This is a genomic window from Falsiroseomonas stagni DSM 19981, assembly GCF_900114315.1.
GTDB lineage: Bacteria > Pseudomonadota > Alphaproteobacteria > Acetobacterales > Acetobacteraceae > Falsiroseomonas > Falsiroseomonas stagni.
Genome location: NZ_FOSQ01000008.1, coordinates 112,191 through 224,635 on the forward strand (window position 1 = coordinate 112,191; position 112,445 = coordinate 224,635).

Annotated in this window: 107 protein-coding genes and 1 tRNA gene (2 of these 108 cut by a window edge); 40 read left to right on the forward strand and 68 right to left on the reverse strand. The window is 71.0% G+C overall.

The genetic code is table 11. From position 1 onward, the window contains the following. From BM041_RS19410 to BM041_RS19435, 6 genes are all read right to left on the reverse strand, one after another. A protein-coding gene (locus BM041_RS19410) for a cellulose biosynthesis protein BcsC (protein ID WP_092961555.1) crosses the window boundary here: on the reverse strand, positions 1-1,149 show its start. It extends 2,796 nt beyond the left edge of the window; only the first 1,149 of its 3,945 coding nucleotides appear in the window; it begins with the start codon at positions 1,147-1,149; its stop codon lies off the left edge, out of view. After that, on the reverse strand, positions 1,146-5,888 hold the full coding sequence (gene bcsA, locus BM041_RS19415; RefSeq protein ID WP_175534035.1) for a UDP-forming cellulose synthase catalytic subunit: 4,743 nt from the start codon (positions 5,886-5,888) through the stop codon (positions 1,146-1,148). The genes BM041_RS19410 and bcsA overlap by 4 nt, the downstream gene beginning before the upstream one ends. A gap of 77 nt (positions 5,889-5,965) precedes the next feature. Continuing rightward, entirely contained in the window at positions 5,966-6,766 is an 801-nt protein-coding gene (locus tag BM041_RS19420) for a cellulose synthase operon protein YhjQ/BcsQ (RefSeq protein ID WP_092961557.1), read from the reverse strand. 19 nt (positions 6,767-6,785) lie between these two features. Further along, a complete protein-coding gene (locus BM041_RS19425; RefSeq protein ID WP_092961558.1) occupies positions 6,786-7,778 on the reverse strand; it encodes a hypothetical protein in 993 nt (330 codons plus the stop codon). A 235-nt stretch (positions 7,779-8,013) separates the two neighbouring features. Next, complete coding sequence (locus BM041_RS19430; RefSeq protein ID WP_092961559.1) at positions 8,014-9,066, reverse strand: glycosyl hydrolase family 8; 1,053 nt, start codon at positions 9,064-9,066, stop codon at positions 8,014-8,016. Positions 9,067-9,193: 127 nt separating this feature from the next. Next, positions 9,194-10,975, reverse strand: coding sequence for an aminopeptidase P family protein (locus BM041_RS19435; protein ID WP_092961560.1), 1,782 nt, complete (start codon positions 10,973-10,975; stop codon positions 9,194-9,196). A gap of 178 nt (positions 10,976-11,153) precedes the next feature. On the opposite strand from BM041_RS19435, the gene BM041_RS19440 reads away from it, so the two are divergent. Continuing rightward, on the forward strand, positions 11,154-11,552 hold the full coding sequence (locus BM041_RS19440) for a DUF1127 domain-containing protein (protein ID WP_245762165.1): 399 nt from the start codon (positions 11,154-11,156) through the stop codon (positions 11,550-11,552). Positions 11,553-11,634: 82 nt separating this feature from the next. Here BM041_RS19440 and BM041_RS19445 read toward each other — a convergent pair whose 3' ends face one another. The 3 genes from BM041_RS19445 to BM041_RS19455 are packed head-to-tail and all read right to left on the reverse strand — an operon-like array spanning position 11,635 to position 15,268. Beyond that, positions 11,635-12,555: a 50S ribosomal protein L11 methyltransferase gene (locus BM041_RS19445; protein ID WP_092961561.1), complete on the reverse strand. Its 921-nt coding sequence runs from the start codon at positions 12,553-12,555 to the stop codon at positions 11,635-11,637. Beyond that, positions 12,555-14,780, reverse strand: a complete 2,226-nt coding sequence (locus BM041_RS19450; protein WP_092961562.1) for an ATP-dependent helicase — start codon at positions 14,778-14,780, stop codon at positions 12,555-12,557. The genes BM041_RS19445 and BM041_RS19450 overlap by 1 nt, the downstream gene beginning before the upstream one ends. Then, positions 14,771-15,268 carry a pentapeptide repeat-containing protein gene (locus BM041_RS19455; RefSeq protein WP_245762166.1) on the reverse strand — a complete coding sequence of 166 codons (498 nt, stop codon included), beginning with the start codon at positions 15,266-15,268 and terminating at the stop codon, positions 14,771-14,773. The genes BM041_RS19450 and BM041_RS19455 overlap by 10 nt, the downstream gene beginning before the upstream one ends. 45 nt (positions 15,269-15,313) lie before the next feature. On the opposite strand from BM041_RS19455, the gene BM041_RS19460 reads away from it, so the two are divergent. Together BM041_RS19460 and BM041_RS19465 are read left to right on the forward strand one after the other, a co-directional pair. After that, a complete protein-coding gene (locus BM041_RS19460; protein WP_245762167.1) occupies positions 15,314-16,261 on the forward strand; it encodes a bile acid:sodium symporter family protein in 948 nt (315 codons plus the stop codon). A gap of 65 nt (positions 16,262-16,326) precedes the next feature. Continuing rightward, positions 16,327-16,734: a hypothetical protein gene (locus tag BM041_RS19465; protein WP_092961563.1), complete on the forward strand. Its 408-nt coding sequence runs from the start codon at positions 16,327-16,329 to the stop codon at positions 16,732-16,734. Between the two features lie 70 nt (positions 16,735-16,804). Here BM041_RS19465 and BM041_RS19470 read toward each other — a convergent pair whose 3' ends face one another. Beyond that, positions 16,805-17,794 (reverse strand): Bug family tripartite tricarboxylate transporter substrate binding protein, encoded by a 990-nt coding sequence (locus tag BM041_RS19470; RefSeq protein ID WP_245762168.1) that lies wholly within the window; start codon positions 17,792-17,794, stop codon positions 16,805-16,807. Positions 17,795-17,881: 87 nt separating this feature from the next. After that, complete coding sequence (gene metF, locus BM041_RS19475) at positions 17,882-18,814, reverse strand: methylenetetrahydrofolate reductase [NAD(P)H] (RefSeq protein ID WP_092961564.1); 933 nt, start codon at positions 18,812-18,814, stop codon at positions 17,882-17,884. Positions 18,815-19,026: 212 nt separating this feature from the next. Here metF and BM041_RS19480 point away from each other — a divergent pair, with 212 nt between their 5' ends. Beyond that, complete coding sequence (locus tag BM041_RS19480) at positions 19,027-19,872, forward strand: MlaA family lipoprotein (protein WP_245762169.1); 846 nt, start codon at positions 19,027-19,029, stop codon at positions 19,870-19,872. Between the two features lie 32 nt (positions 19,873-19,904). Then, positions 19,905-20,540 (forward strand): MlaC/ttg2D family ABC transporter substrate-binding protein, encoded by a 636-nt coding sequence (locus BM041_RS19485; protein ID WP_245762170.1) that lies wholly within the window; start codon positions 19,905-19,907, stop codon positions 20,538-20,540. Between the two features lie 12 nt (positions 20,541-20,552). Here the strand turns inward: BM041_RS19485 and BM041_RS19490 are convergent, their stop codons facing one another. The 4 genes from BM041_RS19490 to BM041_RS19505 all read right to left on the reverse strand — a co-directional run bounded on the left by BM041_RS19490 (position 20,553) and on the right by BM041_RS19505 (position 25,129). Then, positions 20,553-21,080: a GNAT family N-acetyltransferase gene (locus tag BM041_RS19490; RefSeq protein WP_092961566.1), complete on the reverse strand. Its 528-nt coding sequence runs from the start codon at positions 21,078-21,080 to the stop codon at positions 20,553-20,555. A 4-nt stretch (positions 21,081-21,084) separates the two neighbouring features. Continuing rightward, positions 21,085-22,764: an energy-dependent translational throttle protein EttA gene (gene ettA, locus BM041_RS19495; protein ID WP_092961567.1), complete on the reverse strand. Its 1,680-nt coding sequence runs from the start codon at positions 22,762-22,764 to the stop codon at positions 21,085-21,087. 223 nt (positions 22,765-22,987) lie between these two features. Further along, positions 22,988-23,794 (reverse strand): enoyl-CoA hydratase, encoded by an 807-nt coding sequence (locus tag BM041_RS19500; protein WP_217648774.1) that lies wholly within the window; start codon positions 23,792-23,794, stop codon positions 22,988-22,990. Between the two features lie 126 nt (positions 23,795-23,920). Further along, positions 23,921-25,129, reverse strand: a complete 1,209-nt coding sequence (locus BM041_RS19505) for a CaiB/BaiF CoA transferase family protein (protein WP_092961568.1) — start codon at positions 25,127-25,129, stop codon at positions 23,921-23,923. Positions 25,130-25,206: 77 nt separating this feature from the next. Between BM041_RS19505 and BM041_RS19510 the strand changes: the two genes are divergently transcribed. The 5 genes from BM041_RS19510 (at position 25,207) to BM041_RS19530 (ending at position 30,944) form a co-directional block, all read left to right on the forward strand. Then, a complete protein-coding gene (locus BM041_RS19510) occupies positions 25,207-26,037 on the forward strand; it encodes an FCD domain-containing protein (protein WP_092961569.1) in 831 nt (276 codons plus the stop codon). Continuing rightward, positions 25,967-26,941, forward strand: a complete 975-nt coding sequence (locus BM041_RS19515) for a Bug family tripartite tricarboxylate transporter substrate binding protein (protein ID WP_175534037.1) — start codon at positions 25,967-25,969, stop codon at positions 26,939-26,941. The genes BM041_RS19510 and BM041_RS19515 overlap by 71 nt, the downstream gene beginning before the upstream one ends. After that, on the forward strand, positions 26,938-27,396 hold the full coding sequence (locus tag BM041_RS19520; protein WP_092961571.1) for a tripartite tricarboxylate transporter TctB family protein: 459 nt from the start codon (positions 26,938-26,940) through the stop codon (positions 27,394-27,396). Before BM041_RS19515 ends, BM041_RS19520 begins: the two co-directional genes overlap by 4 nt. 4 nt (positions 27,397-27,400) lie before the next feature. Continuing rightward, the gene (locus tag BM041_RS19525) at positions 27,401-28,888 is read left to right on the forward strand and encodes a tripartite tricarboxylate transporter permease (protein WP_092961572.1); all 1,488 of its coding nucleotides are present in this window, start codon (positions 27,401-27,403) and stop codon (positions 28,886-28,888) included. Positions 28,889-29,099: 211 nt separating this feature from the next. Beyond that, positions 29,100-30,944, forward strand: coding sequence for an HWE histidine kinase domain-containing protein (locus BM041_RS19530; protein ID WP_092961573.1), 1,845 nt, complete (start codon positions 29,100-29,102; stop codon positions 30,942-30,944). 7 nt (positions 30,945-30,951) lie between these two features. Here the strand turns inward: BM041_RS19530 and BM041_RS19535 are convergent, their stop codons facing one another. The 3 genes from BM041_RS19535 to BM041_RS19545 are packed head-to-tail and all read right to left on the reverse strand — an operon-like array spanning position 30,952 to position 32,802. Beyond that, positions 30,952-31,530, reverse strand: coding sequence for a histidine phosphatase family protein (locus tag BM041_RS19535; protein WP_092961574.1), 579 nt, complete (start codon positions 31,528-31,530; stop codon positions 30,952-30,954). Positions 31,531-31,532: 2 nt separating this feature from the next. Continuing rightward, positions 31,533-32,174: a glutathione S-transferase family protein gene (locus BM041_RS19540; protein WP_092961575.1), complete on the reverse strand. Its 642-nt coding sequence runs from the start codon at positions 32,172-32,174 to the stop codon at positions 31,533-31,535. A 4-nt stretch (positions 32,175-32,178) separates the two neighbouring features. After that, entirely contained in the window at positions 32,179-32,802 is a 624-nt protein-coding gene (locus tag BM041_RS19545) for a glutathione S-transferase family protein (protein ID WP_092961576.1), read from the reverse strand. Positions 32,803-32,934: 132 nt separating this feature from the next. On the opposite strand from BM041_RS19545, the gene BM041_RS19550 reads away from it, so the two are divergent. Genes BM041_RS19550 through BM041_RS19570 form a run of 5 tightly spaced genes read left to right on the forward strand, consistent with a single transcriptional unit; the run spans position 32,935 to position 36,794 of the window. Then, entirely contained in the window at positions 32,935-33,912 is a 978-nt protein-coding gene (locus BM041_RS19550) for a Bug family tripartite tricarboxylate transporter substrate binding protein (RefSeq protein WP_175534038.1), read from the forward strand. Positions 33,913-33,922: 10 nt separating this feature from the next. Further along, on the forward strand, positions 33,923-34,816 hold the full coding sequence (locus BM041_RS19555) for a fumarylacetoacetate hydrolase family protein (protein ID WP_092961578.1): 894 nt from the start codon (positions 33,923-33,925) through the stop codon (positions 34,814-34,816). Continuing rightward, positions 34,813-35,514, forward strand: a complete 702-nt coding sequence (gene nfi / locus BM041_RS19560) for a deoxyribonuclease V (protein WP_092961579.1) — start codon at positions 34,813-34,815, stop codon at positions 35,512-35,514. The genes BM041_RS19555 and nfi overlap by 4 nt, the downstream gene beginning before the upstream one ends. Positions 35,515-35,523: 9 nt before the next feature. Then, positions 35,524-35,886 carry a DUF423 domain-containing protein gene (locus BM041_RS19565; protein ID WP_092961580.1) on the forward strand — a complete coding sequence of 121 codons (363 nt, stop codon included), beginning with the start codon at positions 35,524-35,526 and terminating at the stop codon, positions 35,884-35,886. After that, complete coding sequence (locus tag BM041_RS19570) at positions 35,883-36,794, forward strand: SAM-dependent methyltransferase (protein WP_092961581.1); 912 nt, start codon at positions 35,883-35,885, stop codon at positions 36,792-36,794. Before BM041_RS19565 ends, BM041_RS19570 begins: the two co-directional genes overlap by 4 nt. Before the next feature lie 157 nt (positions 36,795-36,951). Here BM041_RS19570 and BM041_RS19575 read toward each other — a convergent pair. From BM041_RS19575 to BM041_RS19660, 18 genes are all read right to left on the reverse strand, one after another. After that, a tRNA-Leu gene (locus BM041_RS19575) sits at positions 36,952-37,033 on the reverse strand. 47 nt (positions 37,034-37,080) lie between these two features. Further along, the gene (locus BM041_RS19580; RefSeq protein WP_092961582.1) at positions 37,081-37,719 is read right to left on the reverse strand and encodes a GNAT family N-acetyltransferase; all 639 of its coding nucleotides are present in this window, start codon (positions 37,717-37,719) and stop codon (positions 37,081-37,083) included. Positions 37,720-37,737: 18 nt separating this feature from the next. After that, positions 37,738-39,084 (reverse strand): aldehyde dehydrogenase family protein, encoded by a 1,347-nt coding sequence (locus BM041_RS19585; RefSeq protein WP_175534039.1) that lies wholly within the window; start codon positions 39,082-39,084, stop codon positions 37,738-37,740. Then, positions 39,081-40,310, reverse strand: coding sequence for a hydroxysqualene dehydroxylase (locus BM041_RS19590; RefSeq protein ID WP_092961584.1), 1,230 nt, complete (start codon positions 40,308-40,310; stop codon positions 39,081-39,083). The genes BM041_RS19585 and BM041_RS19590 overlap by 4 nt, the downstream gene beginning before the upstream one ends. Continuing rightward, positions 40,310-41,908, reverse strand: coding sequence for a squalene/phytoene synthase family protein (locus BM041_RS19595; RefSeq protein ID WP_092961585.1), 1,599 nt, complete (start codon positions 41,906-41,908; stop codon positions 40,310-40,312). The genes BM041_RS19590 and BM041_RS19595 overlap by 1 nt, the downstream gene beginning before the upstream one ends. Positions 41,909-41,910: 2 nt before the next feature. Further along, on the reverse strand, positions 41,911-43,014 hold the full coding sequence (locus BM041_RS19600) for a glycosyltransferase (protein WP_092961586.1): 1,104 nt from the start codon (positions 43,012-43,014) through the stop codon (positions 41,911-41,913). Positions 43,015-43,017: 3 nt separating this feature from the next. Next, positions 43,018-43,845, reverse strand: a complete 828-nt coding sequence (locus BM041_RS19605; RefSeq protein ID WP_092961587.1) for a lysophospholipid acyltransferase family protein — start codon at positions 43,843-43,845, stop codon at positions 43,018-43,020. A gap of 8 nt (positions 43,846-43,853) precedes the next feature. Then, positions 43,854-45,440 carry a phytoene desaturase family protein gene (locus BM041_RS19610; RefSeq protein ID WP_092961588.1) on the reverse strand — a complete coding sequence of 529 codons (1,587 nt, stop codon included), beginning with the start codon at positions 45,438-45,440 and terminating at the stop codon, positions 43,854-43,856. A gap of 249 nt (positions 45,441-45,689) precedes the next feature. Next, positions 45,690-47,294: a phytoene desaturase family protein gene (gene crtI / locus BM041_RS19615; RefSeq protein ID WP_092961589.1), complete on the reverse strand. Its 1,605-nt coding sequence runs from the start codon at positions 47,292-47,294 to the stop codon at positions 45,690-45,692. A 57-nt stretch (positions 47,295-47,351) separates the two neighbouring features. Continuing rightward, positions 47,352-48,983: an acyl-CoA dehydrogenase family protein gene (locus BM041_RS19620; protein ID WP_092961590.1), complete on the reverse strand. Its 1,632-nt coding sequence runs from the start codon at positions 48,981-48,983 to the stop codon at positions 47,352-47,354. Then, positions 48,980-50,131, reverse strand: a complete 1,152-nt coding sequence (locus BM041_RS19625; RefSeq protein ID WP_092961591.1) for an FAD-dependent oxidoreductase — start codon at positions 50,129-50,131, stop codon at positions 48,980-48,982. The genes BM041_RS19620 and BM041_RS19625 overlap by 4 nt, the downstream gene beginning before the upstream one ends. 100 nt (positions 50,132-50,231) lie before the next feature. Next, positions 50,232-51,395 carry a DUF3140 domain-containing protein gene (locus tag BM041_RS30965; protein ID WP_245762172.1) on the reverse strand — a complete coding sequence of 388 codons (1,164 nt, stop codon included), beginning with the start codon at positions 51,393-51,395 and terminating at the stop codon, positions 50,232-50,234. Between the two features lie 229 nt (positions 51,396-51,624). After that, a complete protein-coding gene (locus BM041_RS19635) occupies positions 51,625-52,464 on the reverse strand; it encodes an aldose epimerase family protein (RefSeq protein WP_092961592.1) in 840 nt (279 codons plus the stop codon). Continuing rightward, positions 52,464-53,300, reverse strand: coding sequence for an NAD-dependent epimerase/dehydratase family protein (locus BM041_RS19640; RefSeq protein WP_092961593.1), 837 nt, complete (start codon positions 53,298-53,300; stop codon positions 52,464-52,466). Before BM041_RS19640 ends, BM041_RS19635 begins: the two co-directional genes overlap by 1 nt. A gap of 13 nt (positions 53,301-53,313) precedes the next feature. Continuing rightward, entirely contained in the window at positions 53,314-54,186 is an 873-nt protein-coding gene (locus tag BM041_RS19645) for an SMP-30/gluconolactonase/LRE family protein (protein WP_092961594.1), read from the reverse strand. A 3-nt stretch (positions 54,187-54,189) separates the two neighbouring features. Beyond that, positions 54,190-55,488 (reverse strand): TRAP transporter large permease, encoded by a 1,299-nt coding sequence (locus BM041_RS19650; RefSeq protein ID WP_092961595.1) that lies wholly within the window; start codon positions 55,486-55,488, stop codon positions 54,190-54,192. A gap of 6 nt (positions 55,489-55,494) precedes the next feature. Next, positions 55,495-56,010, reverse strand: coding sequence for a TRAP transporter small permease (locus tag BM041_RS19655; protein ID WP_092961596.1), 516 nt, complete (start codon positions 56,008-56,010; stop codon positions 55,495-55,497). Positions 56,011-56,077: 67 nt separating this feature from the next. Next, positions 56,078-57,064: a TRAP transporter substrate-binding protein gene (locus BM041_RS19660; RefSeq protein WP_092961597.1), complete on the reverse strand. Its 987-nt coding sequence runs from the start codon at positions 57,062-57,064 to the stop codon at positions 56,078-56,080. A gap of 159 nt (positions 57,065-57,223) precedes the next feature. Here BM041_RS19660 and BM041_RS30695 point away from each other — a divergent pair, with 159 nt between their 5' ends. The 3 genes from BM041_RS30695 to BM041_RS19675 all read left to right on the forward strand — a co-directional run bounded on the left by BM041_RS30695 (position 57,224) and on the right by BM041_RS19675 (position 59,126). Further along, positions 57,224-57,379, forward strand: coding sequence for a hypothetical protein (locus BM041_RS30695; protein WP_175534040.1), 156 nt, complete (start codon positions 57,224-57,226; stop codon positions 57,377-57,379). Positions 57,380-57,450: 71 nt separating this feature from the next. Further along, the gene (locus tag BM041_RS19670; protein WP_092961599.1) at positions 57,451-58,800 is read left to right on the forward strand and encodes an amidase; all 1,350 of its coding nucleotides are present in this window, start codon (positions 57,451-57,453) and stop codon (positions 58,798-58,800) included. Further along, positions 58,797-59,126 carry a cupin domain-containing protein gene (locus BM041_RS19675; RefSeq protein ID WP_092961600.1) on the forward strand — a complete coding sequence of 110 codons (330 nt, stop codon included), beginning with the start codon at positions 58,797-58,799 and terminating at the stop codon, positions 59,124-59,126. Before BM041_RS19670 ends, BM041_RS19675 begins: the two co-directional genes overlap by 4 nt. Before the next feature lie 69 nt (positions 59,127-59,195). On the opposite strand, the gene eutC is transcribed toward BM041_RS19675, so the two are convergent. Together eutC and BM041_RS19685 are read right to left on the reverse strand one after the other, a co-directional pair. Beyond that, entirely contained in the window at positions 59,196-59,936 is a 741-nt protein-coding gene (gene eutC / locus BM041_RS19680) for an ethanolamine ammonia-lyase subunit EutC (protein WP_092961601.1), read from the reverse strand. Then, positions 59,933-61,297, reverse strand: a complete 1,365-nt coding sequence (locus tag BM041_RS19685; protein WP_092961602.1) for an ethanolamine ammonia-lyase subunit EutB — start codon at positions 61,295-61,297, stop codon at positions 59,933-59,935. Before BM041_RS19685 ends, eutC begins: the two co-directional genes overlap by 4 nt. Before the next feature lie 105 nt (positions 61,298-61,402). Between BM041_RS19685 and BM041_RS19690 the strand changes: the two genes are divergently transcribed. From BM041_RS19690 to BM041_RS19705, 4 genes are all read left to right on the forward strand, one after another. Next, the gene (locus tag BM041_RS19690; protein ID WP_245762173.1) at positions 61,403-61,954 is read left to right on the forward strand and encodes a phosphonopyruvate decarboxylase; all 552 of its coding nucleotides are present in this window, start codon (positions 61,403-61,405) and stop codon (positions 61,952-61,954) included. 5 nt (positions 61,955-61,959) lie between these two features. Continuing rightward, positions 61,960-62,562, forward strand: a complete 603-nt coding sequence (locus BM041_RS19695; RefSeq protein ID WP_092961603.1) for a thiamine pyrophosphate-dependent enzyme — start codon at positions 61,960-61,962, stop codon at positions 62,560-62,562. An 83-nt stretch (positions 62,563-62,645) separates the two neighbouring features. Beyond that, positions 62,646-63,626, forward strand: coding sequence for a hydroxyacid dehydrogenase (locus BM041_RS19700; RefSeq protein WP_092961604.1), 981 nt, complete (start codon positions 62,646-62,648; stop codon positions 63,624-63,626). Between the two features lie 4 nt (positions 63,627-63,630). Then, the gene (locus tag BM041_RS19705; RefSeq protein WP_092961605.1) at positions 63,631-65,304 is read left to right on the forward strand and encodes a gamma-glutamyltransferase family protein; all 1,674 of its coding nucleotides are present in this window, start codon (positions 63,631-63,633) and stop codon (positions 65,302-65,304) included. 79 nt (positions 65,305-65,383) lie between these two features. Here BM041_RS19705 and BM041_RS19710 read toward each other — a convergent pair whose 3' ends face one another. Then, positions 65,384-66,370, reverse strand: coding sequence for a Bug family tripartite tricarboxylate transporter substrate binding protein (locus tag BM041_RS19710; RefSeq protein ID WP_175534041.1), 987 nt, complete (start codon positions 66,368-66,370; stop codon positions 65,384-65,386). A 40-nt stretch (positions 66,371-66,410) separates the two neighbouring features. Then, positions 66,411-67,187: an enoyl-CoA hydratase/isomerase family protein gene (locus tag BM041_RS19715; RefSeq protein ID WP_092961607.1), complete on the reverse strand. Its 777-nt coding sequence runs from the start codon at positions 67,185-67,187 to the stop codon at positions 66,411-66,413. Between the two features lie 84 nt (positions 67,188-67,271). Between BM041_RS19715 and BM041_RS19720 the strand changes: the two genes are divergently transcribed. The 3 genes from BM041_RS19720 to BM041_RS19730 all read left to right on the forward strand — a co-directional run bounded on the left by BM041_RS19720 (position 67,272) and on the right by BM041_RS19730 (position 69,471). Next, a complete protein-coding gene (locus BM041_RS19720; protein ID WP_092961608.1) occupies positions 67,272-68,453 on the forward strand; it encodes an enolase C-terminal domain-like protein in 1,182 nt (393 codons plus the stop codon). Positions 68,454-68,539: 86 nt separating this feature from the next. Next, positions 68,540-68,821: a ribbon-helix-helix domain-containing protein gene (locus BM041_RS19725; protein WP_092961609.1), complete on the forward strand. Its 282-nt coding sequence runs from the start codon at positions 68,540-68,542 to the stop codon at positions 68,819-68,821. A gap of 251 nt (positions 68,822-69,072) precedes the next feature. Then, on the forward strand, positions 69,073-69,471 hold the full coding sequence (locus BM041_RS19730) for a hypothetical protein (protein ID WP_217648776.1): 399 nt from the start codon (positions 69,073-69,075) through the stop codon (positions 69,469-69,471). A gap of 66 nt (positions 69,472-69,537) precedes the next feature. Here BM041_RS19730 and BM041_RS19735 read toward each other — a convergent pair whose 3' ends face one another. Then, positions 69,538-70,524 carry an alpha/beta fold hydrolase gene (locus BM041_RS19735; protein ID WP_092961611.1) on the reverse strand — a complete coding sequence of 329 codons (987 nt, stop codon included), beginning with the start codon at positions 70,522-70,524 and terminating at the stop codon, positions 69,538-69,540. Next, entirely contained in the window at positions 70,521-71,465 is a 945-nt protein-coding gene (locus BM041_RS19740) for an ABC transporter ATP-binding protein (protein WP_092961612.1), read from the reverse strand. Before BM041_RS19740 ends, BM041_RS19735 begins: the two co-directional genes overlap by 4 nt. 97 nt (positions 71,466-71,562) lie before the next feature. Between BM041_RS19740 and BM041_RS19745 the strand changes: the two genes are divergently transcribed. The 3 genes from BM041_RS19745 to BM041_RS19755 are packed head-to-tail and all read left to right on the forward strand — an operon-like array spanning position 71,563 to position 75,810. Further along, positions 71,563-71,787, forward strand: a complete 225-nt coding sequence (locus tag BM041_RS19745) for a zinc-finger domain-containing protein (protein ID WP_092961697.1) — start codon at positions 71,563-71,565, stop codon at positions 71,785-71,787. Then, positions 71,747-74,617 carry a DNA polymerase I gene (gene polA, locus BM041_RS19750; RefSeq protein ID WP_092961613.1) on the forward strand — a complete coding sequence of 957 codons (2,871 nt, stop codon included), beginning with the start codon at positions 71,747-71,749 and terminating at the stop codon, positions 74,615-74,617. The genes BM041_RS19745 and polA overlap by 41 nt, the downstream gene beginning before the upstream one ends. Further along, positions 74,617-75,810 carry an MFS transporter gene (locus BM041_RS19755; protein WP_092961614.1) on the forward strand — a complete coding sequence of 398 codons (1,194 nt, stop codon included), beginning with the start codon at positions 74,617-74,619 and terminating at the stop codon, positions 75,808-75,810. Before polA ends, BM041_RS19755 begins: the two co-directional genes overlap by 1 nt. Positions 75,811-76,055: 245 nt before the next feature. Here BM041_RS19755 and BM041_RS19760 read toward each other — a convergent pair whose 3' ends face one another. The 3 genes from BM041_RS19760 to BM041_RS19770 all read right to left on the reverse strand — a co-directional run bounded on the left by BM041_RS19760 (position 76,056) and on the right by BM041_RS19770 (position 79,032). Further along, positions 76,056-76,460 carry a DUF2237 family protein gene (locus BM041_RS19760; protein WP_092961615.1) on the reverse strand — a complete coding sequence of 135 codons (405 nt, stop codon included), beginning with the start codon at positions 76,458-76,460 and terminating at the stop codon, positions 76,056-76,058. 74 nt (positions 76,461-76,534) lie between these two features. Then, a complete protein-coding gene (locus BM041_RS19765; protein ID WP_092961616.1) occupies positions 76,535-78,145 on the reverse strand; it encodes a phosphoenolpyruvate carboxykinase in 1,611 nt (536 codons plus the stop codon). A gap of 140 nt (positions 78,146-78,285) precedes the next feature. After that, positions 78,286-79,032: a HugZ family pyridoxamine 5'-phosphate oxidase gene (locus tag BM041_RS19770; protein ID WP_092961617.1), complete on the reverse strand. Its 747-nt coding sequence runs from the start codon at positions 79,030-79,032 to the stop codon at positions 78,286-78,288. A gap of 137 nt (positions 79,033-79,169) precedes the next feature. On the opposite strand from BM041_RS19770, the gene BM041_RS19775 reads away from it, so the two are divergent. Beyond that, positions 79,170-79,814: a response regulator gene (locus BM041_RS19775; protein ID WP_235951961.1), complete on the forward strand. Its 645-nt coding sequence runs from the start codon at positions 79,170-79,172 to the stop codon at positions 79,812-79,814. An 85-nt stretch (positions 79,815-79,899) separates the two neighbouring features. Here the strand turns inward: BM041_RS19775 and BM041_RS19780 are convergent, their stop codons facing one another. The 11 genes from BM041_RS19780 to BM041_RS30700 form a co-directional block, all read right to left on the reverse strand. Continuing rightward, positions 79,900-80,925, reverse strand: coding sequence for an amino acid ABC transporter substrate-binding protein (locus BM041_RS19780; RefSeq protein ID WP_092961619.1), 1,026 nt, complete (start codon positions 80,923-80,925; stop codon positions 79,900-79,902). Between the two features lie 64 nt (positions 80,926-80,989). Then, positions 80,990-82,045, reverse strand: coding sequence for a maleylacetate reductase (locus BM041_RS19785; RefSeq protein ID WP_092961620.1), 1,056 nt, complete (start codon positions 82,043-82,045; stop codon positions 80,990-80,992). 1 nt (position 82,046) lies between these two features. After that, positions 82,047-82,757 carry an ATP-binding cassette domain-containing protein gene (locus tag BM041_RS19790; RefSeq protein ID WP_217648777.1) on the reverse strand — a complete coding sequence of 237 codons (711 nt, stop codon included), beginning with the start codon at positions 82,755-82,757 and terminating at the stop codon, positions 82,047-82,049. Beyond that, positions 82,757-84,019, reverse strand: coding sequence for an ABC transporter permease DevC (devC, locus tag BM041_RS19795; RefSeq protein ID WP_245762174.1), 1,263 nt, complete (start codon positions 84,017-84,019; stop codon positions 82,757-82,759). Before devC ends, BM041_RS19790 begins: the two co-directional genes overlap by 1 nt. Next, positions 84,016-85,056 (reverse strand): efflux RND transporter periplasmic adaptor subunit, encoded by a 1,041-nt coding sequence (locus BM041_RS19800; protein WP_092961621.1) that lies wholly within the window; start codon positions 85,054-85,056, stop codon positions 84,016-84,018. Before BM041_RS19800 ends, devC begins: the two co-directional genes overlap by 4 nt. Then, positions 85,053-85,625 (reverse strand): TetR/AcrR family transcriptional regulator, encoded by a 573-nt coding sequence (locus BM041_RS19805; protein WP_092961622.1) that lies wholly within the window; start codon positions 85,623-85,625, stop codon positions 85,053-85,055. The genes BM041_RS19800 and BM041_RS19805 overlap by 4 nt, the downstream gene beginning before the upstream one ends. A gap of 62 nt (positions 85,626-85,687) precedes the next feature. Continuing rightward, positions 85,688-86,710 carry an ABC transporter substrate-binding protein gene (locus tag BM041_RS19810; RefSeq protein WP_175534043.1) on the reverse strand — a complete coding sequence of 341 codons (1,023 nt, stop codon included), beginning with the start codon at positions 86,708-86,710 and terminating at the stop codon, positions 85,688-85,690. A gap of 14 nt (positions 86,711-86,724) precedes the next feature. Then, positions 86,725-87,762 carry an aromatic ring-hydroxylating oxygenase subunit alpha gene (locus BM041_RS19815; RefSeq protein ID WP_092961624.1) on the reverse strand — a complete coding sequence of 346 codons (1,038 nt, stop codon included), beginning with the start codon at positions 87,760-87,762 and terminating at the stop codon, positions 86,725-86,727. A gap of 96 nt (positions 87,763-87,858) precedes the next feature. Next, positions 87,859-88,845: a tetraacyldisaccharide 4'-kinase gene (gene lpxK / locus BM041_RS19820; RefSeq protein ID WP_092961625.1), complete on the reverse strand. Its 987-nt coding sequence runs from the start codon at positions 88,843-88,845 to the stop codon at positions 87,859-87,861. A gap of 132 nt (positions 88,846-88,977) precedes the next feature. Next, the gene (locus BM041_RS31890) at positions 88,978-90,273 is read right to left on the reverse strand and encodes a 3-deoxy-D-manno-octulosonic acid transferase (protein ID WP_092961626.1); all 1,296 of its coding nucleotides are present in this window, start codon (positions 90,271-90,273) and stop codon (positions 88,978-88,980) included. Between the two features lie 22 nt (positions 90,274-90,295). After that, positions 90,296-90,994, reverse strand: a complete 699-nt coding sequence (locus BM041_RS30700; protein ID WP_175534044.1) for a lysophospholipid acyltransferase family protein — start codon at positions 90,992-90,994, stop codon at positions 90,296-90,298. 153 nt (positions 90,995-91,147) lie between these two features. Here BM041_RS30700 and BM041_RS30705 point away from each other — a divergent pair, with 153 nt between their 5' ends. Continuing rightward, positions 91,148-91,729, forward strand: a complete 582-nt coding sequence (locus BM041_RS30705; protein WP_175534045.1) for a hypothetical protein — start codon at positions 91,148-91,150, stop codon at positions 91,727-91,729. 11 nt (positions 91,730-91,740) lie between these two features. Here BM041_RS30705 and BM041_RS19835 read toward each other — a convergent pair whose 3' ends face one another. Further along, on the reverse strand, positions 91,741-92,811 hold the full coding sequence (locus tag BM041_RS19835) for a glycosyltransferase family 4 protein (RefSeq protein ID WP_245762175.1): 1,071 nt from the start codon (positions 92,809-92,811) through the stop codon (positions 91,741-91,743). A 29-nt stretch (positions 92,812-92,840) separates the two neighbouring features. After that, a complete protein-coding gene (locus BM041_RS19840; protein ID WP_092961628.1) occupies positions 92,841-93,644 on the reverse strand; it encodes a UDP-2,3-diacylglucosamine diphosphatase in 804 nt (267 codons plus the stop codon). 237 nt (positions 93,645-93,881) lie between these two features. On the opposite strand from BM041_RS19840, the gene BM041_RS19845 reads away from it, so the two are divergent. Together BM041_RS19845 and BM041_RS19850 are read left to right on the forward strand one after the other, a co-directional pair. Next, positions 93,882-94,769, forward strand: a complete 888-nt coding sequence (locus tag BM041_RS19845) for a diacylglycerol/lipid kinase family protein (protein ID WP_092961629.1) — start codon at positions 93,882-93,884, stop codon at positions 94,767-94,769. A 56-nt stretch (positions 94,770-94,825) separates the two neighbouring features. Further along, the gene (locus BM041_RS19850) at positions 94,826-95,278 is read left to right on the forward strand and encodes a hypothetical protein (RefSeq protein WP_092961630.1); all 453 of its coding nucleotides are present in this window, start codon (positions 94,826-94,828) and stop codon (positions 95,276-95,278) included. A gap of 4 nt (positions 95,279-95,282) precedes the next feature. On the opposite strand, the gene BM041_RS19855 is transcribed toward BM041_RS19850, so the two are convergent. Together BM041_RS19855 and BM041_RS19860 are read right to left on the reverse strand one after the other, a co-directional pair. Further along, positions 95,283-95,474, reverse strand: a complete 192-nt coding sequence (locus BM041_RS19855) for a hypothetical protein (RefSeq protein WP_092961631.1) — start codon at positions 95,472-95,474, stop codon at positions 95,283-95,285. A gap of 255 nt (positions 95,475-95,729) precedes the next feature. Continuing rightward, positions 95,730-96,764 carry an ABC transporter substrate-binding protein gene (locus BM041_RS19860; protein WP_175534046.1) on the reverse strand — a complete coding sequence of 345 codons (1,035 nt, stop codon included), beginning with the start codon at positions 96,762-96,764 and terminating at the stop codon, positions 95,730-95,732. Between the two features lie 307 nt (positions 96,765-97,071). On the opposite strand from BM041_RS19860, the gene BM041_RS19865 reads away from it, so the two are divergent. Then, entirely contained in the window at positions 97,072-98,109 is a 1,038-nt protein-coding gene (locus BM041_RS19865; protein ID WP_092961633.1) for an aromatic ring-hydroxylating oxygenase subunit alpha, read from the forward strand. 73 nt (positions 98,110-98,182) lie between these two features. Here BM041_RS19865 and BM041_RS19870 read toward each other — a convergent pair whose 3' ends face one another. From BM041_RS19870 to BM041_RS19890, 5 genes are read right to left on the reverse strand one after another with little or no spacing between them, the layout of a single operon-like run. Next, positions 98,183-99,115: an ABC transporter ATP-binding protein gene (locus tag BM041_RS19870; protein ID WP_092961634.1), complete on the reverse strand. Its 933-nt coding sequence runs from the start codon at positions 99,113-99,115 to the stop codon at positions 98,183-98,185. Then, positions 99,112-100,071 carry an ABC transporter ATP-binding protein gene (locus BM041_RS19875; protein ID WP_092961635.1) on the reverse strand — a complete coding sequence of 320 codons (960 nt, stop codon included), beginning with the start codon at positions 100,069-100,071 and terminating at the stop codon, positions 99,112-99,114. Before BM041_RS19875 ends, BM041_RS19870 begins: the two co-directional genes overlap by 4 nt. Continuing rightward, the gene (locus BM041_RS19880; RefSeq protein WP_092961636.1) at positions 100,068-100,916 is read right to left on the reverse strand and encodes an ABC transporter permease; all 849 of its coding nucleotides are present in this window, start codon (positions 100,914-100,916) and stop codon (positions 100,068-100,070) included. The genes BM041_RS19875 and BM041_RS19880 overlap by 4 nt, the downstream gene beginning before the upstream one ends. Further along, positions 100,906-101,853 (reverse strand): ABC transporter permease, encoded by a 948-nt coding sequence (locus BM041_RS19885; protein ID WP_175534047.1) that lies wholly within the window; start codon positions 101,851-101,853, stop codon positions 100,906-100,908. Before BM041_RS19885 ends, BM041_RS19880 begins: the two co-directional genes overlap by 11 nt. A 3-nt stretch (positions 101,854-101,856) precedes the next feature. Continuing rightward, entirely contained in the window at positions 101,857-103,299 is a 1,443-nt protein-coding gene (locus tag BM041_RS19890) for an ABC transporter substrate-binding protein (RefSeq protein ID WP_245762176.1), read from the reverse strand. 192 nt (positions 103,300-103,491) lie between these two features. Here BM041_RS19890 and BM041_RS19895 point away from each other — a divergent pair, with 192 nt between their 5' ends. From BM041_RS19895 to BM041_RS19920, 6 genes are all read left to right on the forward strand, one after another. After that, positions 103,492-104,502 (forward strand): succinylglutamate desuccinylase/aspartoacylase family protein, encoded by a 1,011-nt coding sequence (locus BM041_RS19895; RefSeq protein ID WP_175534048.1) that lies wholly within the window; start codon positions 103,492-103,494, stop codon positions 104,500-104,502. Positions 104,503-104,533: 31 nt separating this feature from the next. Then, positions 104,534-105,298 (forward strand): class II aldolase/adducin family protein, encoded by a 765-nt coding sequence (locus BM041_RS19900; RefSeq protein WP_092961639.1) that lies wholly within the window; start codon positions 104,534-104,536, stop codon positions 105,296-105,298. A gap of 11 nt (positions 105,299-105,309) precedes the next feature. Beyond that, positions 105,310-106,293: a Bug family tripartite tricarboxylate transporter substrate binding protein gene (locus BM041_RS19905; RefSeq protein WP_139226107.1), complete on the forward strand. Its 984-nt coding sequence runs from the start codon at positions 105,310-105,312 to the stop codon at positions 106,291-106,293. 145 nt (positions 106,294-106,438) lie between these two features. Continuing rightward, complete coding sequence (locus BM041_RS19910) at positions 106,439-107,746, forward strand: MmgE/PrpD family protein (protein ID WP_092961641.1); 1,308 nt, start codon at positions 106,439-106,441, stop codon at positions 107,744-107,746. Next, complete coding sequence (locus BM041_RS19915) at positions 107,743-108,894, forward strand: FAD-dependent oxidoreductase (protein WP_092961642.1); 1,152 nt, start codon at positions 107,743-107,745, stop codon at positions 108,892-108,894. Before BM041_RS19910 ends, BM041_RS19915 begins: the two co-directional genes overlap by 4 nt. After that, a complete protein-coding gene (locus BM041_RS19920) occupies positions 108,891-109,637 on the forward strand; it encodes a maleate cis-trans isomerase family protein (protein WP_092961643.1) in 747 nt (248 codons plus the stop codon). Before BM041_RS19915 ends, BM041_RS19920 begins: the two co-directional genes overlap by 4 nt. A gap of 107 nt (positions 109,638-109,744) precedes the next feature. Here the strand turns inward: BM041_RS19920 and BM041_RS19925 are convergent, their stop codons facing one another. The 3 genes from BM041_RS19925 to BM041_RS19935 form a co-directional block, all read right to left on the reverse strand. Then, entirely contained in the window at positions 109,745-110,182 is a 438-nt protein-coding gene (locus tag BM041_RS19925; protein WP_092961644.1) for a DUF6481 family protein, read from the reverse strand. A gap of 156 nt (positions 110,183-110,338) precedes the next feature. Further along, positions 110,339-111,667, reverse strand: coding sequence for an ammonium transporter (locus BM041_RS19930; RefSeq protein WP_092961645.1), 1,329 nt, complete (start codon positions 111,665-111,667; stop codon positions 110,339-110,341). 44 nt (positions 111,668-111,711) lie between these two features. After that, a complete protein-coding gene (locus BM041_RS19935) occupies positions 111,712-112,050 on the reverse strand; it encodes a P-II family nitrogen regulator (RefSeq protein WP_092961646.1) in 339 nt (112 codons plus the stop codon). Positions 112,051-112,258: 208 nt separating this feature from the next. Here BM041_RS19935 and BM041_RS19940 point away from each other — a divergent pair, with 208 nt between their 5' ends. Next, a protein-coding gene (locus BM041_RS19940; RefSeq protein WP_092961647.1) for an FAD-dependent monooxygenase crosses the window boundary here: on the forward strand, positions 112,259-112,445 show its start. Its footprint extends 1,115 nt past the window's final position; only the first 187 of its 1,302 coding nucleotides appear in the window; its start codon is at positions 112,259-112,261; its stop codon lies beyond the right edge, outside the window.

The window sequence follows — 112,445 nt, forward strand, 5'->3', positions numbered from 1 at the left end:
GGCCTGGATATCCGGCCCCGGCGCGCCGCCGCCCCCACCCTGCCCGCCCGGGCCGCCGCGCTGGGAGGCGCCCTGGAGCGCCCGTTCCCAGGACGAACGGCGGGAGGGATCGGCCTCCATCGCCGCCATCAGCAGCCGCCGCGCATCGGCCTGGCGGCCCTGGCGCAGGCGGATCAGGCCGAGGCCGCCGAGCCCGTCGGCATCGTTCGGGTCGAGCGCGAGGACGGCGTTGAAATTCTCCTCCGCGTCGCGGAGGCGGTTGCCGTTGAAGTTCCGCCAGCCGGCCACGCGGTTCAGGCCGATATCGTCGGCGGCCACCGGCGGCGGGTTGCGCGCCAGTTCCAGCCGGCGCTGGATCTCGGCATCGTCCGGGAATTGCTGGAGGTAGCCTTCCAGCGGCCGAACCGCCTCCGGCCCCTCGCCCAGCCAGGTCAGGGCCTGGCGCCAGGCGGCGGAGGCGCTCTGCTGGTTGTCGCCCTGGCCGGAGAGGCGGCGGAGCTGCTCGATCCCCTGGGCGCGCGTCTCCTCCCGATAGGTCAGGATCTGCGCATTGGCGAGCTGGATGGCGACGTTGCTGGGGGCGCGCCGGGCCAGCGCGCCGATGCCGTCGCGCGCCTCACGCCAGCCGGCCTCGGTGCCCGCCAGCGTCTGGTAGTATTCGAGGGCGAAGGTATCGGGGATGGGGGCGCCGGCGAAGATCTGGCGGTAGCGTTCCACCGCTTCGGCGTTGCGGCCGGCCTGCGCCAACTGCCGCGCCTGCGCGAGCGCCGCGGCATCGACGGTGGAGGTGCGGACGGCGGCATCGGCCTGCATGGTGCGCGGATCCGCCGGCGCGGCGGCGCGCAGGCGGGCGAGCGCATCCTGCGCCTGGGCGGTGTTGCCGAGCTGGGCCTGCGCCTCCGCGATGCCGGACAGGGCATCGGCGTTGCGCGCATCCACCTGCAGCACGCGTTCCAGGGTGCGGATCACCTGGTCCGGGCGGTTCTGCAGCTTCCAGTAATTCGCCTGGTCCAGCAGCGCGGCCACGCCGCGTTCCTGGGCCAGCGCGGGGCTGAAGGCCGGCGGCGCCACCAGCGACGCGGCGACGAGCGCGGTGCCGAGCAGGCCGGCGCGCAGGCTGCGGGGAGACGGGGGTCGCAGGGACATCATGTCGTGCGGGTCCGGAGGCGGATGGCGGCGCGGCGACGCAGCGCCCAGTAGGCGGGGATGGCGACGATGGCACAGGAGGCGACCAGCAGCAGCAGCAGCAGGTCGGGCCTGGTGGACATGAAATACTGCGGCCAGACATGCGGCGGCAGGGTGCCGACGGTGTAGTGGCCGCCCAGGGAGAAGCTGCTGATCCGGCCGCCGCTGAGGATGGCGAGGTCGCCCTGGATGCGGGGCGATTGCTCCGGGTCGCGCAGCGCGGCCAGCATCATCTCCAGCCCCTGCGGCGTGGTGCCGGTCAGCGCCACCACGGAACGGCCGGAACGCAGCGGGCTTTCGAAGCCCATCATGATGCCGAGGCCATCGCCGGTCGAGGTCAGCAGCGCGGAAGCCTGTTCGCGCGCGATCCGCGGCTCATCGCCCAGGAACAGGTTGCGGAAGCTCTCCATCGTGTCGGGCAGCGCGACGGACAGGCGGTTGCCGTCCAGCTTCACCGGCCCGTCGTCCCGCAGCAGCGTGTTCAGCGCGGGCTGGCGGCCGAGCGTGCCGATCACCAGCAGGTCCCGCGCCGCGACGGCTTCCATGCCGCCGGGGCGGACGACCTCCATCCCCGTGGTGGCGTGGCCGACATGGGAGGCGAGGCGCCCGACCAGGGTCAGGAAGGAGGACAGTTCCACCGTGTTCGGCCGTTCCGGCAGCACCGCGGCGGTTTCGCTGAAATTGGCCATGCGCGTGAAGGGGAAGCCGGAGCCCGCGAAGAAGGCGAGGTTCGGCAGGGTGGTGAAGCGGTAGGCGTCGGTCAGGTCGATCGTGCTGTCGGGATCGATGGAGGCGCGCACATCCGCCGGCACCGCCACACAGTCGCCGCGATGCATCGGCCGCATGTCGAAGCGCAGCTGCAATTCGTTCATGCCGAAGATCAGGTAGGCGGGCAGGCCGAAGCGGGAGCTCTGCCGGTCTGCCTGGCCGATCTGGCGGCTCAGCAGATTGATGGGCCAGGGCGCTTCCGGCGGGCTGAGCGGCAGGCTGCGCAGGTAGATATCGTTCAGCGCGACATCGAGGCGCGATACCGCGACATCCATGATCGGGCCGGGCGGGCTGCGGTAGTGCAGGTCCACCGGCAGCGGACGGCCGCGCCAGGTGTAGAGGTCGGGCGCCGTGCGGAAGGGCAGCGCGATCGGGCCCGGCGCGTAGCCATAGGCCTGCAATTCGCTGGGATCGACCAGTTCGCCGAAGCGCACAGGCCGGTCGCTGCGGATCCAGCGCGGCGCGTCATAGGGCTGGCGCGGCGGCAGCGTGATGGGCTGCACCACCGCGACCTCACCCGCCAGGGCTTCCTTGCTGCCGGCCAGTACCGTGGCGGCCTGCGCGGCTTCAGCCCCGGTGCGGCCACCCACGATCAGCAGCAGGCTGAAGGGGTCGGCGGGATGCGGCACCAGGGCGAGCGTCGGCCCGTCGAAGCGCGGCAGGTTCATCCCCGCGATCTGTTCATTCCCCGCGGCGATCACCACCGTGTTGCCACGCGGCGGCAGCTGGAAGGAGACGGGGAAGCTCGCGCCGCGATAATCCGCCTGCACCGCGAACCAGGAGGCGACGGAGGCCGCCGCCTTCAGCGAATCATTGCCCGCGCCTTCGGAGACGACGACCGGCAGGATCAGCGGCTCCCGCAGCAGGCGGGGATCGAAGAAGGGCTCGGGCAGGCGCGCCAGGTCACGCTGCAGGGGCAGGCGTTCCAGCGTCACCTGGAGGGTCGAGAGGTCGGAGACATTGGCCCAGAGCAGGCCGGAGAGCGGGTCGTTGCACTCCACCGTGTAGCGGCCGGTGAAGCGGAAGTTCAGGCGGTTGAGATCGGCGAAGAAGACCGGGTTGATCGGGAATTCCAGTGGGCCGAAGGCCGGGCGGTTGCGGTCGGGGTTGATGACACCGACGAACTGCTCGTTCAGCGACATCGCGATCTGGCTGTATTCCGGGATCAGCGCCGGGCTGGTCGCGCCCTGGAGGACGAGGCGCGCGGCCGTCACCACCTCATCGCCCCGCACGCCGAACAGCACGCCCTGGAGGTCCGAGGTGCCGCGCATCTGCATCGGCGCGCGCAGGCCGAGCTGGCGGAGCGTCCGCGTCTCGGTGCGGGAGGAGCCGTCGCCAGTGGGGGAGCCGAAGCTGCCCACCATCGGCACGCCGCCGAGGAAGCCGGGCTGCGCCGCGGGCAGCGGCCCGCCGGAGAGCGGCGCGGCGGCCTGGCCGGCGCCCTGGCCCTGCGGGGTGGAGAGCAGGCCGCCACCGAGCGCGGGCGGCGGCGCGGCAAAGCCACCCGAGGTCGGCGCCGGCCCCGCAGCCGGGGCCGCGAAGGGCGAGCCCGCGCCGGGCATCAGAGGCTGCGCGCCGCCCTGGGCCGACGGCGCGCCGAAGGTGCCGACCCCGGGGGATTGCGGCGGCAGGTTGAGCGGCAGGCCCTGCGGCCCGGGCTGCAAGGCGGCGGGCGGCGGCGGGGCGCCGCGCAGGTTGACCTGCGCGGCGGCGATGCCGGGCGCGCCCAGCGCCAGCATCAGCGCGATGGCGGCGGCGCGGCGGATGCTGGATTCGCCGCGTGGGCGGCGCGTGGGGGCGGGCGGTGTCGCATCCTCTCCGGCCACCACCGTGTCGGCGCCTTCCGAACCCGGCGGCGGCACGATGCGCACCGTGGGCTTGGCCCGCTTGCCGCGGCGCACGAAGAAGGAGAACTGGCTGTCGCCACGGAACAGGCCGCCGATCGAGCGGGCAACCTCCGCCAGGCTGCGGAGAGGCTTGTCTTCTCGCACGTCGTCCCAATCCACCCAGGCATCCGCGCGGCCAAGGACGGCGCGGACGATATTGCCTTCGTCATGCAGCGTCTGCGCCGCGAAGCGCACCTGCAGGCGACCTTCGTTCCAGCGGAGGATCTCCGCCGGGATGGCCACCCATTCCGATCCAACATCGAGTTCGAGCGTCACCGCCGCGTCATCCGCGACGCCCTCCGGCCGATCGACCGTCACCGCCGCGCCGCCGAGGGAGAGGTCCATCGTCTCCCCTTCCAGCACGCGGCCATCGGCCAGCACCACATTCGCCGCGACCACGGCGCCGACGCGCGCGCGTTCGCGCACCTGGCGCCTTTCGCGGCCGACGGCGAGGCCGGCGAGCACGACGACGAAGGACAGCAATGCCCAGATGAAGTTCAGCGCGAAGGCCTGGAAATCCAGGCTCTCCACCGGGTTGGTCGTCAGGCCGTAGATGCCGGACAGCAGCCCCGCGATCAGCGCCAGCGTCAGCACCATGTTGGGGCCGACCGCGCGCAGGTCGAAGAAGCCTTCCTGCAGCGTGCCGCCCTTGTCGGTCACGTTGAACTTGCCCTTCTTCGGGTCGAGCAGCGTCGCGAGCATGACGGGGATCAGGTAGAGCGCCAGCACCGTCTCATAGATCTCGGACCAGAAGCTGTGGCGCACATGGCCGGACAGGCGGCTGGTCGCACCGACCGAATGCAGGATGTGCGGGCCGGCATAGGCCAGGATGGCCAGCGGGCTGGCCGCGATGATGCTTTCGCCGAACAGCAGGAAGGCGAGCGGCGCCGTCAGGAAGACGAAGCGCGGCAGCGGGAACAGGAAGTGGAACTGCGACATGAAGTAGCAGCAGCGCTGGGCGAAGCGGAGCCCCTCCGCCGTCATCGGATTCTCGATCCGCAGGATCTGGATCATGCCCCGGCCCCAGCGCATGCGCTGGCCGATATGCAGCATGAGGCGTTCGGTCGCGAGGCCGGCGGCCAGCGGGATGCGGAGATAGGCCGTGCGCCAGCCGCGCCGCTGCATCTTGAGGGAGCAGTGGCAGTCTTCCGTCACCGTCACGGTCGGCACCCCGCCCACTTCCTCCAGCGCCTCGCGCCGGATGACGGCGCAGGAGCCGCAGAAGAAGGCGGCGTTCCAGAGGTCATTCCCCTGCTGCACCAGGCCGTAGAAGAGCAGCCCTTCATTGGGGACGCGCTGGCCGGAGGCCAGGTTCCGCTCGAACGGGTCGGGCGAGTAGAAATGGTGCGGGGTCTGCACCATGGCGAGGTCGCGGTCCCGCAGCAGCCAGCCGACGGTGAGTTGGAGGAAGGCGCGGGTGGCGACGTGGTCGCAATCGAAGATCGCGATGTATTCGCCGGTGGTGTTCTTCAGCGCGGCGTTGATGTTGCCGGCCTTGGCGCCCTTGTTGTCGGCGCGGATGACGTAGTTGCAGCCCACCTGTTCGCAGAAGCGCCGGAATTCGTCGCGCCGCCCGTCATCCAGCAGGAAGACGTTCATCTTGTGGCGCGGCCAGTCCATGGCCAGCGCGCCGTAGATGGCGGGCTTCACCACCTCCAGCGGTTCGTTGTAGCTCGGGATGAAGACGTCGATGGTCGGCCATTCCTCCGGGTCGTCCGGCATCGGGACCGGCTTGCGGTCCAGCGGCCAGATCACCTGGAGATAGGCGAGCAGCATGGTGGAGATGGCATAGACTTCCGCCAGCAGCAGCCCGGTGCCGAGGAAGGTCTGGGAGAAGCTGGTGAATTCCAGCGTGTCCACCAGCCGCCAATGGATGTAGCGGAGCGAGACGAGGACGGAGACGAGGACGATGAAGATCGTCATCCCCCGCCCGGGGATGCGGTCCGCCACTAGGTACAGCAGGAAGCCGGCGACGGCGAGCCAGGCCTGCTGCTCCGCATCCAGCGGCGCGACGATGAACGTCGTTCCGATCAGGGCCGCGAGGACCATGATGGGCAGCGAGATCCACGGGCGGCCCCAGATGCCGCCCCTGAAGGCACGGCCGTGGCGTAGCGCCTGGCCAAAGCTCATCGCGCGCCCCAGCCGAGGCCGAAGCTCTCGGGCGCGTTGGGCAGCGCGGCCTCGATCGCGCGGGCGATGCCGCGGATGTCTTCGGCAGCGCGCGAGTCGGGCGCGATCTCCTGCACCAGCTTCTGCATGGCCAGGGCCTCGGCCAGCGTCTCATCCCGGCTGACGGCGCCGAGCAGGCGCGGGCCGAGGTGGCGGGCCACCGCATCCGCCGCGGCGCGGGAGAGGCGGGAATTCAGGTCGACCTCGTTCAGCACCACGCGCAGTCGCCCGGCGAAGAGCGCCGCCATGGTGCCCGATCCGAGGAAGCGGCCGCTGTCGATATCCGGGATCAGCGCGGCGCTGATCGCTTCCGCCTGCAGCACCGCCACCACCATCGACGCCATGGGCACCAGCACCGCCAGCGCATGGGACGGGCCCGGGGAGGTATCGGCGATCACGGTCAGGCCGGGATCGGCCAGGATGGCGCGCATCGGCGCGGCCAGCAGGTCCGGGTCACGCTCCAGCGCCGCGGCCAGGCCGAGCGCGCCGCGCAGTTCCATCGCGCCATGCGGCAGGACCATCACGCCCGACGGCGTTTCCCGCACGCAGGAACGCCAGTCCGGCCGTCGCGGCAGGTCCGCGGTGAAGCCGCCCATGTCGGTCAGCGGCACGCCGAAATGCAGGCGCAGCGTGTTCTGCGGGTCGAAATCCATCACCAGCACGCGCCTGCCGTCGCGCTGAAGCGCGTCGGCGAGGTTGGCGGCCAGGGTGGTCTTGCCGACGCCGCCCTTGGGAGACGCAAAGCAGATCAGGGGCATGGGCGAAGAAAGCCTCCGGTCAAGTCGTTCGCCGGTCTGCGCGCACGGGGCGGCGCATAGCGGAATAGGCATCAGCGGCGCCGGCGGATCCGGCCGCCAGCAGGCGAAGCAGGTCAGGCAGCGCCATCTCGACCTCCGCCGCCGGCACCAGGGCCGGCTGGGCGCGAAGGGCGGGGATGGCGTAGGGCGGCGGCACGGCGGTGGCGGCATCGCGCCGAGGCGGCATCCCACCCGGCATCCCGCCGGGCATCCCACCGGGCAGGTCCAGCGCCTCGATCAGCGGGAACAGGCTGCGCGGCGAGTCGGCCGGCGCGCCGCCGCCGGTGGACAGGGCCGCGAGCGTGGTCAGCCCGGTGCGAGGCGGCGGCGGCAGCGGCGCCACCATGTCGGCCGCGCGCAGCAGCGTCATGGCCTCCACCCCCGGCCGGCCGGCGGGGACCGGGGCGGGGGGCGCGAAGGTGGGAGCCGCCATGGGGGACGGGATCGGGGACGGCACGGGCGCTTGCACGAGGGCCGGCGCCGCGACGACGGGCGGCGGCGCTTCGGGCGCGGCGGGCGTCCAGCCCGGCGCGGCAGCGGGGGCGATGGGCGAAGCCGTGCCCGGAAGCGGTGCCGCGGGCAGCGGCGGCAGGGCCTGCAAGGGCGGCAGGGGCGGCAATTCGGCGGCCGGCGCCGAAGCGGGGACCGGTGCCGGCGGCGGAGTCCAGGCATGCTCCGCGGGCAGAGGCGGCAGGGGCGGCAGGGCGGGAGCCGCCCAGGAGGGCGGCTGCGGCTCGGCGCGGGCGGGCTGTTCCTGCACCATCTCCTGCGGCGAGTCGGGCCAGCCGGGCGCGGCCGGGGGCGGCCAGGACGGGACGGGCGGCGCGGACCAGGCGGGAGCCGCGGGTTCCGGCCAGGACGGGAGCGGCGGCGCTTCGGCCCAGGCGGCGGGCGCGGGTTCGGCGGGCGGGGGCTGCCAGGCCTCGGCAGGCGGAAGTGCTTGTTCCTGCGGCGTTTCCGCCGCCTGCGTCATCGCGCTGAGCAGCGAATACCCATCCGGCTCAGGCGCGGGTGGCGGCGTCCTGACCGGTTCGTTACCGAAACTACGATATCGGATGGCCGGGGCGCGCAACGCGGCGGCCACCCGTGCCACATCCGTATCCTGCGCCATATGCAATGAACCCCCGATTGCAATGCAACATGCCGTGCCAAGGCCGTTAAGGGAATAGCCAATCCCCGTCTCCAAAGCATCGCCAACTTTTACTCTTTCACGAATCTCTCCAAGCGAGACGCGCGAGGAGGGTCAACACGGCTGAATAATAGTCCCGGGCTTCGTCCACCGTCGGCAGGATCGGAAAAGGCGTCGCCATCGAACCCTGGCGCGCGGTGGCCACCAGCACGATCGCCCGGATGCCCGGGGAGGCCGCGTAGGGGGAGACGCTGTCGGAGGTCAGGTCCGCCCAGGCCGGCAGGCGCGGATGCTGCGGGTCGAGCCAGAAGCGCACCGCGCTGGCCACCGCCGGTTCCCGCCCCAGCCCCGCCCAGGCGAGGTAGAGGGGCACCCGCACCGCATCATAGGAGAAGCGCGCCGGCCAGCCCGGCGCCGGGACAGGCCGCCCGCCCGCGCGCGGCAGCGCCACCCAGTCCGGCGGCAGGCCCCAGCGGCCGAAGCGCGCGCGACGGAGCATGGAGAGCCCATCCGCCGCCAGCCGTAGCCAGAGCGGGTCCGGCACCACCTGCGCCAGCGCCCGCATGGCGGGGAAGGCGTAGTAGGAAGGGTTGAGCACGACATGGTCCCGCTGCTCGAAGCCGGCGGCGCCGGGCAGCAGCACCGTCTCCTCCCCCACCTGGCGCACCAGCAGGCGCAGGATGTCGCGGGCGATCGCCACGCCCTGCGCGCCATAATCGCCATCCGGCCAGCGCTGCGCGGCGCGCAGCAGCGCCCAGGCGATCATCAGGTCGCCATCGGTGGCGTTGTTCGGATCATCCACGAGGCCGCCCGAGCCTTCCGGCCGCCAGCGCCAGGAGGACAGCGCATCGCCGCGCCGCGCCAGCGTCCGCCGCGTCCAGCCCCACATCCGGTCGAAGGCGTCCCGGTCATGCGCCCGCTCGGCGCAGAGCAGGCCCCAGCCCTGCCCTTCGCTATGGGAGATGCCGCCATTGCCGCCATCCACCACCCGTCCGTCCGGCTCCAGGAAGCGCGTGCAGAAGGCCTGCCATTCGGCGGCCTCCAGCGCGCGCAATCCGGCGGCGGCTCCCCCCAGGGCGGGGGCGGCGAGGGTGAGGAGCAGGGTCCGGCGACGGAAAGGGGGGCTTGGCATGGGCTCCAGGGTCGCAGCGGCAGGTGAAGCGGAAGTTGACCGCCTCACTCAACAACTGTTTTCACCGCAACGCCACAAAATACCCGCATAAGTTGTACTTCAAACGATGGCGGCTCGTTCCGCCCCGTCACGCCAGCGGGGCGCAGGCCGCCGCGAGCCAGGCCCGGTCGCCATCGTCCAGCAGCGGGCCGATCTCCGCCAGGACCCGGGCGTGATAGGCATCGACCTGCGCGCGCTCCGCCGGCGCCAGCAGCGGCAGGGCCACCAGGCGCCGGTCATAGGGGGCGAGGGTCAGCGTCTCGAACCGCAGGAAGGGCTTGACCTGGCCGGTCAGGGACGGCGCGGGCTGGACGAGGAGCAGGTTCTCGATCCGGATGCCGTAGGCGCCGGGCAGGTAGAAGCCCGGTTCGTTGGACAGCACCATGCCGGGCGCCAGCGGCACCGGCTTCGCGGCGCGGCTGATGCCGGCCGGGCCCTCATGCACCGCCAGGAAACTGCCGACGCCATGGCCGGTGCCATGGTCGTAGTCGAGGCCCGCGAGCCAGAGAGGCCGGCGCGCCAGCGCATCCAGGTGCGGGCCGGCGATGCCTTCGGGGAAGCGCAGCGCGGAGAGCGCCAGATGGCCCTGCAGCACCCTTGTATAGCGTTCGCACAGCTCCGCCGGCGGATCGCCCGGGCCGGTCCAGAGGGTGCGGGTGACGTCCGTGGTGCCGTCCCGGTACTGCGCGCCGCTGTCGATCAGATAGGCCTCGTCGGGCCGGATCGCGCGGTCGGTCGCGGGGGTGGCGCGGTAATGGATGATGGCACCGTGCTCCCCGGCGCCGCTGATGGCGGGGAAGCTTTCCGCCACGAAATGCGCGCCCTCCGCCCGCAGGGCCAGCAGGCGGGCGGCGGCGGACATCTCCGTCAGCCCGCCGCCCGGCGCGGCCTGCGCGAACCAGGCCAGGAAGCGGGCCAGCGCCACGGCATCCCGGCGATGGGCGGCCCGCGCGCCATCCTGTTCCACCGCGTTCTTCCGGGCGCGCGGCAGGCGGCAGGGGTCCTCCCCCGCTTCCGGCGTGGCGCCGGCTTCGCGCAGCGCCTGGCCGAACCAGGCGGGGGTCACGTCCGGGTCCAGACGGACCCTGCGGCCGGCCAGCCCGGCCAGATGGTCCCGCAGGCTGCCGGGCGGGTGCAGCGCCACGGCGTTGCCGAGATGGTCGCGCAGCGACGCATCGGCGCGGGCGGGATCGAGGAAGAGGTCCACCGCCCCCGTCGCATCCAGGATCGCGACGGCGAGCGCCAGCGGCGTATGGGCCAGGTCGCTGCCCCGGATGTTCAGCAGCCAGGCGACCGAATGGGCATCGGCCAGCACCGCGGCGCCCTGCCCCGCCGCGCCGAGGCTGGCGGCGGCTTGCGCCCGCTTCGCCGCGGCCTCCTCCCCCGCGAAGGCGATGGGGTGGGGGATGGCAGGGGCGGCGGGCGGGGCGGGCCGGTCGGTCCAGATGGCATCCAGCGGATTGGCCGCCAGCGGGACGAGGGTGACACCGGCCTGGGCGAGGCGATCCAGCGCCGATTCCGGGTGCAGCCAGGGATCGTAGCCGATGCGCGCCGCCGGTGCCTCCGCCTTCAGGACGCTGGCGGGGGGCTGGTCGATCAGATGGCGGAATTCCCAGAGGCCGGCATCGACCTCCTGCCGCGCCTGGGTGGTGTAGCGGCCATCGATGAACAGGAAGGCGCGGTCCTTCAGGACCAGGGCGAGGCCGGCGGAGCCGGTGAATCCCGTCAGCCAGGCCAGGCGCTCCGCCGAGGCGGGGACGTATTCGCCGAGGAAGGCATCGGCGCGCGGGACCAGCAGGCCATCGACGCCGATTGCGTCGAACCGGGCGCGGAGGGCGGCGAGGCGGGTGTGGGGGGCGGGTTGCGTCACGGGATGTGTTACCGAAGCTCTAACGTTGAAACATGTGTCCACAGATTCTCATGCGCTTGGCGCATGGCTCGGCTGTTGCCTCACCGCATCACCTGTGGCGCGCAAACACCTATGTTGCACCTGCGAAGCGCGGCCGGGGACAGAACCTTCCCGGCCACGCACCACAACAGAGGTCATCATGAACGCCCGCATCCCCGAGGAACAGGTTGGCCTGTTCCCCCACGCCGCCACCACCCGCATGACGCGCGAGACCGAGCTCGAAGCCATCCGCTTCGCCGCCATGCGCGCGCGGGACGAGGCCATCGCCGCCGGCGTGCGGAAGCTTTTCTCCGCCATCGGCCACGGCCTGATTTCCGCCGCCGAGGCCGTCCGCGCCTGGCCGGAACGTCGCCGGACCTATGAGAACCTGCGCGCCCTGACGGACCGCGAGCTGGCCGATATCGGCCTGACCCGCAGCGATATCACCCGCGTCTTCGAGCCCGGCTTCAGCGCAAGCCAGCCGCGCCCGGCGAACGGCCTGGCGCCGCGCCCTGCCAACGGCAACGTCGCCCTGGCCGGCAAGGCGATCGCCGCCTGAGTTACCCACCGGGGACCCCGGCGGGTCCCCGGGCGGAAGCACGGGGCCGGTTTCCGCAAGGAAGCCGGCCTCGCTGCATGATTCAGCGCCGGCGCAGCACCAGCGTCGTCCAGGCGCCCTGCGGCAGCATCCGTTCCAGCACCATGCCGCGCCGCCGATGCGCCGCCAGCACCATCCGCGCCTGGGTGCCGAGCAGCCCCGCCAGGATGGCCGTGCCCCCCGGCGCCAGGCCGACCGACATGGCGCAGGCCATGGAACAGAGCGGCCGCGCCAGGATGTTGGCGAAGACCACATCGTAACGCCGCCCGGCCTTCACATGCCGGTCCCGCCAGCCATCGGCCAGGCGTGCGCGAACCAGACGACCAACGCCATTCATCCGGGCATTGTCATGCGCCACCCGGACCGACCAGGGTTCGATATCGGTCGCCAGCACGGGCCGCTTCAGCCGCTTCGCCGCCGCCATGGCCAGGATGCCCGACCCGGTGCCGAGGTCGAGCAGCCGCCGCTTCGGCCGCCGGTCCCGCGCCACCTTCTCGAAGGCGATCAGGCAGCCGCGGGTCGAATTGTGCTCGCCCGAGCCGAAGGCGATGCCGGCATCCAAGGTCAGCACGGTGCGGCCATAGAGGCGCCGCGGCGCCACATGGGTCGGCCGCACCAGCACATCGCCGCCGATCGGCATTTCCTCGAACGAGGACAGCGTGCGGGCGAGCCAGCCCTCGGCCTCCACGGGCGCCACCTGCAGCGCGGGCTGCTCGATCCCGGCCATCAGGGCGGCCAGCGCCAGGGCGCCGGCGAATTCGCCATCCGGCGAGCCCTGCGGGCGCACGCCCTCCACCCGCCAGGTATCGGTGGGGTCGTCCTTGAACAGGGCGACGGAGCGGCAATGCGTCAGGAAGGCCGATTCGAAGGCCGGCACCGCATCCTCCGGCAGGCCGTCCATCCAGATGGATTCCAGCGGATCGGCGCGCCGGTCCCGCTGCATCGAATAGGTATCACGCACCATCAGACGTCGCCTGCCTTCTGCACGAACCGGTCCAGCACACGCTTTTCCCCGGCATGGTCGAATTCGATGTCGAGGCGATCATCCTGCACCGCGACGACGGTGCCGTAGCCGAATTTCTGGTGGAACACCCGCTCCCCCTTCGCGATTCCCGATGCGGGGGCAGGGCGTTCCTTCACCTCCCAGGGACCGGCCTCGATCACGCGCGGGCGGCGGGCCATAAGGCCCTGCTGGCCCATGAATACCGATGGCGTGTCCGCCATCCGGTGCTGGCGCATCTGGGAAGCGCCCTCGCGCTGGATGGCGTCGGCCGGCAATTCATCGAGGAAGCGCGACGGCAGCGACGACGTCCAGTTGCCGTAGATGCGGCGATTGGCGGCGTGGCTGATGACGGCGGTCTTCCGGGCGCGGGTGATGCCGACATAGGCCAGGCGCCGTTCCTCCTCCAGCGACTTCTCGCCCCCCTCATCCATGCTGCGCTGGGAGGGAAACAGCCCTTCCTCCCAGCCCGGCAGGAAGACGGTGTCGAATTCCAACCCCTTGGCGGCGTGCAGCGTCATCAGCTGGATGCGCTCCTGCTCCGCGTTCTCATCCGTCTCCATGACCAGCGCGACATGGTCGAGGAAGCCGGCGAGCGACGGGTAGTCCCCCATCGCGCGGATCAGTTCCTTGAGGTTGTCGAGCCGTCCCGGCGCTTCCGGGCTGCGGTCGAGCTTCCACATTTCGGTGTAGCCGCTTTCGTCCAGCACCGTCGCGGCGGCCACGACATGGCCTTCCTTCTCATTCACCGCGCGCCAGCGGGCGAAGCCGCGCATGAGTTCGCGCAAAGCCGTGCGGGGCTTGGGCTTCAGCGCATCCGTCTCCGCGATGCGTTCCGCCGCCACGGAGAGCGGGATGGCCTGCGCGCGGGCCAATTCATGGATGGCGCGCAGCCCGCTATCGCCAAGCCCGCGCTTGGGCGTGTTCACGATGCGCTCGAAGGCCAGGTCGTCCGCGGGCTGCTGGACGATGCGGAGATAGGCCATGGCGTCGCGGATCTCCGCGCGCTCGTAGAATTTCAGCCCGCCGACGACGCGGTAGGGCAGGCCGAGGGTGATGAGGCGTTCCTCGAAGCTGCGCGTCTGGAAGCCGGCGCGCACCAGGATGGCGATTTCCGAGAGCGGGTGGCCGGACCGGCGCGCGGCCTCGATCCGGTCGCCGACCATGCGCGCCTCATCCTCGCTGTCCCAGAGCGACACCACGCGCACCTTGTCGCCGGAGGCATCGTTGCGGCCGGATCGCAGCGTCTTGCCGAGGCGCCCTGTGTTGCGCGCGATCAGCCCCGCGGCGGCCGCCAGGATGGGCTTGGTGGAGCGGTAGTTGGATTCCAGCCGCACGATGCGGGCGCCGGGAAAATCCTTCTCAAACCGAAGAATATTCTCGATCTCCGCGCCGCGCCAGGAATAGATCGACTGGTCATCGTCGCCGACGCAGCAGATGTTCCGGCGGTTGGGGTCCTCATGCTGGGCGAGGAGGCGGAGCCAGAGATACTGGACCAGGTTGGTGTCCTGGTATTCGTCCACCAGGATGTAGCGGAAGCTGCGATGGTAATCCGCCAGCACGTCGGGGCGCGTGCGCAGGATTTCCGTGACATGCAGCAGCAGGTCGCCGAAATCGGCGGCGTTCAGTTCCAGCAGGCGCCGCTGGTAGGCCGCATAGATCTCGCTGGCGCGATTGTTGGCGAAATCGCTGTCCTCGGCGGCCGTGATGCGCGAAGGCGTCAGGCCGCGATCCTTCCAGCGCTGGATCACCGCCATCATCCCCGGCGCGGGCCAGCGCTTGCTGTCGATATTGGCCGCCGCCATCACCTGCTTCAGCAGGCGCATCTGGTCATCGGCATCGAGGATGGTGAAGTTGGTGCGCAGCCCGATGAGTTCGGCATGCCGCCGCAGCATCCGGGCGCAGAGCGCGTGGAAGGTGCCAAGCCAAAGGCCCTCCACCGGGCGGCCGATGATGGCGGCGACCCTCTCCCGCATCTCCTTCGCGGCCTTGTTGGTGAAGGTGACGGACAGCACCTCCCACGGCCTGGCCTTGCCGGTCATCAGCAGATGGGCGAAGCGCGTGGTCAGCACGCGGGTCTTGCCCGTGCCCGCGCCGGCCAGCACCAGCAGGGGCCCGTCCAGGGCTTCCACCGCCTCCCGCTGCTCCGGGTTCAGGCGGGTGATGTAGTCGGGCGCGGTTACTGACATGTGCCGACGCTCCCCGCCGCGCAGAGGCGCTGGCCATCCGTCCATCGCGCGCCATCCAGGATGGCGCCGGAGAAATCGGCGCCGGTCAAATCGGCACCCGTGAGGTCCGCACCCGTGAGATCCGCGCGGAACAGGCGGGCGCGGCGGAGGTCGGCGCGCACCAGCACCGCGCCGCGCATGATGGCGCGGGTGAAATCGGCCTCTCGCAGCACCGCTTCCGTCAAATCGGCGCCGGTCAGGTCCGCCGACAGGAAGCGCCCATCGGTGGCGTCCACCCCGACCATCTTCGCCTGCGCCAGCTTCGCCCGCTGCAGCGAGGAATCGCGGAGATGCCCGCGGCTGAGATCGACGCCGGTCAGGTCCCGCCCATCCAGCAGGCAGCGCCGCCACACGACCTCCGGCGCGGCCGGGGAGGTGCAGGCCGCGAAGGCCGGGACCGCGAACAGCAACGCGGCGGTGACGAGGACGGGGAGATGACGGGATCGCACGCCTTGGATATAGAACACGGAGCGAACAACTCCAACCGCCAGGCCTTGCGCAACCTTCTCGCCCCCTTCGAATGGTCGGCCCGGCATGGCGGTGCGCTGCTGGGCTTCGGCGTCTTCGCCGGCGTGATCTTCCCGCCGCTGGCCAGCGCGACGCGCGACCTCGTCTCCCCCGGCGTCTTCTGCCTGATGACGCTGGTGCTGCTGCGCGTCGATTTCGTGCAGGTGCTGGGCTACCTTCGCCGGCCGCTGATGGTGGCCGGGCTGCTGGTGTGGCTGCTGCTGGCCTGCCCGCTGATCGTCTTCGCCATCACCCGGCTGATCGGGCTGGACGGGCCGCTGGGTGCCGCGGTCGTGATCATGGCGACGGGCTGTGCTGCCACCTCCTCCCCCGCCTTCGCGCGCCTGGTGGGGCTGGATGGGGAGATCGCGCTGGTGGTGTCGGTGCTGTCCACCCTGCTGGTGCCCTTCATCGCGCCGCCCCTGGCACTCGGGCTGCTGGGGATCGACCTGGCCATCTCGCTCTCCGCCCTGATGACCCGGCTGGCGCTGGTGGTGGGGCTGCCGCTGGTGCTGTCCATGATCATCCGGCGGCTGGCGGGGCCGGCGCGGCTGGAACGCACGGGACGCGCGGTGGATGGCGCGGTGGTGCTGCTTGTCGTGCTCTACGGCTTCGGCGTGATGGACGGCATGCAGGCGAAGATCCTGGCGGAACCGCTCTGGGTCGCGGGCGGCATCGCGCTGGCCTTCGCGGGGAATTTCGGGCTGAACATCCTGACGGCACTCGCCATGCGGCCGGTGGCGGGGACGCGCATCGCGCTGTCGGCCGGGCTGCTGTCGGGCAACCGGAACATGGCGCTCTACATCGCCGTGCTGCCGGCGGCGACGGATCCGCGCATCCTGCTGTTCTTCGCGCTCTGCCAGTTTCCCCTGTTCCTGAGCCCCTTCCTGCTGCGCCCGGTCTATGAGGCGCTGCGGGCGCGCGGGGTGCGCTGAGGGCGGTTCCCAGGCGCGGCCGGGCGGGTCTAGGCTTCCCCCAATACCGAGGAAGCAAGCAGCGCATGACCTGGCCGAACCCCGCCCGCCCCGGCGAACCCGCCGACGCCAACCGGCCCTGGCACTGGGTCGCCCGCACCGACGATGCCGGCCGCGCGCCGCTGCCCATCGGCTGGAACGGGGCGATGCGGGCCTGGATGGTCTGGGACGGCAGCAGCGTTTCCGCCGCCGAGGCCGCGCAACGCTTCACCTATCTCGGCCCCTGCCTGACACCCGAGGAGACGGCGGCCGCCATGGCGGCGAAGGCGCAGGCGTCCGAACCCCGGGGGCTGGCGGCGCTGGCCGCTTCCGCGGAGCCGACCCCGCCGCCGGCGATGATCTACAAGAAGGACGCGGTGCGGGTGCACCTGCTGATCTTCGCGGGGACGCTGATCGCGACGCTGTTCCTGGCGGAGAAGGTGGTTCGCTGGTGAGTCGCGGGGAAGGCGCTGCCTTCCCCCGACCCCATCCGCCAGGGCCGAGACGGCCCTGGACCGTCTTCAGCTACCCTGCATTCTGGGGCTGGACGCCAGCCGCCCGCGCCGCAGCGCCCCACTTCTCCAGCTCGGCCTGCACGAAGGTCCGGGTATCGTCGGGGTTGGAGACCACGACCTCCGCACCCAGCGTGCGATGCCGCGCCACCACATCGGGACGCTGCACGGCGGCGGTGATCTCCCGGTGCAGGCGATCCAGCACCGGCGGGGGCAGGTTGGCCGGGCCCATCACCATGCCCCAGGTCGAAGCCTCGAACCCCGCCACGCTCTCCCCCAAGGTCGGCACATCGGACAGCTGCGGCGCGCGGGTCGCGCCGGTGGTGGCCAGCGCCTTCAGCGTGCCCGCCTGGATATGCGGCAGCGCGGCCGGGACCGTGTCGAACATGATGTCGACGCGCCCGGCGATCAGGTCCGGATGCGCCTGGGTCGATCCGCGATAGGGCACATAGGTCATCTCGATGCCCGTGCGCTGGCCGAACAGCACCGGGGCCAGGCGCACCACGCCGCCCGTGCCGGCGAAGGTCACATGCCCGGCCGGGTTGCGCTTGGCATGCGCCACCAGCTCCGCCGGCGTGGAGGCCACGAAATTCCGGGCGGCGCAGAGCACCAGCGGCGTCCGCGTGGTCAGGGTGATGAAGGTGAAGTCCCGCATCGTGTCATAGGGCAGCCGGTAGAAGGCCGCGTTCACGGGATGGCCCACGGAAACCAGCGCCAGGGTGTGCCCATCGGCGGGCGACCGCGCCACGGCCTCCGTCCCGATCACGCCATCGGCGCCGGCCCGGTTCTCCACCGGCACCGCCACGCCCATGGCAGCGGACATGGGGTCCGCGATCAGCCGGGCCGTGATGTCGGAGACGCCGCCCGGCGTATAGGGCACGACGATGCGGACGGGGCGGGACGGAAAGGCCTGGGCGCGCGCGGCGCGGCTGCCGAGGGCCAGGATGGGGACAGCCAGGGCGGGCGCGGCCAGCAAAGCCGCGCGGCGGGTGATCAGGGTCATGGGCGCTTCCTCCTCCGGTCTCACGCCGGTCCAGCCATGCTGGACCCGGCGGGAAACCAGGGGAAGGCCGTTCGGCCCCGGCGGGGTTCAGGCCGCCTTGGGGCGCGCCCCCAGCAGATGCGCGATGGCATAGGTCAGGTCGGCGCGGTTCAAGGTGTAGAAGTGGAACTCGTCCACCCCGTTCGCCTGCAGCAGCCGAACCTGTTCCGCCGCGATGGCCGCGGAGACCATCCGGCGCGTCTCCGCATCCTCGTCCAGGCCCTCGAACAGCTTGCCCATCCAGGCGGGGACGGAGGCGCCGCACATGGCGCTGAACTTCTTCACCTGGGAGAAATTAGACACGGGCAGGATGCCCGGGACGATGGGCACGGTGATGCCCGCCGCCGCGCAACGGTCGATGAAGCGGAGGTAGATGTCCGTGTCGAAGAAGTACTGCGTGATCGCCCTGGTCGCGCCGGCGTCGATCTTGCGCTTCAGGAAATCGAGGTCCGCATCGGCCGAGGTCGCGGCGGGATGAGTTTCCGGATAGGCACCGACGCTGATGTCGAAATCGCCGATTCGGCGAAGGCCCCGCACCAGATCCTCGGCCTGCGCATAGCCGCCGGGATGCGGCGTGTACTGGCTGGCGCCGGCCGGCGGGTCGCCGCGCAGCGCCACGATGTGGCGGACGCCGGCCTCCAGGTAGCCGCGCGCGACCTCATCGACCTCCGCCTGGGTGGCGCCGACGCAGGTCAGGTGCGCGGCGGGGGTCAGGCTGGTTTCCTTCGCCAGGCGCGCCACCGTCTCATGCGTCCGGGTCCGGGTGGTGCCGCCGGCGCCGTAGGTGACGGAGACGAAGCGCGGGCCCAGCGGCTCCAGCCGCCGGATCGCGGCCCAGAGGGATTGCTCGAGGGCCTCGTTCTTGGGTGGGAAGAACTCGAAGGACAGCTTCGGTGGCGGCATCTCGCTCGGCACGGGAAGCCCGGCCACGCGGGGGCCGGTGAGCCAGCGCTGCAAGGTGCCGGGATAGGCCTGGTCCATCGGTCCGTTCTCTCGCCTGCCGCAGAAGGGCCGCCCCGCCACCCGGCGGGAACCCGCGGTTGATATGACTGTTCGTAACTTCGGCGGCACCGTTGTTCCGTTGGCCGCCCGCGCCGCATATAAGGAAGACCCTGCGGGCCGGGAAGGGCTGGCGCGCACGGTCAGGTTGTGCCCCACCCCTTCCGCCCTTCGGAGGTCCATCGTTGAGCCGCATGACGCCCCCCCGCCAGAGCCTGATGGCGAAGCGCCTTGCCGTGCCGGTGCTGGCACTCGGTCTGGCCCTCGGCCTTTCCGCCTGCGCCACGCGCCCGGACCCCGCGGATGCTGAAGCCGTCGCCGAATTCAACGCCAACAACGACCCGCTGGAGCCGCTGAACCGCGGCGCCTACTTCGTGCATGACGGCATCGATACCCTGGTGCTGCGCCCGGCGGCGGAGATCTACCGCGTCTTCCTGCCGCCGGAACTGCGCACCGCCATCCGCAACGTGCTGGCGAATCTCCGCACCCCCGTCATCCTGGTGAACGACCTGCTGCAGGGCGACACGCAGCGTGCCGCCACCACGATGGGGCGGTTCCTGGTGAACACCACGGTCGGCATCGGCGGCGTCTTCGACCGCGCGACGGAGTTCGGCCTGCTCGGCCACACCGAGGATTTCGGCCAGACCCTGGCCGTCTGGGGCGCGCCGGAAGGCCCCTACCTCTTCATCCCCGTGCTCGGCCCGTCCAACCCGCGGGACCTGGTGGGAACCGGAGTCGATACCGCCTTCCACCCCCTGACCTGGGCCGGCAACAGCGGGGAGACGCTGGAAGCCATCACCATCACCCGCACCGCCCTCACCGCCCTCGACACGCGGGAGAGCCTGATCGAGACGGTGGAGCAGGTGAGGACGGGATCACTCGATCCTTACGCCACGATCCGCAGCGCCTATCGCCAGCGGCGCGTTGTGGAGATCCGCAACCAGGGTGGCGCCCCCGCGGCGGCGCGCGGGACCGGCTTCGGGGCCGGCACCGGCGTGCCGCAACAGGGCCGCCCGGGCGCGCCGACGCCGCAGCGCTGATCGCTGCCCGCGCGCCCCTACAGATGGACCGCATGATGCAAACGCTTGACCGACGCAGCCTGCTGATCGCCGCCGCCGGCCTGGCCCTGATGGGCCGGGCAGCCCATGCGCAGCAGATCGATCCCGCCCGCGCCACCGCCTTCATCCAGCAGACCGGTGAGGAACTGGTGGCCGCCATCAACGCCGTCGGCGCCCCGGTGGCGCAGCGGCGGGAAAGGGTGGCCGCCGTGCTGCGGCGCGCGGTGGATGTGGAAGGCGTCGGCCGCTTCATCCTCGGCCGTTTCTGGCGCACCGCCTCCGCCGAGCAGCAGGCCGAATACCTGAAGCTGTTCGAGGAGATCCTGATCCGCAACCTCTCCGCCCGCTTCGGCGAATACCAGGGGGTGCGCTTCTCCCTCGGCCGCAGCCAGGCGCGAACGGAGGAGGACGTGCTGGTCAACACCGTCGTCGAACGCCCCGGCACCGCGGCCTTCGGCCTCGACTGGCGCGTGGCGGAGGTGGGCGGCGTGCCGCGCGTGGTCGACGTGATCGCGGAAGGCACCAGCCTGCGCCTGACCACGCGCAGCGAATACAGCAGCGTCATCAGCCGCAATGGCGGCAATGTCGGCAGCCTGCTGACGGCGATGCGCCAGCAGATCCAGCAGCTGGCGGCCCGCGAAGGGGGCTGAAGCCCCCTTCCCTCACCCGGCCGGCGGAAACGCCTCGAAGACCAGCATCTCCCGCCCCCGGTAGTGGAAGCGGTCGCACTCCGCCATGCCGAGGTCGGTCAGCACCGCCCGGCTGGCGTGGTTGCCTTCCCAGGCGACGGCGACGATCCGCTTCAGCCCCCGCCGGAACCCGAAGGCGAGCGCGGCGCGGGCGGCCTCCCGCGCGTAGCCCTTGCCGCGGCAGGACGGCCACAGCGCGAAGCGCACCGCGACTCCGCGGCCATCCGGGCGTTCCATCAGCCCTGCGATGCCCAGGAAATCGCCGGTGCCGCGTTCGAAGACGGCCCAGGTGCCGTAGCCCCGGACCAGCCAGAACTCCATGTCGTCCTCAAGCTCCTCCCGCGCCCGGTCGGGCGTGCGGGTGCCATGGAGCATGAGGCCGAAGGCGGCCTCGTCGGCCTTCAGGCGGATCAAATCGGGCAGGTTCTCCGGCGCCACGGGACGGAGCGAAAGCCGCTCCGTCGTGATTCCGTTGCCTTCCGCCAGCCTGGCGGGGACCAAGGTCCTACCGGACCAGCGGCCGGTACTTGATGCGGTGCGGCTGGTCCGCCGCGGCGCCCAGTCGACGTCGCTTATCCGCTTCGTAGGCCTCGAAGTTACCCTCGAACCACTCGACGTGGCTGTCGCCCTCGAAGGCCAGGATGTGGGTGGCCAGGCGGTCGAGGAACCAGCGGTCGTGGCTGATCACCACGGCGCAGCCCGCGAATTCCTCCAGCGCATCTTCCAGCGCGCGCAGCGTGTCGATGTCGAGGTCGTTGGTCGGTTCGTCCAGCAGCAGGACGTTGTGTTCCCGCTTCAACATCTTGGCCAGGTGCACCCGGTTCCGCTCACCGCCCGAGAGCACGCCGACTCGCTTCTGCTGGTCCGCACCCTTGAAGTTGAAGGCGGCGACATAGGCGCGGGAGGGGACGGTCCGCTTGCCGATGGTGATCTGGTCCATGCCGTCCGAGATCTCCTGCCAGACGGTCTTGTCGTCCGCCAGGCTGTCGCGGGACTGGTCGACATAGCCGAGCTTCACCGTCTCACCCACCACCAGGCTGCCGCCATCCGGCGTCTCCAGCCCCGTGATCATCTTGAACAGGGTGGATTTGCCGGCGCCGTTCGGGCCGATGATGCCGACGATGCCGCCCGGCGGCAGCTTGAAGCTGAGGTTGTCGATCAGCAGGCGGTTGCCGTAGCCCTTGCGCAGGTCTTCCGCGGTGATGACGGTATTGCCGAGGCGCGGCGCGGGGGGGATGACGATCTCGGCCTCGCCGCCGGCCCGCTCATTCTGCTTGGCCAGCATCTCCTCATAGGCCGCGATGCGGGCCTTGGACTTGGCCTGGCGCGCCGCGGGGCTGCGGCCCATCCATTCCTGTTCCTTGGCGAGCTGCCGCTGGCGGGCGCTTTCCTCCCGCTCCTCCTGCTGCAGGCGCTTGCGCTTCTGGTCGAGATAGGCGGAGTAGTTGCCCTGGTAGGGGAAGCCCCGGCCGCGATCGACTTCCAGGATCCAGTTGGTGACGTTGTCGAGGAAGTAGCGGTCGTGCGTCACGATCAGCACGGCGCCCTTGTAGTCCTTCAGCGTCTGTTCGAGCCAGGAGACGCTTTCCGCGTCCAGGTGGTTCGTCGGCTCGTCCAGCAGCAGCAGGTCGGGCTTTTCCAGCAGCAGCTTGCACAGCGCCACGCGCCGCTTCTCACCGCCCGACAGGTGCCCCACGGGGCTGTCGAAGGGCGGGCAGCGCAGCGCATCGAGCGCGATCTCGATCCGCCGGTCGAGCTCCCAGCCCTCCGCGGCCTCGATCTTCTCCTGCAGCTCGGCCTGTTCGGCGAGGAGGGTGTTCATCTCCTCCTCCTCCATCGGCTCGGCGAACTTGTCGGAGATCTCGTTGAAGCGGCGCAGCTGCGCGGAGAGCTCCGCGAAGGCTTCCATCACGTTCTCGCCCACCGTCTTGGTGGGGTCGAGATGCGGTTCCTGGGAGAGGTAGCCGACGCGGGCACCCTCCGCCGCCCAGGCCTCGCCGCCGAATTCCTTGTCCTGCCCCGCCATGATGCGCATCAGCGTGGATTTGCCGGCGCCGTTCGGGCCGAGCACGCCGATCTTCACGTCGGGGAGGAAGGAAAGGGTGATTCCCTTGAAGACCTCTCGCCCGCCCGGATAGGACTTGGTGAGGTCTTTCATCACGTAGACGTACTGCCAGGCGGGCATTGGTTCGGCTTCCGGAGGACGGGCGGGAGGCGGGGGTTTTACCGCGCCGTACTGGCGGCTGCAAACAGGCCCGCAGGGGGACGCCGTCCCCCTGCACCCCCTGCCAAGGGCCAGCGGGCCCTTGGAACCCTTGTATTGACGATGGTCCAGGGGGCTCTGCCCCCCAAATCTTCCAGAGGGGGCGAATGGGGTGTGGGGAAGGCAGCGCCTTCCCCACCGGGACTCACCGCCCCTTGAACTGCGGCGGCCGCTTCTCGAGGAACGCCTTCCGGCCCTCGTTGTAGTCATCGCTCGCGAAGCACGCCTTCACCATGGCGTCGCAGGCGGCCTCGTTCGCCGCGCCGCGGTCCTTCAGCGCCTCGCCCACGATGAACTTCACGCTGCCGACCGTCAGCGGCGCGTTGCCCGCGATGGTCTTCGCGTAGTCCAGGACGAAGTCTTCCAGCTTGTCGTTCGGCACCACGCGGTTCACGAGGCCCATGATCCGCGCATCCTCCGCGCCCCACTTCTTCGCGGTGAAGAAGATCTCCTTGGCGAAGGACGGCCCGACCAGGTCCACCAGGCGGCGGATGCCGGACAGCGGGTAGCCGAGGCCGAGCTTGGCCGCGGGCACGCCGAAGCTCGCCGTCTCACCACAGATGCGCATGTCGCAGCAGACGGCGAGTGCGGTGCCGCCGCCGATGCAATGGCCCTGGATCATCGCGATGGTGGGCTTCGGGCATTCGGCCAGCGCGTCATAGACCTTGGCGGTCTGCGCCTGGTAGGCGGCGACGGCCGCTTCGCCGCTGCGCTCGCTCTCGAACTTGGAGATGTCGGCGCCGCTGACGAAGGCCTTGCCGCCCGCGCCGGTCACGACGATGACGCGGACCGCATCATCGGCCTTGAAGTCGGCCAGGATACGCTCGGCGGCCTGCCACATCTCCATGGAGACGGCGTTGTGGCGTTCCGGGTTGTTGAAGGTCATCCAGCCGATGCCATCGGCCTTGCGGGCCAGCATCTTCTCGCTGCCCGTCACCATCATGCCGTCCATTTTCTGTTCCTCAAACGCCGGCGCGGCCTGCTGCCGCTTGGCTTCGCGCCTACGCGCTGTGGCGCTGGTTGCGATGTCGGTCTGTGCGCGGGCCGCCTTTCGGCGGCCAACGCCATTCCTGGTGTGTCAGATCACCTGGCGGGCGCGCAGGTCGTCGATGGTGGCCTTGTCCAGGCCAAGCTCGGCCAGCACCTCATCCGTGTGCTCGCCCAGCTCCGGCGGGTGCGTCACGATGCTGCTCGGCGTGCGGGACAGGTGGATGGGCTGGCCGACATAGGCGACCTCCCCCTTGTTGCCGCCATTGAGCTTCCCGTTGAGCCTCTGGGCGATGCCGAGGTGCTGGACCTGCGGGTCGGCGAACATCTCATCCACCTTGTAGATGGGGCCGCAGGGCACGCCGGCATCGTTCAGCGCCGCCACCCAATGCGCGGTGGTATTGGTCAGCGTCGTCTTCTGGATTTCCGCGTTCAGCTCATCGCGATGCTCGCTGCGGCCGGCGGCGGTCTTGTAGCGGCCATCGGCCAGCAAATCGTCGCGGCCGAGCGCCTTGGCGCAGCGTTCCCAGATCTTGTTGCCGCTGGCGGCGATGTTCATGTAGCCGTCGCTGGTGGTGAAGACGCCGGTCGGGATGCTGGTCGGGTGGTTGTTGCCGGCCTGCTTCGGCACCTGGCCTTCCATCAGCCAGCGGCTGGCCTGGAAGTCCAGCATGAAGATCTGCGCCTGCAGCAGCGACGATTGCACCCACTGCCCCTTGCCGGACACTTCCCGCTCCAGCAGCGCGATCATGATGCCCTGCGCGGCGAAGAGCCCGGCGCAGAGGTCCGCGATCGGGATGCCGACGCGCACCGGCCCCTGGCCCGGCAGGCCGGTGATGGACATCAGGCCGCCCATGCCCTGCGCGATCTGGTCGAAGCCCGGCCGCGTGGCATAGGGGCCGTCCTGCCCGAAGCCGCTGATGGAGGCATAGACAAGCTTCGGGTTCACCGCCGACAGCGCCTCGTAATCGATGCCGAGCCGCTTCTTCACATCCGGCCGAAAGTTCTCGACGACGACGTCGGCCTTCTCCACCAGCTTCTTCAGCAGCGCGACGCCGTCGGGCGACTTCAGGTTCAGCGTCATCGCCCGCTTGTTGCGGTGCAGGTTCTGGAAGTCCGACCCCGCGCGCGGGCCGCCCATCGGGTCGCCCTCATCGAGGGCGGGTGGCAGCTCGATCTTGATGACATTGGCGCCCCAATCGGCCAGCTGGCGCACGCAGGTGGGGCCGGAGCGCACGCGGGTGAGGTCGAGCACCGTGAAGCGCGACAGGGCAGAGGAAGCCTGGGGGGCCTGGGTCATCGGTGGTTTCTCCTGGACCGCGACTGTCTAGCACCGCCCCCCGCCGGCGCAAATCCGCCTCCGCCAACTGTTGACAGATGGCAGTCCGCATCGGCACCCTCCGCGCCATGGAGGACATGTCCCAAGCCGAGCGTGGTACCGCGCCCAGCGCGCTGGAGATCGTGCGCACGCGCTCGCTCGCCTCCCTCGTCGCCCAGGAAATCGAACGCATGATCCTCTCCGGCGCCCTGCCGGCGGGGGAACGCCTGAACGAACAGCAGCTGGCCGCGCAGCTTCGCGTCTCCCGCGGTCCGGTGCGGGAAGCGGTGCGGGGGCTGGAGCGTTCGGGCCTGGTCGTCGCGGTGCGCAACCAGGGCAGCTATGTCCGCACCGTCAGCGCGCAGGAAGCGCTGGAGATCTACGACCTGCGCGCCGCCATCACGGGCCTGGCCTGCGCGCGGCTCGCGGAATCCGCTTCACCCGCCCAGATGGCCGCGCTGCGGGCGCTGGTGAAGCGGATGGACACGGCGCGCCGCGCCGACGACCCACCCAGCTACTACGCCGCCAACCTCGAATTCCATGCCGCCCTGCTGGGTTTCGGCGGCGGCCCGCGATCCCAGCGCCTGTATGAGGACCTCGGCAACGAGCTCCACCTGTTCCGCCGCCGCGCTTTGGTGCAGCCGGAGAACATGCGGGAGAGCAATGCCGAACACGCCGCCATCCTGAAGGCGATCGCCGCCGGGGATGCACCCGCCGCGCGCGCCGCCGGCGAAGCCCATATCGCCGGCGGCAAGCGCCGCTTCCGCGCGACCGATACCACGACAACGCCCGGCAAAGGGCGCAAGGGAGAAAACGACGATGACCAGGACGATCCATCGCCGCCACCTGCTGATGGCCGGCGCGGCGGCCGCACTCGCCGCGCCGACTAGCCTCCGCGCGCAGGAACGCTTCCCCTCCCGCACGATCGAGGTCGTGACCCATGCCGGCGTCGGCGGCGGCACGGACATCACGGCGCGGATGATGATGGTGCAGGCGCCTGGCGAATTCGGGCAGGAATTCACCGTGGTGAACCGCACGGCCGGCAGCGGCGCGCAGGCGCTGCAATACCTGGCCAGCAAGCCCGCCGATGGCCACACCATCATCCTGGTGACGCAGACGCATCTGCTGACGCAGATCCGCAACCCCAGCCTGCCGCAATTCGGGGACCTCATCCCCCTGGCCCGCGCCACGGCCGATCCGCAGCTGGTGCTGGTGCGGCGCGACAGCCCCTTCCGCACGCCGGCGGACCTGATCGCGGCCGGCAAGGCGCGGTCGCTGCGCTTCGGCGGCACGCATGTCGGCGGCGTCGACCATGTGACGATCCACACCTTCGGCCGCGCCGCCGGCCTCCAGCGGCCCACCCTGGTGCCGTTCCGCGGCGGCGGGGAGATCGTGATCAACCTGGTCGGCGGCAACATCGACACCGCCGTGGTGAATCCCGGTGAGGCCGAGGCCCAGCTCCGCGCCGGCGAACTCCGCCCGCTGATGTCGCTGGCGGACAGCCGCATCGCCGCCTTCGGCGAATTGCCGACGGCGAAGGAACTCGGCATCGACGCCACGGGCTACACGCTGCGCGGCTTCTGCGTGCTGAAGGGCACGCCGGAGGATCGGGTCACGCGCCTCGAACAGGGCCTGATCCGCGCCATGTCCGGGCCGATCTACACGACCTATCTGCAGAACACCGGCCAGGCGCCGGACAGCGTGACGGGGCGGGAAGCCTGGGGCGCGCAGCTGGCGGCCTTCAACAATGACGGGCGGGAGGCCCTGACCGCGCTCGGCCTGCTGCGCGGATGATCAGGCGCTTCGGGTCGAGCCAGGTCTCGGCGCTTCTCGTCGGGCTGGTCGCTGTGGCGGCCTTTGCCGCGACCTATGGCTTCGATCCGGTGCCGGATGGCCTGCCGGGGCTGGGCGCGGTGGAATTCCCGCGCCTGGTCTGCCTGCTGCTGGCGGGCATGGCGGTGCTGCTGTTCCTGCAGGAATCACCCCCACATGATCCGGAAACGGCGCCGCCCATCGGCCGCGACGCCTGGATGATCTTCGCCGCCTGCCTGGCCGCCGTGCCGCTGATGGCGACCATCGGCATGCTCGGCACCATCGCCGTCTTTCTGGTGGTCGCGGGGCGGCTGTGGGGGGAGACGCGCTGGCCGCTGCTGGTCGGCGTCTCGCTGGGGATGACGGCGGTGATCTGGCTGGTTTTCGTGAAGATCTTCAGGCTGACCCTGCCGGGCGGCTGGCTGTTCGGGGGCTAGGGTCTTGGAAGCGTTCCTCGGCGGCCTCGCCATCCTGCTCGACCCCTATGTCATGCTGATGGTGCTGCTCGGCACTGTGCTCGGGATCTTCGTCGGCGCGCTACCCGGCATCAGCGGGTCCACCACCATCGCGCTGCTGCTGCCGATGACGATCAGCATGGGCCCCGTGCCGGCCATCTGCTTCCTCGGCGCCATCTACTGCGCGGCGAATTTCGGCGGATCGATCACCGCCATCATGGTGAATGCCCCGGGCGATCCCTCCGCCAGCGCAACCGCACTGGAGGGCTTCAAGATGGCGGAGAAGGGGCAGGCGGGGCTCGCCCTCGGCATGTCCGCGATCAGCAGCGCCATCGGCGGCATCGTCAGCATCGTCGTGCTGATCTTCGCCGCGCCACTGCTGGCGCGCGCCGCCTATTCCTTCGGCCCGCCGGAATACTTCGCCCTCGCGCTGTTCGGGCTTTCGATGTGCGCGGCCATCGGCGGCGACAGTGCGCTGAAGAACCTGATGGCCGCGGCGCTCGGCCTGCTGATCGCCACCGTCGGCATGGACCTGACCACGGGCGTGGAGCGCTATGCCTTCGGCGTCATGGAATTGTCGGACGGCATCGGCTTCGTCCCCGTCCTCATCGGGCTTTTCGCGGTGGGGGAGATGCTGGACCAGGCGACGCGCCGGTTCGGGAAACCCGCGATCATCGCGCTCGATGCCGCGCGGGTGCCGGGGATGGCGGAGATGCGGAAATGCTGGCGGTCCATCTGGATCGGCAGTGGCATCGGCACCTTCATCGGCGCGCTGCCGGCACTCGGCGCCACGACGGCAGCACTGATCGGCTACAACGAGACGAAGCGCTGGTCGAAGCACCAGCATGAATTCGGCCATGGCAGCATCGAGGGCGTGGCCGGGCCGGAAGCCGCGAACAACGCGGCCGTCGGCGGTTCCATGGTGCCGACGCTGGCGCTCGGCATCCCCGGCAGCGCCACCACCGCCATCATCCTGGCAGGGCTGATCGTGCAGGGCGTGCGGCCGGGGCCGCACCTGTTCACGGAACAGCCGACGCTGCTCTATGCCGTCTTCGCCTCGATGCTCGCGGCCAACATCTTCTACCTGGTGATGGGGCTGACCATGGCGAAGTTCTTCGCCCGCATCAGCCTGATCCCGCCCGCCTTCCTGTGGCCTTCCGTCTTCGCGCTATCGCTGATCGGCGCCTATGGGCCGAACCAGTCCATGGGCGATGTCTGGGTGATGCTGGCGGCCGGCGTCGTCGGCCTGCTGTTCCGCCGCGCCGGCTTCTCCCCTGCCCCGCTCATCATGGGCCTGGTGCTGGGCGGCATGGTGGAGGAGACGCTGAAGCAATCCCTGCTGATCTTCGGGGACGACCTGACCGGCTTCCTGCACCGCCCCATCGCGATGACGCTGATCGTGGTGACGCTGGCGGGCCTGTCCTGGCCGCTGGTGGCGCGGCTGCTGCGGGGGGTGCGCGGCGCGCGCGCCTGACCGCACGGATGCGTGAGGGGGCGCCACTCCCGCAACCCGGGCGGGGGTGGCGGTTTGACATTCCCCTGATGGAACGCTTCGCTCGCATGACCGGCCGTGCCGGACCGGGAAGGGCCGGATGCCGGCCGCCCCGGCCCGCACCGGCCGGAGCCCCTGGATCCTGCCCATGCCCGCCGCGCCCGCCCCATGCCCCCTGCGCCGCCTATGACCGATGCCGGATAGGCGCCTGCGCTTCCTGGCGGAGGGAGGTGCCCTGGGTGCCCTCATGCGGGATCATGACTGGGCCTCGACGCCAATCGGCGCGCCGGAGGACTGGCCCCAGGCGCTGAAGACCGTGGTCGGCATCATGCTCGGCTCCCGCCAGCCCATGTTCGTGGCCTGGGGTCCCGAACGGACCATGCTCTACAACGACGGCTACGCGGTGCTCTGCGGCGCCCGCCATCCCGCCGCGCTCGGCCGCCCCTTCCGGGCGGTATGGTTCGACATCATGGATGAGGTCGGCCCCATCCTGGAACGCGCCTTCGCGGGGGAGGCGACGCATATGGATGAGCTCGCCCTCCTCATGACCCGCCACGGCTACCCGGAGGAGGCGCATTTCTCCTTCTCCTACACCCCCGTGCGGGATGAGGAGGGGCGCGTCGCCGGCATGTTCTGCGCCTGCGCGGAAATCACCGCCCGCGTCCAGGCCGAACGCCGGCAGGCCTTCAGCCTGGCGCTCGACCAGGCGCTGCGGGAGATCGCCGAACCACCGGCGCTGGCGGAGGCCGCGGTCCGCCTGCTCGGCCAGCATCTGCACGCCGGCCGCTGCGGCTATGCGGAGGCGGTGGAAGGCGGCATGGCCGCCGTCGCGGAATGGGGCGATGGCAGCCTGCCCCTGCTGCCGCCCGGCGCGCCCCTGCCGGCGGATCCCGCCCCCGGCCTCGCCGTGCCGCTGCCCGGGCAGGGCGGGACGGCGGGGCTGCTGCACCTCCACCAGGCCACGCCCCGCCGCTGGCTGCCGGCAGAGGAGATCCTGCTGCGGGAGATGGCGGCGCGCATCGCCGCGGCCCTTGCCCGCGCGCGGGCCGAGGCCGCGCTGCGCGCGAGCGAGGCGCGGTGGCGCGGCCTGTTCGCGGCCATGCATGAGGGCTTCGCGCTGTGCGAGATGGTGCGGGACGAGGAAGGCCGCGACATCGACCTGCGCTACATCGAGGTGAACGATGCCTGGGAACGCCTGACCGGCATCAGCCGCGAAGCCGCGGAGGGGCAGCTGGTCACGCGCCTCATCCCCGGGATCGAGCCCTTCTGGATCGAGACCTATGGCCGCGTGGTGCGGACCGGGGAGCCCGCGCATGTCGAATACCGCGTCGGGACGCTGGGCGCGTGGTTCGAGGTCTTCGCCTATCGCACGGAGCCCGGCCGCTTCGCCGCGCTGTTCCTGAACGTGACGGAACGCAAGGCGTCGGAGGAACGCCAGGCCCTGCTGGCGCGGGAGGTCGACCACCGCGCCAAGAATGCGCTGGCGGTGGTGATGGCGGCACTCCGGCTGACGCGGGCGGAGACGCTGCCGGCCTATCGCACCGCGGTGGAAGGGCGCGTCGCGGCGCTGGCGCGGGCGCAGACGCTGCTGGCGACCGAAAGCTGGTCGGGGGCGGAATTGCAGCGCCTGCTGGAAGGCGAATTGCGCCCCTTCGTGGCGGAGGGCCAGACCCTGCGCCTGGAAGGCCCGGCGGTCCATCTGCAGGGCCGCGCGGTGCAGCCGGTGGCGATGGCGATCCACGAGCTCGCGACGAATGCCACCAAGCATGGCGCGCTGTCCGTCGCCGGCGGCGGCATCACGGTGCGCTGGTCCGTGGATGCGGCCGCGACCCTGCTGCACCTGCATTGGCAGGAGGAAGGCGGCCCGCCCGCCGTCGCGCCGCAGCGCCAGGGCTTCGGCACCCGCGTGCTGGAAGCGACCATCCGCGGGCAACTCGGTGGCAGCATCACCGTGGCCTGGTCGCCCGGCGGGCTGGCCTGCTCGATGACGCTGCCGCTGGCGGGACCGGTGGCGGAGGCGCCGGCGATCCCGGAGTGACGGGAGTCTACGCCTCCGCCGCCAGCACCGCCGGCGTGATGGTCCAGGCGCCCTCGCCGGGCTTCGGCGGGTCCATCAGCAGGGGCAGGGCGTTGGGGGTGCGGACATTCGCCTCCAGCCCCGCTTCCATGCGCAGCGCGCGGAACAGCGCGCCATGCGCCACCACCAGCACCGGGCCGGGATGGGCCAGGGCATTGTTGATGCCGCGCACGGTGCGGGCGCGGAGTTCGGCGAAGGTCTCGGCGCCTTTCGGCGTGTAGGTGCCGGCGATCCAGTCATCGTACCAGTCGCCCATCGGCAGGCCCTCCTGCTCCCCGAAATTCACCTCCTGGAGGTCGGGGTCGAGGCTCAGCGGCAGGCCGAGCGCCTCCGCCGCGATTTCCGCCGTGCGGCGCGCGCGCAGCAAGGGGGAGGCGACGATGGTGCGGATGGGCAAATCCGCCAGGGTGCGCGCCGCGCGCCGCGCCTGCGCAAAGCCGACCTGGTTCAGCGGAATGTCGGTGCGCCCCTGGGACAGGCCCTGGGCGTTCCAGTCGGTCTCCCCGTGGCGGAGGAACCAGAAGGTGGTGGGGGTCAATCCGGGCATGGCTATCCTTGCGCTGCTTCGCGGGCTTTCGCGGCCGCCACGCCCGGCATGGCAGCGACCTGTTCGGCCAGCGCCAGCAAAGCGGGAAGATCGGCGATGTCGATCCTGAGGAAACCCGCGAAGGTGGTGAGCGCGGCGAGGAAGATGTCGGCGCCCGTGGGCTGTTCCGTGCCGCAGAGCGTGCCGCCGCCTTGCTTCACCGCCGCTTCGGCGAAGGCCAGCGCGTCCTTCGCGCGGAGCAGGGCCGCGGCGCGCACGGCCTCGGCCGCACCCTCATGCCCGCCGGCGAAGCGCAGCGGGCCGAAGGCCGGGTTGAAGTGCCGCCCCATGGTCCAGTGGCACCAGGCCAGCCATTCCATGCCCTTGGCGCGACCGGAGGGGCCCGACGGCAGCAGCCCGCTTTCCGGCGCCGCTTCCGCCAGCCAGAAGATCACCGCGGGGATTTCCGTGATGACGGTGCCGTCCGGCAGTTGCAGCGCCGGCACCTCCCCCTTCGGGTTGATGGCGAGGTAGTCGGGCTTCTTCGTGTCCCCGCCGCGCAGCGAGATGAAGCGCAGGTCGATCGACAGCCCCGACACCATCGCCGCCTGGTGGGCGATGGAGCCGGAGGTGTTGGTGGAGGTCCAGAGGACGGGGTTGCTCATGGCGTCAGAGCGCCAGGCCTTCCTGCGTCAGCGCCCGCTGCACCGCGGGCCGCGCCAGCATGGCGGCAAGGTGCGCGGCCAGGTGCGGCGGCAGCGTCAGGCCGGACCGGCGCGTCGCCCAGTATTCCACGAAGAACAGCGCCGCATCGGCGACGGAGTAGCCCGATGGCAGCAGGTAGGTGCCGCCGGCCCAGCCCTTCTCCAGCGTCGCGAAATACTTGTCGGCATTCGCCTTGCCGAGTTCGACCGACTTCGGGAAGTCCTCCTCCCGCAGCGTGTAGTTGCCGGGGCGGAACTGGCGGGTGAAGGCCTGCGGGTGGATGGTGCCGCAGACATAGTCCAGCAGCTCCAGGCAGCGAGCCTCCCCTTCCAGGTCGGCCGGGATCAGCGCGGCGGCGGGGTTGGCCTTCGCCAGCCACCAGGCGATGACGGGGAATTCGGTCAGCACCTTGCCGTCGCCGCGATCCAGCGCGGGGACCTTGGACTTCGGGTTCACCGCCAGGAAGTCCGGCTTGTGCTGCGCGCCATCCTTCAGCGCGACCAGCGACAGCTCATAGGGCTTGCCCAGTTCCTCGAGGATGATGTGGATGCCCATCGAGCAGGCGCCGGGCGAGTAGTAGAGCTTCATGGCCGAAATCTCCTCCGAGGCGGCGCAAGTTGTAGGGGTCGCATGCCGGCGCGTCACCCCCCGGGCCGCGACCCCTCTTGGCCAGCCCCTTGGCCCATGCCATGGGAATATCCCGCCAAGGAGGAAACAATCATGACCACGCGCAGGACGCTGATGGCGACGCTGGGCGCCACCTTGTCGATGCCGGGCCTGGCCCGCGCGCAGGACACCGCCTTCCCGACGCGCACCGTCACCATCGTGGTCCCCTTCCCGCCCGGCGGCGGCACGGATGTGCTGGCCCGCATCCTCGGCCAGCATTTCCAGGAGTCCTGGCGGCAGAGCGTGGTCGTCGAGAATCGCGGCGGCGGCGCAGGGCGGATCGGCCTGCAGATGGTGCAGCGGGCGCAGCCGGACGGGCACACGCTGATGGTGACCTCGACCGGCGGCATCATGGGCCTGGCGGGGCCGGGCGGGGACAAGGTCTTCGCGGTGCGGGACGAGCTGACGCCGATCACGCTGATCGCCGCGCCCGCCTATGTCATTGCCATGCATCCCGGCGTCGGCGCGCGCAATGTGGGGGAGCTGATCGCCCTCGCGAAGGCACGGCCCGGCCACTTCACCTTCGGCAGCAGCGGCACCGGCGCGGCGAGCCACCTGGCCGCGGAACTCTTCGCCTCCATGGCGGGGATCGAGATGCTGCACGTGCCCTATCGCGGCACCGGCCCGGCGCTGACGGATCTGGTCGCGGGGCGCATCCACCTGATGTTCGCGCCGCCGCAGACCGTCGCCGCCGCCGTTGCCGCCAACCAGGTGGTGAACCTGGCGGTCACGTCGGAACGCCCGACGGCGCTGCTGCCCGGCGTGCCGGCGGCCAGCACCACGGGGCTGCCGGGCTATGCGGCGGTCGGCTGGTTCGGCCTCTTCGCGCCGAAGGGCGTGCCCTCGCCGATCACGCAGCGCATCGCGCAGGAAGCCTCCCGCGCCCTGTCCCTGCAATCCACGAAGGACCGCCTGGCGACGCTGGGCGCGGAGCCGGAGCCGATGACGCCGGACGCCTTCACGACCTTCATCGACCAGGACATCGCGAAGTGGCAGCGCGTGGTCCGCGAACGCAACATCACCCTGGAATAGGTTTTCTCGAATGATCCGACTGGCGACTTTCCTCTCCCGCGGCGATGTGCGGCCGCGGCTCGGCGCGGTGCGCGGCGAGTCGATGCTGGACCTGACCGCTTCGCTCGGGGGCGACTGGGACATGCTGCGCGCCCTGGCGCTGCCGGTGGCGGAACTGCGGGGCATCATCGATCGCGCGAAGGTCGCGCTGCCGCTGGCCTCCTGCCACGTCCTGCCGCCCATCCCGAACCCGGGGAAAATCTTCTGCGTCGGCAAGAACAGCAAGGTCCATCGCGCGGAACTCGCCGCGAAGGGAATGCTGCTGGAAGATCCGAAGGAGCCGACGAGCTTCGTCAAGCTGACGGAGACGCTGGTCGGCGACGGCGCGCGTGTGGTGCGGCCCGATGGCATCACCACCTTCGACTACGAACCCGAACTCGCCTTCATCATCAGCAAGCGCGCCTTCCAGGTGCCGCGGGAGAAGGCGCGCGACTACGTGGGCGCCGTCACCGTGCTGAACGACCTCACGGCGCGGGAGATCCAGAAGCAGGAAGTCCAGCTCGGCACCAAGTTCTGGGTCTCCAAGAACATGCCGGGCTTCACGCCGGTCGGCCCCTATGCCGTGCCGCTGGCGGAGATCGCGGACCCCTACGACCTCTGGCTGACCTGCGTGGTGAACGGCCAGCAGCGGCTGCGCGTGAACACCGACGAATACATCCACCGGATCGAGGGCATCATCGCGCATTTCTCCCGCTTCATGCCCTTCGAGGCCGGGGACGTGATCGCGACGGGGGCGCCGCGCGGCACCGCGATCGGCCAGCCCAACGCGGCGGAACTCTACCTGAAGCCCGGCGATGTCTGCGTCGCGGGGCTGGAGGGGGTGATGGAGATCACCACCCATATCGTGGCGCCCGGGGAAGCCTGAGGAGGCCCGCCACGACACCACCCGAACCCGCCACCGCCGCGGAGGCCCGGGCCCTCCAGCCCGACCTCGCGGCGCGTGTGGTGACGGTGGATGCGATCGGCCCCGTCCGCGTGCTGGGCGGCGCCGATGCGTCCAGCCTCCGCTTCGACGCGACGCGGACGGTGCACGCGGCGATGGTGGCGCTGGATGCGGCGACGCTGGCGCCGATCGGCAGCGCGGGCGCCAGCCGGTCGGGCGGCCTGCCCTACATCCCGGGGCTGCTCGGCTTCCGGGAAGTGCCGGTGCTGGCCCGCGCCTTCGCGCAGTTGCCGGTGAAGCCGGACCTGATCCTCGTGGATGGGCACGGGATGGCGCATCCGAAGGGGCTCGGCGTCGCCAGCCATCTCGGCGTGGTGCTGGATGTGCCGACCATTGGTGTCGCGAAGTCCGTGCTCTGCGGCGCGGTGGAGGGCGATTTCCCCGACACGCCTGGGACGCGGGCGCCGCTGGTCTGGAAGGGCGCCGTGATCGGCATGGCGCTGCGCACGCGGCGCGGGGCGAACCCGCTCTACGTCTCGGTCGGGCATCGCGTGTCGCTGGGGACGGCGCTGGCCTGGGTGGAGCGCACGCTGCGCGGGCGGCGGCTGCCGGAGCCGACGCGGCTGGCGCATGAGGCGGCGGCGCGGGTGCGGCTGGCGGCGATGGCGGCCGCGGGGTAATCCCCGCCCATGGCACGGATCTGGATGGTGTTCGGGGCGCTTTCGGGGCTGATCGCGGTGGCGATGGCGGCCTATGCCTCGCATGGCCTGGCGCCGGATAAGGCCGCGCTGGCCACGACGGGCGCCTCGCTCCAGGCCTGGCACGCGCTGGCGCTGCTGGGCGCGGGGCTGCTGGCGGAACGCCGGCGCGGGAAGCTGGTGCATGCCGCGGCGGGATGCTTCGCGGCGGGGACCATCGCCTTCTGCGGCGGCGTCTATCTGCGGGCGCTGACGGACACCTCGCTCGGCCTGGTCACGCCACTCGGCGGCACGGTGCTGCTGGTGGGCTGGGGCATCCTGGCCGCGGCCGCGGCGCTGGCGCCGCAGAAGTGACCATCGCCAGCGCCTATCTGGCCGCCGAGGGGTTCGAGGCGGAGTTGGCGGAGGAACTGCGCCGCGCCCGACGCCGCGTGGCGGCGTGGCATGGACGGCTCGCGCTGTCCCCCGACCCGCCCGGCCCCGCCGCCTGGGCGCTGGAATGCTGGACCGCGCCGGTCGAGATCGCCGTGCCCTCGGTGAAGGCGGGCGCCGATGCGCTGCGCGCCATCCAGCGCAACTGGGCGGGCTATGCGGCGGAACACCACCGCCGCAGCGCGCTGATCACGGAACGCCTGCCGCCGGTGAAGGCGCGGCCCCTGGTGTTCCCCGAACCCGCGCCCACCGGGCATCTCGGTGCCTGGACACTGCTGGCGCCGGACCGGATGCTGGCCTCCCCCACCAAGACCAGCCCCTTCGTGAATGGCGAGGTCGCCTTCGTGGAGGACAGGGAAGGCCCGCCGTCGCGCGCCTACCTCAAGCTGTGGGAGGCGCTGACGCGGCTCGGCCGGTATCCGGGGCCGGGCGACCGGTGCCTCGACCTCGGCGCGGCGCCGGGGGGGTGGACCTGGGTGCTGGCGAAGCTCGGTGCGGAGGTCGCCGCCGTGGACAAGGCGGCGATGGACCCGGCCGTGGCGGCGATGCGCGGCGTGACGGTACGGGCGGAAAGCGCCTTCGGGCTCGACCCGCGCGCGGAGCCCAAGGTGGATTGGCTGTTCAGCGACGTCATCTGCTACCCTGCCCGGCTGCTGGCGCTGGTGCGCCGCTGGATCGAGGCGGACGCCGCGCGCAACCTGGTCTGCACCATCAAGTTCCAGGGCGAGACGGACCACGAGGCCGCGGAAGCCTTCGCCGCCATCCCCGGCGCAGTGGTCTTCCACAGCGCCCACAACAAGCACGAGCTGACCTTCGCGAGGCTGGGGTAGGGGGGCACGCCCGCGTCACCAGCAACAACGGCGCGGAACGCGCCGAGGCCGCGAATGCGGCCCGCGCCCAGACCGGCATCGCGAATGGCGCAGGTTGTGCACGGCGCGAAGGCAAGCGGCCGGAGGCCGCGCCCGCCGTCTGAGGGCATGAGAATACTGCGGGCGGCGGGGATCGAACCCGCATGGCCAAGGGCCGAGGGTTTTTAAGACCCTTCCGTCTACCGTTCCGGCACGCCCGCGCGGGGTTGATTATGGCGGGGCCTCGACCGGCCCGCCAGGGCGGGTGCTACGGCGCCGCCACCTGGAGGGGTGCGGGAAGCGGCGCGGCGGCGATCAGCGCCGGCACGTCAAGGGGCACATCCGCCGCGACGGGCGCCGCCACCGGCCGCGCCACGCCCCACCATTCGCAGGCTTCCTCCCGCCCGCGGGCGCTGCACCAGATGTGGCCGAGCCCAAGCCGCCCCATGCCCAGCCCCTGCAGCACGGCGCGCGATGCGACATTGTCGCACTGCACCGCGGCGCGGATTTCCGCCACGCCCAGCCGGTCGAAGATCGCCGCCAGCGCGGCCGGGGCGGCTTCGCGCATATAGCCCTGGCCGTGATGGTCGCAGCCCAGCCAGTAGGTCAGGATGGCGCGGCTGGGATCCTGTTCCGCCCGCGTGGCGCCGATCCAGCCGATCAGCACCTTGTCCGCGCGGCGTTCGATCACCAACGGCAGGGCCCGGCCATCCATCGCCGCGCCGCGTGCTTCCGTCAGCCGCTGCGCCGCGATCTCCGGCGCCAGGCTGGCGGGCCAGGAGGCAAGCCTGGCGCTGACCGCCGGCGCCATCAGCGCCGCCAGCGCCGGCGCGTCATCGGGCTGGGGAAGACGCAAACGCAGCCTTTGCGTGTGGATGGGCGCGTCAGGCTCGCCGGATACGATCATGGGCGGAAGCTGCCAGCGTTAACGCTTCCTTACCAGCCTCTCGATCAACCGCGGAGCGAAATTTTTTCTCGGCAAGTCGAAGATACGGGAAAGACTCCATTTCCCATGCACGACCCGCGCGCGAATCGTCGAAAATGCGACAAATCCCGCTAATCCTTTATACCGCCCAGATCCGGAATGACCCGTGCCGCCGAAGCCGAGCGCCGGGAAGGCCGCGTATTCAACCGCACGGTCCTGCACGAGGGCGCCGCATCGGACCGAATGGGCAACCTGCTCGGCTTCCGCCGGCGCGGCGCCGAACAGATAGACCGCCAGCGGGGACGGCCGGGCGGTGACCCAGGCGATGGCAGCGGGCAGGTCCGGCAGGGCCAGGACCGGCAGGATGGGGCCGAAGATTTCTTCCTGAAGCAGTGCGTGGCCGGGATCGGGGAAGGCCAGCGCGAGGGCGCGATGGCGGCCGGCGCCATCCGGCGCCAGGCGTTCCAGCCGTGCGCCCTCTGCCAGCCGGTCCAGCCGCGCGGCCTGGGCGTCATTCGCCAGCGCCGTCTCCGGCAGGCCGATGCCGGTGGCGCGGCAGGAGGCGGCGAAGGCTTCCGGCGTGTGGCCCAGCAGCAGGACCGTATCGGGCGCCACGCAGGTCTGCCCGGCATTCACCGCCTTGCCCACCAGGATGTCCCGCGCCGCCCGGGCGAGGTCCGCCCCGGGCAGCACCAGCGCCGGGCATTTGCCGCCCAGTTCCAGCGTGACGGGCACCAGGTTGCGTGCCGCGGCCTCCGCCACCTTCCGGCCCGTCGTCGTGCCGCCGGTGAAGACCAGGTGGTCCCAGGGCTGCGCGGCGAAATCGGCGGCGACGTCCGGCCCGCCCTGCACCGTGGCGGCGATGTCGGGACCCAGCGCCTCGGCCAGTACCTGCGCGATCAGCGCCGCGCAGCGGGGCGTGCCCTCGCTGGGTTTCACCGCCACGCGGTTGCCGGCGGCGATCGCATCCACCACCGGCACCAGGGCCAGCTGCACCGGGTAGTTCCAGGGCGCCATGATGCCGATGATGCCCTTGGGCACCGGCTCCTCATGCGCCCGCGTCGGCCAGAAGGGATAGGGCACGGCCACGCGCCGCGGCTTCGCCCAGGACCGCACATGCCGGCGGGCGTAGCGCGCGGCATCGACGGCGCAGAGCACGTCGGCCAGCAGCGTCTCCAGCCGGGAGCGCCCGCCGTAATCCGCATCCAGCGCGGCGGCGATCGCCTCCGCATGGGTCAGCAGCGCATCGGCCAGGCGGAGCAGCAGCAAGCGCCGCTGCTCGACCACGATGCGCCCGTCCCGCGCCTCCGCCGCGCGCAGCGTCGCGAGGGCCTCCGCCGGCGTCATGCGCGCGGCCCCGGATGCAGCAGGGCGAGGGCCGCGGCCTCCCCGGATTGCACCGCGGCATCGATGGTCGCGGGCAGGGCGGGGAAGGTCCAGTCGCCGGCCAGGGCGAGGTTCGCCAGCGGCCGGCGCGGCGGCGCGGGGCGCGGGCCGACAGCGTGGCGGGGGGTCGCGCGCTTCTCCCGCACCGCGCGGGCGGCGGGGGCGCGGATCGGCCATTCGCCGGGCAGGCGGAAGGCCATGGCGGCGGCCAGCACCTCCGGCCAGATGCGCTCCGCGGCCTCGGCATCCGAGAGGCTAACGGCGTCGTCCGCCGCGCTGACGGTGACGGAAACCCCGGAAGGCCGCACCAGCACCCACTGACCGAGCCCGCCCAGCAGGCCGATGAAGCGCACATCGCCCTCCTCCGCCCGCGCGAAATGCACGTTGAGGATGGGCGCATGGGTCGTGGGCGCGGGGATGTCCGGCAGCAGGCGCAGCGCCTCCCACGGCGGCAGGGCAAGCACCACCTGGTCATCCGCCGCCAGGCGCTGCGCCGTCTCCCCGAAATCGAGCGCCGCCACGCGGCCATCGGCGCGCACCAGGCCGCGCAGGCGGGACCCGAAGCGCATCGCACCGCCATGCGCGCCGATCGTCGCCAGCGCCGGCGCCACCAGATCGGGCCCGAGGCCGCGCCGCGCCACCAGCAGCCGCGCCGCGCCGGGCGCGCCGAGCCGCCGCAGCACCAGGCCCAGCAGGCTGGCCGAGGCCTCGGCCACCGGGGTGTTCAGCGCGGCCACGGTCAGCGGCTCCACCAGCGCGCGCAGCAGCACGGGGTGGCGGGCGAAGGCCTGTTCCACGCTGCGGTCCCGCCCCGGCAGGGCCAGGCGCATCAGCGCGAGGAAGCCGCCCGCATCCATCCCGGCCGGCCGCATCGCGGGCCGCAGCCAGCCCAGCGGCGCGAGCGCCACGCGCCGCGCCGCATGGTTCGCCAGGTCCAGCACCGGCAGCCCCGCCGGCTCCGGCTCCACCCAGCCCTCCAGCGCGCCGATGTCGCGCAGGAAGGCGAGCGCCGCCCGGTTGGCGCCGAGCAGCGCATGGGTACCGTTATCCGTCCCGTCCGGCAGCGCGCGCGCGCGACCGCCCGCGCCGGGCGATGCCTCATGCACCACCACCCGCCGCCCGGACCTGGCAAGGGTGAGCGCCGCCGCCAGGCCGGCGACGCCGGCGCCGATGACGTGAACGGTCATCAGGGCTTCATCGCCAGCAGCGCCATTCGCAGCTTCTCGCCCCGCGTCAGGCGGGGCCGCGTGCGGGGATGGCCGAAGCCCTGCGCCTGCATGCGGTCGAAGATCTGGCGATAGCCCCACATCATCACCCGGGCGGGCTTCAGCGCCGCCGGGTCGTGTTCGCGCAATTCCTGGTCGGCCCGGGCGAAGCCGGCGGCGGCGCGGTGGGCCAGTTCCTCGCAGCAGCGCGCGAAGCCGGGATGGGCGACGATCTCGGCCACCGCCGTCGCCGTCACGCCATGGCGCGCCAGCAAGTCGGCCGGCACATAGACGCGGTCGATCGCCGCATCCTCATCCACATCGCGCAGGATGTTCACCAGCTGGAAGGTCCGGCCGAGGGCGAGGCCGAAACCCTGCGCGCCCGGCGCGCCGAAGATGCGCACCGCCATGGCGCCGACGCTGCCGGCCACACGACGGCAGTATTCGTCGAGCGCCGTTTCCGTCCGCAGCCGCAGCGCGGGCGTCGCATCCGTCTCCATGCCCGCGATCATCGCCTCGCACTCCGCCAGCGGCAGGGAGAATTCGCGCCTGGCCCAGGCGAGTTCGGCGGAGAGCGCGCAATCCGGCTGGTCGAGCTTGCTGCGCCAGGCCGCCAGGAAGCGCCGCTTCTCCGCCTCCGGCATCGCGCCATCGGCGATGTCGTCGACCGCCCGGCAGAAGCCATAGACGGCGAAAAGCGCGCGGCGGCGCTCCCCCTTCAGCACCGCCATGCCCCGCGCGAAGGATGATTTTGCGCGAGCCACCCGCGCGCGGACCACCGCGGCGTCGGAGGGCGGCGGCAGCGCCAGCCGCGCGAAGGCTTTTCCAAAGTCTGCCTTGCCAAGTGCCACGCGCCCCGCCACCGGGTCATCCGCGCGCAGCTTCGCCAGCAGCCGCCAGCCGAGGTCGAGCGTCACCGCGGCCTGGAAGCGCAGCCGCGACCGCAGCAGGCGCGGCAGCGGCGCCGCCTGTTCCAGCAGCGCCTCCACCCGGTCGAGCGCCGCATCCAGCACGGCGCGGCGGGCCGGGTTCTCCCGCGCGAAGAACGCATCCTCGCCCCCCGCCAGCGCCATCCAGGGCACGGGCAGGTAGATGCGGTCCATCGCATCGCGGTCCGGCACCAGATCCTGGAGGTGGTTCAGGATCTGCAGCGCGGTGCAGAGCCCGTCGGAGGCATGGCGCGCCTGTGCATCATCCTCCCCATGCAGGCGCAGCAGCATCCGGCCGACGGGGTCGGCGGATCGGGCGCAGTAATCCTCCAGCGCCGCCCAGTCGGGGTAGCGGGCACGCACCGCATCCTGCCGGAAGGCGGAGAGCAGCAGGCGCGCTTCCTCGGTGCCGACCTCCGCCAGCGGCCCGCCGGGATCGTCCAGCAGCGCCTCCATCGCCTCCAGCCGCGCCAGCTTCTCCGTGCTGTTCAGCGTGGCGTGGTCGGCGATGTCGTCGGCGGTGCGGACGAAGCGGTAGAAGGCCAGCACCTTCGGGCGCAGCGCGGCCGGGATCAGCCGCGAGGCGACGGGGAAATTCTCGGAATTCTCGTCCCGTGTCGGCGGGCCGGCGGCAACCGCTGTCCCGTCCACAATCAGCCCGTGCCCTGGTAGGCGCGGCCCTTCCAGCCCGCCGGCTTGCCCATCAGCCCGCGCACCAGCGCGGTCCACTGGATGGCCAGCGCCACCGCCACCGTCAGCGGATGCAGCGGAATGGTCCACCAGGGCTCCCGCACCCGGAGCGTGACCGCCGCGCGCAGCGCGAAGCCGAGCGCCAGCGCGATGATGGCCGCGGTGGAGGGCAGGAAGACGAAGGGCCAGAGATGGGCGCCGGCCAGCATGGCGGTCCAGACCGGCAGGCCGACCGGCGTCGCCATCCCTTCCCGCGCATTCTTGCTGAAGCCCGCCCAGCAATCCGCGAAATTCGTGTACATCCGGCAGGTCGCGAGGCCCGCACCCTCCACGATCTCCGTCGCATGCCCGGCATCGCGCATCAGCCGGGCCAGCGCCAGCCCGTCATGCAGCACGCCCTTCACCGCCTCATGGCCGCCGGTGTGGTCATAGGCGCCGCGTTCCACCAGCAGCAGCTGCCCGCAGGCCGCCGCCATGCCGGACCGCTTCGTGAAGGCCCGGCCACCGCCCGGCAGGTAGCAGATCAGGAGGAAGTTGATCATGGGCACGGTCGCGGCCTCACCCAGCGACCCGATGATCTGGCGGGGCACGCCCGTGACCATCCCGGCCCCCGTCCGCGCCGCATGGCCCGCCATGGTGGCGGCGGCGTCGGGGGCCAGCCGGACATCGGCATCGATGAACAGCAGATGCGTACCCCGCGCCGCATCCGCCAGGCGCTGGCAGGCATGGACCTTGCCGGTCCAGCCCGAAGGCAGCGGCGGCGCCTGTTCCAGCCGCACCCGCGCATCCCGCGCCGCGTAGCCCCGCACGATCTCCGCCGTGCGGTCGGTGGAGCCGTCATCCATCACGACGACCTCGATCGCCACGCCGCGGGATGCCAGCACCGCATCGAGGCAGGCAGCGATGTGCGTTTCCTCGTTCCGCGCCGGAATCAGCACGGAGACCAGGGAGCCATCCTTCGGCCGGCCCTCCGGCGGGCGGACCAGGAACAGGTTCACCACCCCCATCGTCGCCGGGAAGGTCGCCAGTGCCAGGGCAATCCACGCCCAGGTGAAATCCGCAACCATGGTCTAGCCGGCCTCCCGCCCAGGATCATGCCTGGGATCGTGTCTGGGGTCGAAGCGTTCGCCGCGCATGGTGCTGCGCAGGCGGCGCCAGAACTGCCACACGCCTCCCATGCCTTCCGGCCCGCGCAGCAGCGTCTTGAACCTTGCCGGATCACGGGCGATGGCGTCCAGCGCCAGGCGATCCATCGTGGCGGCCAGCGCGGTGGAAAGCGCCGGGCCGCGATCATCGCGCGGCAGGGCGGCCAGGTCAGCGGCCTCGATCGGCTCGCCGAAGGCGCAGAGCATCTCCGCCTTGCGCTCCGTCCAGAAGGGGTAGTCGAGCGCCAGCGGCACGAACACCGCGTCCGGCGCCATTTCCGGCAGGCGGGACATGCCGGGCGCGATCGGCACCGGGCGTTCCCGCACATCGCTGAACCGCCCCGGCGCGTTCATCCACAGCATCCGGTCGGACGCCCCCAGCACGATCTTCGCGGTACGGAGGAAGGCGACGGCACCGCGGGCGGTCCCACCCTCGATCCCGAAGACGCCGATGCGCTTCATGAAGCCGTAGCGGGACAGCGCCGCCGCATCCATCGGGATGAACATGGTGCGGCCCGGGAACAGCCGCTGCGACAGCAGCATGAAGGCGACGCCATCCCACCAGCCCGGATGGTTGGCGAAGACCACCAGCGGGCGGTTGCCGTAGTCCCGCGGCATCCCCCAGTTCGCCACCCGCGCCGCCCGCATGTGCTTGGCGAAGAAGCGGGCGAACATGAAATGGAAGAAGGCCATGCGCCGCGGGTCGAAGAGGGGGACGGGGTTGTCCCCCTCCGGCTTCGGCGCCGCAGCCATGGCCGTGGTTATTCCGCGGCCGCGGCGATTTCGGCTTCGCGCCGGCCGGCTTCGCGTGCCGCGTCGCTCATGCCCCTGCCGCCCCGGTCGCGGTCCAGCGCATCGGCGGCGATCCAGCCGGACATCATCACCATCGGCATGCCCGGGCCCGGATGCGCGGCACCGCCGCAGAGATACAGCCCCTTCACCGCCTTGCTCCGGTTGCCCGGCTTGAAGGCGCCGGTGAAGCTGCCATGGCTCGCCAGCCCGTAGATCGCGCCATCCAGCACCTTGTAGCGGTTGTGGATGTCGACGGGCGTGAGCTGGCTTTCGACCACGATCCGCTCCTCGATATCCTCCAGCCCCGCCGTGCGCTTCAGCTTGTCGAGGATGGTCTGGCGGTACTTCGGGAACATCTTCGACCAGTCATGATGCGGGCGGAGATGCGGCGTGTGGACCAGCACATAAAGCGCCTCCCCCCCCGCCGGCGCCGTGGTGTCGTCGCTGCAGGAGGTCGCGGCCAGGTAGGCCGTGGGATCGGGCGCGGGCTCGCCCTTCTTGTAGATCGCGTCGAACTCCTCCTCCGCATCCCGGGAGAAGACGAAGCAGTGATGCGCCAGGTGGTCGTAGCGCTTCTTCAGGCCGAGATAGAGCACGACGCCGCTGCAGGCGGGCTCGAACCCCTTCTTCTCATACTTCCGGCCGACATCGCCGCCGACCAGTTCCTTGTAGGTGCGGATGGCATCCATGTTGGAGATGACGGCATCGCAGGCGATCCGCTCCGACCCCACCCGCACGCCCTTGATGGCGCCGTTCTCGATATCGAAGCCCGTGACTTCGGAATTGGGGCGCAGATCGGCGCCGAGGTCGGCCGCCAGCTTGGCCAGCCCCTCCGCCACCGCGCGCGTGCCGCCGACGGGGTACCAGACCCCCTCGCTCGCCTGCATGTCGCCGATCGAGCACACCACCGCCGGCGCCAGGTAGGGGGAGGAGCCGATATACTGGCAGTAATGGTCGAGCATCTGCGCCAGGCGCTCATCCGGCACATGGCCCCGGATCACCTTGGCGGCGGTCTGGCCCATCTTCAGGCTCAGCACGTCCCGGATGGTGGAGGGGCTGAGGTTGGCCTTCATGTCGATGGTGTCGGTCACACCCTCCACCGGCCGCCAGAAGAAGAATTTTTCCGAGACCCCATGCAGGTGGCGGGATTCCGCCTGGAACTTCCGATAGCCCTCGCCCAACCCGCGGCCGGGGGCGAATTTCTCGATCTCGGCCTGCATGGTCGCGACATCGGCCATCAGGTCGATCTGCGTCCCATCCTCGAAGAAGCAGCGCCATTGCGGGTCCAGCCGGATCAGCGGCAATTCGCGCGCCTGGTCGAGCCCGGCCTCCGCATAGATCCGGCGCAGCACGCGCGGCACGGTCAGGATGGTGGGGCCCATGTCGAAGCGGAAATCGGCGCTGCCATCCGGCGCGGACAGGTTCAACACCGCCGCCTTGCCACCCAGCCAAGGGTTCTTGTCGAGCAGCGTGACCTTGTGCCCCCGCGCCGCCGCCACCGCCGCGGCCGCAAGCCCACCCAGGCCACCACCCACCACCACCACCCGATCAGCCATGCGAACGCACCTCCGTGCCTGGAACTGTAGCGTGTTGCTCGGGGGATTCGCAGGGGGACGCTGTCCCCCTGCACCCCCTGCCAGGAGGCAGCGGCCTCCTGGACCTCATGTATTGAACGTTGGTGAGGGAGGGGGGCACTTCGGCCCCCCTCCCTCACCAACGTTCAGTGCTGGCGGGGCCCGGGGGGCGCCACGCCCCCCGGCGGGGGTCCAGGGGGCAGCGCCCCATGGAGTGCTCCCCAGCCTCGCCTACCGTTCCGGCCCGTAGGCCGCGGCCGGCGTGGCCGAGGCGAAGTCGCCGCCGGCGGTGGGCCGGCTGGGCGCGCTGGCCAGGCCGAGGTCCTGGGCCATGAGTCCCGTGGTGATCCGCGCGCCTTCGTAGATGACGGGCAGCCCGCTGCCGGGGTGCGTGCCGCCGCCGACGAGGTAGACACCTTCCACGTCCCGGAACCGGTTGCCCGGCCGGAACAGCAGCATCTGCGGCAGTTCGTGGGAGAGGTTGAAGGTCGCGCCATAGCCCACGGCGAAGTCGCTCTCCCAATCCTGCGGCGCGACGATGCGCTCGTACCGGATATGGGGACGCAGGTCGGGCAGGCCGAGGGCCTTGAGGCGGTCGAGCGCGATCTCCCGGTAGCGTGCCGCCTGGGCGGGCCAGTCCGGCTGCTTGATGAGGTTCGGCACGGGGATCAGGACGTAGAGGGCGGAGTGGCCCTTCGGCGCCATGGTCGGGTCCGTCGCCCCGGCGTGCTGGACGTAGAGCGACGGCACTTCGGGAATCTCGCCCCGTTCGATCTGGGCGATGTTCTCCTGGTAGCCCTCGGAGAGCAGGACATTGTGGTGCGCCAGTTCCGGCAGTTCCCGGTCCAGGCCCAGGTAGAGCATGAAGGTGGAGCAGGAGTATTTCGCCTGCCCGATCTTCTTGTCCTTCCAGCCGCGGCGGAGGTGGTCCGGGATCAGCTTCGGGATGGCATGGGCGAAGTCGGCGTTGACGACGACGGCGTCCGCGTCATGCCGCACGCCGCCGATCTCGACGCCCTTGGCGCGGCGGCCTTCGAAGCCGATGCGGTCCACGGGCGCGTTCAGGCGGATTTCCGCGCCGAGGCGTTCCGCCACCTTCGCCATGGCGACGGAGACCGCGCCGCAGCCGCCGATGGGGTGGAAGATGCCGTGCTCGTATTCCAGGAAGGACAGGATGGTGAAGAGCGACGGGCACTTGAACGGGCTCATGCCCAGGTATTTGGTCTGGAATGAGAAGGCGAGGCGCACGCGCGGGTCGCTGAAATGCCGCGCCAGGTCGCGGTCCACCGTGGACCAGGGCTTCATCAGGGGCAGCGCCTTGATCATGTCCGGGCGGATCATGTCGGCGGCGGTGGAGAAGGCGCGTTCCAGCACGGGGCGGAAGGCCGCGAGCTTGGCGCGGTTCTCCTCCATGAAGGGCCGCAGGCCCTTGGCGTCCTTCGGCGAGAGTTGGGCGATCGCCGCTTCCATCCGCGCCATGTCGGCGCTGGCCTCGATATGGGTGGCGCTGCCGCCCTTCTCGAAGGTCAGGCGGTATTGCGGCTCCAGGCGCCGCATATCGACTTCCTGCTCGAGATCCGCGCCGCAGCGGCTGAAGATCTCCTTCAGGATGCGGGGATAGAGGAAGAAGGTCGGTCCCAGGTCGAATTTGTAGCCCTCATCGGTTGTGAGGGTGCGCGTACGCCCCCCCACCACGCCGTCCTTCTCGAAGACGGTGACGCGGGCGCCCGAGGCAGCGAGCATCATGGCGGCCGCGAGGCCGCCTGGCCCCGCGCCGATGATGGCCACCTTGGGCCGGGGACGGTGAAGGGCGGGGGAGGAGAGGGGGGCGGTCATGTCGGTGGGCAGCAGATGCGTGCGACGCCTGGGGCTGCAAGAGGCATGAATGAAGGGTTACAGCAGGGAAGGGATGGGGACCAGCGCCCCATGCTCGATTTCCAGGCACCGGGCCTCCGCCCGCGGCAGCAACCGGGCCAGGTAGAAGCCGGCCAGCGCGGCCCGGTCCGGCGCCGCCGCGGCGGCGCGCACCAGCATCCAGCCCCCGAGCACCCAGCCACAGGCGTCCAGATAGGCCGTGGCCAGGCCCTGGGCCGCGTCGGGGTCCCTCGCCTGGGCTTCCAGCATCAGCGTGGTCGCGGTGCCGAGGCGCGCGGCGGCGGCTGCCAGGCAGGGATCGGCGGCGGCGACCTCCGCAAGCAGCCCGCGCACGGCAGCGCCGCCATCCTTCGCCACTTTCCGGACCAGCAGGTCGATCGCCTGGATGCCGTTCGTGCCTTCGTAGATCGGCGTGATTCGGACATCGCGCAGCACCTGGGCGGCGCCGGCATCCTCCACGAAGCCCATGCCGCCATGCACCTGGATGCCGAGGCTGGCATTCTCCACGCCCCGATCCGTGCACCAGGCCTTCACGATGGGGGTCAGCAGCGCCAGGCGCGTCTGCCCGGCCTCATCCCCCAGCAGATGGTGCCGGTCCAGCGCCGCGGCGGCTTCCAGCGTCAGCAGCCGGGCGGCGAGGGTGGTGGCGCGCATCTCCGCCAGCATGCGGGCGACATCGGCATGGCGCGCGATGGGGCGGCCTGACTGGGTGCGGTCCGCGGCGTATTTCTCGGCGAGTTCCAGCGCCCGGGCGCCGGCGGCCACGCCCTGCACGCCGACGGCGAGCCGCGCGGCATTCATCATGGCGAACATGGCATTGAGGCCCCTGCCCGGCTCGCCGACCAGTTCCGCCTCCGCACCCTCGAACAGCATGATGCAGGTGGGGGAGGCATGGATGCCCATCTTCCGCTCGATGCCCCCGCAGCGCAGCGCGTTGCGGGTGCCGTCGGGCAGCACCTTGGGCGCGGCGAACAGGGAGATGCCGCGGCTGCCCTCCGCCGCGCCAGGCAGGCGGGCCAGGACGAGGTGGAGGATGTTCTCCGTCGTGTCGTGCTCGCCCCAGGTGATGTAGATCTTCTGGCCATGCAGGGCATAGCGGCCGTCGCCCAGCGGTTCCGCACGGGTGCGCAGCGCGGCCAGGTCGCTGCCCGCCTGCGGCTCCGTCAGGCACATGGTGCCGTTCCATTCGCCGGTGACGAGCTTCGGCAGGAAGCGGTCCTGCTGGTCCTGCGTGCCATGGCCCAGCAGCAGGTCGATGGCGCCGGCGGTCAGCACGGGGCCGAGGAAGAAGGCCATGTCGGCGGCGGAGGCCAGTTCCGTCACCGCGATCCAGACGGCATGCGGCAGCCCCTGCCCGCCGATCGATTCCGGCGCGGCGACGCCCTGCCAGCCGCTCTCGATCCAGGCTTTCATGAGTGCCTTGTAGTGCGGCGGCGTGGTGACGGTGCCGTTGGCGTAGTGCGCGCCGTGGCGGTCGGCCTCCTGCCAGCCGGGCGCCATCTGTTCGCGGGTGAAGCGGGCGGCTTCGCCGACCAGCGCGGCGATATCGTCGGCGCCCAGAGGTGCGCCGGCGGCGGCGGTCAGGCTGGGCAAATCCACCACATGCGTCAGGCCCATGATCAGATCATCGGCGGCGGAGGGCAGCGTCATGCGGTGGTTTCCTGCTTGATATCCGCGAACAAACCGTCCGGTGGCGGCGCTTCCCCGGCTGCCCAGCCGGATATGGCGGCGCCCAGGCTTTCGTCACCCGCCGCCCGCGCCAGCGCCAGGCCCAGCAGCGCGCCGAACTTGAATCCGTGGCCAGAGAAGCCGGACATCACGAAACCGCGATCACCCAGCCGCTCCACCACGAAACGCTCCTGCGGCTCCACGTCGTAGTAGCAGGCAGCGGCGGAGAGCACCCGGTAATCCGCGAGGCCCCGGATACGATGCCGCGCATAGGCCAGGATCTCCTCGGCCTCCGCGGCCGTGGCGTCGCGCGGGTCCTCGGGGTCGCCATGGGGGGCGAAGCGGTGGTCGCCGATCTTGAGCGGCGTGCCCGCCACGGGCGGCACGGCGTAGAAGCCGCCATCCTCCGCCAGGTCGAGCAGCATGGGCGCGCGCGTCCAGGCCTCCGCCTGGGCGGACGGCGCGGCCAGGCGGACGATGATCTGGCGCGTGGGTCTCACGCGGGGCGCGAGGGAGGGCAGCAGGCGCGGTCCCCAGGGGCCGGCGGCCACCACCAGGAGGTCGGCCGAGATATGCGTGCCATCCGCCAGGGTCAGCGCGCCGCGGGCGGGGTCCACCGAGACGGCCTGGCCGCGCTGGATGGGAACGCCTCGCTTCGCCAGCAACCCCGCCAGCACTTCCACGATCCGCCGCGCCAGCAGCACGCCGCCGGTCGGCAGGTGAAAGGCGTCGGCGATGCCGTCGCCGGAGAGGTAGGGGTAGCGGGCGGCGACCTCCTCCCCCGTCAGGTCCGCCACGGCATGGCCATCGCCGAGCAGCGCGCTTCGGCTCTCGGCCAGCCAGCCGCCGCGGGAATGCGCCAGGGCCAGCACGCCGGTGGGCACATAGGGGCGTTCCCCGGCTTCGGCGAACAGCAGGTCCCAGGCCGCGAAGGCCGGGTCGATCATCCGCATGTAGCCGGCCGCGGCGCCATAGGCGTGGCGGATCAGCCGGTGGTCATCCACCGAGGAGCCGCGCAGATTCGGCACGGCATCCTGTTCCACCACCCGGACGGACCAGCCCGCCCGGGCCAGGGCCCAGGCGGTGGACAGGCCCATGATGCCGGCCCCGAGGATGATGGCGCTTCCCATGGGCGCAGTCTCGCCCGCCCCGCGCCGCTTGGGGAGGGGGGGGCTCCATCAGGGCAGGGTTTGGCATGCCGCCGGGGGGAGGTCCCCCCGGCGGCTGGGCTCAGGCGCGGCTGGCGCTGCTGCGCCCGCCCTTGGCGGCAGCACCGCGGGGGGGAGCCGCCTTCGCGGGGCGCTTCGGCGCCGCCTTGGGCGGGCCGGCCTTGGCCTTCGCGGCCTTGGGGGCGGGCTTGGCGGCGCTGGCGCGGCGCGTGGTTGCCGCCGCCTTGGCGCGGGCCGCGCCGCCCTTGGCGCCATTCGCCCGGGCCGCCGCAGCCTTCTTCGGCGTGCGCGCGCTGCCGGCCTTGGACGCGGCCTCCGACCGGCTCATCGTCGCCTTGGCTGCCGGCTTGCGGGTGGCAGACGACGCTGCCTTGCGTGTGGTGGCCGGGGCCGCGGCCTTGCGCGTGGTGGTGGTGCGTCCGCCCTTGGCCGCGGCCGCCGTGCGGCCCGCCGCGCCACGGGCAGCGGCCGCCTTCACCGCGCGCTTGGCCGGCGCCGCGGCCTTGCGCGTGCCGGTGGACGGCGCCTTGCGGGTGCTGGTGGAAGCGGCCTTGCGGGTGGTGGCCGCCTTCCGCGTGCCGGTCGAAGCCGCGGCCTTGCGGGTGGTGCTGGTGCGCCCGCCCTTGGCCGCTGCCGCGGTGCGGCCTGCGGCACCGCGCTTGGCCGGCGCCTTCGCCGCGCCGTCGGCCGAAGCCTTGCGCGTTGCGGTGCTGCGGCCCGGCGCTGCCTTCGCAACCCGCTTGGCCGGAGCCTTGGCCGTACCGTCGGACGCCGCCTTGCGGGGCGAGGCTGCGCGACGACGCTTCGGCGCCTCCTCCACCGGCGCGGCCATCGGCTCCGCCGGCATGTCCTGCTCGTCCTGTGCCTGGTTCATCTCGTCGCTCATGCGTCGATCCTCCTTGAGGGGGTCGTGGCCCCAGTTCATCAGGCTGTGGCGCCAGCGCGTGTCGCTGACGTCGCCTTCCGGCCGCTGCGCGAGGTGGCGATGGATGAAGCCCACCACCCGGCGCCTGTGCGCCGCGTCCTCCCCTTCCGGGTCAGGCGCGACGCCTTCGAGCAGGCCCAGGCTCCAGCGGCCGGATTGATGGCCGACGGAGTCCGCCTCGCCCTCCCGCGTCCAGCCAGCGGCCCGGCTTTCCGCGGTGCCGAGCCATGCGCGGAACTCGGCGGCGGAGAGGTTCACCAGGCGACGGAATTCGCGCGCGATCTCCTCTTCGTCCGTCACCACGAAGTGCCCCTTCGGACCGACGCCGGCTGCCGCGCGGACCGATGGCCCGCGACGCCGCCCTTCACCTTGTCCCGGAGGACGGACTGCGTCCGTCGCGCGGTGCTCGCCATCGAAGTCCGCTCCCTCCGCGATGCACGAAGCATGCGGTTGCGAAGGCGAACGTCACGAGGCGGCGATTGTTCCCGCGCAAGGAGACGCCGATGCACGAAATCCGTGCATCAGGCGCTCAGCAGCGATGAATCATCAGTGAGGCGTCGAGCGAGGCGCCCGGCGCCAGCACGCGCATCGCGCCATGGGCGGCATTGGCGGGGCGGTTCACCGCATCCGGCGCGTGGCTCACCGGCTCCACGCAGAGCACATCGCCGCCGCGCGGCGCGAAGACCTGGAGGTTGGACGCCCATTCCCCCTGCGCCCGCAGCGCGATGCCCGCGCCATCCGGCCAGGTGATGGCGGCCAGGCCATCCCAGCCCGCGAAATGCGTGTCGAGGCCCAGCAGCACGGCGTCGTCACCGTTCAGGCCGGCACTCGGCCGCGCGCCCGTGGCGATGCTGCGATGGTCGCGGCCGAAGATGGTGGTGGCGCGAACGCGCAGCCGCGTGCCGGCGGGCCGCGCGAACCAGGGGTGCCAGCCCATGCCCATCGGCGTCGCCGCATCGCCGGTATTGCGCAGCGACAGCGCGAAGGACATCCCCGCGGCGGACAGCGCCACCACCAGCCGCGCGGTGCAGCGGAAGGGCGCGTGGTCCAGCGCGCAGGACAGTACCGCGCGCTCCGCGCCCTGTTCCTCCACCACCCAGGCCAGGTCGCGCAGGAAGCCGTGCAGCGCGTTGCCTTCCGCCGGGCGGTTGATGGGCATGAAGTGGTCCACGCCGCCGACGCGGATGCGCCCATCCTCCAGCCGGTTGGTCCAGGGCGCCATGATGAAGGCACCGTGGAAGCCGTTGTTCGGATCGGCGCCGTCCGGGATGCGCCGCAGCACATCCCGCCCCGCCAGGGTCAGCGACCGGAAGGCGACGCCCCTCTCCGGCAGCAGTTCCGCCCGCCAATCCCCCGCCGCCAGGATCATCAGTCGAGGTCGAACTGGTCGCGCGGGGAGAAGCCGCCCTTCCGCGTGTAGCCGTCGGAGGTGTAGCTGCCGCCCTGGTAGCGTTCCTCCACCGGGTCGTCGGAGACGATGTGCCCGACCTCCGCGCGGAAATCCTCGGCGCTGTCCTGCGGCGCCCAGCCGATGCGGTCGCGGTGATCCTTGCCCCAATAGGTCTCGGGGTTGCGCGACGCGCCCCAGATCACGGCATGGCCCACGCGCTCCGCCGCGATGATCGCCTTCATCATGCGCGCGAGGTCCGCGTAGCTGAGCCAGGTGGAGAGCATCCGCCGGTTGACCGGCTTCGGGAAGCAGGAGCCGATGCGGACATTGACGTTCTCCACGCCATGCTTGTCCCAGTACATCCGCCCCATCAGTTCCCCATAGGCCTTGGACAGGCCATAGAAGCCGTCCGGCCGGAAGGCGCAGTCGAGGTCGAGGCGTTCCGCATTGCCGCTGGGCCGGTTGTGGAAGCCGATGGAGTGGTTGGAGGAGGCGAACATGACGCGCGCGCCTTCCCGCCGCGCGGCCTCATAGATGTGGTACAGGCCGCGCAGATTCGGGCCGAGCACCACCTCATAGGGCTGTTCGTTGGCGATGCCGCCGTAATGCAGGATGGTGCCGCAGCCCTCCGCCACCTGGAGGATGCGCATCCCCTCATTCAGGTCGATGCGGGTGAAGGTGCAGTTGGCGGGCAGCGGGTCCGGGAAGGGCGCGATGTCGGTCAGGCGCAGCGTGTGCCCGGCATCGGAGAGTTCCTTCGCCAGCATGCGGCCAAGGTTGCCGGAAGCGCCGGTCAGCAGGATGGGCTTGGTCATCTGATCTGATTCCTCAGTCCGCGAAGTCGGTCACGGGCGCACCTTGATCCAGGCCGTCCCCCCGGAACAGCCCACCCAGCGTCGGATGCGCGGCAATAGTCGCCTCATCCTTCCCCCTGCTCAGGCTGGTGACGAAGACGGTGCGCAGATCGGGCCCGGTAAAGCAGGGCATGGTGGGCGCCGGCACGGGGAAGGGCATGTGACGCAGGATGCGCCCCTCGGCCGAGATCACGTTGATCCGCCCGGCGGAGACGCCGGCGGACCAGTAGTGCCCGTCCGCGTCCATCGCGGCGCCATCCGGCCGGCCGGTCGCCTCATCGAGGGTCATCACCCGCCGCCATCCGCCGATGGCGCCCGTGGCGGCGTCGAAATCCGCGATGTCCAGCACCGCGCGGCGGCTGTCGGAATGCCAGATGCGGGTGCCGTCCGGGCTCCAGGCGAGGCCGTTGGAGACCACCAGCCCGTCCCGCCGCCGCTCCACCACGCCATCCGGGCGGACACGCCAGAGGATGCCTGTCGCCTCCTTCTCCGGCCGGTCATCCATGCTGCCGACCCAGAAGCAGCCATCGGGGCCGACCTTGCCGTCATTCAGCCGGTTATGCGCGGGCTCCCCGGCCATGGTCGCGAAGGGCGTGATGGCGCCGCTGTCGGGGTCGAGCCGGATCACGCTGGCGCGCTGCGCCACCAGCAGCGTGCCGGACCGGCAGAGTGCGAGGCTGCCGCAGACCTCCGGCACCGGGATGCGGCGCGTGGCGCCATCCCGGGGGTCGAAGCGGATGACCGCCCGGGCGGTGATGTCCACCATCCAGATCACGCCGCGGCGGGCGTCCCAGACGGGGCTTTCGCCGACCTCCGCGCGGAGGTCGGCGGCGAGCGTGAAGGCCATGGGCTAGCCTTCGTAGCCCAGCAGCAGCCGCGGCAGCGTCAGCGACACGGCGGGCCAATAGGTGGTCAACATCAGCGCGGCGAGGATGGCGCCGTAGAAGGGCCAGATCGTCTTCATCACCGCCTCGATCGGGATCTTCCCGATGGCGCAGCCCACGAACAGCACGGCGCCCACCGGCGGCGTGGTCAGGCCGAGGCCGAGATTCATCATCATGATCATGCCGAACTGGACCGGATCGATGCCGATCGCCACCACCACCGGCAGGAAGATCGGCGTCGTGATCAGGATCAGCGCCGCCATGTCCATCACGCAGCCCAGCAGCAGCAGGCAGACGTTGATCATCAGCATGATGACGATGGGGTTGCTGCTGATCGCCAGCATCCCCTCCGTCAGGATATCCGGCAGGCGGTACAGGGCGAGCAGGTAGGCGAAGGCCGTCGCCGTGCCGACCAGCAGGAACACGACGGCGGAGGTGCGGACGGAGGCCGCCACCGCGACCTTGAAGTTTTCCCAGGTCAGGTTGCGATAGACGACGATGGTGACCAGCAGCGCCCAGATGGTGCCGAAGGCGGCACTCTCCGTCACCGTGAAGACGCCGGACAGCACGCCGCCCAGGATGATGAAGGCGGTGAAGAGGCCGGGCAGCGCATCGATGAACTTCAGGGCCAGGTGCTTGAAGCCCGCCCAGGGTTCCGCCGGATAGCCGCGCCGCACCGCCATCACATAGGCGGCGATGGCGAGGAAGCTGCACATCATGAGGCCCGGCACGATGCCCGCGATGAACAGCGCGGTGACGGAAATGCCGCCCCCCGCCGCCAGGCTGTAGAGGATCATGTTGTGGCTGGGCGGGATCAGGATGCCGGCGATCGACGACGTCACGGTCAGCGACACCGCATAATCCACCCCATAGCCCTTGGCCTTCATGGCCGGGATCAGGATGACGCCGGTGGCCGAGGTATCCGCGACCGCGGAGCCCGAGATGCCGCCGAAGAGCATGGAGGTGGAGACATCGACCATGCCGAGCCCGCCCCGCATCCACCCCACGGCCGCCGAGGCGAGCGCCACCAGGCGCCGCGCGATGCCGCCATGCAGCATCAATTCGCCGGCGAAGACGAAGAAGGGAATGGCCAGCAGGGCGAAGATGCTCATCCCGCTGGCCATCTGCTGGAAGGCGACGGCAGGGTTGATGCCCTCATAGATGAAGCCGACCAGGGCCGCGATGCCGAGGACGAAGGCCACCGGGACGCCGGCGATGACGCCGACGACGAAGACCGCGAAGATCAGGAACAGGCCGAATTCCACGCGCCGCTACTCCAGGAAAGCCGCGGCCACGCCGCGCTGTTCGGGACCATCCTTGCTGAGGATGTCGAGCAGCACCTGCTCGATGGCGAAAAGGGTGATGAGCGCGCCGCAGACCTGCAGCGGCACATAGGTCCAGCCCTGGCTGATGCCGAGCAGCGGAATCTTGAAGTTCCAGACCATGTCGACGAGTTCCTGGGAATACCAGGCCATCGCGAAGCCGAAGACGCCGACCAGCGCATCGCAGGCGATGGCGATCACGCGCTGCGCGCCCATCGGCAGCGCTTCCCGGAACCCCAGCACCGACAGGTGGAAGCGTTCCCGCACGCCGACCGCCGCCACGGGCAGCGCGATGCAGAGGATGGCGAGCGTCGCGCCACGCTCGATCCAGGTCGGGGTATCGTTCAGCACGTAGCGGCCGAAAACCAGCCACCCCATCATCGCCACCAGGCCCACCAGCGCGATGCCGGCCACCACGAGGACGATGTGAGAGAAGAGATCGAGGGCGCGGGTGAACATCGCCATGGGCGCATCTCCGGGCTGGGGGAGGGCAGCAAGAGAGGGGGCGCCCGAAGGCGCCCCCGGCAGGCGATCAGCGAAGCTCGCGGATCTGGCGCACCATATTGGACAGGCGGGGGTTGCTGCCCGTGTACTTCTCGTAGACCGGGGCCATCAGCGCCGACCACGGGGAACGGTCCGTGATCTCGATCACCGTCGCGCCGGCGGCCACCACGCGCTGGCGGGACTGCACCTCCCGCTCCGCCCAGAGTTGGCGCTGCAGGGTCGCGGCCTCCCGCGCCGCGTCGCGCAGGATGTTGCGCTCCGCCTCGTTCAGCCGCTGCCAGCGCTGGCGGGACACGGCCAGCACCTCCGGCACGTTGCTGTGCTCGGTCGTGGAATAGAAGCGCGCGACCTCGAAGTGGCGGGTGCTCTCATAGGACGGCCAGTTGTTCTCCGCCCCGTCGATGACGCCGGATTGCAGGCTGGTGAAGACCTCCCCGAACGGAAGCGGCGTCGGGTTCGCGCCCAGCGCGCGCATCAGGTCGATCCAGAGATCGGAGGTCTGCACGCGGATCTTCATGCCGCGCAGGTCGGCGGGCGTGCGCACCGGGCGCGTGGTGTAGATGCTGCGCGCCCCCGCATCGAACCAGGACAGCGCGATGATGCCGATCGCCTCCAGGTCGCGGGCGATCTCCTGCCCCGCCACCCCGTCGATCGCGGCATGGCTGTGCGCCACGTCGCGGAACAGGAAGGGCAGCGTGACGACGTTGGTGGAGGGGGCGAGGTTGTTGAAGGGGCTCAGGTTGAAATTGGCGAAGTCGATGGAGCCCAGCCGCATCTGCTGGATCGCCTCATCCTGCTGGCCGAGCTGCGCGCTGTGGTAGGTGCGCATGCGGATGCGGTTGTTGGTCCGCTGGCCCACCAGCTCCCCGAACCGGTCCAGGCCACGGCCGTTGGGGTAATCGGCGGCGTGGATGTTCCAGCCGCGCCATTCCTGGGCGCTGCCCGTGCTGGGGGCGAAGGGCAACAGCACGGCGGCCGCCACGGCCACAGCGCGCAACGCAGTCTTGAGGATCATCTCGTCCCGTCTCCTTCCCGTACCCGGCGGATGCTCCACCGGCTTATATGACATCATACAACCAGCCGGCGGCGCCTTGTCAAATGGGTGAACCGCGGAGTGGCCGGGGAACGGAACCCGCCGCCGCGCGCTGTCATGCCGTGGGCGGAGAAGCACGGCATGGACCGGGAAGACGAGATCGAGGATGCGGAGGAGACCGAGGTGCCGCTGGTACCCGCCGCCGCCGTGGGCTTTCTCCTGTACCCCTGGGCTGTCCAGCTCATCCTGGCCGTCCCGCCGGCGAATGACCAGGGCGAGGCCAAGCCGCCCCGCTGAAGCCGGCAAGGGTTGCGCTGGGCCCCCGTCCTGCGCAGCATCCCGCGTCACTTCCGCGGGATTTCGCCAGCATGCCCTTCCCCACCATCGCCGAGGCCGCCGCATCCCTCGCCGCCGGGCGGACCACCGCCCGGGCCCTGGTGGAGGAAGCACTGGCCCGAATCGCGGAGCCGCAGGGCGAGGGATCCCGCGCCTTCATGGTGGTCCAGGCCGACCAGGCCCGGGCGAATGCCGATGCCATGGATGCGCTGCGCCAGGCCGGCCGCGCCCCCAGCCCCTTCGCCGGCATCCCGATCAGCATCAAGGATCTGTATGACGAGGCCGGGCAGGTCACGCGCGGCGGTTCCGTCGCGCTGGACGGTGCCGCGCCCGCCCGCGCCACCGCCCCTTCCGTCGCCAGGTTGCAGCGCGCGGGCTTCGTGGTGCTGGGCCGTACCACCATGGTGGAGTTCGCCTTCTCCGGCCTCGGCGTGAACCCGCATTACGGCACGCCGCGCAGCCCCTGGGACCGCGCGACGGGGCGGCTGCCGGGCGGATCCTCCTCCGGCGCCGCCGTCGCGACCGCCGATGGCATGGGCTTCGCGGGGCTGGGGTCCGACACGGGCGGGTCCTGCCGCATCCCGGCCGCGATGTGCGGCATCGTCGGCTGGAAGCCCACGGCGAAGCGCGTGACGCTGGAGGGGACGCTGCCCCTCTCCTTCTCCCTCGACAGCCTGGGCCCCATCGCGCGCAGCGTCGAATGCTGCGCCATCGTCGATGCCTTCATGGCGGGTGCGGAGGCCGCCCTGCCGGTGGCGCCGATGGGCATGGCGGGGCTGCGACTCGGCGTGTTGCAGGGCTATGTCACCGGGGATTGGGATGCGGGGGTGACGACGGCCTTCGAGCGTGCGCTCACCACCCTGTCGGCCGCCGGCGCGCATGTCACCCCGCTCGATGTCCCGGAACTCGCCGACATCCCGAAGGCCAATGCCCGCGGCACCTTCGCGGCCAGCGAGGCCTTTGCCTGGCATCGCGACCTGATCGAGCGGGAGGGCCATCGCTACGACCCGCGCATCCTCGGCCGCATCAAGGGTGGCGCGAAGATGACGGCGGCGGACTACATCCTGCTGATGCAGGAACGCGCGCGCATCATCGCGGCCTTCGCGCGGGCGACCGCCGGCTTCGATGCGGTGGTGATGCCGACCTGCCCGTTGATCCCCCCGGCCATCGCGGCGGTGGAGGACGAGGCCGAGTATGGCCGCATCAACATGCTGCTGCTGCGCAACACCACGGTCGGCAACTTCCTCGACCGCTGCGGCATTTCCATCCCCTGCCACCGGGCCGGAGAGGCACCGGTGGGCTTCATGCTGATGGGAGAACACATGGGCGATGCGCAGCTGTTCAGCGTGGCGAAGGCGGTGGAATCGGCGCTGGCGGCGTGAACCCGAATCCTCGTTTCGGCGCGCTCGGCGCCGGTGCCACGGCGCGTGAGGGTGGCGAGGCCGTCGCCATCCTGCTGGCGGAGAAGGGCGTGACGGTGGAGCGCATCGCCAGCCGCCGCGCCGCCAGCCCCGCCGGCTTCTGGTATGACCAGCCCGCGACGGAGTTCGTGCTGCTGGTGGCGGGCGAGGCCGGGCTGGGCTTCGACGATGGCAGCGAGCGCAGGATGGTGGCCGGCGACTGGGCCGTGCTTCCCGCCCATTGCCGCCACCGCGTCGCCTGGACCAGCGAGGCCGCGCTGTGGCTGGCCGTGCATCTGCCTGGCTGATCGATGATGGTCCAGGAGGCTCTGCCTCCTGGCGGTAGGGGTCTGGGGAAGGCAGCGCCTTCCCCAGTTCTACTTGAGTAGCGTCGGTGTCTCGCCTTCCAGCACCGCCGGCTGTTCATCCTTCAGCCCCACCCCGGTCAGCCCCAGCCGCCGGGCCGCCGCCACCAGCCACAGCAGCTTCGCCGCCGCATCGGCCGGGGAGATGCCGCCGGGCCGGATGTTGCTGATGCAGTTGCGCTCCGCGTCGTTGCGGCCGGTGCGCGGGGCGTGGGTAAGGTAGATGCCCATGCTGTCCAGCGATGACAGGCCGGGCCGTTCCCCGATCAGCACCGCGACCATCGCCGCGCCCAGCGCCTGGCCGATATCGTCCCCGATGGCGACCCGCGCCTGGGTCGCGATGACGGGCGGTGCCACATCCCAGCCTGCGCGTTCCAGCCCGGGGATCAGCGCCGCCAGCAGCGGCGCCGCCTGCGCCTGCACGCCGCTGGCGCAGAGGCCGTCGGCGATGACGATGGCGAAGCAGCCGGGCCGTGGCGCCAGTTGGGTGCCCTCCGCCAGCCGCCGTCCGAGATCAGGGCGCAGGAGGTAGCTGCGCCGGTCCGGCGCGGCCGAGGCAACGATCTGCGCGCCTGGCAGCGCGGCGGCCAGCGACGCGGTGTCGAGCGCGGACCACACTGCGTCCCGCGCCTGCGCATGCGCTTCCTGGAAATCGAGATGCGCCGCCGTCGGCAGCGCGTGGCCGACGCGCCCCAGCCCGACCCGTGCGCTGGTGAAGCGCCGCAGGTCCCGCCACAGCGTCGGCGCCGTCACAGCAGCCCCGCCACGGTCATCGGTGCGGGCAGCGCCTCCGGTGTCCGCTCCGCCAGGCCCATCCGTTCCAGCCAGGCCGCGAATTCGGGCGCGGGCTTCTTGCCCAGCGCGGCGCGGGCATAGAGCCCGTCATGGAAGGAAGTGGATTGGTAGGCCAGCATCGTGTCGTCCGCGCCGGGCACGCCCATGACATAGGTCACGCCCGCCACGCCCAGCAGCGTCAGCAGCGCATCCATGTCGTCCTGGTCGGCCTCCGCATGGTTGGTGTAGCAGACATCGACCCCCATCGGCAGGCCGAGGAGTTTTCCGGCGCAGTGATCCTCCAGCCCGGCGCGGATGATCTGCTTGCCGTCATAGAGGTATTCGGGGCCAATGAACCCCACCACGGAGTTCACCAGCAGCGGCCGGAATTCCCGCGCCACCGCATAGGCCCGCACTTCCAGCGTCTGCTGGTCCACGCCGTGATGGGCATTGGCCGACAGCGCGCTGCCCTGCCCGGTCTCGAAATACATGACGTTGTCCCCGACCGTGCCCCGCTTCAGCGCCAGCGCCGCCTCATGCGCTTCCCGGAGCACGCTCAGCGACACGCCGAAGGAGGTGTTGAGCCCCTGCGTGCCGCCGATCGACTGGAACACGAGGTCCACCGGCGCGCCGCGCTCCATCGCCAGCATCGTCGTCGTCACATGCGCCAGCACGCAGGATTGCGTCGGGATGGCGTAGCGGTCCCGCACCGCATCCAGCAGGCCCAGCACGCGGCAGAGATTGTCGACGTTGTCGGTGGCGGGGTTCACGCCGATCACGGCATCGCCGGCGCCGAGCAGCAGCCCGTCCAGCACCTGCGCGGCGATGCCCTTGGGGTCATCCACGGGATCATTCGGCTGCAACCGGATCGACAGCGTCCCCGGCAGCCCGAGCGTGTTCCGGAACCGCGTGGTGACGCGGCACTTGGCCGCGATGGCCACCAGATCCTGCAACCGGCAGATTTTCGTCAGCCCCGCCACCATCTCCGGCGTCAGCCCCGGGGCGAGCGCGCTGATCGCGGCGCCATCGGCCTCCGCCAGCAGCCAGTCCCGGAAGCCGCCGACGGTCAGGTGCGCGACCGGCGCGAAGGCCGCCGCGTCGTGCCGGTCCAGGATCAGCCGCGTGACCTCGTCATCCTCGTAAGGCACAACGGCCTCATGCAGGAAATGCGACAAGGGGAGATCCGCCAGCGCCCGCTGCGCCGCCACCCGCTGCGCCGCTGACTCGGCGGCGACGCCCGCCAGCGCGTCACCGGACCGGAAGGGGGTGGCGCAGGCCAGCAGCGCCCGCAGATCGGGAAACACATGGCGCGTACCGCCGACGATCTGCGCGAAACCCATGCCACCCCCTGCGCCCTGAAACCGCGGCGATCACATGGCATCGGCCGCCCCCGCTTGCCAACACCATTCCCGCACCCGATCCTGCCGCCACGACGGAGGAAGCAGATGGATCGCGACGCGCTGGAAATGCGCCCCGATGCGGCGGCCGATTGGCCTGACCGCATCTACGCCGTGCTCAAGGCCCAGAACATCACCCAGGTCGCCCTGGTGCCGGATGCCGGCCACTCACGCCTCATCAAGCGCTGCCTGGCCGACAACGCGATCACGGTCGTCACCCTGACGACGGAGGAGGAAGGCATCGCGCTCCTCTCCGGCGCCTGGATGGGCGGCGTGAAGGGCGTGCTGCTGATGCAATCATCCGGCGTCGGCAACTGCATCAACATGCTGTCCCTGCCCATCCTGCACCGCACGCCGATGCCGATGATCGTGACCATGCGGGGCGACTATGGGGAGTTCAACCCGGCCCAGATCCCCATGGGCAACGCGACCCAGACCGTGCTGGAAGCCATGGGCACGCTGGTCCGCCGCGCCGACGTACCCGAAGACGTGGAAGCCTGCGTGGACGCCACCATACGCATGGCCTTCAACACCTACCGCCCGACCGCCACACTGCTCGGCCAGCGCCTGATCGGCGCCAAGACCTTCGGGAAGGACTGAGGCCCATGCTCGCAGCTTCCGGCAAGCTCGACCGCCGCGCCGTCGTCAACGCCCTGCTGGCGGATCGCGGCGACCTCCTCGTCATCGCCGGCCTCGGGGCGCCGGCTTGGGACATCACCGCCGCCGGCGATTGCCCGACCAACCTCCCCCTCTGGGGCGGGATGGGCGGCGCGGCGGTCATGGGCCTCGGCCTCGCCCTCGCCCAGCCCACCCGCCGCGTGCTGGTCATCACAGGGGATGGGGAGGCGCTGATGGGCCTCGGCGCGCTGGCCACCATCGCGACGAAACAGCCGCCCAACCTCTCCATCGTCGTGCTCGACAACGAACATTACGGCGAGACTGGCGGGCAGGAGACGGCGACGAAACACGGCGTGGACCTGGCCGCCATCGCCCGCGGCGCGGGAATCGCCGATGCGCGCACCATCACGACGCCGGACGGCATCGCACCACTGCGGGAGGCGATCCACACCGCCGCAGGGCCAACGCTTGCGGTCATCAAGATCGATGCGGCGAACCTGCCGCTGAAACTTCCACCGCGGGAAGGCGCCTACCTCGCGGCCAGGTTCAGGGAAGCGATCCTGGGGCCGCAGGCCCATCATCAACTGTAAGCGTCGACCCCCTCACCCACCGTTGGGCGCAGTGCGCCCAACCCCCCTTCCGGCGGAGGGGGCTTTTCAAATGAGACCTGTCAATGCCGCACGTCATCTGCGTACGACCCATCCATGAAGCGGCCATCGAGAAGATGCGCAGCACGGAAGGCGTCACCGTCGAGATCCTGATGGACATCTCGCCGGAAAGCCTGGCCCGCAACCTGCCCCGCGCCGACGCGCTGATCGTCCGCACCATCCGCATCGACCGGCCCTTCCTGGCCCACTGCACCAACCTCCGCCTCCTCGCCCGCCACGGCGTCGGCTACGACGCGGTGGATGTGCCCGCCCTCACGGAACGCGGCATCCCGCTGACCATCACGCCGGAAGCCAACGCGGTCTCCGTCGCCGAACACGCGCTGATGCTCATGCTCGCCTGCGCGCGGCAGCTTTCGGGCTACGATTCGAACCTGCGGCAGGCCAAGCCCGTCTGGGGCGGGCAGGCCAACCTCCCGACCTTCGACCTGGCCGGCAAGACCGTGCTGGTCGTGGGCTTCGGGCGGATCGGCACGCGCGTGGCCAAGCTCTGCGCCGCCTTCGGGATGAAGGTCCTGGTGCGCGATCCCAACATCGGCAAGGGCAGCATCCGCGGCCTGGGCTTCACGCCCGTGGACGATGTGATGGAAGCGGCGGCGGAAGCCGACATCGTCACCATCCACTGCCCCTCCGACGCCTCCACCCGCCACATGGTGAACGCGCCCTTCCTGGCGCGCATGAAGAAGGGCGCGGTCTTCATCAACACCGCCCGCGGCACGCTGGTGGACGAAGCCGCGCTGGATGCCGCGCTGCGCGCCGGGCACCTCGGCGCCGCGGGCATCGACGTCTTCCACGACGAACCCGTGGAGACCGCGATCCCCCTGCTGACCGCCCCCAACCTGATCTTCACCCCCCATGTCGCCGCCAGCACGGCGGAAGGCCTGGCTCGGATGGCGATGGATGCGGCGGAAGCCTGCCTCGCCTGCTTCGACGGCACGCTCGACCCCGATATCGTGGTGAACAAGGAAGTGCTCGCCGGAAGGAACTGACGCCATGCGCCGCCTGCTCGCTTTGCTGCTGCTGGCGGCGTCCCCCGCCGCGGCCGAACCGGCGCGCGCCCCGCGCCAGATGGTCGCCACTGCCAGCCCGCAGGCGACGGCAGCGGCGCTCTCCATCCTCCGCGACGGCGGCACCGCGGTGGATGCCGCCATCGCCGCCCAGGCCGCGCTCTCCGTCGTGGAGCCGCACGCCAGCGGGTTGCTCGGCGGCGCCTTCGTCCTCGTCTGGGACGAAGGCCAGCGCCGGCTGCGCTACTACGAGGGCATCGCCAGCGCCCCCGCCGCCAGCGCCGATCGCCTGACCGCAGGCGGCGTCGGCCCCGCCACCGTCGCGCGTTCCGGCCGCGCCGTCGCCGTGCCTGGCGCCATCGCCGCCCTCGCCTTGGCGCGGGAAGCGCATGGCCGCCTGCACTGGGCCGAACTCATCGGCCCTGCCATCGCGCTGGCCGAGCAGGGCTTCCCGCTGCCGCCTTACCTGGCGCAGGTCATCCGCGCCCGCGCGGCCGAACTCCGCCGCGTGCCCACGCTCCGCGCCCTCTATTTCGATGCCGCCGGCGAACCCCTCGTCGCCGGCACCCCCTTCCGCAACCCGGACCAGGCGGAGGCGCTGCGCCTGCTGGCCGTGCAGGGCTCCGCCGCCATCCATGGCGGCCCCATCGGCCAGGCGCTGGTGGAGGCGACGCAGGCCCATGCCGTTCCCGGCTGGATCACCCTCGACGATCTGCGCGCCTATCGCGCGGTGGAGCGTGATCCCGTCTGCATGGTGGCCTTCGCGCACCAGGTCTGCACCGCCGCGCCGCCTTCCTCCGGCGGCGTCGCCGTACTGCAGACGCTTGGCATCGCGGAGCGCCTCGGCATCGCACGCCAGGCGCGGGACAGTGCGGAGGCCGCGCATCTGTTCCTGGAGGCAAGCCGCCTGGCCACGGCGGATCGCCGCCGCTGGATCGGCGATCCCGATCGCGTCGCGGTGCCGCTACGCGGCCTGGTCGATGCCCGCTACCTCGATGACCGCGCGGCGCTGGCCAGCGCCGATCGCGCCATGGCGAATGTCGCGCCCGGCACGCCGCCCGACCAGCGCGGCGCCCTGCCCGCGGAGAGCGATCCCTGGGCGGAGGCCGCGACGACGCAAATCGTCATCGTCGATGCGCGGGGCAACGCCGTCTCCCTCACCACCACCAACAATCTGAACTTCGGGGCCGAACTCACGGCGATGGGCGTCACGCTGAACAACGGCATGACGAATTTCGCGACCAGCCCGGGCACGGCGGAGGCGCCGGCGCAGAACCGGCTGGAGCCGGGCAAGCGTCCCGTCACGACGATGGCGCCGACCATGGTGATGGGTGCGGATGGCAGGCCGGTGATCGTGCTCGGTGCCGGGGGCGGCGCGCGGATCCCCGATGCGGTTGCCGCCGCACTGGTGGAGATGCTCGCCTTCGGCGCCGATGCCGAACGCGCCACCGCCCGCCCGCGCATCGGCGCGCAGAACGGGGTGGAGGAGCTGGAGCGCGGCACGCCGGCCGAGGCCCTGGCGCCCGCGCTGACCGCGCTCGGCCACGCCCCGCGTGCGGTGGTGATGAATACCGGCCTGCAGATCATCCGCCGCCTGCCGGATGGCACGCTGGAGGGCGCTGCCGACCCCCGCCGCGACGGCATCGCCGCCGGCGACTGACGACGGTCCAGGGCCGGTTCGGCCCTGGCGGATGGGGTTTTGGGAAGGCGGCGCCTTCCCCAACGAACCCGCGATGCGTCTACTCGAACCTGATGTTGGCCTGCCGGATCAGCTGCGCGTATTTCGCCGCGTCCCGTCGCAGCAGCGCCGCCGCATCGGCGCTCGTCCCCCCGCCCGGGATGAACCCGGCATCCATCACCCGCTGCCGCAGCGCGGGGTCGGACAGAGCCTTGTTCACCGCCGCCACCCAGCGTTGCGCGATCGCCTCCGGCAGGTTGGGCGGCCCCATGACCATGTACCAGACGGCGGAATCGAAGCCGGGAAAGCCGTGTTCCGCCACCGTCGGCACATCCGGCAGGGTCGGCACGCGGTCCGGCAGCGTGGTCGCGAGCGCGCGGACGCGGCCGGCGCGGATATGCGGCAGGTAGGTGGGCAGCGTGTCGATGGCGATGTCGATGCGCCCGGCCAGTATCTCATTCACCGCCTGGCCCGTGCCGCGGAACGGGATGTGCTGCATGGACAGCCCGGCGGCGTAGCTCAGCAATTCGCTGGCCAGGTGCTGCTGCGTCGCGATGCCGGAGGAGGCGTAGTTGAGCTTCCCCGGATTGGCCTTCGCATGGTCCAGGAACTGCCGGAAATTCTGTGCGGGCGAGGTCAGCGGCACCACCGCCACCAGCGGCACGGTGCCCGCCAGCACCACCGCCGTCTGGTCGGTGATGATGTCGAAGGGCGGCGGGTTCATGGTGGGCGGCACCACGGCGCTGGCGCTGACCGTCGTCATCAGCATCTGGTAGCCATCGGGCCGCCCACGGGCGTTCTGCGTCGCCGCGATGGTGCCCGACCCGCCCGCCCGGTTCTCGATCGCGATGGGCTGGCCGAATTCCTCGCTGAGGGCGGGTTGCAGCAGGCGGGCGATGATGTCCGTGCCGCCGCCGGGCGCGAAGCCCACCAGCATGGAAACGGGGCGCGCGGGATAGGGGGCCTGCGCCCAGGCCTTGAGTGAAAGCCCGGGCAGCGGCAGCGCGGACGCGGCGGCCGCGCCCATGACCATACGTCTGGTGAGCATCGCTTCCTCCAACTTTTGTTGGAGGAAGCATGCCGCCCGCCTAGTTGCCCGTCCAGTTGGGCGCGCGCTTGTTGAGGAAGGCGTCCATCCCCTCCCGGAAATCCTGGCTGCCGAAGCAGAGTTCCACCAGATCATCCCCCTGGATCGTCCCCGCCGCCAGGCGCAGCCGCTTGAGGGCGAATTTCGTGGCCGTCAGCGTGCGCGGCGCCATGCCCGCCACCGTTTCCGCCAGCGCCATGGCGCGGTCCACCACCGCCTCATGTGTCGGCAGGATCTCGCTGATCAGCCCCGCCGCCAGCGCCTCCGGCGCCTCCATCAACCGCGCCGTGAAGATCAGTTCCTTCAGCTTCGCCGGGCCGATGAGGGTCGCGAAGCGGGAGACGTTCGAGGTGGACAGGCAATTCCCCAGCGTCCGCGCCACCGGCACGCCGAACTTGGCATTGGCGGAGGCGATGCGCAGGTCGCACACCGCCGCGATGCCGAGGCCCCCGCCCGTGCAGGCGCCCGCTATGGCCGCGATCACCGGCTTCGGGCAATCCTCGACGGCGGAGAGGACGCGGTCGATCCGCTTCTCATACTCCAGCCCGTCCTGGCCCGACTTGAACGCCTTGAACTGGCTGATGTCCGTGCCGGCCGCGAAGGCCTTGCCGCCGGCGCCGGTGATGACCCAGGCGCGGATCGCGGGGTCCTTGGTCACGACCTCCGCCTGTTCGACCAGGCCCTCATACATCGCAAAGGTCATGGCGTTGCGCTGGTCGGGCCGGTTCAGCGTGGTCCAGGCGATGCGGCCGCGGGTCTCGTGCAGGATGTCGGGCATGGTGTTTCCTTCCTCTCCCCCTCTTGTGCCGCCAAGCGGGGCGGGGCGACAAGGTGGCGACAAGGTCACAGGAACAGCCAGCAGATGCGCATCGTCAGCGTGAAGCAGGGCACGGCGCCGATCGCGAGCGCCATCGCCAATGCCTATATCGACTTCTCCAAGATGACCGCCTCCATCGTCGCCGTGACGGTGGAAGGCGAGGGCGGGAAGCAGGCCACCGGCTACGGCTTCAATTCCAACGGCCGCTACGCCCAGCCTGGCCTGCTGGCGGAACGCTTCATCCCCCGGCTGGTCGAGGCGACGGAAGCGCAGATCACCCGCCCCGATGGCAAGCTCTCCCCCGCCGGCGCCTGGAACGCCGTGATGAAGAACGAGAAGCCGGGCGGGCATGGCGAACGCAGCGTGGCGGTCGGCGTGCTGGACATGGCGCTGTGGGATGCGGCGGCAAAGCTGGATGGCGTGCCGCTGTGGAAGCTGCTGGCGGACCGCTTCAACAACGGCGCCGCGGACCCGGCGGCCTGGGTCTATGCCGCGGGCGGCTACTACTACCCCGGCAAGGGCGTGGACCAGCTGGTCGAGGAGATGAAGCGCTACCTCGGCATGGGCTATTCCACCGTGAAGATGAAGATCGGCGGCGCGCCGGGCACGCCGCTGAAGGAGGCCCTGGCCGAGGACATGGCCCGGATCGAGGCGGTGGTGAAGCTGCTGGGCGGCGATGGATCGAAGCTCGCCGTGGACGTCAATGGCCGCTTCGGCCTGCACGCCGCGCTGACCTATGCCGCGGCGCTCGCCCCCATGGGCCTGCGCTGGTACGAGGAACCGCTGGACCCGCTGGACTATTCCACCCACGCGACGCTGGCGGAACACTACGCCCCGCCCATCGCGACGGGCGAAAACCTGTTCTCCATGCAGGATGCCCGCAACCTGATCCGCCATGGCGGGCTGCGGCCGGACCGGGACATTCTCCAGTTCGACCCGGCGCTGTCCTACGGCCTGGTCGAATACCTCCGCACGCTGGACATGCTGGCCCTGCACGGCTGGTCCCGCCGCCGCTGCGTGCCCCATGGCGGGCACCAATTCGCGCTGAACATCGCGGTCGGCCTCGGCCTCGGCGGCAATGAAAGCTACCCGGAGGTCTTTCACCCGTTTGGCGGCTTCGCGGATGACGTGCCGGTGCGCGACAGCAAGGTCGCGATGCCGACCATCCCGGGCATCGGGTTCGAGGCGAAGAACGAGCTGTTTGCTGTGTTCAAGACGCTGGGGTGAACCGGTGCCTCCCTCCCCCGCGCTTGCGGGGGAGGGTTGGGGTGGGGGTATGATCGCGTCATGTCGCACCCCTGAGGAGCCCCGTCTTGGCCGCCGCCGAAAAGCGCACCGTCAGCGTGCCCCCAGACCAGATCCTCTACTCGGGCGAGCTGGTCGCGACCGGAGGCTATGCCTCGGCCAGCCAGGTCGTCCGCGCCGGCCTGCGGGAGCGTGACGCTGCGGTCAACCGCTGGCTGCGTGACGAAGTGGCGCCCGTGCAGGACGCCATGCAGGCCGATCCCGGCAAGGCGGTTGATGCCGATGCGGTCGGCGCCGCGCTCCGGGCGCATCATGCAGCCCGGCTGAAGCCCGGACGCCTTGGCGCATAGCGTCGTTTTCAGGCCGGGAGCGCAATATCGCCTCAGAGCCTGTGAAAGAATCGAGCTTGAGCATTAATGCCCCTTGAAATCATTGGGATTTTTCCTCGGATTCCGGCGCTTGCGGGCATTAATTCACAAGCTCTCAGCCCCGGCGATCTGGTCACCGACGCGTCTGGCCGACCGTCGAGGACGTTATGCACGACTCGCTACCGCCTTTGAAGCCAAAGCGCGTCCTGTGGCGGGCGCTGGTCGCCTACGCCTTGCTGATGACCGCTGCTGCGCTGCCGCCGATACGGCAGGGCTGGGACGAGATTTTCGGGCCGAACGACGCGCAGCTTGTCATCATTTCCGCTGTGCCCCTTCGCAACGTCATCGTGACCTATGATGGCCAGGTCATCGATCCGCGGCCCGGCTGGCCGACGCGTGATCTGCAGCGCTACACGACATTCCCGGCCATGCGGACTCGCGCATTCGAGCCCGTCCTCGAGGTTTCCTGGGATGGCCCGAGCGGACCGGCGACTGTGTCGCGCATCATGCGCCAGAACGATTCCGGCCGCCTGTGCCTCTACGTCTTGGACGTGGACGCGACGGGCACCGCGGCGGGTCCGGAACCGCCTGACGCTCTCTCGCCATTCTGGTGGAGCTGCCATTCGCGTTGAGCGGGGCATGCGGAGCCCCTGTCAGGGTGCTCACCCGGCCTCACCGCGGCAGCACGCTGGCAAGCCTCACCGCGCCAGCCACCCCGGCGCCCGCGCCTCCGCATCCGATGGCAAGGGCCCGCGCGGGTCCTCGATGAAGGCCAGGATGTCCCGCACCACCTCCTCCCGGTTCCCGCCCGCCAGCAGCAGGTGGTAGCCGCCGGCATAGACGCCGATGCGCAGCCCGGTCTGCGCCGGCACGCTGGCGACCGCCGCGCGCGTCATGCGCGGCGGCACGATCATGTCGCGCTCCCCATACAGCAGCAGTGCCGGTGCGCCGCCGCAGCAGCGCGGCAGCGCCGCCACCGCCTTGTCCATCAGATCCATCAGGCCGAGCGCCGAATCCACCCGCGTCACGCGGATCACGAGGGGATCGCGCCCCAGCCTGCGCAGCGCGGCCTCATTGTCACTCGCCACCACGCCGCCGACGCCGCCCTGGACGGGCAGCGCCGGGATGGTGCGCTCCGCCAGCCAGATGCCGCCGCGCATCAGGGGATTCATGAGTTCCCGGTTCCACAGCGCCGGCGCCAGCAGGACATAGCCGCGCACCGGCGGCGCGGGGTCCATGCCCGCGGCCAGGATGGAAACCGCGGCCCCCATGCTCTCCCCCATCATGAACAGCGGCAGGCCGGGATGGCGTTCGGCCAGCAGGCGGGCGGCGGCGGCGGCGTCCGCAGCCATCGTCTCCGCCCCCGCCCAGTAGCCGCGGTTGGGCGCGCGGCCGAAGCCCCGCTGGTCATAGGCATAGACCAGCATGCCGGCCTGCATCAGGACCTCCAGGCTATCGGTCAGGAAATTGCCGCTGTGGTCGTTGAAGCCGTGCAGGGCCAGGATCACGGCGCGGGGCGCGCCCTCCGGCGGGAAGACCCGCATCGGCAGGCGGGCGCCATCGGCGGCGATCACCGCCTCCGGTTCCAGCCGCGGCAGCGCCACCGGCGGCCCCGCCGGCATCACCACCGGCGTGCAGGCCGCCGTCAGCAGCAGCGCGCAGGCGGCCAGCAGGGCCCGGATCACGCGGGCGCCTGTTCCCGGGTCAGCCGCAGGAAGGTCGCGTTCAGATCGGCCTCCTTCGTGGACAGATCCTGGATGGCGAGCCCGGCGCCGCGCACCGCGTCCAGGATATCCTCCACCCTTGTCTCCCGCGCGCGGTAGCGGATTTCCAACCGCCTCGGCCCGTCCAGCCGCGCCTCGAATCCCTCCAGGCCCGGCGGCACCGCGCCCAGATCCGCCGCCACCGTCACCGTGATGGTCTTGTCGTCCAGCCGGGCGATCAATTCCCGCGTCGGCTCATTCGCGATCAGCCTTCCCTGCCCGATGATGGCGATGCGGTCGCAGAGGCTCTCGGCTTCTTCCAGGTAATGGGTGGTCAGCACGATGGTGGTGCCGGCCCGGTTCAACCCCTGCACCATGCGCCAGAGCTGTTCCCGCAACTCGATATCCACCCCCGCAGTCGGCTCATCCAGCACCAGCACGGGCGGCGCATGGACCATGGCCTTGGCCACCAGCAGCCGCCGCCGCATGCCGCCCGACAGGCTGCGCGCATAGGCATCCGCCTTGTCGGCCAGGCCCACGGCATCCAGGATTTCCATGGTGCGGCGCCGCGCCCGGGGCACGCCGTAGAGCCCGGCCTGCATCTCCATCGCCTCCCGCGGCGTGAAGAAGGGGTCGAGGTTCAATTCCTGCGGCACCACCCCGATCCGCTGGCGGAGCCCGATCGGGTCCCGGTCCAGATCGATCCCCCAGACGGAGGCCGTTCCGCCGGTCTTCTGCACCAGCCCGGCCAGGATGCCGATCAGCGTTGATTTCCCCGCCCCATTCGGTCCCAGCAGTCCGAAGAAGGACCCGCGGGGGACCACCAGATCCACGCCCTTCAGCGCCTCCTTCCCCGGCGCGCCCTTGCTGCCGGCATAGGTCTTGCGGAGGCCCGCGATCTCGATGGCGTGGGGAAGCTGCATGGCCGCAGCGGTAGCCCAGCATGGGGAGGGGGTCCATCCGGGCTGGCCGATCCGCCCCCCAGCCCCTATCTTCCGGCCCTCAGCTATGGGGACCGCCATGCGCGACCAGCGAATGACCGGCTATGCGCCGGTCGCCCTGCCGGGGGTGACGCCGGAGGATACCATCATCGTCCAGAGCCGCGTCGTCGGCTGCGATGGCGGCGGCGGCGCGCTTGGCCATCCGCTGGTCTATCTCCGGATCGAGGACAAGCAGGTCACCTGCCCCTACTGCTCCCGCACCCATGTCCTGGCCGAGGGCGCCGGCGACGACCACGGGCACTGACAGGCCCGTGTCAGGGGGGGAAACAACACCGGCAGCCGACCCGGTCGCGCCCGTCGCGCCCGGCCAGAAGCGGCTGATCCTGGTCGATGGCTCGGGCTACATCTTCCGCGCCTACCACGCCCTGCCGCCGATGACGCGGCCGGACGGCATCCATGTGAATGCCGTCTTCGGGTTCACGCAGATGCTGTCCCAGTTCCTCGCCCGCAATTCGGCAACGCATATCGCGGTCGTCTTCGACACCGCGCGCACGACCTTCCGCAACGATTTCTACCCCGACTACAAGGCGCACCGCCCCGAACCCCCGCCCGAGCTGGTTCCCCAATTCGCCCTGATCCGCGAAGCCACCGAAGCGCTGGGCGTCTGCCAGGCGGAGCTTTCGGGCTTCGAGGCCGATGACCTGATCGCCGCCTATGCCAAGGCCTTCGTGGCGGAGGGGGGCACGGTCGCCATCGTCTCCTCCGACAAGGACCTGATGCAGCTGGTCCGGCCGGGCGTGGAGATGCTGGACCCGATCAAGCAGAAGCCGATCCGGGAACCCGAGGTCTTCGAGAAGTTCGGCGTCACGCCGGACAAGGTCGTGGAAGTCCAGGCACTCGCCGGCGACAGCACGGACAATGTCCCTGGTGTCCCCGGCATCGGCATCAAGACCGCGGCCCAGCTCATCAACGAATATGGCGACCTGGAAAACCTCCTCGCCAACACGGCCAAGATCAAGCAGCCCAAGCGGCGAGAGGCGCTGGAGCAGAATGCGGAGAAGGCGCGCATCAGCCGCCGCCTGGTGATGCTGGACGCCGATGCGCCGCTGCCCTGCCCCATCCAGAAGATGGAAGTGCGCCCCCCCTCCCCGGCGGTGCTCGAGAAATTCCTGCGCGAAAACGGCTTCCGCAGCCTGCTGGCGCGGCTCGGCCTTGGCGATGCCAGCGCCGTCGTGCGCAACACGCCCCGGCCCGCGCCGGCCGACGCGCCGGAACCCACGCCCCCGCCCGGCGCCGCCGCCTTCGGCCCCTATGAAACCGTCACCACGATCGACGCCCTGCGATCCTGGATCGCGGAAGCGCGCAGCGCGGGGGTGATCGGCTTCGATACCGAGACCGACAGCCTCGATGCGCTGAAGGCCCAGCTTGTCGGCCTGTCCATGGCGGTCGCCCCCGGCCGCGCCTGCTACGTGCCGCTGCGGCATGAGGGCAGCGGCGATCTGATGGGGTCGGGCACGCCCGAGCAGATCGACCACGACCAGGCGATGGCCGAACTCAAGCCCCTGCTGGAGGACCCCTCCGTCCTCAAGGTGCTGCACAACGCCAAATACGACCTGGAAGTGCTGTCGCGCGCCGGCAATGGCGGCATCGCCGTCGCGCCGATCGACGACACCATGCTGATGTCCTACGCGCTGCGCGCCGGCGCGCATGGCCACGGCATGGACGAGCTGGCGCTCAAGCATCTCGGCCACACACCCATCACCTTCGACAGCGTGACGGGCACCGGCCGCAACCGCATCAGCTTCGCCAGGGTCGCCCTCGACAAGGCCACCGCCTATGCGGCGGAGGATGCGGACGTCACGCTGCGGCTCTGGCATGTCTTCAAGCCCGAACTCCGCACCGCCCGCGCGCTGACGCTCTACGAACAGGTGGAACGCCGCATGGTCGCGGTGCTGCGGGACATGGAGATCGCGGGCATCCGCATCGATGCCGGCGAACTCGCCCGCATCGGGGAGGATTTCACCGGCAAGCTGGCGCTCTACGAGAAGCAGATCCACGAACTCGCCGGCCGCCCCTTCAATGTCGGCTCCCCCAAGCAGCTCGGCGAAATCCTGTTCGACGAGATGAAGCTGCCCGGCGGCAAGCGCAGCAAGCTGACCGGCGCCTGGGGCACCGATGCGAGCGTGCTGGAGGAGTTGGCCCAGCAGCAGATCCCGCTGGCGCGGCGCGTGCTGGACTGGCGGCAGATCCAGAAGCTGAAATCCACCTATGTGGATGCGCTCGCCCAGCGGCTCGACGGCAACAGCCGCGTCCATACGGACTTCGCGATGGCCGTCACCTCGACCGGCCGCCTCTCCTCCACCGAGCCCAACCTGCAGAACATCCCGGTCCGGACCGAGGAAGGGCAACGCATCCGCCGCGCCTTCGTGGCCGATCCCGGCCATGTGCTGATGGCCGCCGACTACAGCCAGATCGAGCTTCGCATCCTGGCCCATGTCGCCGATGTGCCGGCACTGAAGGAAGCCTTCGCCACGGGGCAGGACATCCATTCGCGCACGGCCTCCGACATCTTCCGCATCCCGCCGGACAAGGTGGACAAGGAAGCCCGCCGCCGCGCCAAGACCATCAATTTCGGCATCATCTACGGCATGTCCGCCTTCGGCCTGGCCGCACGCCTCGGCATCGGGCCCGGGGAGGCCCGCGGCATCATCGATGCCTATTTCGCCCAATACCCCGGCATCCGGAACTGCATGGAGAAGCTGAAGGAGGATGCGCGCACCACCGGCTACGTGCTGACGCCCTTCGGCCGCAAGCTCTGGATCGCCGACATCGCCTCCAAGGATCCCGTCCGCCGCGGCGGCGCCGAGCGCGCCGCGATCAACGCCCCCTTCCAGGGCGGTGCCGCGGAGGTCATCAAGCGCGCGATGGTCCGCCTGCCCCGGGCGCTGCGGGACGCAAACCTCTCCGCCCGCATGCTCCTCCAGGTGCATGACGAACTGGTGTTCGAGGTACCGGAAGCCGAGGTGGAGGCCACCGCCGCCCTGGTCCGCCAGATCATGGAGAATGTCGCCGCGCTCTCCGTGCCGCTGGCCGTCGAGGTCGGGCACGGCGCCTCCTGGGCGGAAGCCCATTGATGAGCACGACCGCCGACGCCGTTCCCGCCACCGCCTGGACCCCCACCGAACGCCGCACGCTGCTGGCCATCGGCATCGCCCATGCTGTCAGCCACCTGCACATCATGGTCTTCCCGCCCCTCTTCCCGCTGCTGCGGGAACGGCTCGACGTCACCTTCGTCGAACTCGGCCTGGCGATGACCATCTTCAGCCTGGTCTCCGCCTTCACCCAGGCGCCCGTGGGCTTCATGGTGGATCGCCTCGGCCCGCGCCGCGTGCTGACGGCCGGGCTGGTGCTGGGCGGCCTTGCCTTCAGCCTCTTCGGCCTGACCGGCAGCTACGCCTTCATGCTGGTGGCGGCCGCCATGGCGGGCCTCGCCAACGCCGTCTACCACCCCGCGGACTACGCGATCCTCAATGGCGGCATCGGCGGCGCGCGCATGGGGCGCGCCTTCTCGCTGCATACCTTCGCCGGCTACCTCGGCGGCGCCGTCGCGCCGACGCTGATGATCGGCCTGGCGGCGGCCTTCGGTGTGCAGGGCGCGGTGGCGGCCGCGGGCATCATCGCCATCGGCGTCGCGCTCTTCGTCTGGACGGCCTGCCCGGTGGACCAGCCCGCCCGCCGCGTGAAACCCGAAGCCGGGCAGCCGACGCGCGTGCTGAGCCCCGCCGTCATCGGGCTGACGGGCTTCTTCATCCTCATCGCGCTGTCCATCGGCGGCGTGAACGGCTTCGTCGTCGCCGCGCTTGTCACGGGCAACGGCCTGTCCCTGACACTGGCCAGCACGGCGCTGACCTTCTTCCTCGTGGGCTCGGCACTCGGCGTGCTGCTGGGCGGCTGGATCGCGGACCGGTCGAAGCGCCATGGCCTGGTTGCCGCGGCGGGCTTCGGCGCCGGCGCCGTCATCACCGCGACCCTCGGCCTTGTCTCCGTCCCGGCCCTGCTGATCCCCGTGCTGATGGGCGCGTCGGGCATCCTGACGGGCCTCTGCATGCCGTCGCGGGACATGATGGTCCGCGCCGCCGCACCGCCCGGCCAGGCCGGCGCCGTCTTCGGCGTCGTCTCCACCGGCTTCAACATCGGCGGCGTCGTCGCGCCCATCCTGTTCGCCTGGCTGATGGATAGCGGCCATCCCCAGGCCGTCTTCCTGCTGGGCGCCGCCTTCATGGCGGCAACCGCGACCGCCGCGGCGGTGCAGGGGTTGCGGCGCTGACGTTCGCTGGGGAATGGGCTCCGCCCCTTCCCCAGACCCCTACCCCGCGAAGGGGCAGCGGCCCCTTCGATCCCCCTTCAATCGATGGGTGATGGGAGGGGCACGGCGCCCGTTCCTGCCCCGCGGTCGCTCCCTGCCCCTCCCATCACCCATCGATGCAACGCCTGGGGTCCAGGGGCCCGCTGGCCCCTGGCGGGGTGAGGTCTGGAGAGGGGCCGGCGGCCCCTCTCCAGGAACCACCCGCGCTACACCCCATGCTCCAGCAGGTGCTCACGGCGGATGACGCTGAGGGCGGCTTCGTGGGTGGCTTCGAGCAGGACGGGTGGCGCCTGGCCGGCCAGGCGGGCTTCTTCCCAGCGGCTGGCGCAGAGGCACCAGCAGTCGCCGGGTTGCAGGCCGGCAAAGCCGTATTCGGGGCGGGGGGTGGAGAGGTCGTTGCCGCGGGATTGGCTGAAGGCGAGGAATTCCTCGGTGACCTCCGCGCAGACCACATGCAGGCCCAGATCCTGCGGCCCGGTATTGCAGCAGCCGTCGCGGAGGAAGCCGGTCAGCGGCGCGACGGAGCAAGGCAGCAGCGTGCCGCCCAGCACGTTGCGCGCGGGTTCGGGGCGCTGGGGTTGCCGGCGGGGTGTCGTCTCGTCGAGGGGCATGGTCGGGGTCCGGACATGAAAAAGGGCGCGCCCCGTAGGTGGGGACGCGCCCTGCATGGTCCAGGCGGTAAGGCTTACGCCGCGGCCTTGATCGCCGCCGCCTTCACGTCATCCCCGACCGCGCCGGCGAAGGTCTCGAAGTTCTTCTCGAACAGCCCGACCAGGTGCTTCGCCTGCTTGTCATAGGCGGCCTTGTCGGCCCAGCTGTCGCGGGGGTTCAGCACATTGTCGGGGATGCCCGGCACCGCCTTCGGGATCATCAGGCCGAAGAAGGGGTCACGCACGAACTCGACCTTGGCCAGCGACCCATCCAGCGCCGCGCGCAGCAGGGCGCGGGTGTGCTGGATGCTCATCCGCTTGCCCGTGCCATAGGCGCCGCCGGTCCAGCCGGTGTTGACCAGCCACACATCGGCGCCGTCCTTGGCGATGCGCTCGGCCAGCATGCGGCCGTACACCTCAGGGTGGCGCGGCAGGAAGGGGGCGCCGAAGCAGGTGGAGAAGGTCGCCTGCGGTTCCTTGCCCAGGCCCTTTTCCGTGCCGGCGACGCGCGCGGTGTAGCCGGACATGAAGTGGTACATCGCCTGCGCGGCGGAGAGCTTGGCGATCGGCGGCAGCACGCCGAAGGCATCCGCCGTCAGCATCACCACATTCTTCGGCTTGCCCGCCTGGCCGCCCGTCACGATGTTCGGGATGAACTCGATCGGGTAGCAGGACCGCGTGTTCTCGGTGTAGCGGTTGTCGTCCAGGTCGAGGACGCCGTGCTCATCGCCGTGGACGTTCTCCAGCACCGCGCCGAAGCGGTGGGACGCGTCCCAGATCTGCGGCTCGGCTTCCTTCGACAGCTTGATGACCTTGGCGTAGCAGCCGCCTTCGAAGTTGAAGACGCCGGTGTCCGACCAGCCATGCTCGTCATCGCCGATCAGGCTGCGCTCGGGGTCGGAGGACAGCGTCGTCTTGCCCGTGCCGGACAGGCCGAAGAACAGCGCGGTGTCGCCGCCCTTGCCGAGGTTGGCGGAGCAGTGCATCGGCAGCACGCCACGCTCCGGCAGCAGCCAGTTCATGACGGTGAAGATCGACTTCTTGATCTCGCCGGCATAGCTCGTGCCCGCGATGCAGATGGTGCGCTTGGCGAAGGACAGCGCGATCAAGGTCGAGGTGCGGCAGCCATCCTCGGCCGGGCTCGCCTCATACTCAGGCGCGTGGAGGATGAAGAAGTCGGGCTCGAAGGTCTTCAGCTCCTCCGCCGTCGGGCGGATGAACATGTTGCGGGCGAAGAGCGCGTGCCAGGCATTGGTGGTCACCAGCCGCACCTTGATGCGGTGGCCGGTATCGGCACCGGCAAACAGGTCCTGCGTGAAGAGTTCGCCGCGGGCGCCGAGCCAGCTGCGCACCTTGGCGGAGAAGCCCTCGAACTTCGCGACGGGCAGGGGCTGGTTGATCTTGCCCCACCAGATCGCGTCATGCACCTCCGGGTCGTCGACGACGAACTTGTCCTGCACGGAACGGCCGGTGTGCTGGCCGGTGATGGCCATGAAGGCGCCATCCGCCGAAAGCCGCCCCTCGCCCCGGCGCAGCGCATGGGCGTAGAGCCCGGCCGCGGTCAGATTGGCGTGAACGGTGGCCGAGCCGGCTACGCCGGTCCCGGCCAAAGCGGAACCAGGCCGGGCGGTTGCGGTGGACGTCATCAGGAACCTCCAGAGGGGCGGCCGCCGGAGTGGCGCGGCCATCGTCGCGGGCGCCTTTTTCGGCGCTGAGCGCGGCAAGATTAGGGCGGGTAAGCTGCCATAATCAAGATAACCATCCGGTTACTTGTTGCGCCTTCTGTTTACAAGTCTCGCGCAGGTTGAGACGCCGCCGCCCGCCCCGATCGCGCAGCCTTGATCAGCCCCGCCCGGACGCCATCCGCATCCGCCACCGGCGCCGCCCAGGGGTGGCGCAGCACCGTGTCCCCGCAGGCCAGGTCGCAGCCATCCAGGTCCACCGCCACCAGGCGCCAATCCTGGCCCGGCGCCTGGCCGTGCAGCCCCTCCGCCATCGCCGCCAGGGCATCGGCGTGGTCGGCGTTCACATGGCCGATGATCTCCGATTCGGCCGCCGCAAGCGCCTCGACCGCCGCCGGGTCCGGCAACAGGTCGGCCCGCTTCAACCGCGTCGCGCGCGCGAAGCCGCCCACCAGCAGCGCCGCCTGCGGCCGCAGCCGCCACAGGGAAAAGTCCCCGAAATCCGCGTAGAGCGCGGCATAGGGGTGGCGCGCCAGCCAGCGCGCCTTCAGTGCGGGCACCTCCGCCTCCGGCACCGGCTCCGCCATCCCGGTCAGGGTGACCCGCGGCGCGGTCTGCGGGTTCACGCTTTCCGGCGCGCCCGTGTAGAGCAGCGCGCAGCGCCCTTCCTGCCGCAGATGCCGCGTATGCTCCGACAGCGACGAGAGCAGCATGAGGATGGAGAGGTCGGGCGCCGCCGCCGGCGTGGCCAGCGCCGCAAAGGGCTGGCCCTCCGTCACCGTGCTCAGGGTGGCGGACGCCGCCGCCCGCACCAGTTTCCGTGCCTCGAATCCGAAGCTGTCCGTCCCCATCGAAGCCTGACCCGCCTTTGCCACAATTGGCCGCCACAATCCCCCCATCGCGCAACTGCCGCGCCCGAGGAGCCTGACCCGTGCCGCACACCATCGCCCTGGTGGACGACGACCGCAACATCCTGACCAGCGTCTCCATGACGCTGGAGCAGGAGGGTTTCACCGTCCGCACCTATACGGATGGCGAAAGCGCCCTGCAGGGCCTGATGGCCCGTCCCGTCGATCTCGCGGTGCTCGACATCAAGATGCCGCGCATGGATGGGATGGAGCTGTTGCAGCGCCTCCGCCAGCGCAGCGCCATGCCGGTCATCTTCCTGACCAGCAAGGATGACGAGCTGGATGAGCTGATGGGCCTCAGGCTCGGCGCCGACGACTACATCACCAAGCCCTTCAGCCAGCGCCTGCTGCTGGAACGCATCCGCGCGCTGCTGCGCCGGAACGAGGCCGGGCGCGCGGAAGGCAGCGGCACGCCGGCCGGCGGCATCATCGCCCGCGGCGACCTGGTGCTGGACGAAACCAAGCACACCTGCCTCTGGAAGGGCGGCCAGGTGCAGCTGACGGTCACGGAATTCCTGCTGGTCAAGGCGCTGGCCGTCCGCCCCGGCATGGTGAAGAATCGCGACCAGTTGATCGATGGCGCCTATGGCGAGAATATCTATGTCGACGACCGCACCATCGACAGCCACGTCAAGCGCGTCCGCAAGAAGTTCCGCGCCGTGGACCCCGACTTCTCGATGATCGAGACCCTCTACGGCCTCGGCTACCGCTACAAGGAAGCGTGACTGAAAACCTCGCGGTCCAGGGTCCCGCTGGACCCTGGCGAGGGGGTGCAGGGGGAGCGGCGCTCCCCCTGCGGCCAACCCGGCGCTACCGCAGCGGCAGCGCGTAAACGAGCCCGCCATTGGTCCAGAGGTTGTTCGGCCCCCTCGGCAGGTTCACCGGCGTCTGCGGGCCGAAATGGCGGTCATACAGCTCCCCGTAATTCCCGATCGCGCGCACGACGTTATAGGCCCAGGCGGGATCGATCTTCAGGGATTGGCCGAGTTCCGGCGTCACGCCCAGCAGGCGGCGCGTATTCGGGTTCACGCTGGTGCGGCGCTGCTCCTCCGCATTCGCGCGGGTGATGCCCTGCTCCTCCGCCTCGATCACGGCGTAGGTGTACCAGCGCACCAGGTCGAACCATTCCTCGTCGCCGCGGCGCAGATAGGCGCCATAGGGTTCCTTGCTGAAACGTTCCGTCAGGATGGTCCAGTCCGCCGGCCGCGGCATGGAGGACCGCACGCCCGCGAGCTGCGAGGCATCCGTGCCGAAGGCGTCGCAACGGCCCGCCTGCAAGGCTTCCGAGGCCTGGTCGGTGCGTTCGAACACCACCGGGCGGAAGGGCACGTTGATGCTGCGGAAATAGTCCGCCGTCACCTGTTCGTTCGTCGTGCCCTGGATCAGGCAGATCGTCGCGCCGTTCAACTCCGCGACGCGCGACACGCCGAGCGTGTTGCGCACCATGAAGCCGTGCCCGTCATAGAAATACGTCACGGCATGGCGCAGGCCGAGCGTGGTGTCCCGCAGCATGGTCTGGGTGGAGGTGCGGAACAGCACATCGATCTCGCCCGACCCCAGCGCCGTGAAGCGCGTGGAGGAGGACAGCCCGACGAAGCGCACCTTGCTGGCGTCGTTGAAGATCGCCACCGCCAGGCCGCGGCAGAGATCCGCATCCATGCCCTGCCAGACGCCGCGGCTGTCCGGCAGCGCGAAGCCGGCAACGCCGGTATGGATGCCGCAGACCAGCGTCCCCCGCGCACGGACGGCATCAAGCGTCGGCCCCGCCACGGCGGGCGTGATGATGGCAGCGTATGCGGCAACCGCCGCGGCCGCGAGGCCCCGGAACCATGACATGATTGATTCTCCCTGTTGGACAACGGGGGGATCGTCCCGCCGCCGGATACAGGGAGTCAATGATCTATCGTGAGGGCGGGCGCCCCGCGAAGGCATCGCCCAGCAGGGCGCGGATGCCCGCCTGCGTCAGCGGCCGCGGGTTCGGATAGGGGCTCGCGACCGCGATCGCCGCCGCGCGGTCCAGGTCGGACTCGTGTAACCCCAGCGCGGCCAGGCTCATGGGCGCGCCGATGCGCGATGCCAGGTCCCACAGGCCCTGCGCCGCATCCGCCGCCCCGATCGCCTGCGCCACCCGCGCCATCGCATCGGGCGCCGCCGGCGCATTGAAGCCCGTGGCATGCGGCAGCATCACCGAATGGGTCTCCGCATGGGGCAGGCCGAAGCTGCCGCCCAGCACATGGCAGATCTTGTGGTGCAGCGCGATGGACACGGCACCCAGGCACACCCCCGCCAGGAAGGCGCCCTGCAACGCATCGCTCCGCGCCGCGGCATCGCCGGCCACGCAGCGCGGCAGCGCGCGCGCCAGCAGCCGCAGCGATTCCTCCGCCATCAGCGACGTCACGGGATTGGCGTCGACGGCATAAAGCGCCTCCACCGCATGGGCCATCGCGTTCAGCCCCGATGTCGCCGTCAGCGCCGGCGGCATGGAAAGCGTGAGGTCGACGTCGTAGACGACGACCTCCGGCAGCACCTTCGCGCTGCGCACCGTGTGCTTCTCGCCCCTCTCCGTCTGGCCGAGCAGCATCGTCATCTCCGACCCCGCATAGGTCGTCGGCACGGCGATCTGCGGCAGGTCCGTGCGCAGCGCCAGCGCCTTGCCGAGGCCGATGGCGGACCCGCCGCCCATCGCCACCAGGCAATCGCCCTCCATCGCGCGCAGTTCCGCCAGCGCGGCCTCCGTCACCTCGACGGGCGTGTGCATCGCCGCCGTGGCGATGACCCCCGCGCAGCGATCGCCGAGCGAAGCCAGGATCGCCGCGCCACGCCGCGCCTGGGTCGGCGTCACCAGCACCACCGCCCGCCGCGCGCCGATCCGCGCCACCTCCTCCGCCAGGCCGCCCAGCGATCCGGCGCCGAAGACCACGCGGCCGGGCGCGGCGTTCCAGACGAATTGCTGCATCTCAGGCTGCCTTTTCCTTGCCGGCATCGACGATGCGGCCATCCTCCATGGACACGATCCGGTCCGCGATGTCGAGGATGCGGGGATCATGCGTCACCAGCAGGATCGGCACGCCGCGGGACTTCGCGAGGTTGCGCAGCAGCTTCACCACCTCCTGCCCGCTGGCCTTGTCGAGCGCCGCGGTGGGTTCATCCGCCAGCACCAGGCCGGGATCGGCCGCCAGCGCGCGGGCGACGGAAACGCGCTGCCGCTGCCCGCCGGAAAGCTGCGACGGCAGCTTGTCCACATGGTCCGCCAGCCCGACCGCAGCCAGCAATTCCGCCGCGCGCTTCAGCCGCGCCCCCTCCGCCAGCGCGCCATCCTGCTCCAGCGCCATCGCCACGTTCTGCCGCGCCGTCAGGAAGCCCAGCAGGTTGTGGTTCTGGAAGATGAAGCCGATGCGGCGGCGCAGCTTCACGCGCGTGCCCTCGCTCGCGCCGCGCAACTCCTCCCCCAGCACCTGCGCGCTGCCCTCCTGCATGGCGCGCAGCGCGCCGATCAGCGTCAGCAGCGTGGTCTTGCCGCTGCCCGAAGGCCCCGTCAGCAGCACGATCTCCCCGGGCTGAACCGCGAGCGTCACGTCCCGCAGCACGAGCCGCTTCAACTCGCCCTCGCCATAGGCGTAGTTCAGCCCGCGCAGATCCACGGGGATGGGCGAACGCAGCATCTCCATCAGAACATGTCCGCGGGGTTGGCATCCCGCAGCTTGCGCATCGCCAGCAGCCCCGCCACCGCGCACATGGTGAAGATCATCAGGAACACCGATGTCGCGCGCGACACATCCATCGCCAGCGGCAGGAAGGTCGCGGCCCCCACCACGTCATACAGGAAGGCGGAGAGGAGAAAGCCCGGGATGAAGCCGCCGATCGCCAGGATCAGCGACGCCCCCAGGACCACACGGCCGAGGTAGAAATTCGAATACCCCATCGCCTTCAGCGTCGCATATTCCTTGAGGTGACCGGCGATGTCGCTGAACAGGATCTGGTAGACGATCACCATCCCGACGACCAATCCCATCAGGCTGCCGAAGGCGAAGATGAAGCCGATCGGCGTCGCCTCCTCCCAGTATTTCCGCTCATGCGCGTTCAACTCGGCCTGCGTCATCACCATCGCATCCGCCGGCAGGATGTCCCTCAATTGCCGCTGCACGGCGAGCACATCGGAATCGGGCCGCAGCTTGATGGCGACAAGGTCGATGGCCGCGACCTGGCGTTCCTTCACGACCCGTCGAAAGTTCACGTCGGACAGCACGAGGTTGCCATCCGCGCCGAAGCTCGGCCCGATCTCGATCAGCCCCACGACATCCACCTGCCGGTTGCCGACCTCCACCGCGAAGGGCCCGCGTTCCGCCAGCAGCCGCGGCACGGCGCCGAATTCGGGGCGGGACCGGCTGTCGAAGGCCACGGTGTCGGCGCGCTTCAGCTGCTCCACCAGCGGCGCCAGGCCGGGGAAGTCCAGCACCCCCGCATCGGTATCCACGCCGATCAGCTGGATCGCGCGGCGCGTGCCGTTCTCCGGGTTCCGCCAGGTCGCCTGCGCCAGGTAGACCGGCACCGCGCGCTCCACCTCCGGCAGGGCCAGCACCTGGTAGGCCCGGCCCCGCGGCAGCGGTTCCGGCTTGAAGCTTGCCGTCGTCAGCGGGTGGATCAGGAACAGGTCGCCCCGCATGGCGCCGATCAGCGCGGTGGCGCTGTCGAACAGCGCGGCGCGGAAGCCCAGCTGCATGAAGACCAGCACGCAGGCGAACATCACGCCCGCGATGGCGGAGGCGAAGCGCGCCTTCTCGCTCCGCAACTGCCGCCAGGCGAGGCGCAGCGCCAGCAGCGTGGCGGCCGCGAAACCCGGCGCCCGGCGCGGCGCGGCAGCAGGCGGCGCGCCCGTGGGCGTCGCGAGCTCCGGCGCCCAGGGCAGCAGGGGGGGCAGCTGGTCGTTCACGGCCGTATCGCCACCTGCACCTGCATGTTGGACCGCCGCGCCAGCGCCGCCACGCCATCGGCGCCCAGCGCGAGGCGCACCTCCACCGTGCGCGCATCCACCGCCGCGACGGGGTCCGTGCCCGCCTGCGTCGTGCGCCGCACCTGCCAGCCGATCTCCCGCACCACCGCCGCGAAGCGCCGGCTCTCGCCCGGCACGATGATCTCGGCCGGGGCGCCGGGGCGAAGCCGCGCGAGGTCCGTCTCGAACACATCGGCGACCACGTCGATCGCGGAAAGGTCCGCCATCTCCAGCACCCCATCCGTCGGCACGCGTTCGCCGGCGCGGGCAATCACGCGCAGCACCGTGCCGCCTATGGGCGCGCGCAGCCGTGCCATGGCGGCTTCCGCCCGGGCGCGCGTCACGGCCGCCTCGGCCGCCGCGAATTCCGCCTCCGCCAGCGCCAGATCCTCGGGCCGGGGGCTCAGCAGCGTCTCCAGCGCGGCCTGCGCCTCCGCGCGCTCGGCCCGGCTGCGGTTGGCGGCGAAGCGCGCGCGTTCCGCCGTCGCTTCCGCCCCCGCGCCCGTACGCTCCAGCCGCTCCGCGCGTTCCGCATCCCGCCGGGCGGAGGCCTCGGCGCTGGTCAGCGCCTCGATCCGCGCGCGCTGCGCCGCGATCTCGGAGGGCCGGCCCGCGGCGCGGGTGCGGTCCAGCTTCGCCCGCGCCTGGGCGAGTTGCGCCTCCGCCTGCGCCAGCGCCGCATCCTTCAGCCCGGCATCATGGAATTCGGCCACGACCTGCCCGGCAACCACCACATCACCTTCCGCGACCAGAAGGCGATCGATGCGGGCGCCTTCCTGGCTGTTCCCGGGCGCGAGCCGTCGGATGCGCGATGCGGGCTCCACCCGCCCCAGCGCGCCGACACCCGCGGGGCCGGAGGCGGCGGCCGGCGCCACCACGGGGCTTGGCGCCGCGCCGGGCTGCATCGCCTGGAACCCGGCCGCCGCCGCGGCCACCACCACCACGCCGCCCAGCAGCAGCTTCGTGCGGCGGGTCATGGCGCGGCCTCCAGCAGCCGCTCCAGCGCCGCGCGCAGTGTCCGCAGTTCCGCGGCATCCAGCTCGTACATCCCGAAGACCCGTGACATGAACAATCCGTCGGTGGCGCACATGATGGCCTGCCCCGCCCCGGGGGCCAGGCCATCGGCGGCGATCGCCGCGCGCATGCGTTCGAACACCGCGCGAACCGGGTCGAGCAGCGCAGGGTCGTGGTGGAAGGCCGCCAGGAAGACCGCAGCCGCGCGGTCCTGGTGCTCGCAGGCCATGTCCTCGAAGGCCCAGGCGAGCATGGTGCGCGCGACGCGGCCCGGCCCCTCGGGCTGCGCCGCCAACGTCGAATCGAAATCACGGGAGATGGTCTCGGCCAGCCGTCCCAGCATGCCGGCCAGCAGCGCCTCCTTGGAGGCGAAGTGATACAGCAACCCGCCCTTGGAAACCCCGGCGTCCCGCGCCACGGCTTCCAGCGTCATCGCCGGCACGCCGCGCGTCTGCACGATGGCCTCCGCGGCGTCGAGGACGCGGGTGCGCGCATCCGGCGGCGGGTTGGTCACGGGGGCTGCATCATTCATGCCCCCTAGCTATACCGGCCGGACGGTCTGTCAAGATCCGACCGTCCAGCCGGTACAGTCGATCAGGCCACGAGGCGATCCGCCCGCGCCGGCAGGTAGGCGTCGGTGTAGAGTTCCGACCCCGCCGGCCGGCGGGGGAAGCGATAGACCTTCTCCAGGATGCCGAGCCCGGCCTCCAGCCGCGCCGGGACCACGGCCGACAGGCCGTTCGCCTTCACATGGTCGGTCATGATCATCTCATCCACCACGATCCGCGTGCGCGCGGTCTCCAGCGGCAGGTCCACCAGCGGCTCGGCGTCCTTCACCGTCGCCGCCGCGGCGGCGGGGCCGCGCACCATCAGCTGCACGCCGCGGCTGATGCCGCGCACGATGCCGCGGACGATGTCCGGGTTGGCTTCGGCGTAGCGCCGCGTGGTGATGACGCCGTTGGAATAGAGCGGCACGCCGTAGTCGCGGTAGCGCATGATGTTCTGCTGCGCCCGCGCCACGCCGAGCCCTTCCAGGCTGATGACGGCGGAGCTGACGAAGCCCGTGATCGCATCCGCCTGGCCGCGCACCAGCATCGGCTCCCGCAATTCCGGGGAGACGCTGATCCAGTTGACCTTCGCGGCGTCGAAGCCCGCGGCCTCCGCAAAGACCGGGAAGATCTGCCGCCCCGCATCGCCCTCCGGCGCCGCCAGGCGCTTGCCCTCCAGGTCCTTCGGTTCGCGGATGGAACCGCCGGCGCGGGAGACGCAGACAAGCGGCAGCCCATCGAAGGTCATCATCACGCAGATGAGGCCGATGGCCGGGTTCTCCGCCGCGAAGCGCGCCATGGAGGAGAAGTCGCCGAAGCCGATGTCATACGCGCCACCGGCGATATCCACCGGCACGCGGCCCGACCCGAAGCCGCGCGACACGCGGGCATCGATGCCCTCGTCACGGAAATAGCCGAGGCGGTGCGCGGCGATGGCGAAGGCGGAGGCGCCGGAGAAGGCCCAGTCCAGCGTGAAGCGCGTGCTGCGCATCTGCGCGCGCGCATGCAGCGCGGGCAGGGAAAGGCCGGCGCCGAGGGAGGCCACCAGCGTGGAACGGCGCGTGATCATGCTGGTCATCTCCTTCAGGCGGCCTTGGAGGGAACGGCGGCGGCGGCGGGGTCGCTGTAGCGTTCGACGATCTCGCGCAGCTTCTTGCGCGCCATGTTGTTCGCCTTGTCCGCGGGCATGCCGGCTTCCGGCGTCTCCCACGGCATGATCGGGACATCGGCGCGCGTGGATTCCAGGATGAAACGGTCTTCCGAGGTCACCTTGCGGTCATGCGCGATGGCGGCGGCGGCGGGCACCTGTTCCTCGGTGTCGTTCCTGATGCAGAACTGCGTGAAGATGATCTTCTTGTCGGCCAGCGGCGTGCCGGCGGTGAAGATGATGTGCTGCACCCCGTTCGGGAACCTGATGTGCAGCTTGCGCGTGCAGGGCGCCCACCAGGTCGCGGTGCGGTCGCGCACCGTCGTCGTCTCCTTGATGCCCGTGTAGTCCTGCCCGACCTGGCGGTTGGCCACCGGCACGATGGATCGGCTGATGATGCCGAACTCCGTCTCCTCCACATCCTCGGCCGGCGGGACGGGGTTCTTGATGTCGCCCTGCGTCTCCCGGTGCACGAAGGCGACATGGGCGAGGTCGAAGAAATTGTCGGCGAGGCGGAACAGCGACATGTCCCATTCCTCGTGGAAGCAGTCGATGAAGCGGAACCCCGCCGCGCCGAATTCCGGCAGATGGGGGATGTCCATCAGCGGCTCCTCCACCGCGACCCACACATAGTCGTAGCGGACCTGCACGCGGTACTTCTTCACGAAGGCCCGCGCCGCGATCTCCGGCGTCAGGCCCGGGCGCTGCGGGATGCTGGTGCAGTGCCCGTCCGCGCCGAAGGCCCAGCCGTGATAGGGGCAGCGGATCGAATCGCCGATGATCTCGCCCAGCGAGAGCTTGGCCGCGCGGTGGCAGCATTCGTCGCGGAGCGCGGAGACGGTGCCATCCGCCGCCTGCCAGATCACCATGTCCTCGCCGAACAGGCTGAAGGGCTGCGGCCCCGCCTTCAGCTTCGCGACCGGCATCGCGACGTACCAGAATTTCCGGAATACCGGGGCGTCCCCGACTTTCATGCGATCTCTCCGTCCTTCAGGCGGGACGGTGGGATGCAAGCGGCGCGCCAGGGCCCGGGGCCCGAATCGAGGCCCCGTTGCCGCCGGAAGCGGCAATCAGGCGGGGATCGGCACCCGCTGCGCCAGCGGGTCGAGCAGGCTCTCGATCTCCGCCGATTCCTCCCATTGCAGCGTCACCGTCACCACGGTCACGCGGCTGCGGAACTGCGCGGGGATGCGCACGAAATCCTTCTTCGTCGTCACCAGCAGGGCGCGCGCGGCGTCGGCCTGCGCCAGCAGGTCCTGGATCTCCCCGGCATCGTACTGGTAGTGGTCGCCGAAGGCCTCCCGCCCCGCGAGGACCGCGCCGGATTCCTGCAGCGTCGCGAAGAACTTGCGGGGGTTGGCGATGCCGCAGAAGGCGAAGACGGGCTGGCCGCGCAGCATCGCCGCCTCCGGCCCCGCCGCCAGCTTCGCGCGCAGGACGCGCATGCCCGGCGGCAGCTGCGCCAGCGCGCCGGTCTCATCCTCCCCGATCAGCACGGCGGCCTGGCAGCGCGCGGCGGCCGCGGCCACGGGTTCGCGCAGCGGGCCGGCCGGGATGATCTGCCCGTTGCCGAAGCCGAAGCCGCCATCGATGATCAGCAGCGAGAGGTCCTTGGCGAGGCCCGGATTCTGCAGCCCGTCATCCATCACGATGGCGCGGGCATTGCCCTCGATCGCGGCCTTCGCGCCCGCCGCCCGGTCGGCGGAAACCCAGGTCGGCCGCACATCGGCCAGCAGCAGCGCCTCATCCCCCACCAGGGTGCTGTCATGGGTGGCGGGGTCGACGCGCAGCGGCCCCTTGGTGGTGCCGCCATAGCCCCGCAGCAGGAAATGCGCGGCCACGCCGCGATCCGCCAGCCTTCGGCCGATATCGAGCGCGACCGTCGTCTTGCCCGCGCCGCCCGCCGTGGCATTGCCGCAGCAGATCACCGGCACCGGCGCCTGCCAGCCCGGCCGCGCCATGCGCCGCGCCGTCGCCTGCGCGTACAGGGCCGAAAATGGGGCGAGCAGCAGGGGCATCACGCCACCGCCGCCCGCCCAGAAGGCGGGTGCTCGCATCGTGCCTAACCGTTCCTCGACCCTTGTTGGTGCCCTTGCGGGCGATACGCGACGGGGGGCCTGGGGGGACAGAGACCCACCCGGGCCATTCAGCACTCGACCGGCCGGCCCGGCCCCGTGGCGGCCTGAAGGTCAGGCCGGGGGCAGCAGATCGACCAGCGCCTCCGCCACCCGGCCCGGCAGCCCGGCATGCGCATCGGCAACCCCGGAGGCGGCGGTTATCAGCGCCTGCGCCCGGGACCCATCGGATAGCACGCCGGCGACTGCCTCCGCCAGCGCCCCGCCCCCGGGCGCCGCCAGCGCCACGCGGATGGCGCCCCCGGCGGCCAGCAGACGGTCCACCGATTCCTCGAAATTCTGGGTATGGGGCCCGAACAGGATGGGGCAGCCGAGGCGCGCGGCCTCCAGCGGGTTCTGCCCGCCATGCGGCACCAGGCTGCCGCCAATCAGCGCGACCCGCGCCACGCGGTAGAACAGCCCGAGTTCGCCCAGCGTGTCCGCGACATAGACGGAAACCCCCGGCCCCGGCGCCCCGCCGCCGGTCCGCCGCGCCACCGCCCCCGGCAGCAGGCCCTCCGCCTGCCCGGCCACCGCTTCACCCCGCTCAGGGTGCCGCGGCACCAGCACGGTCAGCAGGTCCGGAAATCGCGGCAGCAGCGCCTGGTGCGCCGCCACCACCATCGCCTCCTCCCCCGGATGGGTAGAGGCCGCGAGGAACACGGGCCGCGCGCCCAGCAGCGCCCGCAGCCGCGCCAGCGCCGCCGCATCCGCCGGGAGCGGCGCCGCCGCGGCCTTGAGGTCCCCCCAGCACAGCGCCCCCGACGCCCCCAGCGCCGCCAGCCGCGCCCGATCCCCCTCCGACCGCGCCAGCACCAGGCGGAAGCCGCCCAGCGCCTCCGCCGCCAGGGACGGCGCGCGCTGCCAGCGGGCGAAGGAACGTCCGCTCATCCGCCCATTCACCAGGACCATGGGCAGGCCGCGCACCCGCGCGGCCGCCAGCAGGTTCGGCCAAAGCTCGCTTTCCACGAAGGCCGCCGCATCCGGCCGCCAGCCGTCGAGGAACCGCGCCACCCAGCCCGGCACGTCGAGCGGCATGAAGCGATGCTCCACACGCGCCGCCAGTTCCGGCGCCAGGCGCCGGCCCAGCATCTCCGCCCCGGTCACCGTGCCGGTCGTGACCAGGAAGCGCAGCCCGGCATCGCGCGCGGCCATCGCCTCCAGCACCGGCAGGGCGGAGATCGTCTCCCCCACGCTGGCGGCGTGCAGCCAGAACAGGCGGCCCTCGCGCCGCGCCGCGCCGCCGCCCCGCCTCTCGTCGAGCCGGCCGGGAATCTCCTTGCCGATGCGCAGCCGCCGGCGGAAATGCAGGGCGAGGAAGGGCGCGATCATCCGCGCCCCCACCGCCCAGGCGCGCCCAGCGAGACTCATCGCCACGCCTCCGGCATGAGACTCATCGCGCCTTCTCGGCCGGGATGCCGCAGGCCGCATCCGCCGCCGCGCAGGCCGCATCCAGCGCGGCCTCGATCATCGGCAGCGCCGCCGCCGCGCCATCCCGCGGCACCTCGATCAACGGCCCGCAGGCCAGCACGCCGCGGCCGAAGGGCAGCGGGAACATCATCCGGTCCCAGGAGCCGAACCGCCGATGGGCGGAGGATGCCGCGCCCACCGGCACAACCGCGGCCCCCGACAGCGCCGCCAGCTGCGCCACCCCCGGCGCCGCGCGGCGCCGCGGTCCCCGCGGCCCGTCCGGCGTGATGAGGATGGGGTCGCCCCCCTTCAGCGTCCGCAACAACCCGGCCAGCGCCATGGCCCCGCCGCGGCGGGAGGACCCGTAGACCATCTCCACCCCGAAGCGCCGCACGGCATCCCCGATGAAGCGGCCATCGCGGTGCTGGCTGACCAGCACGCGCGGCGTGACGCGCAGCGCCGCGGGCTCCAGCTGCCCGGCCAAGACGCGAAGCGGCGGGATCATCGGCAGCCTCTCATGCCAGAAGGCGATCACCAGCGGCTCCCCGGCCGCGATCCGCGCCAGCGCCGGCCCGGCGCCGACCAGTTCCCAGCGGGAGGTCCTGACCACCAGCACCAGATACAGCCCCACCAGCCGCGCCAGCACCGCCTGGGTGGCGGGATGCCGGATCAGCCTGCGCACAGGGATCGGGGGCGAAAGGGCGTCATCATGGCAGCGGTAGCATGAAGCGAACCGGCACGAAATCGCCCCCCCTGGCGGGCCATCATGCCGCTGGCACGCCCATTGCTCCGCCCTGGCAACGACCATCATCCGCGAAGTAACAAGGAGGTTCTGATGGTGGACGCTGCCGCATCCCCGCGCCTGGCTGCCTATGCCATCGCCACGGCGCTCAACCTCGCCATCACTGTGCTGCCGATCTTCCAGCGCAGCTTCCTGCTGAGCATCAGGGCGCTCGAGGCCGACACGGAGGCATCGCGGGAAGCCTTGCTGAAGCGTCCGCGCTTCGGCCGCAGCATCGGCTTCCTGGAACGGCAGATCTACCTCTATGCCCTGTCGGCCAAGGGCCTCGACCTCATCACCGCCGTCGTCGTCTTCAAGGCCTTCGCGGAATGGATCAAGCCGGACGTGCAGCCAGGGAAGACCGCGGCAACCGATGACAGCCAGAAGATGCTGCTGGCCCGGTTCTACGCCTACACCATCGGCAACCTGCTTTCGATCCTGTGGGCCATTGCCATCCATGAGGCCAGCGGACCCTTGGCGACGCTCCTTCCCGTGCTGTCGCTGGGCACCGCGCTGGCGCTGGCGGCCATCCTTGGCCTGGCCATGACCGTCGCGGCCACTGCGCATGGCGCGAAACCCGCGACGAAGGCCGCCCCGCCCGCATCCGCGCCGCCAGGCACCGACGGTACTGCCTGACACCGCGGCCGTCAGGCGTGGTCCTGCACCTTCGGCACCAGGCTGTCGCGGAACCGCTGCGCGCAGGCATCCCAGGAAAACCCCGCCGCATGGGCCCGGCACGCGCCGCGATCCGCCCCCAGCGCCCGCAGGCAGGCGGCGCGCAGATCCTGATCCAGCGCACCCACGGGCTCGTCCCCGATCACATCCAGCGGCCCCGTGACCGGATAGGCCGCGACCGGCGTGCCGCTCGCCAGCGCCTCCAGCAGCACCAGGCCGAAGGTGTCGGTGCGGGAGGGGAAGACGAAGACATCCGCCGCCGCGTAGGACCGCGCCAGGCGCCCATTCTCCCGCCACCCCGCGAAATGCGCGTCGGGGAAGCGCCGCATCAGCGCCGCGCGCTGCGGCCCATCCCCCACCACCACCTTGCTGCCCGGCAGGTCGAGACCGAGGAACGCCTCCAGGTTCTTCTCCACCGCCACGCGCCCCGCGACCAGGAAGATCGGCCGCGGCAGGCCCTCCCACGGCTCGGGCTCGCCCCGCGCATCGGGGTTGAACCTGTCGAGGTCCACGCCCCGCGACCACGGCACGACAGGGGCAAAGCCCCGGCCCCGCAACTCCGCCGCCAGCGACGGCGTGGCGCAGAGGACGCCCGATGACGGCCGATGGAAATGGCGCATCAGCGCCCAGGACCACGCCTTCGGGATCCGCGTGCGCGCATGGAGGTAGTCCGGGAACTTGGTGTGGAAGGAGGAGGTGAAGCGCCATCCCCGCTTGCGGCAGATCGCCCGCATCGCCCAGCCCAGCGGCCCCTCGGTCGCGATGTGCAGCGCGTCCGGCCGGAATTCATCGACCAGCCGCGCCAAGCGCCGCCGTGGCGCGATGGCCAGGCGGATCTCGGCATAGCCCGGCATCGGCACGGTGACGAACCGGTCCGGCCCGATCACCGCGACCTCGTCGCCGCAGGCGCGCAGCACCGCGACCACCGCCTGCAGCGTGCGCACCACGCCATTCACCTGCGGCAGCCAGGCGTCGGAGACGATGAGGATGCGCCGCTTCCCCACGGCGAGCCCCGGCGTGCCCGGCATCGCGAAGGCCCCCATGCCCCAGACCCGGTCCGTGTCCAATGCCGTCAGGCGGGCTGCGGCACGGGCGTGGCCTCGCCACGGAAGAAGCTCAGCCGGTTCTCCCGCGCCCAGTCCACCAGTTCGAACCTGCCATCGGCGTGTTCCACCAGCGCGGTGCAGCTCTCCACCCAGTCGCCATCGTTCATGTAGAGGATGCCCTGCACCTCCCGCATCTCCGCATGGTGGATGTGGCCGCAGACCACGCCATCCAGCCCGCGCCGCCGCGCTTCCTGCGCCAGCGCCACCTCGAAGCGATCGATCGCCGCCACCGCGCCCTTCACCTGGCGCTTCAGCCATTGCGACAGCGACCAGTAGGGATAGCCGAAGCGCCGGCGCGCCGCGTTGAACCAGCGATTCGCGGCCAGCGCCGCGTCATAGGCCCAGTCGCCGAGATGGGCGATGAACTTGGCGTAGCGCACCACGCTGTCGAATTCATCGCCATGGATCACCAGCAGGCGCCGCCCATCCGCCGTGCGGTGCACCGCTTCCTGCGCCAGGCGGATACCCGCGAATTCCAGGCCGATCCAGGCACGGAACATCTCGTCATGGTTGCCGGGGATGTAGGTCACTTCCGTCCCCGATCGCGCCATGCGCAGCACCAGGCGGATCACCTCGTCATGCTCGGCGTCCCAGTACCAGGATTTGCGCAGCCGCCAGCCATCGACGATGTCGCCGACAAGGTAGAGCCTCTCGCACTCCACGGACCGCAGGAACTGCGCCACGAAATCCGCGCGGCAGCCGCGGGTGCCGAGATGCAGGTCCGAGAGGAACACCGTCCGGTAGCGCCGCTTCGTCTCGGTTCCATTCATGCGTCAGCGCCTCGCGATCTTGCAGTTCGTGCCGGCCCGGCAAGGCCAGCGCCACGCGCAACGCGCCGATCGGCCTGCCGTTGCGCGACCGCGCTGTATCGCGCCCGCACCGCGCGCGACGTGAATCTTGCATGAAGGCCGAGGCAGGACGCGCCATGGCACGATGCGCCGCGCGCATGTCACGCCTCCGTCAACACACCGACCGCGAATCGTCACGGCCACGCGCGACAAGACCGCATGCTCGTCATCTTCAACCCGGCCGCGGGCGCCGGCCGCCGGCGGCGCCTGTCGCGCGCCATCGACTGGCTGTGCCGCGAAGGCCTGCCGCCGGACATCGCGGAAACGCGCGCCCCTGGCGATGCGCGGCGGATCGCGGCGGATGCCGCCGCGGGCGGCCGGCGCATCATCGTCGCCGCTGGCGGCGATGGCACCATCGCGGAGGTCGCGGCCGGCATCGCTGGCAGCGCGGCCACGCTGGGCATCCTGCCGCTCGGCACCGCCAATGTGCTGGCCTGGGAACTCGGCCTGCCATCGGCGCCGGAGGAAGCGGCCGCCGTACTGGCCGGCGGCCAGCGCCGCCTGGTCTGGCCCGGCATCATCACCGATGAGGCCGGTGGCCAGCGGCTTTTCGTGCAGATGGCCGGTGCCGGCTTCGATGCGGCCGTGGTGCGGGATCTCGACCTCGGCCTGAAGCGGCGGCTCGGCCGCACCGCCTATGTGATCCAGGCGATGCGGGAAGTGGCGCGCCATCCCTTCACCCCGATCGAGGCCGTGATCGACGGCGCGCCGCATCGCGCCACCAGCGTCATCGTCACGAAGGGGCGGCTCTATGCCGGGCGCCACCTGCTGGCCCCGGCCGCCCGGCCCCGGTCGCCGGGCTTCCAGGTGGCGCTCTTCGCCGGCACCGGCCCGGCCTCGATCGTGCTGGCGGGGCTGGCGCTGCCGCTCGGCCTGCTGCCGCGGCTGCCGGGGCTGTCCATCCGGCCGGCCAGCCGGATCAGCCTGGCCGGCGCCGGCGTGGCCTTGCAGGCCGATGGCGATCCCGCCGGCACCCTGCCCGTCCGGATCGAGGACGCGCCCGTCGCGCTGCCGGTGCTGATGCCCGCCCGCAGCCCGGCCCGTTGATCGGCGGGCCGCCGGCCGGGGGCATTCAGCCTTCCTTCAGCGGGAAGGCCCTAGGGATGGCAGTCCATCGCCGCCGGGAACCGCGCCACGCCATGCCGAAGGAGGTCCGCCACATCCTCTTCACGCCGGAGGAGTTGCTCCGCGCGGTCATGGAGCAGGCGATGAAGGGCCGCCCCACCCCGGCCCAGACGACGGACAGCTTCCACCTGGAACTCGCCGCCGACCCGCGTGGCGATGTCGTGGCGCGGATCGTCCGCCGCCGCGCCGGCGGCCGGTCCACCATGTCCTGGGAGGTGTCGCGCCAGGAACTGCACCAGGTGCTGCTGACGCTGTGCCGGGGCGCGCGAATCCCGCTGCCCGTGCGCGGCGACAAGCGCCTCGGCCTGTCCGGCGCCAATCTCTGCCTGACCGTCGTGACGGGCGCCCATCCAGGCCCGCCGCTGGTGGGCGACGGCAGCATCCGCTACGCGGACCCTGAACTGGAGCCCTTCATGCCGGTGCCGGTGTAGCCCTTCAGGCCACGCCCTCGCGGGAGAGGGCGATCATCGCGGCGCCGAGCCCCGCACCCAGCGACACCAGCCCGAACCCCGCCGCGGTGGCGATGCCCGCGACGCCAAACCCCATGGCCGGCACCAGCGCCAGCGCCACGGTGGACATGCCGGCCAGGGCGGTGAAACCGGCCAGGAGGCAGAGGGCGATCAGCATGGCGGCACCTCCTCGGTGACAGGGGCTCAATGCCAGGCGGCCCGGGGTAGGGCGAAACATGGCGACAGATTGTCGTATACGCCTTTTTTCCGCCATGTTCCAACCACGAAAATGGGAGGCACCCTGGGGCACCTCCCTGTCCTGGAACCTCCGCCAGGCCGCCCCGAAGGCCGACGACCGTCAGCCCGCTGCGACCCCCAGGTCGTCAGCCCGCTGCGACCCCCAGGTCGTCAGCACGCTGCGACCCCCAGGTCGTCAGCCCGCCGCGGCGGGGAAGCGCAGTTGGTCGGCCGGCGGCAGGAATTGCGGCATGTAGAAATCCTCCGCCGCCAGCGTCGCGCTGATGTTGAAGGCGGTACGGATCGTCTCGATGGAGGCCTGGACGCGCGGCATCGGCAGGTTGCCGAAGCCGCCGGACAGCACTTCCGGCGTGCGCACGAATTCGAAATTGGCCGCCAGGCGTTCCTTCTCCAGCGCCACCGGCGCCGTCGCGTCGCGCCGCACCAGGGCCGCGATGGCCGCATCCGGGTCGCGCAGCGCATCCAGGTGGCCGCGGATGATGGCGCGGATCATGCCGGTCACGATGCGCGGATTGGCGTCCGCGTAGCTCTTCCGCACCTGCAGGCCGGTGGACAGCAGCGACACGCCGAAGCTGGAATAGCGCATCACCACGATATCCGCGCGCGGCACGCCGAGTGCCAGCAGGCTGAACACGCCCGACGTCTCGAACCCCGTGATGGCATCGGCATCGCCCCGCGCCAGCATCGGCTCCCGCAGCTGCGGCGTGACGGTGATCCAGGTGATCCGCGCGGTGTCGATGGAGGTGGCGCGCGCGAAGGCCGGGAAGAACTGGCGGCCGCCATCGGTTTCCGGCGCCGCGACGCGCTTGCCTTCGAGGTCCTTCGGATTGCGGATGCCGGTGCGCCGCAGCGTGATGGCCGATAGCGGGCTGCCTTGTGCCAGCACGAAGGGGCAGATCACGTCGGTGCCGGGCTGGGTCAGCCGCAGGCGGATGGTGGCGGAGATGTCGCCCACGCCGAATTCATAGGCGCCGGAGGCGATCTTCACCGGCACGTCGCCCGCGCCGAAGCCGCGGTCGATGGTGACGGCGAGCCCTTCGTCCCGGTAGTAGCCCCGTTCCAGCGCCAGCAGGTAGGGCGCCTGCGGCCCCTGGAAGGCCCAGTCCAGCGAGAAGCGGATGGGGGTCAGCGCGCCCTGTGCGCCCGCGATCCGGGGGGTGGCGAGCAGGCCGCCGGCGGCGGCCAGCAGCGTGCGTCGGGTGGTGGTCATGATCCGCCTCTCCTGCGCGGCCGTTTGCCGGCCGTTGGTTTCGGGGATGGCGAAGCAATGGGCGTGCCGGTCTGGCAGGGGGGGCGCTGCTCCCCCTGCCAGGGTCCAGCGGGCCCCTGGACCGCGGCGTTCTTGCTGATGGTCCAGGGGGGTCTCCCCCCTGGCGGATGGGGTGTGGGGAAGGCAGCGCCTTCCCCACCAACCGCCCCATCCCGCGCCATCCGGCCCAGTCTTTATGCAGAATCTCCGCTGATATGCGCCCTCTGCCTCCATCCCAGGCTGGCACACCCATTGCCTCGCCCCCCGCATGGTCCCGACCCGTCAAAAGCTGCTCCGCCGCTTCTGGTATCCCGTGATGCCGGACGCTTCCCTCCCCACCGGCAAGCCCGTGCCCTTCACCCTGCTGGGGCAGGAGATCGTGCTGTGGCGCGCCCAGGCCGGCGCCCCCGCCGCCATCGCGGATCGCTGCCCGCATCGCGGCGCGAAACTCTCGCTGGGCTTCATCGACGCGCAAGCGCCGGAGGGGCCGGCGTTGGGCTGCCCCTATCACGGCTGGGCCTTCGGCGCGGATGGCCGCTGCGTGAAGGTGCCGCAGGCGCATGACCCGACGCGCGGCCTGAAATCCGGCGCCAAGGGCCACCACGCGGCCTCCCGCTACGGCTGGATCTGGGTGGCGCTGGAAGACCCGCTCTACCCCATCCCTGAAATCCAGGAAGCCGCCGACCCCGCCTTCCGCCAGATCGACGAGTTCCATGAGGAATGGGCCGTCTCCGGCCTGCGCCTGATGGAGAACAGCTTCGACATGGCGCATATCAGCTACGTCCATGCCGAGACCTTCGGCATCCTGGAGGACCCCCGCCCCGCCCCCGTCGCGATCGAGCATACCGACTGGGGCTTCATCATGCGCGGCGAGGCGCCGGTGGCGAACCGCGGCATCTCCAAGGACCTCATCAAGGGCGCCGGCGACCGCACGGTCCGCATCATCGAAGGCCGCTGGTTCATGCCCTTCATGCGCGCCAGCCGCATCGACTACCCCACCGGGCTGACCCATGTGCTGGTTACCGCCGCGACGCCCATCGACGACCGCCGCAGCCAGATCTGCCAATGGGTCTATCGCAACGACACCGAAGCCGAATCACCCGCCGCGAAGGTCATCGCCTTCGACCGCGCCGTGACGATCGAGGACAAGCACGTGCTGGAAAGTACGACCTGGGACGTGCCGCTGACCATGTCGGAGGAACTGCACATGCCCTCCGACAAGCCGGGCATCGAGATGCGGCGGCGGCTGCTGGCGCTGCTGGAAGAGCATGGGGAAGCCGAGGCGCGGATGCCCGTCGACGCGTGACAAACACAGGGAAGGCGCTGCCTTCCGCCCACCCCATCCGCCAGGGGCGTGACGCCCCTGGACCGTCCTCAGTTCAATCCAGCGTGCCTGGGAAGTGGCACGCTACGCGATGGTCCGTGCCGACCAGGGCGGGCACCTGCGCCGCGCAGTGCGCGACGGCCCGCGGGCAGCGCGTGCGGAAACGGCAGCCACTCGGCGGATCGGCCGGGCTCGGCACCTCCCCCTTCAGCACGATCCGCGTCCGCCGCGCCTGGCCAGGCTCCGCCACCGCCGACAACAGCGCCTGGGTATAGGGATGCTGGGGCGCGCCGAAGATCGACTCCCGCGGCGCTTCCTCGACGACCTGGCCGAGATACATCACCGCCACACGCGGGGCCATGTGACGCACCGCGGCCAGATTGTGGCTGACGAACAGGCAGGCCAGGCCCAGCCTCTCCTGCAACTCCCGCAGCAGGTTCAGCACCTGCGCCTGGATCGAGACATCCAGCGCACTGGTCGGCTCGTCGCAGACCAGAAAGGCCGGCTCCGTCGCCAGGGCACGGGCAATCGCGATCCGCTGCCGCTGCCCGCCGCTGAACTCATGCGGATACCGCGCGGCGTGCTCCGGCAGCAGCCCCACCAGCTCCAGCAGGGCCGAGACGCGCGCGGCGCGCGATGCGCCATCGCCGATGCCATGCACGACCAGCGGCTCCGCCAGCAGCTGCGCGACACTCATCCGCGGATTGAGACTGCCGAAAGGATCCTGGAACACCACCCCCATGTCCCGCCGCAACGCGCGCATGGCACGCTCCGGCAGATGCGTGATGTCATCGCCCCGGAAGGCGAGCGTCCCGCCATCCGGCTCGATCAGCCGCAACACCAGCCGCGCCAGCGTCGATTTCCCGCAGCCGCTCTCCCCCACGAGGCCCAGCGTCTCCCCGGCCCCGATCGCGAGATCGACGCCATCCACCGCCCGCACCCCACCAGCGAAGGTCTTTCTCAGGTCCCGCGCCACCAGCAGCGTCATGCGGCGTGCTCCGCGCGGATGCAGGCGGCCTGCGTGCCACCCGCAAGCGCCCGCAAGACCGGCGCTGCCGCCTCGCAAGCCGGGATCGCATGCGGACAGCGCGGCGCGAAGCGGCAGCCCGGCGGGAAATCCGCCGGCGAGGGCACGACGCCCGCAATCGCCGGCAGCGTGCCGATCGGACCCTCCAGCCGCGGAATCGCCGCCAGCAGCGCCTGGGTATAGGGATGCCCGGGCTCGGCGAAGATCGCGCCTGCATCGCCGGTCTCCGCCACGCGGCCGGCATACATCACCACCACCCGCTCACAGATATCGGCCACCACGCCGAGGTCATGGGTGATGAGCAGCACCGCCATCCCGAATTCCTGCCGCAGCCCCCGCAGCAGGTCGAGGATGCCTGCCTGCACCGTCGCATCCAGCGCCGTCGTCGGCTCATCCGCCACCAGCAGCCGGGGCCGGCAGGCCAGGGCGATCGCGATCATCGCGCGCTGACGCATGCCGCCCGAGAGCTGATGCGGATACTCATCCACCCGCCGCTCGGCCGCCGCGACCTCCACGAGCTTCAGCAGCGAAACCGCTTCGTTATGGGCGCTGCGGCGATCCATCCCGCGGTGGTGGCGCAGCACCTCCGCGATCTGCTCCCCCACCGTTAGCACGGGGTTCAGCGACGCCATCGGTTCCTGGAAGATCATCGCCATCCGCGCGCCCCGCATCTTCGCGAGTTCGCGCTCCGGCAAGCGGCTCACCTCCACATCCTCGAAGACGATCCGGCCGGAGGCGATCCGCCCGCCCGGCGGCAGCAGCCCCATCATCGCCAGCGCGGTCATCGACTTGCCGCTGCCGCTTTCGCCGACGATGCCCAGCACCTCGCCGGGCGCGATGTCGAAGCTCACGCCATCCAGCACCTCGGTCTTCCCGAAGGCGACGGACAGCGCCTCGACCCTCAGCAGCGCGCTCACCGGATCGCGGTCCGCAGCCGCGGGTCCAGCGCATCCCGCAACCCGTCGCCCATCAGGTTCAGCCCCAGCACCGTCATGGCGATCGCCACGCCCGGCACCAGGGAGATCCAGGGCGCTTCCTGGATGTAGTCGCGCCCATCCGCGATGATGCCGCCGAGCGTCGGCGTCGGCGGCGGAGGCCCGACACCGAGGAAGCTCAGCACCGCCTCCGCCAGGATCGCGAGGGCGAAGACATAGGTCTGCTGCACCACCAGCGGCGCCATGGCGTTCGGCAATATGTGCCGCAGCAGCACCCGCGCCGGGGAGGCACCGATGGCGCGGGCACCCTCCACGAAGGGGAATTCCCGCACCACCATCACCCCCGCCCGCATCACCCGCGCCGTGCGCGGCGCATAGGCGATGGACAGCGCCAGGATGGCATTGACCTCCGACGGTCCCAGCGCCGCCGCCAGCGCAATGGCCAGCAGCACGGCGGGGAAGGCCATCAGCGCGTCCATGAAGCGCATCAGCGGCCCGTCCAGCCGCTTCACGAAGCCCGCCAGTGCGCCGATCGTGCCCCCCACCAGCGCGGTCAGCGCCGCGACACCCAGGCCGATGCGGAGCGAAACCTTCGCCCCGTGCAAGGTGCGCGACAGGATGTCCCGCCCGAAGCGGTCCGTGCCGAGCCAGAAGGTCTCGTCCGGTGCGCGGAAGCGCGTGCGGAAATTGTTGCGGAAGGGATCATGCGGTGCCAGCCACCAGGCGAAGACCGCGCAGAGCACGATGATCCCGAACAGCAGCGCCCCCCAGCGGAAGGAGGGATGCGCGATCAGCCGGGAAAGCGCGCCGGGTGCCTTACCGGCCATGCCTGATCCTCGGGTCCAACCACGCGTAGAGAAGATCAACGGCAAGGTTCACACAGACAAAAATCGTTGCCGTCAGCAGCAGCCCGCCCTGGATCACGGGATAGTCCCGCCGCTGGATGGCGCCGACGATCAGCCGGCCGACGCCCGGCAGGCTGAACACGCTCTCGATCACCACCGTGCCGCCCAGCAGCACGCCGCAGGCGATACCCGCCACCGTCACCACGGGGATCAGCGCGTTGCGCAGTGCGTGCTTGCCGATCACCACCCAGCCCGGCATGCCCTTGGCCCGCGCCGTTCGCACATAATCCTGGCGCAGCACCTCCAGCATCGCCGCCCGCGTCATCCGCGCGAAGAGCCCGATCTGCGCCAGCGCCAGCGTCGCCGCCGGCAGCACCATGCCGCGCGCCCAACCGATCGGGTCCTGCCCGAACGGCACGTAGCCCCCCGTCGGCAACCAGGCGAGTTGCACGGCAAACACATAGACGAAGACCAGCCCGAGCCAGAAATCCGGCACGGAGAAGCCGACCAGCGCCGCCCCCATCGCCGCGCGATCAGCCCCCTTGCCCGCCCGCACCGCCGCCACCACGCCGAGCGCCGTGCCCGCCACCAGCGCGATGCCGAGTGCCAGGAAGGTCAGCGACAGCGTCACCGGCAGCCTTTCCAGGATGGCCGCCCCCACGCCCTGCCGCAGCAGAATGCTCTCCCCGAGGTCGCCCTGCGCCAGCGCCCAGTACCAGCCGACAAGCTGCTCATGCCAGGGCCGGTTCAGGCCGAGCCGTTCACGCAGCCGCGCCAGTTCCTCCGCCGTCGCCGTCGGCCCCGCCATTTCCGCCGCGACATCGCCCGGCACGATCCAGACGATGGCGAAGGACATCAGCGAGACCAGCAGCAGGACCGGCAGCGCCGCCAGGATGCGCCGCAGCGCGTAGCGCAGCACCGCCTAGGCCAGGGAGATCCCCCACATGCGGGGGATGCGATAGGGCTTGTAGTCCCGCACACTGGCCCGCGTGGCCTGCACGATGCCGACATCGCCGCATTTGATGGCGATGGCCTGGTCATACATCCGCGCCTGGAAGTCGCTGACCGCCTTCTTCCGCTCCTCCGCCGAAAGCGAGGTCGTCAGCCGCCGCTGGCAATCCTCGATCACCTCGTCCCGCGCATGCTGCACCGGGGCGTGGCCGCTGAAGAAGCCGACCACGCCATAGGGTCCCTCATAGGGCTCGATCCCCAGCATCAGCGCCCAGAGGTGCCATCCCGTGCGCTGCGTGCGCTGGCTGAAGGCCGTCGGCCAATCCGTGATCACCACCTTCACATTGATGCCCACGGCCCGCAGCTGCTCCGCCGCCGTCACGATCGTCGCCTGGTGGTTGGAGAAGCTGCTGTCGCCGAGCAGGATGATCTCCTCGTTCCGATACCCGGCCTCCCGCAGCAGCGCCCGCGCGCGGTCCTTGCTGTTGATGTTGTAGAGCGGGCGGCCGACATCGCCGGCGAAGAACTCCGTCCCCGGATGCTGCCAGCCATGCGTCATGCGATACAGGCCATCGGTGGAGATCGCCATGATCTCCTCCAGGTCCAGGGCCGCCTGCAGCGCGCGGCGGAACACCGGATTGTCCATCGGCGGCATGACGTGGTTCAGCATGAGGGTCTGGAAGGACCAGGGCATCATCTCATGCATCGCGAGATTCCGGTCGTTCCGCAGCCGCTGCGCCGCCGGCACCGCGATGGCTTCCAGGATCTGGATCTCGCCCGCCTGCAACCCCGCCGTCCGCGCGCCCCCTTCCGGCACGAAGCGGATCATCAGGTTCTCGACATTCGCGACCTTGCGCCCGGCAAACCCGTCCATCCCCTGGTAGACGGTGTTCTGGACATAGTCGGAAAAGCGGGTCAGCCGCACATGGCTGTCAGGCCGGAACTCCACGAAGCGGAAGGGCCCCGTGCCGATCACCTCGATGCGCGACGCATCCTTCCCCGCCTCCTCCTCCGGGATGATGGCGCAGGGCGCGCGGGGGGAGGATATGCCGGCGATGAAGCCCGGGCTCGGTTCCTTCAGCCTGACGACGACGGTCTTCGCATCCGGCGTGTCGATCGCCTCCACCGGCTGCATGATGAAGGCCGACCCGCCTACGCGCCCGTAGCGCAGCAGTGATGCCTTCACATCCGCGCTCGTCAGCCGCTTGCCGTTGTGGAAGCGCGCATCGCGCAGCGAGAAGCGATAGGTCAGCCCATCGGCGGAAATGTCGACGCCCTCCGCCAGGTCCGGCTTCGGGTTGCCCGCCTCGTCGCGGGCGAAGAGCGTCTCATAGACATGCAGGTTGATGTTGCGGCTGGCCTGCGCCGTCGTCACCTGGGCATCGAGGGAGGGCGGCTGCGCCTGCTGCGCCATCACGACGGTGCCGCGAGCGCCTTGTGCGATCGCTGGCTTCGCGAGAGGAGAACCGGCCGCCGCGGCGGTTGCGGCAAGACCCAGTTGGCGACGTGTCAGCATGGACCGACCCCCCTCTCCCACATTGTCGCGACGATGCTAGCCTTCGCTTGCGGCGGGGTTCAATCCGCCACGTCGAGGAGCGCGGAAGAAATGTCGGCCCAGTCCTCCCTTGCCGGGAGCCCCGTCGTCGCCGAGGTCGATTTCGCCGCGAAGGGCCGCCAGGCCGGCCATCTGCGCGTGCCGCAATCCCGCGACGACAGCGGCTGGGGCACCATCCCGGTGCCCATCGTCGTCGTCGCGAATGGCAGCGGCCCCACCATGCTGCTGACCGCCGGCAACCATGGCGACGAATACGAGGGCCAGGTCGCGCTGCTCGACCTCGCCCGCACGCTGAAGCCCGAGCAGGTGCAGGGCCGCGTCATCATCATCCCCGCCATGCACTACCCCGCCTGCGCGGCGGGCAAGCGGCTCAGCCCGCTCGATGGCCGCGACTTCAACCGCTGCTTCCCCGGCGATCCCTTCGGCGGCTTCGCCCTCTCGCTCGCGCATTACATCGACAGCGTGCTGCTGCCGCTCTGCGACTACCAGCAGGATCTGCACTCCGGCGGCACCGGCATGGACATCGTCGCCAGCACGGCGGGCCACGTCCTCGATGATGCAGGCCTGCAAGCGAAGACCCTGGCGATGGCCGATGCCTTCAACGCCCCCGTCACCATGCTGCTGCGGGAGGTGAATGCCGGCCCCACCCTGCTCGCCCAGGCGGAAGCCCGCGGCGTCGTGGCACTCTCCTCCGAACTCGGCGGCGGCGGGCGCCTCAACCCCGCCAACCTCGCCATCACCAGGCGCGGCGTGGCGAACCTGCTGCGCCATGCCGGCATCCTGGACGGCAAGCCGGAGATCACGACGCCATCCCGCCGCATGACGGTGCCCGACCTCGCGCACTATGTCTTCGCCCCCTGCGACGGCATCTGGGAAGCCGCGGACATCCTCGGCAGCAGCGTCGAAGCCGGTGCGCCCGCCGGATTGCTGCACCGCATCGAGGATCCCACTGGCCCCGCCATCCCCCTCTCCTACGCCGCCACCGGCCTGCTCTGGTGCGTGCGCCATGCGGGGCGGGTGAAGGTCGGGGACCCCGTGGCCGTCATCGCCCGCGACCTGTAGGCTTCACCCGAACCCGGAGGAGGGCTCGATCATGTCCGCCATCATCGAACGCCTGAGCGACAGCGCGGCCGAGGCCGCCGAATGGGAACTGCGCTGCGACATGGCCGCCGTCTTCCGCGTCGCGGCGCGGGAAGGCTGGAACGAGCAGATCGGCAACCACAACTCCCTGATGCTGCCGGGGGACGGCCCGCCGCGCTTCCTCATCAATCCCCGCGGCTATCTCTTCCAGGAGTTGAAGGCGTCCGACCTGATCGTCTGCGACCTGGACGGCAAGGTGCTGCAAGGGACGGGCGAGCTGCGGAAGGTCGCCTTCCACATCCATGCGCGCATCCACCTGCTGAACCCGCGCGCGGCCTGCGTGGTGCATGTGCATCCCCGCTGGCTGACGGCGCTGTCCCTGCTGCGGGACACCGAATTGCAGCTGTCCCACCACAACAACCTGCTGCTGAACGACCGCATCGTCTACGACCAGGAAGGCGACGAACCCGTCCACCACAATGAGGAAGGCGACCGCATCGCGCGCTGCCTCGGCGATAAATCCGTCATGGTCATGCGCGGCCATGGCGTGACGGTGGTCGGCCCCACGGTCCATGACGCCTTCGACGAATGCTTCATCGCGGAACGCACCGCGATGTACCAGATGACGGCGATGTCCACCGGGCGCGCGATGCACACGCTGCCCGAGAGGCTCCGCCGCAACCACCTCGGCCCCTGGGGCGAGAAGATCGACGCGCGCCTGCACCTGAACGCCTGGCGTCGGGTGCTGGATCGCGAGGAACCCGATTATCGTCAGTGAAGGCCCCGACCATGCATAACGCCACACGCCGCGCCCTGCTTCTCGGCGCGGCGCTCGCCGTGCCGTCACTCGTTCGCGCACAGTCCGCCTGGGCCCCCACGCGCCCCGTCCGCCTGGTGCTGCCTTTCGCGCCGGGCGGGCTGACGGATATCCTGGCCCGCGCGGCGGCCGACCAGCTTTCCGCCCGCTGGGGCCAGCCCGTGGTGGTGGAGAACCGCGCCGGCGCCGGTGGCAACCTGGCCGCGGAGGCCGTCGCCCGCGCCACGCCGGATGGCCACACCCTCCTGGTCGCGACGCAGGGCATCATCGCCATCAACAAGGTGCTGTTCGAACGGCTGAGCTACGACCCCGACACGGATTTTCTCCCGATTGCCATGCTGGCGGAACAGCCGAACCTGCTCGTCGTCTCGCCCCGCGCGCTGCCGGATGTGACGGATGTGGCATCGCTGGTGGCCAGGCTGCGCGCCACGCCGGATGGCCTGCCCTATGGATCGAATGGCGTCGGCAGCTTCACGCATCTCTCGATGGAATTGCTGCGCGCGACGCTCGGCGTGGCGATGACGCATGTGCCCTATCGCGGCAGCGCGCCGCTGCTGACGGACATGGTCGCCGGCACCATCCCCGTGGCGCTGGATGGCCTCGCCACCTCCAAGCCGCAGGTCAGCGCGGGCGGCGCGCTGCGCGCCATCGGCGTGACCAGTGCGCGCCGCTTCCGCGCCATGCCGGACGTGCCAGCCATCGCGGAGACCGTATCCGGCTTCGATGCCAGCCCCTGGTATGGCGTCTTCGCCCAGGGCACCACGCCGGAGCCGATCCAGGCCGGGCTGGAAGCCGCCTTCCGCGCGGTTCTCGAAGGCCCCGCCTGGGCCGCGGTGCTGGCGCAGCGGGAGGCCGATGCCATGCCCCAGGGCCGCGCCACCCTCGCCACCCTGATGGATCGGGAGCGCCGCATCTGGCGCGACGCCGTCCGCCGCTCCGGCGCCCGCGCCGAGTGATACCGGACGCACGAGGTTCCGACCTGCGGCCCGAAGGGCCGAGCGGCCGAATGGCCGCCGCGGCAAGTGCCGCGAAGCCAAGGGCCGCGGATGCGGCCCGCCCGGCGTTTGAGGGGCACGAAGGTGAAACCTTCGGGCGCCTGGTATGACTTTTTCGAGTGTCATCGCCTGGGCGGCGGCCGGTCCGCCGCCCGGCAGCGCGGCCGCCGCCAAGGCGCGGCTGCTGCTGCTGGACAGCCTGGGCTGCGCGCTGGCGGGGCTGCGGCATCCCCGCGTGGCCGCCTACGCGACGGCCATGCAGCACGCCTTCCCCGGCGATGTGGCGCTGGCTGGCGCCCGCCTGGCGCCGGCTGCGGCCGCCGCCGTGCTCGCCGCCGCCACCTGCTGGGACGAGGCGAATGAAGGTCTCGCCAGCGCCCATGGCCGCCCGGCGCTGCCCGTCGCGCCGCTCGCCCTGGTCGCCCGCGCGCGCGGCGCCGATACCCCTGCGGCGCTCGCCGCCTTCGCGCTGGGGTATGAGGTCGCGGCCCGGGCCGGGCAGGCCTGGCGCATCCGGCCCGGGATGCATGTGGACGGGTCCTGGCACAGCCTCGGCGCCGCCGCCTGCGCCGCCGCGCTGGCCGGGCTGGATCCGGGGGGCATCGGCCGCGCCGTGCGCCTCGCCGCCTGCCAGATCCCCTTCTCCCTCTACGCCCCCATCGCCGCCGGGATGGATGGCCGCAACAGCTACGCCAGCCACGCCGCCCTGCTTGGCAGCCTGGCCGCCGCCGGCGCCTGCGCGGGAATGGATGCGCCGGATTCCGGCTTCGCCGAGGGCCGCCGCATCGCGCTGGGGCACGAGGCGCCAGCGCAGGTCGCGCCGCCCGGCGAATGGCTGCTGGAAGCGGCCTATCTGAAGCCCTTCGCGGGGGTTCGGCACGCGCATTACGGGGCGGCGGCGGCGATTGAGCTGCGCCGGACGCTGGCGCAAGGCTCCGCCCCCTCACCCAACCCTCTCCCGCCGCCGGGGGGAGAGGGCTTTTCGAGAATCACCCTCTCCACCTATGCCGAGGCGCTGCGCTACGCCGGCAACCGCGCGCCCCAAGCCGCCATCGCCGCGCAGTTCAGCCTGACCTGGGCCGTCGCCGCCGCGCTGGTCCAGGGCGATCTCGGTCCCGCCGCCTATACCGACGAAGCCCTGGCCGATCCGGCACTCCGCGCCCTCGAAGCCTCGATCGAATTGCGGGAAGACCCCGCCCTCACCGCCGCCGGGCTGCGCGGCGCCACGCTCACCATCGGCGAGCACAGCGCCACCATCACCGGCGTCACCGGCGACCCCGACCGCCCGATGTCGGAAGCCGAGGCCTTGGCAAAATTCCGCCGCTTCGCCACCCCGACCCTGGGCGAGGCCGGCGCCACCGCCGCCATCGCCGCCCTGTTGCATGACCAGCCGGCCAAGGACCTTTTCGGGTGACCACCCACGACACCGATATCCTGATCGCGGGCGCCGGCCCGGTCGGCCTGACCCTGGCGCTTGCGCTGCACCAGCGCGGCATCGCCGTGCGGGTGCTGGAGAAGCGCGACGGGCTCTCCACCGCGTCGCGCGCCTCCACCTTCCACCCACCCACCCTCGATGCGCTGGACAGCCTCGGCGTCCTGAAGCCGCTGCTGCCGGGCGGCGTGCGCATCGACCGCATCCTCTGGCGACGCGTCGATGACGGCAGCGCCGCCAGTATCGACCTCGGCATCCTGGCGGATGACACCGGCTTCCCCCATCGCTGGCACCGGGAACAGCAGGACGTCACCCCCGCTCTGCTCGCCGCCCTGCCGCCGGACACCGTCCGCTTCAATGCCGGCGCCCAGGCCCTGGCCCAGGACGATACCGGCGTGGAGGTCACTGCCGCCGACGGCACCACCCACCGCGCCCGCTACGCCATCGGCTGCGACGGCGCCGGCGGGGCCATCCGGGCGCTGGCGGGAATCGCGGCCGATACCAATGACTACGCCCATCGCGTGCTGCGCCTGCTGACGCCGCTGGACCTGCGGGATCACATCCCGGGCCTCGACGGCCTCGGCTATCTCTATGACCAGGCCGGCTCCTGCTCCCTGCTCCGCATGCCGAAGGTCTGGCGCCTGATCTTCCGCGTCGGCCCCGACATGAGCGACGAGGCCGCACTCGAGGAAGACCATGCCCGCGCCCGCATCGCCCGCTTCCTGCCGGCGCTGCGGGACCTGCCGATCGAGGGCCGGGACGTCTATGGCGTGAAGCGCGCCATGGCGCTGTCCTACCAGGCCGGCCGCGTGCTGCTGGCCGGGGATGCCGCGCATCTGACGAACACCCGCGGCGGCATGAACATGAATGCCGGCATCCATGATGCGATGACGCTCGCCGCCACCCTCGCCGCCGTCCTGCACGGCGCGCCCGATGCCCTGCTGCAATCCTGGGCCGAGGCGCGGCTGCGCGTCGTCCGCGACGCGCTGCTGCCCCGCACCGATGCCCGCGTCGCCGCAACCCCCGCGGATGAGGTCGCCCGCATGGCCGCCCTGACGCCCCGGGAAACCCTGACCTGGGCGCGGGAGGCCAGCATGCTCGACATTTCCCGTGTTGGATCGCCCGCATGACCCACCCGCCCCGCGCCTGGCATCCGACGCACCGGATCGCGCTGGTCACCCCCTCCGCCAACCCCGCGGTGGAGCATGAGACGCGCCACCTGCTGGCCCCCCAGGCCGCGCTGCACGTCACCCGCATGCCCGTCATGCCCGGCACCACCCTGGAACAGCGCAACGCCGCCTATCTAGAAGCGCTGGACCGGTCGCTCGATGGCTTCGGGGCGCTGGCGATGGATGCCGCCATCTACGGCATCACCGGCCCCAGCTACGCCGTGACGCCGGAGCAGGACGCCGCCACGCAGGACCGCGTCTCCGCCGCGCTGGGCCGCCCGATAGTGCTCGCCGCCCGCGGCCTGGCGGAAGCGCTGGCCGCCCTCGGCCGACCGAAGCTGTTGCTGTTCTCCCCCTATCCCGGCTGGCTGACGGAGCGTGCGGAACGCTACTGGCGCCTGGCCGGGCTGGAACTGGCGGACAGCTTCAAGGTCAGCGAGACCTTCCGCGCCTATGAGCTGACGCCGGAGGAAGTGGCCGATGGCCTGGCGAAGCTGAACCCGCCCGCCGATTGCGCCGTGCTGCTGTCCGGCACCGGGATGCCGACGCTGGATGCCATGGAATGGATGCGGGAGAGGCTGGGCGTGCCGCTGCTCTCCTCCAACCTCGCCAGTGCCTGGGCCGTCTCGAAGCGCCTCGGCCTGCCCGCCGGCCCGGCGCTGGCGGCCTGCAACCCGGAGCTGGCGGCGATGCTGGGACACTGAAACCCAAGACGCCCGGTGGCCCACAAAACGGCGGGCCATAGAACAGAACGCCCGGCGGGCGCAGGGCCAGCCGGGCGTTCCGTCGTCTTCCGCCGCAGCGGGAAGCCTTACTTCGTGCGCGCCTTGCGGGCGGCGTAGCGGGCGTCGCGCTTGGCCTTCTGCTCGGCCGCGACGGCCAGGGCGCGGGCCTTCTTCTCGGCATCCAGGATGGAGGCGCGGTTCATCGCGTCGATCTCGGCGGCGCGGGCGCGCATCGCTTCCTCGGCGGCGCGGCGCTCCTCCTCCTTCCGGGCGGCGGCGGCGGCGGCTTCGGCGGCGGCCTTCTCGGCGGCGATCCGGGCGGCTTCCGCGGCCTTGGCGGCGGCGCGTTCGGCCTGGCGCTGGGCGCGCGCCTCGGCGATCGCCTTCTGCTCCGCCATCTTCTGCTGGACGGCCGGATCGTCGAGGCGGCTCTTCAGCGCCTGGAACTTCTCGGCTGCCTTCTTACGGGCCTCTTCCGCCGCGGTGCGACGGTCATTGAAATCAAACAGCTTGCGTGCCTGCATGATGGCTATCTACTCCGGTCGCGACCCATGGCCAAGGGGTAAGGCCGTGCGTGGGATGCAACCCTCGCCTGCTTTTGTGCGGGTCATGCCCCTGCCAACGAAAAACGCCGGGGGTTGCCCCCCGGCGTCCCTCACTCACCCCGAAGGCGGGGGGTGTCAGCCGATCCGCTCGCCATGCAGCGTCACGTCCAGGCCCTCGCGCTCCTCCTCCTCGCTGACGCGGAGGCCGACGATGGCGTCCACGATCTTGAGCAGGATGTAGGTCGCGACCGCCGTGAAGACGAAGACCGCCGCCACCGCGTAGATCTGGATCAGGAACTGCGACAGCGACGCGCCGTAGCCTTCCGGCGTGGACGCCGAGGCCGAGAGCGGGCCGTAGGCGAAGAGGCCCGTCAGCAGCGCGCCGGTGATGCCGCAGATGCCGTGCACGCCGAAGGCGTCCAGGCTGTCGTCATAGCCGCACCAGTGCTTGAGGGCGGTCGCCCCCCAGAACCCGGCCAGCCCGGCCACGATGCCGATCACCAGCGCGGAGCCCGGCAGCACGAAGCCCGCCGCCGGGGTGATGGCGACGAGGCCCGCCACCGCGCCGGAAATCGCACCCAGGACCGAAGGCTTGCCCTTGGTGGCCCATTCCGCGATCAGCCAAGCCAGCACCGCGCCAGCGGCCGCGATCTGCGTCACCAGCATCGCCATGCCCGCACGCGCGCCGGCGCCGACGGCGGAGCCCGCGTTGAAGCCGAACCAGCCCACCCACAGCAGGCTCGCGCCGATCACGGCAAAGGTCAGGTTGTAGGGGGACATGTTGTCCGTCCCGTAGCCGACCCGCTTGCCGAGCACGATCGCCGCCACCAGACCGGCTACGCCGGCATTGATGTGCACCACCGTGCCGCCGGCGAAGTCCAGCGCGCCGAGGGCGAAGATCCAGCCATTCGGGTGCCAGACCCAGTGCGCGACGGGCGAATAGACCAGCAGCGTCCACAGCGCGACGAAGATCATCAGCGCGGAGAACTTCATCCGGTCCGCCACCGCGCCCGTGATCAGGGCGGCGGTGATGATCGCGAAGGTCATCTGGAACATCGCGAAGACGCTCTCGGGGATCGTCGTCGCCACCGCGGCGTCGCCGCTGCCCAGCGTGAAGGGCTTGTCCCAGTTCTCGGCCATGCCGCCCATCAGCAGGCGGGACACGTCGCCGATATAGGCATTGCCCTCGCCGAAGGCGAGGCTGTAGCCGGCCACCATCCACAGCACCGCGACCAGCGCGGTGATGGCGAAGGACTGCATCATCGTCGCCAGCACGTTCTTCTTGCGGACCATGCCCGCATAGAACAGCGCCAGGCCGGGCACGGTCATCATCAGCACGATCGCCGTGCTGGTCAGCATCCACGCCGTGTCGCCCGTGTCGATCTTCGCGTCCTCCGCGAAGGCCGGCGCAGCCGCGAGCATCGCCGGCAGCGCCATGGCCGCGGCGCGCGCAAGCATCCTCATTCCCCCATTCCCCGTCATCGGTGTTGAATCCCGGCCCTGCATGGTCACAGCGCCTGGTCGTCGGTCTCGCCCGTGCGGATGCGCAGCGCGCGTTCCACATCCAGGACGAAGATCTTGCCGTCGCCGATCTTGCCGGTGCGCGCGGCACCCGCGATCGCCTCGACCACCGCATCCACCATCTCGGCGGGCACGGCCACTTCGATCTTGAGCTTCGGCAGGAAGCTCACATGGTACTCGGCACCGCGGTAGATCTCGGTCTGGCCCTTCTGCCGGCCGAAACCCTTCACCTCGGTTACCGTCAGCCCCTGCACGCCGAGCGGGGTGAGCGCATCGCGCACCTCGTCCAGCTTGAAGGGCTTGATGATCGCCATCACCAGCTTCATCGCGCCGTAGATCCCCTTCCAAGGCTTGTGGCCGGAGTCCAATCCAAGGACCGTGCCACCCGCGCGCAACACCGTTGCGCCAGGGACTCACTCGCCTGTTGGTTGCCATGCCGCATCGCAGCATTCGAACACAGCACAAAATTTGGGCAATTGCCTGTTTCCTGACAGACCCTTGCCGAACCGCGATTCCAGGCCGACTCTCACCCCCATGAGCCCAACGACCCACCTCGACGTCTCGGTCGCCATCGTCGGCGCCGGCCCCGTCGGCGCCACCCTCGCCGCCACCCTGGGCGCCGCCGGAATCCCCACCGCCATCCTGGACCAGGCGCCCCTGCCGCCCATGGAACTCCCGGATTTCGACGGCCGCGCCTATGCCATCGCCCTCACCAGCCAGC

Bases quoted from the DNA above. Each gene is read 5' to 3' on its own strand.
- BM041_RS19800 (WP_092961621.1), bottom strand. From the start codon at position 85,056: ATGACCCGCCGCACGAAGCTGCTGCTGGGCGGCGTGGTGGTGGTGGCC.
- BM041_RS19430 (WP_092961559.1), bottom strand. From the start codon at position 9,066: ATGCCAAGCCCCCCTTTCCGTCGCCGGACCCTGCTCCTCACCCTCGCC.
- BM041_RS19895 (WP_175534048.1), top strand. From the start codon at position 103,492: ATGTCGGCCCAGTCCTCCCTTGCCGGGAGCCCCGTCGTCGCCGAGGTC.
- BM041_RS19845 (WP_092961629.1), top strand. From the start codon at position 93,882: ATGCTCGTCATCTTCAACCCGGCCGCGGGCGCCGGCCGCCGGCGGCGC.
- BM041_RS19815 (WP_092961624.1), bottom strand. From the start codon at position 87,762: ATGAAAGTCGGGGACGCCCCGGTATTCCGGAAATTCTGGTACGTCGCG.
- BM041_RS19935 (WP_092961646.1), bottom strand. From the start codon at position 112,050: ATGAAGCTGGTGATGGCGATCATCAAGCCCTTCAAGCTGGACGAGGTG.
- BM041_RS19485 (WP_245762170.1), top strand. From the start codon at position 19,905: ATGATGCAAACGCTTGACCGACGCAGCCTGCTGATCGCCGCCGCCGGC.
- BM041_RS19785 (WP_092961620.1), bottom strand. From the start codon at position 82,045: ATGCAGCAATTCGTCTGGAACGCCGCGCCCGGCCGCGTGGTCTTCGGC.
- BM041_RS19865 (WP_092961633.1), top strand. From the start codon at position 97,072: ATGGTCCCGACCCGTCAAAAGCTGCTCCGCCGCTTCTGGTATCCCGTG.
- BM041_RS19780 (WP_092961619.1), bottom strand. From the start codon at position 80,925: ATGTCATGGTTCCGGGGCCTCGCGGCCGCGGCGGTTGCCGCATACGCT.
- BM041_RS19905 (WP_139226107.1), top strand. From the start codon at position 105,310: ATGCATAACGCCACACGCCGCGCCCTGCTTCTCGGCGCGGCGCTCGCC.
- BM041_RS19805 (WP_092961622.1), bottom strand. From the start codon at position 85,625: ATGAATGATGCAGCCCCCGTGACCAACCCGCCGCCGGATGCGCGCACC.
- BM041_RS19740 (WP_092961612.1), bottom strand. From the start codon at position 71,465: ATGCAGCTTCCCCACGCCATCGAGATCGCGGGCCTCCGCAAGACCTAT.
- BM041_RS19925 (WP_092961644.1), bottom strand. From the start codon at position 110,182: ATGCAGGCACGCAAGCTGTTTGATTTCAATGACCGTCGCACCGCGGCG.
- BM041_RS19810 (WP_175534043.1), bottom strand. From the start codon at position 86,710: ATGATCACGCGCCGTTCCACGCTGGTGGCCTCCCTCGGCGCCGGCCTT.
- BM041_RS19645 (WP_092961594.1), bottom strand. From the start codon at position 54,186: ATGGCCTTCACGCTCGCCGCCGACCTCCGCGCGGAGGTCGGCGAAAGC.
- BM041_RS19565 (WP_092961580.1), top strand. From the start codon at position 35,524: ATGGCACGGATCTGGATGGTGTTCGGGGCGCTTTCGGGGCTGATCGCG.
- BM041_RS19585 (WP_175534039.1), bottom strand. From the start codon at position 39,084: ATGACGCCGGCGGAGGCCCTCGCGACGCTGCGCGCGGCGGAGGCGCGG.
- BM041_RS19505 (WP_092961568.1), bottom strand. From the start codon at position 25,129: ATGACCCAGGCCCCCCAGGCTTCCTCTGCCCTGTCGCGCTTCACGGTG.
- BM041_RS19465 (WP_092961563.1), top strand. From the start codon at position 16,327: ATGACCTGGCCGAACCCCGCCCGCCCCGGCGAACCCGCCGACGCCAAC.
- BM041_RS19445 (WP_092961561.1), bottom strand. From the start codon at position 12,555: ATGGTGCGTGATACCTATTCGATGCAGCGGGACCGGCGCGCCGATCCG.
- metF (WP_092961564.1), bottom strand. From the start codon at position 18,814: ATGGACCAGGCCTATCCCGGCACCTTGCAGCGCTGGCTCACCGGCCCC.
- crtI (WP_092961589.1), bottom strand. From the start codon at position 47,294: ATGACCGCCCCCCTCTCCTCCCCCGCCCTTCACCGTCCCCGGCCCAAG.
- BM041_RS19440 (WP_245762165.1), top strand. From the start codon at position 11,154: ATGAACGCCCGCATCCCCGAGGAACAGGTTGGCCTGTTCCCCCACGCC.
- BM041_RS19470 (WP_245762168.1), bottom strand. From the start codon at position 17,794: ATGACCCTGATCACCCGCCGCGCGGCTTTGCTGGCCGCGCCCGCCCTG.
- BM041_RS19880 (WP_092961636.1), bottom strand. From the start codon at position 100,916: ATGGCCGGTAAGGCACCCGGCGCGCTTTCCCGGCTGATCGCGCATCCC.
- BM041_RS19890 (WP_245762176.1), bottom strand. From the start codon at position 103,299: ATGGCGCAGCAGGCGCAGCCGCCCTCCCTCGATGCCCAGGTGACGACG.
- BM041_RS19640 (WP_092961593.1), bottom strand. From the start codon at position 53,300: ATGACCAAGCCCATCCTGCTGACCGGCGCTTCCGGCAACCTTGGCCGC.
- BM041_RS19840 (WP_092961628.1), bottom strand. From the start codon at position 93,644: ATGAATGGAACCGAGACGAAGCGGCGCTACCGGACGGTGTTCCTCTCG.
- BM041_RS19670 (WP_092961599.1), top strand. From the start codon at position 57,451: ATGCCCTTCCCCACCATCGCCGAGGCCGCCGCATCCCTCGCCGCCGGG.
- BM041_RS19790 (WP_217648777.1), bottom strand. From the start codon at position 82,757: ATGGAGATGCTGCGTTCGCCCATCCCCGTGGATCTGCGCGGGCTGAAC.
- BM041_RS19685 (WP_092961602.1), bottom strand. From the start codon at position 61,297: ATGGGTTTCGCGCAGATCGTCGGCGGTACGCGCCATGTGTTTCCCGAT.
- BM041_RS19515 (WP_175534037.1), top strand. From the start codon at position 25,967: ATGACCAGGACGATCCATCGCCGCCACCTGCTGATGGCCGGCGCGGCG.
- BM041_RS19420 (WP_092961557.1), bottom strand. From the start codon at position 6,766: ATGCCCCTGATCTGCTTTGCGTCTCCCAAGGGCGGCGTCGGCAAGACC.
- BM041_RS19425 (WP_092961558.1), bottom strand. From the start codon at position 7,778: ATGACGCAGGCGGCGGAAACGCCGCAGGAACAAGCACTTCCGCCTGCC.
- BM041_RS19605 (WP_092961587.1), bottom strand. From the start codon at position 43,845: ATGGCTGCGGCGCCGAAGCCGGAGGGGGACAACCCCGTCCCCCTCTTC.
- BM041_RS19610 (WP_092961588.1), bottom strand. From the start codon at position 45,440: ATGGCTGATCGGGTGGTGGTGGTGGGTGGTGGCCTGGGTGGGCTTGCG.
- BM041_RS19835 (WP_245762175.1), bottom strand. From the start codon at position 92,811: ATGGGGGCCTTCGCGATGCCGGGCACGCCGGGGCTCGCCGTGGGGAAG.
- BM041_RS19860 (WP_175534046.1), bottom strand. From the start codon at position 96,764: ATGACCACCACCCGACGCACGCTGCTGGCCGCCGCCGGCGGCCTGCTC.
- BM041_RS19770 (WP_092961617.1), bottom strand. From the start codon at position 79,032: ATGGGGACGGACAGCTTCGGATTCGAGGCACGGAAACTGGTGCGGGCG.
- BM041_RS19600 (WP_092961586.1), bottom strand. From the start codon at position 43,014: ATGGTTGCGGATTTCACCTGGGCGTGGATTGCCCTGGCACTGGCGACC.
- BM041_RS19775 (WP_235951961.1), top strand. From the start codon at position 79,170: ATGACGCTGGAGCAGGAGGGTTTCACCGTCCGCACCTATACGGATGGC.
- BM041_RS19555 (WP_092961578.1), top strand. From the start codon at position 33,923: ATGATCCGACTGGCGACTTTCCTCTCCCGCGGCGATGTGCGGCCGCGG.
- BM041_RS19760 (WP_092961615.1), bottom strand. From the start codon at position 76,460: ATGCCCCTCGACGAGACGACACCCCGCCGGCAACCCCAGCGCCCCGAA.
- BM041_RS19705 (WP_092961605.1), top strand. From the start codon at position 63,631: ATGCGCCGCCTGCTCGCTTTGCTGCTGCTGGCGGCGTCCCCCGCCGCG.
- BM041_RS19765 (WP_092961616.1), bottom strand. From the start codon at position 78,145: ATGACGTCCACCGCAACCGCCCGGCCTGGTTCCGCTTTGGCCGGGACC.
- BM041_RS19870 (WP_092961634.1), bottom strand. From the start codon at position 99,115: ATGACGCTGCTGGTGGCGCGGGACCTGAGAAAGACCTTCGCTGGTGGG.
- BM041_RS19500 (WP_217648774.1), bottom strand. From the start codon at position 23,794: ATGGACGGCATGATGGTGACGGGCAGCGAGAAGATGCTGGCCCGCAAG.
- BM041_RS19720 (WP_092961608.1), top strand. From the start codon at position 67,272: ATGCGCATCGTCAGCGTGAAGCAGGGCACGGCGCCGATCGCGAGCGCC.
- BM041_RS19850 (WP_092961630.1), top strand. From the start codon at position 94,826: ATGGCAGTCCATCGCCGCCGGGAACCGCGCCACGCCATGCCGAAGGAG.
- BM041_RS19695 (WP_092961603.1), top strand. From the start codon at position 61,960: ATGCTCGCAGCTTCCGGCAAGCTCGACCGCCGCGCCGTCGTCAACGCC.
- BM041_RS19710 (WP_175534041.1), bottom strand. From the start codon at position 66,370: ATGCTCACCAGACGTATGGTCATGGGCGCGGCCGCCGCGTCCGCGCTG.
- BM041_RS19480 (WP_245762169.1), top strand. From the start codon at position 19,027: ATGACGCCCCCCCGCCAGAGCCTGATGGCGAAGCGCCTTGCCGTGCCG.
- bcsA (WP_175534035.1), bottom strand. From the start codon at position 5,888: ATGGTCCTCGCGGCCCTGATCGGAACGACGTTCATCGTCGCGCCGCTG.
- polA (WP_092961613.1), top strand. From the start codon at position 71,747: ATGTCCTGGCCGAGGGCGCCGGCGACGACCACGGGCACTGACAGGCCC.
- BM041_RS19550 (WP_175534038.1), top strand. From the start codon at position 32,935: ATGACCACGCGCAGGACGCTGATGGCGACGCTGGGCGCCACCTTGTCG.
- BM041_RS31890 (WP_092961626.1), bottom strand. From the start codon at position 90,273: ATGAGTCTCGCTGGGCGCGCCTGGGCGGTGGGGGCGCGGATGATCGCG.
- BM041_RS19855 (WP_092961631.1), bottom strand. From the start codon at position 95,474: ATGCTGATCGCCCTCTGCCTCCTGGCCGGTTTCACCGCCCTGGCCGGC.
- BM041_RS19755 (WP_092961614.1), top strand. From the start codon at position 74,617: ATGAGCACGACCGCCGACGCCGTTCCCGCCACCGCCTGGACCCCCACC.
- BM041_RS19545 (WP_092961576.1), bottom strand. From the start codon at position 32,802: ATGAAGCTCTACTACTCGCCCGGCGCCTGCTCGATGGGCATCCACATC.
- BM041_RS19700 (WP_092961604.1), top strand. From the start codon at position 62,646: ATGCCGCACGTCATCTGCGTACGACCCATCCATGAAGCGGCCATCGAG.
- BM041_RS19580 (WP_092961582.1), bottom strand. From the start codon at position 37,719: ATGATCGTATCCGGCGAGCCTGACGCGCCCATCCACACGCAAAGGCTG.
- BM041_RS19900 (WP_092961639.1), top strand. From the start codon at position 104,534: ATGTCCGCCATCATCGAACGCCTGAGCGACAGCGCGGCCGAGGCCGCC.
- BM041_RS19535 (WP_092961574.1), bottom strand. From the start codon at position 31,530: ATGCCCGGATTGACCCCCACCACCTTCTGGTTCCTCCGCCACGGGGAG.
- BM041_RS19690 (WP_245762173.1), top strand. From the start codon at position 61,403: ATGGATCGCGACGCGCTGGAAATGCGCCCCGATGCGGCGGCCGATTGG.
- BM041_RS30705 (WP_175534045.1), top strand. From the start codon at position 91,148: ATGGTGGACGCTGCCGCATCCCCGCGCCTGGCTGCCTATGCCATCGCC.
- BM041_RS19745 (WP_092961697.1), top strand. From the start codon at position 71,563: ATGCGCGACCAGCGAATGACCGGCTATGCGCCGGTCGCCCTGCCGGGG.
- BM041_RS19530 (WP_092961573.1), top strand. From the start codon at position 29,100: ATGCCGGATAGGCGCCTGCGCTTCCTGGCGGAGGGAGGTGCCCTGGGT.
- BM041_RS19920 (WP_092961643.1), top strand. From the start codon at position 108,891: ATGACCCACCCGCCCCGCGCCTGGCATCCGACGCACCGGATCGCGCTG.
- lpxK (WP_092961625.1), bottom strand. From the start codon at position 88,845: ATGCGAGCACCCGCCTTCTGGGCGGGCGGCGGTGGCGTGATGCCCCTG.
- BM041_RS19520 (WP_092961571.1), top strand. From the start codon at position 26,938: ATGATCAGGCGCTTCGGGTCGAGCCAGGTCTCGGCGCTTCTCGTCGGG.
- BM041_RS19655 (WP_092961596.1), bottom strand. From the start codon at position 56,010: ATGGCGATGTTCACCCGCGCCCTCGATCTCTTCTCTCACATCGTCCTC.
- BM041_RS30695 (WP_175534040.1), top strand. From the start codon at position 57,224: ATGGACCGGGAAGACGAGATCGAGGATGCGGAGGAGACCGAGGTGCCG.
- BM041_RS19620 (WP_092961590.1), bottom strand. From the start codon at position 48,983: ATGACGCTGCCCTCCGCCGCCGATGATCTGATCATGGGCCTGACGCAT.
- BM041_RS19910 (WP_092961641.1), top strand. From the start codon at position 106,439: ATGACTTTTTCGAGTGTCATCGCCTGGGCGGCGGCCGGTCCGCCGCCC.
- ettA (WP_092961567.1), bottom strand. From the start codon at position 22,764: ATGCCCGCCTGGCAGTACGTCTACGTGATGAAAGACCTCACCAAGTCC.
- BM041_RS19625 (WP_092961591.1), bottom strand. From the start codon at position 50,131: ATGGGAAGCGCCATCATCCTCGGGGCCGGCATCATGGGCCTGTCCACC.
- BM041_RS19510 (WP_092961569.1), top strand. From the start codon at position 25,207: ATGGCAGTCCGCATCGGCACCCTCCGCGCCATGGAGGACATGTCCCAA.
- BM041_RS19930 (WP_092961645.1), bottom strand. From the start codon at position 111,667: ATGAGGATGCTTGCGCGCGCCGCGGCCATGGCGCTGCCGGCGATGCTC.
- BM041_RS19450 (WP_092961562.1), bottom strand. From the start codon at position 14,780: ATGTCAGTAACCGCGCCCGACTACATCACCCGCCTGAACCCGGAGCAG.
- BM041_RS19660 (WP_092961597.1), bottom strand. From the start codon at position 57,064: ATGATCCTCAAGACTGCGTTGCGCGCTGTGGCCGTGGCGGCCGCCGTG.
- BM041_RS19715 (WP_092961607.1), bottom strand. From the start codon at position 67,187: ATGCCCGACATCCTGCACGAGACCCGCGGCCGCATCGCCTGGACCACG.
- BM041_RS19540 (WP_092961575.1), bottom strand. From the start codon at position 32,174: ATGAGCAACCCCGTCCTCTGGACCTCCACCAACACCTCCGGCTCCATC.
- BM041_RS19635 (WP_092961592.1), bottom strand. From the start codon at position 52,464: ATGATCCTGGCGGCGGGGGATTGGCGGGCGGAACTGCTGCCGGAGAGG.
- BM041_RS19590 (WP_092961584.1), bottom strand. From the start codon at position 40,310: ATGACCGTTCACGTCATCGGCGCCGGCGTCGCCGGCCTGGCGGCGGCG.